Origin of the sequence: Caballeronia glebae, from assembly GCF_001545035.1 — a bacterium.
Classification (GTDB): domain Bacteria; phylum Pseudomonadota; class Gammaproteobacteria; order Burkholderiales; family Burkholderiaceae; genus Caballeronia; species Caballeronia glebae.
Window position 1 is genome coordinate 1 of record NZ_FCOJ02000014.1, and the last position, 112503, is coordinate 112503.

107 protein-coding genes, 4 tRNA genes and 1 pseudogene (1 of these 112 only partly in view) are annotated in these 112503 nt (G+C 63.6%); 63 read left to right on the plus strand and 49 right to left on the minus strand.

The genetic code is table 11. From position 1 onward, the window contains the following. Nucleotides 1-273: pseudogene (locus AWB82_RS11930) on the plus strand (hypothetical protein); the annotation flags it as partial. Between the two features lie 52 nt (nt 274-325). Here AWB82_RS11930 and AWB82_RS11935 read toward each other — a convergent pair. Beyond that, nucleotides 326-577, minus strand: coding sequence for a hypothetical protein (locus AWB82_RS11935; protein ID WP_143756706.1), 252 nt, complete (start codon nt 575-577; stop codon nt 326-328). Between the two features lie 184 nt (nt 578-761). On the opposite strand from AWB82_RS11935, the gene AWB82_RS11940 reads away from it, so the two are divergent. After that, nucleotides 762-1214, plus strand: coding sequence for a PA2169 family four-helix-bundle protein (locus AWB82_RS11940; RefSeq protein WP_086967355.1), 453 nt, complete (start codon nt 762-764; stop codon nt 1212-1214). A gap of 103 nt (nt 1215-1317) precedes the next feature. Here AWB82_RS11940 and AWB82_RS11945 read toward each other — a convergent pair whose 3' ends face one another. Together AWB82_RS11945 and AWB82_RS11950 are read right to left on the minus strand one after the other, a co-directional pair. Further along, on the minus strand, nt 1318-1539 hold the full coding sequence (locus tag AWB82_RS11945; protein ID WP_086967458.1) for a hypothetical protein: 222 nt from the start codon (nt 1537-1539) through the stop codon (nt 1318-1320). Nucleotides 1540-1859: 320 nt separating this feature from the next. Next, complete coding sequence (locus tag AWB82_RS11950; RefSeq protein WP_086967356.1) at nt 1860-2201, minus strand: BON domain-containing protein; 342 nt, start codon at nt 2199-2201, stop codon at nt 1860-1862. Nucleotides 2202-2659: 458 nt separating this feature from the next. Between AWB82_RS11950 and AWB82_RS11955 the strand changes: the two genes are divergently transcribed. After that, nucleotides 2660-4147 carry an RNA polymerase factor sigma-54 gene (locus AWB82_RS11955; RefSeq protein ID WP_086967357.1) on the plus strand — a complete coding sequence of 496 codons (1488 nt, stop codon included), beginning with the start codon at nt 2660-2662 and terminating at the stop codon, nt 4145-4147. Nucleotides 4148-4260: 113 nt separating this feature from the next. Here the strand turns inward: AWB82_RS11955 and AWB82_RS11960 are convergent, their stop codons facing one another. The 10 genes from AWB82_RS11960 to AWB82_RS12005 form a co-directional block, all read right to left on the minus strand. Next, entirely contained in the window at nt 4261-5172 is a 912-nt protein-coding gene (locus AWB82_RS11960) for a YihY/virulence factor BrkB family protein (protein WP_086967459.1), read from the minus strand. Nucleotides 5173-5291: 119 nt separating this feature from the next. After that, nucleotides 5292-5639 (minus strand): chemotaxis protein, encoded by a 348-nt coding sequence (locus tag AWB82_RS11965; RefSeq protein ID WP_086967358.1) that lies wholly within the window; start codon nt 5637-5639, stop codon nt 5292-5294. 130 nt (nt 5640-5769) lie between these two features. Next, nucleotides 5770-7224: an alpha,alpha-trehalose-phosphate synthase (UDP-forming) gene (otsA, locus tag AWB82_RS11970; RefSeq protein ID WP_086967359.1), complete on the minus strand. Its 1455-nt coding sequence runs from the start codon at nt 7222-7224 to the stop codon at nt 5770-5772. After that, nucleotides 7224-7418, minus strand: coding sequence for a hypothetical protein (locus tag AWB82_RS11975; protein WP_086967360.1), 195 nt, complete (start codon nt 7416-7418; stop codon nt 7224-7226). Before AWB82_RS11975 ends, otsA begins: the two co-directional genes overlap by 1 nt. Beyond that, nucleotides 7415-7651, minus strand: a complete 237-nt coding sequence (locus AWB82_RS11980; RefSeq protein ID WP_086967361.1) for a hypothetical protein — start codon at nt 7649-7651, stop codon at nt 7415-7417. The genes AWB82_RS11975 and AWB82_RS11980 overlap by 4 nt, the downstream gene beginning before the upstream one ends. A 222-nt stretch (nt 7652-7873) precedes the next feature. Continuing rightward, complete coding sequence (locus AWB82_RS11985) at nt 7874-8092, minus strand: hypothetical protein (protein ID WP_086967362.1); 219 nt, start codon at nt 8090-8092, stop codon at nt 7874-7876. A gap of 221 nt (nt 8093-8313) precedes the next feature. Continuing rightward, nucleotides 8314-9717 (minus strand): sigma-54-dependent transcriptional regulator, encoded by a 1404-nt coding sequence (locus AWB82_RS11990; RefSeq protein WP_086967363.1) that lies wholly within the window; start codon nt 9715-9717, stop codon nt 8314-8316. A 355-nt stretch (nt 9718-10072) separates the two neighbouring features. Continuing rightward, on the minus strand, nt 10073-10309 hold the full coding sequence (locus AWB82_RS11995) for a hypothetical protein (protein ID WP_086967364.1): 237 nt from the start codon (nt 10307-10309) through the stop codon (nt 10073-10075). Between the two features lie 87 nt (nt 10310-10396). Continuing rightward, nucleotides 10397-10714 (minus strand): DUF883 family protein, encoded by a 318-nt coding sequence (locus AWB82_RS12000; protein WP_086967365.1) that lies wholly within the window; start codon nt 10712-10714, stop codon nt 10397-10399. Nucleotides 10715-10763: 49 nt separating this feature from the next. Further along, on the minus strand, nt 10764-11120 hold the full coding sequence (locus AWB82_RS12005) for a hypothetical protein (RefSeq protein WP_086967460.1): 357 nt from the start codon (nt 11118-11120) through the stop codon (nt 10764-10766). 589 nt (nt 11121-11709) lie between these two features. Between AWB82_RS12005 and AWB82_RS12010 the strand changes: the two genes are divergently transcribed. From AWB82_RS12010 to AWB82_RS12020, 3 genes are all read left to right on the plus strand, one after another. Next, the gene (locus tag AWB82_RS12010) at nt 11710-12777 is read left to right on the plus strand and encodes a sigma-54 interaction domain-containing protein (protein ID WP_086967366.1); all 1068 of its coding nucleotides are present in this window, start codon (nt 11710-11712) and stop codon (nt 12775-12777) included. A 288-nt stretch (nt 12778-13065) separates the two neighbouring features. Next, entirely contained in the window at nt 13066-13620 is a 555-nt protein-coding gene (locus AWB82_RS12015; protein ID WP_086967367.1) for a hypothetical protein, read from the plus strand. Continuing rightward, on the plus strand, nt 13617-14141 hold the full coding sequence (locus AWB82_RS12020) for a hypothetical protein (protein ID WP_086967368.1): 525 nt from the start codon (nt 13617-13619) through the stop codon (nt 14139-14141). The genes AWB82_RS12015 and AWB82_RS12020 overlap by 4 nt, the downstream gene beginning before the upstream one ends. 78 nt (nt 14142-14219) lie before the next feature. On the opposite strand, the gene AWB82_RS12025 is transcribed toward AWB82_RS12020, so the two are convergent. Then, complete coding sequence (locus tag AWB82_RS12025) at nt 14220-15575, minus strand: ABC transporter ATP-binding protein (RefSeq protein WP_235023266.1); 1356 nt, start codon at nt 15573-15575, stop codon at nt 14220-14222. Between the two features lie 12 nt (nt 15576-15587). Continuing rightward, the gene (locus AWB82_RS12030) at nt 15588-17351 is read right to left on the minus strand and encodes an ABC transporter permease (protein ID WP_086967369.1); all 1764 of its coding nucleotides are present in this window, start codon (nt 17349-17351) and stop codon (nt 15588-15590) included. A gap of 754 nt (nt 17352-18105) precedes the next feature. Here AWB82_RS12030 and AWB82_RS12035 point away from each other — a divergent pair. Both AWB82_RS12035 and AWB82_RS12040 read left to right on the plus strand, forming a co-directional pair. After that, a complete protein-coding gene (locus AWB82_RS12035; RefSeq protein WP_086967462.1) occupies nt 18106-19791 on the plus strand; it encodes a GGDEF domain-containing protein in 1686 nt (561 codons plus the stop codon). A gap of 120 nt (nt 19792-19911) precedes the next feature. After that, nucleotides 19912-20175: a hypothetical protein gene (locus AWB82_RS12040; RefSeq protein WP_008350806.1), complete on the plus strand. Its 264-nt coding sequence runs from the start codon at nt 19912-19914 to the stop codon at nt 20173-20175. A gap of 31 nt (nt 20176-20206) precedes the next feature. Here AWB82_RS12040 and AWB82_RS12045 read toward each other — a convergent pair whose 3' ends face one another. Both AWB82_RS12045 and AWB82_RS12050 read right to left on the minus strand, forming a co-directional pair. Next, nucleotides 20207-21547 (minus strand): ATP-binding protein, encoded by a 1341-nt coding sequence (locus AWB82_RS12045; RefSeq protein ID WP_086967370.1) that lies wholly within the window; start codon nt 21545-21547, stop codon nt 20207-20209. Further along, a complete protein-coding gene (locus AWB82_RS12050) occupies nt 21531-22253 on the minus strand; it encodes a response regulator (RefSeq protein WP_086967371.1) in 723 nt (240 codons plus the stop codon). The genes AWB82_RS12045 and AWB82_RS12050 overlap by 17 nt, the downstream gene beginning before the upstream one ends. 245 nt (nt 22254-22498) lie before the next feature. Here AWB82_RS12050 and AWB82_RS12055 point away from each other — a divergent pair, with 245 nt between their 5' ends. After that, nucleotides 22499-23095: a periplasmic heavy metal sensor gene (locus AWB82_RS12055; RefSeq protein WP_086967372.1), complete on the plus strand. Its 597-nt coding sequence runs from the start codon at nt 22499-22501 to the stop codon at nt 23093-23095. Between the two features lie 69 nt (nt 23096-23164). Here AWB82_RS12055 and AWB82_RS12060 read toward each other — a convergent pair whose 3' ends face one another. Next, the gene (locus AWB82_RS12060; RefSeq protein WP_086967373.1) at nt 23165-23863 is read right to left on the minus strand and encodes a pirin family protein; all 699 of its coding nucleotides are present in this window, start codon (nt 23861-23863) and stop codon (nt 23165-23167) included. Nucleotides 23864-24356: 493 nt separating this feature from the next. On the opposite strand from AWB82_RS12060, the gene AWB82_RS12065 reads away from it, so the two are divergent. The 5 genes from AWB82_RS12065 (at nt 24357) to AWB82_RS12085 (ending at nt 29845) form a co-directional block, all read left to right on the plus strand. Next, entirely contained in the window at nt 24357-25043 is a 687-nt protein-coding gene (locus AWB82_RS12065) for an ABC transporter permease (RefSeq protein ID WP_086967374.1), read from the plus strand. A 26-nt stretch (nt 25044-25069) separates the two neighbouring features. Then, complete coding sequence (locus AWB82_RS12070; RefSeq protein ID WP_086967375.1) at nt 25070-25783, plus strand: ABC transporter permease; 714 nt, start codon at nt 25070-25072, stop codon at nt 25781-25783. A 25-nt stretch (nt 25784-25808) separates the two neighbouring features. Continuing rightward, a complete protein-coding gene (locus tag AWB82_RS12075) occupies nt 25809-26588 on the plus strand; it encodes an ABC transporter ATP-binding protein (RefSeq protein WP_086967376.1) in 780 nt (259 codons plus the stop codon). A 564-nt stretch (nt 26589-27152) separates the two neighbouring features. Beyond that, nucleotides 27153-28301 (plus strand): porin, encoded by a 1149-nt coding sequence (locus AWB82_RS12080; protein ID WP_086967377.1) that lies wholly within the window; start codon nt 27153-27155, stop codon nt 28299-28301. 395 nt (nt 28302-28696) lie between these two features. Further along, a complete protein-coding gene (locus tag AWB82_RS12085; RefSeq protein WP_086967463.1) occupies nt 28697-29845 on the plus strand; it encodes a porin in 1149 nt (382 codons plus the stop codon). Nucleotides 29846-29930: 85 nt separating this feature from the next. Here the strand turns inward: AWB82_RS12085 and AWB82_RS12090 are convergent, their stop codons facing one another. The 3 genes from AWB82_RS12090 to zwf all read right to left on the minus strand — a co-directional run bounded on the left by AWB82_RS12090 (nt 29931) and on the right by zwf (nt 34121). After that, nucleotides 29931-31841 (minus strand): bifunctional transcriptional regulator/glucokinase, encoded by a 1911-nt coding sequence (locus tag AWB82_RS12090; protein WP_086967378.1) that lies wholly within the window; start codon nt 31839-31841, stop codon nt 29931-29933. Then, entirely contained in the window at nt 31822-32532 is a 711-nt protein-coding gene (gene pgl / locus AWB82_RS12095) for a 6-phosphogluconolactonase (RefSeq protein WP_086967379.1), read from the minus strand. The genes AWB82_RS12090 and pgl overlap by 20 nt, the downstream gene beginning before the upstream one ends. A 128-nt stretch (nt 32533-32660) precedes the next feature. Further along, the gene (gene zwf / locus AWB82_RS12100; RefSeq protein WP_086967380.1) at nt 32661-34121 is read right to left on the minus strand and encodes a glucose-6-phosphate dehydrogenase; all 1461 of its coding nucleotides are present in this window, start codon (nt 34119-34121) and stop codon (nt 32661-32663) included. Nucleotides 34122-34356: 235 nt separating this feature from the next. On the opposite strand from zwf, the gene AWB82_RS37040 reads away from it, so the two are divergent. From AWB82_RS37040 to AWB82_RS12125, 6 genes are all read left to right on the plus strand, one after another. Continuing rightward, nucleotides 34357-34644 (plus strand): hypothetical protein, encoded by a 288-nt coding sequence (locus tag AWB82_RS37040; RefSeq protein ID WP_143756707.1) that lies wholly within the window; start codon nt 34357-34359, stop codon nt 34642-34644. 62 nt (nt 34645-34706) lie between these two features. Further along, on the plus strand, nt 34707-35960 hold the full coding sequence (locus AWB82_RS12105) for an ABC transporter substrate-binding protein (protein ID WP_086967381.1): 1254 nt from the start codon (nt 34707-34709) through the stop codon (nt 35958-35960). 170 nt (nt 35961-36130) lie between these two features. Beyond that, nucleotides 36131-37069, plus strand: coding sequence for a carbohydrate ABC transporter permease (locus tag AWB82_RS12110; protein WP_086967382.1), 939 nt, complete (start codon nt 36131-36133; stop codon nt 37067-37069). Then, nucleotides 37059-37916 carry a carbohydrate ABC transporter permease gene (locus AWB82_RS12115; protein ID WP_086967383.1) on the plus strand — a complete coding sequence of 286 codons (858 nt, stop codon included), beginning with the start codon at nt 37059-37061 and terminating at the stop codon, nt 37914-37916. Before AWB82_RS12110 ends, AWB82_RS12115 begins: the two co-directional genes overlap by 11 nt. A 30-nt stretch (nt 37917-37946) precedes the next feature. Further along, nucleotides 37947-39065, plus strand: a complete 1119-nt coding sequence (locus AWB82_RS12120; protein WP_086967384.1) for an ABC transporter ATP-binding protein — start codon at nt 37947-37949, stop codon at nt 39063-39065. A gap of 142 nt (nt 39066-39207) precedes the next feature. Further along, complete coding sequence (locus AWB82_RS12125; protein WP_086967464.1) at nt 39208-41319, plus strand: prolyl oligopeptidase family serine peptidase; 2112 nt, start codon at nt 39208-39210, stop codon at nt 41317-41319. A gap of 1 nt (nt 41320) precedes the next feature. Here the strand turns inward: AWB82_RS12125 and AWB82_RS12130 are convergent, their stop codons facing one another. Further along, nucleotides 41321-42532: a Bcr/CflA family multidrug efflux MFS transporter gene (locus AWB82_RS12130; RefSeq protein ID WP_086967385.1), complete on the minus strand. Its 1212-nt coding sequence runs from the start codon at nt 42530-42532 to the stop codon at nt 41321-41323. Nucleotides 42533-42709: 177 nt separating this feature from the next. Here AWB82_RS12130 and AWB82_RS12135 point away from each other — a divergent pair, with 177 nt between their 5' ends. The 8 genes from AWB82_RS12135 (at nt 42710) to AWB82_RS12170 (ending at nt 49974) form a co-directional block, all read left to right on the plus strand. Continuing rightward, nucleotides 42710-43237 (plus strand): hypothetical protein, encoded by a 528-nt coding sequence (locus tag AWB82_RS12135; RefSeq protein ID WP_235023267.1) that lies wholly within the window; start codon nt 42710-42712, stop codon nt 43235-43237. A gap of 158 nt (nt 43238-43395) precedes the next feature. Continuing rightward, nucleotides 43396-44679: a glutamate-1-semialdehyde 2,1-aminomutase gene (gene hemL, locus AWB82_RS12140; protein ID WP_086967386.1), complete on the plus strand. Its 1284-nt coding sequence runs from the start codon at nt 43396-43398 to the stop codon at nt 44677-44679. Nucleotides 44680-44696: 17 nt separating this feature from the next. Next, nucleotides 44697-45791, plus strand: a complete 1095-nt coding sequence (gene ribD, locus AWB82_RS12145) for a bifunctional diaminohydroxyphosphoribosylaminopyrimidine deaminase/5-amino-6-(5-phosphoribosylamino)uracil reductase RibD (RefSeq protein WP_086967387.1) — start codon at nt 44697-44699, stop codon at nt 45789-45791. A 45-nt stretch (nt 45792-45836) separates the two neighbouring features. Further along, nucleotides 45837-46451 carry a riboflavin synthase gene (locus AWB82_RS12150; protein ID WP_086967388.1) on the plus strand — a complete coding sequence of 205 codons (615 nt, stop codon included), beginning with the start codon at nt 45837-45839 and terminating at the stop codon, nt 46449-46451. A gap of 173 nt (nt 46452-46624) precedes the next feature. Next, on the plus strand, nt 46625-47788 hold the full coding sequence (ribBA, locus tag AWB82_RS12155) for a bifunctional 3,4-dihydroxy-2-butanone-4-phosphate synthase/GTP cyclohydrolase II (RefSeq protein WP_086967389.1): 1164 nt from the start codon (nt 46625-46627) through the stop codon (nt 47786-47788). Between the two features lie 54 nt (nt 47789-47842). Continuing rightward, nucleotides 47843-48346, plus strand: coding sequence for a 6,7-dimethyl-8-ribityllumazine synthase (gene ribH, locus AWB82_RS12160; RefSeq protein ID WP_086967390.1), 504 nt, complete (start codon nt 47843-47845; stop codon nt 48344-48346). Beyond that, a complete protein-coding gene (nusB, locus tag AWB82_RS12165; protein WP_086967391.1) occupies nt 48343-48780 on the plus strand; it encodes a transcription antitermination factor NusB in 438 nt (145 codons plus the stop codon). Before ribH ends, nusB begins: the two co-directional genes overlap by 4 nt. Continuing rightward, a complete protein-coding gene (locus AWB82_RS12170) occupies nt 48781-49974 on the plus strand; it encodes a pyridoxal phosphate-dependent aminotransferase (RefSeq protein WP_086967392.1) in 1194 nt (397 codons plus the stop codon). Between the two features lie 76 nt (nt 49975-50050). On the opposite strand, the gene AWB82_RS12175 is transcribed toward AWB82_RS12170, so the two are convergent. Continuing rightward, nucleotides 50051-51199 (minus strand): lytic transglycosylase domain-containing protein, encoded by a 1149-nt coding sequence (locus AWB82_RS12175; RefSeq protein WP_086967393.1) that lies wholly within the window; start codon nt 51197-51199, stop codon nt 50051-50053. Nucleotides 51200-51785: 586 nt separating this feature from the next. Here AWB82_RS12175 and AWB82_RS12180 point away from each other — a divergent pair. Genes AWB82_RS12180 through AWB82_RS12190 form a run of 3 tightly spaced genes read left to right on the plus strand, consistent with a single transcriptional unit; the run spans nt 51786 to nt 55049 of the window. Then, nucleotides 51786-53384 (plus strand): UbiD family decarboxylase, encoded by a 1599-nt coding sequence (locus AWB82_RS12180; RefSeq protein ID WP_086967394.1) that lies wholly within the window; start codon nt 51786-51788, stop codon nt 53382-53384. After that, nucleotides 53381-54376 (plus strand): asparaginase, encoded by a 996-nt coding sequence (locus AWB82_RS12185; RefSeq protein WP_086967395.1) that lies wholly within the window; start codon nt 53381-53383, stop codon nt 54374-54376. Before AWB82_RS12180 ends, AWB82_RS12185 begins: the two co-directional genes overlap by 4 nt. A 4-nt stretch (nt 54377-54380) precedes the next feature. After that, nucleotides 54381-55049: a LysE family translocator gene (locus tag AWB82_RS12190; protein ID WP_086967396.1), complete on the plus strand. Its 669-nt coding sequence runs from the start codon at nt 54381-54383 to the stop codon at nt 55047-55049. A 10-nt stretch (nt 55050-55059) separates the two neighbouring features. Here AWB82_RS12190 and AWB82_RS12195 read toward each other — a convergent pair whose 3' ends face one another. The 3 genes from AWB82_RS12195 to AWB82_RS37930 form a co-directional block, all read right to left on the minus strand. Continuing rightward, nucleotides 55060-56025 (minus strand): threo-3-hydroxy-L-aspartate ammonia-lyase, encoded by a 966-nt coding sequence (locus AWB82_RS12195; RefSeq protein ID WP_086967397.1) that lies wholly within the window; start codon nt 56023-56025, stop codon nt 55060-55062. A 128-nt stretch (nt 56026-56153) separates the two neighbouring features. Then, nucleotides 56154-56468, minus strand: a complete 315-nt coding sequence (locus AWB82_RS12200; protein ID WP_086967398.1) for a hypothetical protein — start codon at nt 56466-56468, stop codon at nt 56154-56156. Nucleotides 56469-56807: 339 nt separating this feature from the next. After that, nucleotides 56808-56969: a hypothetical protein gene (locus AWB82_RS37930; RefSeq protein ID WP_016344705.1), complete on the minus strand. Its 162-nt coding sequence runs from the start codon at nt 56967-56969 to the stop codon at nt 56808-56810. 828 nt (nt 56970-57797) lie between these two features. On the opposite strand from AWB82_RS37930, the gene AWB82_RS12205 reads away from it, so the two are divergent. The 3 genes from AWB82_RS12205 to trmB all read left to right on the plus strand — a co-directional run bounded on the left by AWB82_RS12205 (nt 57798) and on the right by trmB (nt 59289). Beyond that, nucleotides 57798-58358 carry a YggT family protein gene (locus AWB82_RS12205; protein WP_086967399.1) on the plus strand — a complete coding sequence of 187 codons (561 nt, stop codon included), beginning with the start codon at nt 57798-57800 and terminating at the stop codon, nt 58356-58358. A 48-nt stretch (nt 58359-58406) separates the two neighbouring features. Beyond that, nucleotides 58407-58481 (plus strand) — tRNA-Gly (locus AWB82_RS12210). Nucleotides 58482-58548: 67 nt separating this feature from the next. After that, the gene (trmB, locus tag AWB82_RS12215; protein WP_086967400.1) at nt 58549-59289 is read left to right on the plus strand and encodes a tRNA (guanosine(46)-N7)-methyltransferase TrmB; all 741 of its coding nucleotides are present in this window, start codon (nt 58549-58551) and stop codon (nt 59287-59289) included. A gap of 81 nt (nt 59290-59370) precedes the next feature. On the opposite strand, the gene AWB82_RS12220 is transcribed toward trmB, so the two are convergent. The 3 genes from AWB82_RS12220 to AWB82_RS12230 form a co-directional block, all read right to left on the minus strand. Then, nucleotides 59371-60204: an undecaprenyl-diphosphate phosphatase gene (locus tag AWB82_RS12220; protein ID WP_086967401.1), complete on the minus strand. Its 834-nt coding sequence runs from the start codon at nt 60202-60204 to the stop codon at nt 59371-59373. 62 nt (nt 60205-60266) lie between these two features. Next, nucleotides 60267-60860, minus strand: a complete 594-nt coding sequence (locus AWB82_RS12225) for a DUF1439 domain-containing protein (RefSeq protein WP_086967402.1) — start codon at nt 60858-60860, stop codon at nt 60267-60269. A 78-nt stretch (nt 60861-60938) separates the two neighbouring features. Then, the gene (locus AWB82_RS12230) at nt 60939-61226 is read right to left on the minus strand and encodes a YkgJ family cysteine cluster protein (protein ID WP_086967465.1); all 288 of its coding nucleotides are present in this window, start codon (nt 61224-61226) and stop codon (nt 60939-60941) included. Between the two features lie 144 nt (nt 61227-61370). Between AWB82_RS12230 and hemN the strand changes: the two genes are divergently transcribed. The 12 genes from hemN (at nt 61371) to AWB82_RS12295 (ending at nt 75947) form a co-directional block, all read left to right on the plus strand. Next, complete coding sequence (hemN, locus tag AWB82_RS12235) at nt 61371-62753, plus strand: oxygen-independent coproporphyrinogen III oxidase (protein WP_086967403.1); 1383 nt, start codon at nt 61371-61373, stop codon at nt 62751-62753. Between the two features lie 146 nt (nt 62754-62899). Next, nucleotides 62900-64279, plus strand: a complete 1380-nt coding sequence (locus AWB82_RS12240) for an amidase (RefSeq protein ID WP_086967404.1) — start codon at nt 62900-62902, stop codon at nt 64277-64279. Between the two features lie 131 nt (nt 64280-64410). Next, nucleotides 64411-64929 (plus strand): disulfide bond formation protein B, encoded by a 519-nt coding sequence (locus tag AWB82_RS12245; RefSeq protein ID WP_086967405.1) that lies wholly within the window; start codon nt 64411-64413, stop codon nt 64927-64929. 489 nt (nt 64930-65418) lie between these two features. After that, entirely contained in the window at nt 65419-66444 is a 1026-nt protein-coding gene (xdhC, locus tag AWB82_RS12255; RefSeq protein WP_086967407.1) for a xanthine dehydrogenase accessory protein XdhC, read from the plus strand. Between the two features lie 40 nt (nt 66445-66484). Further along, complete coding sequence (locus AWB82_RS12260) at nt 66485-67507, plus strand: adenosine deaminase (protein WP_086967408.1); 1023 nt, start codon at nt 66485-66487, stop codon at nt 67505-67507. 5 nt (nt 67508-67512) lie between these two features. Further along, a complete protein-coding gene (locus AWB82_RS12265; protein WP_086967409.1) occupies nt 67513-68883 on the plus strand; it encodes an NCS2 family permease in 1371 nt (456 codons plus the stop codon). Nucleotides 68884-68910: 27 nt separating this feature from the next. Next, complete coding sequence (gene guaD / locus AWB82_RS12270) at nt 68911-70239, plus strand: guanine deaminase (protein ID WP_086967410.1); 1329 nt, start codon at nt 68911-68913, stop codon at nt 70237-70239. A gap of 300 nt (nt 70240-70539) precedes the next feature. Continuing rightward, nucleotides 70540-71718, plus strand: coding sequence for an NAD(P)/FAD-dependent oxidoreductase (locus tag AWB82_RS12275; RefSeq protein WP_086967411.1), 1179 nt, complete (start codon nt 70540-70542; stop codon nt 71716-71718). Between the two features lie 174 nt (nt 71719-71892). Further along, nucleotides 71893-72870, plus strand: a complete 978-nt coding sequence (locus tag AWB82_RS12280; protein WP_235023268.1) for a 3-hydroxyacyl-CoA dehydrogenase NAD-binding domain-containing protein — start codon at nt 71893-71895, stop codon at nt 72868-72870. Between the two features lie 17 nt (nt 72871-72887). Continuing rightward, a complete protein-coding gene (locus AWB82_RS12285) occupies nt 72888-73775 on the plus strand; it encodes a hypothetical protein (RefSeq protein WP_086967413.1) in 888 nt (295 codons plus the stop codon). 34 nt (nt 73776-73809) lie between these two features. Then, a complete protein-coding gene (locus AWB82_RS12290; RefSeq protein ID WP_086967466.1) occupies nt 73810-75327 on the plus strand; it encodes a CoA transferase in 1518 nt (505 codons plus the stop codon). Between the two features lie 203 nt (nt 75328-75530). Next, nucleotides 75531-75947: a hypothetical protein gene (locus AWB82_RS12295; RefSeq protein ID WP_086967414.1), complete on the plus strand. Its 417-nt coding sequence runs from the start codon at nt 75531-75533 to the stop codon at nt 75945-75947. Here AWB82_RS12295 and AWB82_RS12300 read toward each other — a convergent pair whose 3' ends face one another. The 8 genes from AWB82_RS12300 to AWB82_RS12335 form a co-directional block, all read right to left on the minus strand. Continuing rightward, nucleotides 75948-77012 (minus strand): 2-aminoethylphosphonate aminotransferase, encoded by a 1065-nt coding sequence (locus tag AWB82_RS12300; RefSeq protein ID WP_086967415.1) that lies wholly within the window; start codon nt 77010-77012, stop codon nt 75948-75950. It lies immediately after the preceding gene. Next, entirely contained in the window at nt 77012-78169 is a 1158-nt protein-coding gene (gene aepY / locus AWB82_RS12305; protein WP_086967416.1) for a phosphonopyruvate decarboxylase, read from the minus strand. Before aepY ends, AWB82_RS12300 begins: the two co-directional genes overlap by 1 nt. Next, nucleotides 78162-79859, minus strand: a complete 1698-nt coding sequence (aepX, locus tag AWB82_RS12310; RefSeq protein ID WP_086967417.1) for a phosphoenolpyruvate mutase — start codon at nt 79857-79859, stop codon at nt 78162-78164. The genes aepY and aepX overlap by 8 nt, the downstream gene beginning before the upstream one ends. After that, on the minus strand, nt 79856-80644 hold the full coding sequence (locus AWB82_RS12315) for a phosphocholine cytidylyltransferase family protein (protein WP_086967418.1): 789 nt from the start codon (nt 80642-80644) through the stop codon (nt 79856-79858). The genes aepX and AWB82_RS12315 overlap by 4 nt, the downstream gene beginning before the upstream one ends. A gap of 24 nt (nt 80645-80668) precedes the next feature. Then, nucleotides 80669-81685 carry a flippase-like domain-containing protein gene (locus AWB82_RS12320; RefSeq protein ID WP_086967419.1) on the minus strand — a complete coding sequence of 339 codons (1017 nt, stop codon included), beginning with the start codon at nt 81683-81685 and terminating at the stop codon, nt 80669-80671. Further along, a complete protein-coding gene (locus AWB82_RS12325; RefSeq protein WP_086967420.1) occupies nt 81682-82494 on the minus strand; it encodes a HalD/BesD family halogenase in 813 nt (270 codons plus the stop codon). Before AWB82_RS12325 ends, AWB82_RS12320 begins: the two co-directional genes overlap by 4 nt. After that, nucleotides 82491-83201: a CDP-alcohol phosphatidyltransferase family protein gene (locus AWB82_RS12330; RefSeq protein ID WP_086967421.1), complete on the minus strand. Its 711-nt coding sequence runs from the start codon at nt 83199-83201 to the stop codon at nt 82491-82493. The genes AWB82_RS12325 and AWB82_RS12330 overlap by 4 nt, the downstream gene beginning before the upstream one ends. A 208-nt stretch (nt 83202-83409) precedes the next feature. Beyond that, nucleotides 83410-84129: a DUF4136 domain-containing protein gene (locus tag AWB82_RS12335; protein ID WP_086967422.1), complete on the minus strand. Its 720-nt coding sequence runs from the start codon at nt 84127-84129 to the stop codon at nt 83410-83412. A 221-nt stretch (nt 84130-84350) separates the two neighbouring features. On the opposite strand from AWB82_RS12335, the gene pepN reads away from it, so the two are divergent. The 5 genes from pepN (at nt 84351) to AWB82_RS12355 (ending at nt 90020) form a co-directional block, all read left to right on the plus strand. Next, nucleotides 84351-87068 carry an aminopeptidase N gene (pepN, locus tag AWB82_RS12340; protein WP_086967423.1) on the plus strand — a complete coding sequence of 906 codons (2718 nt, stop codon included), beginning with the start codon at nt 84351-84353 and terminating at the stop codon, nt 87066-87068. A 165-nt stretch (nt 87069-87233) separates the two neighbouring features. Continuing rightward, nucleotides 87234-88253: a class 1 fructose-bisphosphatase gene (locus AWB82_RS12345; RefSeq protein ID WP_086967424.1), complete on the plus strand. Its 1020-nt coding sequence runs from the start codon at nt 87234-87236 to the stop codon at nt 88251-88253. 82 nt (nt 88254-88335) lie between these two features. Beyond that, nucleotides 88336-88411 (plus strand) — tRNA-Thr (locus tag AWB82_RS12350). Between the two features lie 623 nt (nt 88412-89034). After that, a complete protein-coding gene (locus tag AWB82_RS37935; protein WP_200818088.1) occupies nt 89035-89184 on the plus strand; it encodes a hypothetical protein in 150 nt (49 codons plus the stop codon). A 233-nt stretch (nt 89185-89417) separates the two neighbouring features. Next, complete coding sequence (locus tag AWB82_RS12355) at nt 89418-90020, plus strand: chorismate mutase (protein WP_086967425.1); 603 nt, start codon at nt 89418-89420, stop codon at nt 90018-90020. Between the two features lie 7 nt (nt 90021-90027). Here AWB82_RS12355 and AWB82_RS12360 read toward each other — a convergent pair whose 3' ends face one another. Next, nucleotides 90028-91176 (minus strand): exonuclease domain-containing protein, encoded by a 1149-nt coding sequence (locus AWB82_RS12360; RefSeq protein ID WP_086967426.1) that lies wholly within the window; start codon nt 91174-91176, stop codon nt 90028-90030. Between the two features lie 1395 nt (nt 91177-92571). Here AWB82_RS12360 and AWB82_RS12365 point away from each other — a divergent pair. Beyond that, a complete protein-coding gene (locus AWB82_RS12365) occupies nt 92572-93714 on the plus strand; it encodes a porin (protein WP_086967427.1) in 1143 nt (380 codons plus the stop codon). 81 nt (nt 93715-93795) lie between these two features. Here AWB82_RS12365 and greB read toward each other — a convergent pair whose 3' ends face one another. Further along, nucleotides 93796-94347, minus strand: a complete 552-nt coding sequence (gene greB, locus AWB82_RS12370; RefSeq protein ID WP_086967428.1) for a transcription elongation factor GreB — start codon at nt 94345-94347, stop codon at nt 93796-93798. Between the two features lie 173 nt (nt 94348-94520). Between greB and AWB82_RS12375 the strand changes: the two genes are divergently transcribed. Beyond that, nucleotides 94521-94597 (plus strand) — tRNA-Arg (locus tag AWB82_RS12375). A gap of 60 nt (nt 94598-94657) precedes the next feature. Here AWB82_RS12375 and AWB82_RS12380 read toward each other — a convergent pair. The 5 genes from AWB82_RS12380 to AWB82_RS12400 form a co-directional block, all read right to left on the minus strand. Beyond that, complete coding sequence (locus AWB82_RS12380) at nt 94658-95149, minus strand: phage protein NinX family protein (RefSeq protein ID WP_086967429.1); 492 nt, start codon at nt 95147-95149, stop codon at nt 94658-94660. A 62-nt stretch (nt 95150-95211) separates the two neighbouring features. Further along, nucleotides 95212-97608 carry a RelA/SpoT family protein gene (locus AWB82_RS12385; protein ID WP_086967430.1) on the minus strand — a complete coding sequence of 799 codons (2397 nt, stop codon included), beginning with the start codon at nt 97606-97608 and terminating at the stop codon, nt 95212-95214. 72 nt (nt 97609-97680) lie between these two features. Then, entirely contained in the window at nt 97681-97884 is a 204-nt protein-coding gene (gene rpoZ / locus AWB82_RS12390; RefSeq protein ID WP_050456014.1) for a DNA-directed RNA polymerase subunit omega, read from the minus strand. Between the two features lie 69 nt (nt 97885-97953). Beyond that, nucleotides 97954-98628, minus strand: a complete 675-nt coding sequence (gene gmk / locus AWB82_RS12395) for a guanylate kinase (protein WP_086967431.1) — start codon at nt 98626-98628, stop codon at nt 97954-97956. 9 nt (nt 98629-98637) lie between these two features. After that, nucleotides 98638-99588, minus strand: a complete 951-nt coding sequence (locus AWB82_RS12400) for a YicC/YloC family endoribonuclease (protein WP_086967432.1) — start codon at nt 99586-99588, stop codon at nt 98638-98640. Between the two features lie 242 nt (nt 99589-99830). Between AWB82_RS12400 and rph the strand changes: the two genes are divergently transcribed. From rph to AWB82_RS12430, 6 genes are all read left to right on the plus strand, one after another. Continuing rightward, nucleotides 99831-100589, plus strand: coding sequence for a ribonuclease PH (rph, locus tag AWB82_RS12405; protein WP_086967433.1), 759 nt, complete (start codon nt 99831-99833; stop codon nt 100587-100589). Then, nucleotides 100582-101199 (plus strand): RdgB/HAM1 family non-canonical purine NTP pyrophosphatase, encoded by a 618-nt coding sequence (rdgB, locus tag AWB82_RS12410; protein ID WP_086967434.1) that lies wholly within the window; start codon nt 100582-100584, stop codon nt 101197-101199. Before rph ends, rdgB begins: the two co-directional genes overlap by 8 nt. Further along, nucleotides 101196-102419: a radical SAM family heme chaperone HemW gene (hemW, locus tag AWB82_RS12415; RefSeq protein WP_086967435.1), complete on the plus strand. Its 1224-nt coding sequence runs from the start codon at nt 101196-101198 to the stop codon at nt 102417-102419. The genes rdgB and hemW overlap by 4 nt, the downstream gene beginning before the upstream one ends. 11 nt (nt 102420-102430) lie before the next feature. Next, on the plus strand, nt 102431-103639 hold the full coding sequence (locus tag AWB82_RS12420) for an MFS transporter (RefSeq protein WP_200818091.1): 1209 nt from the start codon (nt 102431-102433) through the stop codon (nt 103637-103639). Nucleotides 103640-103685: 46 nt separating this feature from the next. Further along, nucleotides 103686-103775: transfer RNA gene (locus AWB82_RS12425), tRNA-Ser, on the plus strand. A gap of 514 nt (nt 103776-104289) precedes the next feature. Beyond that, complete coding sequence (locus AWB82_RS12430) at nt 104290-104607, plus strand: hypothetical protein (protein WP_086967437.1); 318 nt, start codon at nt 104290-104292, stop codon at nt 104605-104607. 264 nt (nt 104608-104871) lie between these two features. Here the strand turns inward: AWB82_RS12430 and AWB82_RS37940 are convergent, their stop codons facing one another. Beyond that, the gene (locus AWB82_RS37940; protein ID WP_200818089.1) at nt 104872-105030 is read right to left on the minus strand and encodes a hypothetical protein; all 159 of its coding nucleotides are present in this window, start codon (nt 105028-105030) and stop codon (nt 104872-104874) included. Between the two features lie 141 nt (nt 105031-105171). Between AWB82_RS37940 and AWB82_RS12435 the strand changes: the two genes are divergently transcribed. Both AWB82_RS12435 and AWB82_RS12440 read left to right on the plus strand, forming a co-directional pair. Then, nucleotides 105172-105651, plus strand: coding sequence for a TonB family protein (locus AWB82_RS12435; RefSeq protein WP_086967467.1), 480 nt, complete (start codon nt 105172-105174; stop codon nt 105649-105651). A gap of 302 nt (nt 105652-105953) precedes the next feature. Continuing rightward, nucleotides 105954-107258 (plus strand): MFS transporter, encoded by a 1305-nt coding sequence (locus AWB82_RS12440; RefSeq protein WP_086967438.1) that lies wholly within the window; start codon nt 105954-105956, stop codon nt 107256-107258. A gap of 32 nt (nt 107259-107290) precedes the next feature. On the opposite strand, the gene AWB82_RS12445 is transcribed toward AWB82_RS12440, so the two are convergent. Next, a complete protein-coding gene (locus AWB82_RS12445) occupies nt 107291-108475 on the minus strand; it encodes an OpgC domain-containing protein (RefSeq protein WP_086967439.1) in 1185 nt (394 codons plus the stop codon). Between the two features lie 258 nt (nt 108476-108733). On the opposite strand from AWB82_RS12445, the gene AWB82_RS12450 reads away from it, so the two are divergent. After that, the gene (locus AWB82_RS12450) at nt 108734-108913 is read left to right on the plus strand and encodes a hypothetical protein (protein WP_086967440.1); all 180 of its coding nucleotides are present in this window, start codon (nt 108734-108736) and stop codon (nt 108911-108913) included. Nucleotides 108914-109172: 259 nt separating this feature from the next. Continuing rightward, nucleotides 109173-110549, plus strand: a complete 1377-nt coding sequence (locus AWB82_RS12455; RefSeq protein WP_086967441.1) for a chloride channel protein — start codon at nt 109173-109175, stop codon at nt 110547-110549. Nucleotides 110550-110701: 152 nt separating this feature from the next. Here AWB82_RS12455 and minE read toward each other — a convergent pair whose 3' ends face one another. The 3 genes from minE to minC all read right to left on the minus strand — a co-directional run. Further along, the gene (minE, locus tag AWB82_RS12460) at nt 110702-110956 is read right to left on the minus strand and encodes a cell division topological specificity factor MinE (protein WP_008350955.1); all 255 of its coding nucleotides are present in this window, start codon (nt 110954-110956) and stop codon (nt 110702-110704) included. 9 nt (nt 110957-110965) lie between these two features. Then, nucleotides 110966-111781, minus strand: a complete 816-nt coding sequence (gene minD, locus AWB82_RS12465) for a septum site-determining protein MinD (protein ID WP_086967442.1) — start codon at nt 111779-111781, stop codon at nt 110966-110968. 89 nt (nt 111782-111870) lie between these two features. Next, nucleotides 111871-112503, minus strand: partial view of a septum site-determining protein MinC gene (minC, locus tag AWB82_RS12470; protein WP_086967443.1) — the 3' portion only. Its footprint extends 153 nt past the window's final position; the window shows 633 of its 786 coding nt (coding positions 154-786); its start codon lies beyond the right edge, outside the window — the gene reads right to left on this strand; the stop codon is at nt 111871-111873.

Below are 112503 nucleotides of genomic sequence, written 5' to 3' on the forward strand. Positions count from 1 at the left end.
GCTTACGTGGGCTCGCTCGTCGGCGCGATGTCGCATACGCAGAAGAAACCCGGCGTCGGCGGCCAAACCGAGGAGCCCGCGCGTCATGCGGGCGTGCTCGTGGCCGTGCATGTCGCGCCGGAAACGCAGGACCAGGCGGCGTCGGTACTGCGCGAGGCAGGCGGAATGGAAATCGAGCGCGCGTCGGGACGCTGGCAACAAGGCCGCTGGAGCGACTTCGATCCGCTGCAGCCGCCGCATCCGGTCGGCGACTTCGCGCAAACGCGCGCGTAATCGTTCCTCGTTGCGCTATCGATGAAATGCCCGCTTCACGCGGGCGTTCGTTTTAAACCCAGGGCGCGTTCGGTCGATTCAGCCGCGCGTCGGACCGAATGGCGCAGTCGGCAGGCAGCACGCGAGCCTTCGCCTCATTCGCTATGGGCGGCTCGCAAATGCGCCCATACACCGCGCGCGACGCCGGCGCGGATTGCACTTCCGTATCGATAACTTGTTGACGGATATGCAAGGTCAGCGCCGCCGCGACCATGGCCACCAGCACCAGATACTCGCGATGTGCCAGCCGGTTGAAAAATTTCACTGCGTTCTCCTGTTGCCGTTTCGTGCGCGCGTCTCGATCCGGACGCGCGCTGTAGTGCGTGCGGTGCAGCAGGTCTCGTGCCGCGCGCTCGTTCATGCGGGCACGCCGCGTGCGTAGTGAAGCGGCGAGCCGCATCCCGCAGGGAGAGTGCGCCGTGACAATGTCAAACGAAAAGGAGGTTCATATGAGCACGAATGTCGTATCGGTACTCAACGATCTTGTCGAAACCTCGAAGGACGGAGAAAAGGGCTTTCTCAAGGCCGCCGAGGATACGCGTGACCCAAGCCTCAAGCTGCTATTCCAGAATCGCGCGCAAAAGTGCGCTGAAGGCGCGCGCGAATTGCAGGACGTGGTCGCACGCCTGGGCGGCAAGCCCGAAACCGGCGGATCGGTGGCGGGCGCGCTGCATCGCGGCTGGGTCGATGTGAAGTCGGCCGTGACCGGCCACAGCGATCACGCGATTCTCGCCGAATGCGAGCGCGGCGAAGATGCCGCGAAGAAGAACTATCGTGAGGCGCTCGACAAGGATCTGCCTGCTGATATTCGGGCGGTGGTCGAGCGCCAGTATCAGGGCGTGGTGGAGAACCACGACCGCATCCGCGATCTGCGCGATCAGTACGCAGCCGCGAAGTCCTGACGCGATGAAACGCGCGGCCCCGCCAACGGGCCGCACAAAAGCAAACGGCCGCGTGAAGCGGCCGTTTGTCCATCGAGCGTAAAAGCCGTAAGAGCGATGCGCGTTACTGCGGCTGGCCCTTGTCGTTCGTGCCGAGCGCCGAAGCCGCCGCCGCTGCCGACGCACCCTTCAGCTTGTGCGCCTTGTTCTGCTGATGCAGATTGGTGCCCTTCTGCTTCTTCGCCATGGGCGCCGAAGCTGCCGCGTCGGAGGCTGCCTGGGCGAACGCCGTCGTCGAGAATGCCAGCGCGAGCGCGCCGATCAATGCCATCTTTTTCGTCTTCATGAAGAGCTCCATTTTGCCGGGGCCTCTGAACGCCGGGCTACTGCGCATTCGTGAGCCACCTGTTTGAGTATCGACCTGTACGGTCGTTCTCGTTTTTAAGTTGCGAAGTGCTGCGAGGTGATGCGCACTGCGTTTTGCGTCATGCAAGAACTTGCGACTGAAACACCGGGCGGCAGAGCCAAACCCGATGCCTCCATGCGAGAACCCGCGCTTCGTCCGACTCCTCGCTTGCGGCGATTCGTCGAACCCCACGCGGGTTCCGACCTGCTGGCACTCGACCGCGGCCCGCCGTAGCGAAGCCGGGCATACGAACTATGCCATTAGTTGGCGGCAATTTTAAGATGGTTCTTCACGGAAGCAACACCCGATACGTTCGAGACGACTTCTTCCGCGGCGGTCTTGTCTTCGGCCGACGGCACCGAACCCGTCAGCGACACGATGCCCGCGTGCGTCTTCACGTGGATGTGCGTGGACTTGACGTTCTTCGCGCCGAGCAGATCAGCCTTCACCTTGGTGGTGATCGCGCTGTCGTCGACCTTCTGGCCGACCGACGTGCCGGAACCGCTCGTCGACGATGCCGAATTGGTTTGTGCGCCGACGTTGAGCGCGAACACCACACACGCGATACCACCGGCTGCTCTGAGGATTTGAGTCGTCTTCATGTCGATACTCCCATTTTTTCGATTTTGGTCTAGCGCCGCGTTCACGCATTCATTCCTGCGCTCGACGCGGCTCTTCGATTACGTCCGCGCCGTAGCACGCGGATCGTGACCATCGATCCGCAACTTGCGTGCCGGACCCCGCGACTACGCGATCGGACGAGCGCCTAAAACCGCTCGAAACCGCCATTCGGCAAGGCGTGCGTGCGCCGCCGAACAAATCGTCGACGGACATCGGAAGGCGTGCGCTCAGCCGCCGCCACACGCCGGAAACCCGCAGCGCTTTTGTCTGAGCGCGTGTAAAAACTGCGTGAAAGAGGCCTCGGAAAGGCTGCAAAAGGAGGGAGCGGGTCGTAGAAAACGTAGTCGCGGCACGAGCTTAACCTTCGATGGCACGGTCGTTGCTTTAATGTTCCGCAAACCTGTCCATTACGTCTAGAACAATCGAGGATTAGCAAGCAATGCCGCCTACACTCGAACTTCGCGCGAAGCAAACGCTCGCACTCACGCCGCGCCTTCAGCAGTCGGTCCGTCTTCTCCAGCTCTCGTCGCTGGAGTTCCAGCAGGAATTGCGAAACGCACTAGACACGAACCCGTTTCTCGAATACGACGAGTCGCAGACCGACGACAACGCACTCGGCGCCGACAACGGCAATTCCATGAGCGATTCGACCTCGTCGCCCGCCGCCGACAACGCCGCCGAGACGCCGCTCGCGCCCGAGAACGGCATGGAAAGCGAGTCAAGCGCCGATGCCGCCTCGCGCGACGATTCCATGAGCGATTACTCGTCCGACCCGTTCGGTCGCAGCGCATCGCGCAATCACGGCGACGGCGAAGGCTCCGATCCCGCCGACTGGGTGCGCATCGAGCCGTCGTTGCACGAAACGCTCCACGACTCGCTGCGCCTTTATCAGTTGAACGAACGCGATCGCGCGGTCGCGCAACTCATCATCGAGGCGCTCGATGACGACGGCTATCTGCGCCAGGAATTGAGCGAACTCGCGAATGTCGTCCCCATCGAACCCCCGCTGCACGAGGACGAACTCAACATCGCGCTCAGGCTCGTGCAGTCGCTCGACAGACCGGGCCTCGGCGCGCGCAATCTCTCCGAATGCCTGACGCTGCAACTCCAGGCGCTCGACGAAGAAACGCCTGGCCGCGCCGTCGCGCTGGAAATCGTCGGCCATCATCTGGAGCGTCTTGCGCGCCGTGAGCAAGCCGAATTGCAGAAGAAGATCGGCTGCAGCGCGGACGATCTGCGTATCGCCTGCGCGCTCGTGCGCCGCCTCGATCCGAAGCCGGGCGAGAGCTACGGCCAGAGCGAGGACAACTACGTGGTGCCCGACGTGATCGTGCGTCCAGTGAAAAAGCAGTGGGTCGTCACGATCAATCCGGCGGTGCTGCCGCGTGCGCGCATCCACCGCATGTACGCGGAATTGTTCGCGCAGTCGGCGGGCGCGAGCCGCTCGCCGCTCGCGCAGCAACTGCAGGAAGCACGCTGGCTGATCCGCAATGCGCAGCAGCGCTTCACGACGATTCAGCGCGTGGCCGAATGCATCGTGTCGCATCAGAAAGCGTTCTTCGACTATGGCGAGATCGCGCTGAAGCCGCTCGTGCTGCGCGACGTCGCCGATGAACTCGGCCTGCACGAATCGACCATCTCGCGCGCGACGGGCAACAAGTACATGTCGACGCCGCGCGGGATCTTCGAGTTCAAGCACTTCTTCCCGCGCGAGCTTTCGACGGAAAGCGGCGGCACGTGCTCGGCCGCCGCCGTGCGCGCGCTGCTCAAGGAGATGATCTCGAAGGAAAACTCGAACGATCCGCTCTCGGATGTCAGCCTCGCGAAGATGCTCGCGGATCAGGGCGTGATCGTCGCGCGCCGGACCGTGGCGAAGTATCGTCACCTGATGAAGGTGCCGCCCGCTGAATTGCGCCGACAGGCGTAACGCATTGCACGCTCGTCAAGCGCTCGGCGACGACCCGGTCAAGCGAGGCGCCTGAGCGACAAGAGCGTAGCCGACAGGCCGTCCGTTCGCCAACGGCCTTCTTTTGTCGCCATTCAGCGCCAGCCCGATGCGCGATGCGTGCGCTTTCTCGCGGCCGTAGCCGAAAGCTCCGCGCCGAGCAGAAACACGGCCGCCGAGTAGTAAAGCCACATGAGGATGACCGCGAGAGACCCGGCCGCGCCGAACATGTTCGCCGTGCCCGCGTGCGCGAGATAGAACGCGAAGAGGCGTTTGCCCGCTTCGAAGAGCATCGCGGCGGCGGCGGCGCCGAGCGCGGCGTCGCGCCATAGCATGCGCGCGGTGGGCAGGAACTTGAGCAGCACCGTGAACGCGATCATCAGCATGCCGAGCGATATCATGCGCCGCGTGAGCCCCGACAGCACGATGAACGGGCTGCCGTCGCCCAGCACCCAATGGCCGAGAATCTCGACGAGCGTGTCGAGCACGAGCACCACCGCGACGAGCAGCCCCGAACCGACCACGAGCCCGAACGACATCAGCCGCACGCGCAGCAGCGTGACGATGCTTTCGCGCGTGCTCACGGCGGGCGTCGGCCAGATGACGTTGAGCGCGCTGTGCAGCGATGAGAATGTCGCCGATGCGCCGATCAGCACGCCCGCGGCCGACAGAATCGCCGTGCTGCGCGCGATATCCGCATGCCACGCGTTCGCGACGATCGCTTCCAGCGCGTGCGCCGCGTCCACGCCAACGACGCCGCTGATCTCGTCGAAGAGCCGGCCTTGCACGGCATCCGCGCCGAAGAAGACGCTCGCCACGGCGATTACGATGACGAGCGTTGGAGCGAGCGAGAACGCAGCGAAGAACGCGATCGCCGCCGAGAACATCAAGCAGTGGTCCTGCGACCATTGCACGACCGGATCGGCGATCCACGAGAGCCAGCCGAAGCGCGACGTGCGGCCCGATGCGACGGGCGCGGATTGCGTGGCGGAAACGTCGTGATTCATCGTGAGCGTGGCGAGAAGTATCAACCGACGATGTTAGCGCCGCGAAGCGAAGCGCGTGTAAAAAAGCGGCGCGCTCCGTCAAGAGCGCGCCGCTTTCGGCTTGCGTGCGGCAATGCGCGTCAGGATCGATCGGCGGCGGGGTCGGCGTCCTCGTCGGCAAGGCCGCGCGTTTCATCCTCGATTCCGTCGGGCAGGATGTCGGCGTCGGCCTGGAGATTGTTGTCGCCATCCGCCGACGCCGCTTCGCCCGTGCCATAGCGGTCCGTATCGCTGTTCAGCTCGGCGTCGGACTGGCCGAGCGCGTGGGCGTCGAGTTCATCCTCGATATCGCCGGGATAGCGCTTTTCGCCCTGCACGTCCGAGCCGCTGTCCGACGAATCGCTCGGGCCGAGCGCGCCGGTGCCGTGTCCCTTGCCGTATTCCGCGCCGTCGTCTTCGGGCGGGTTCAATGTGCTTCCGCTCATCATGACCTCCTTCGTTCGTGTCCACGGTGTTTGCGCAAGTCCCGTTCCGCGAACGTTTCGGCGCGAGGCATTAAAAAACCCCGCGCTTCTTGCGAAGCGCGGGGTCTTGAATGCATGACGGTTTTCAGCGCTCTCAGGCTTTCGCCGCCGGACGCTTGGCTTCGGTCGTGCCCTGCTTCACCGTCTGGACAGTCTTTTCGGTGACGGAGGTCGCCGTCGCGACGCTGCGCAGGTCCGACAGGAAGGAATCGCGCCAGACGGAAAGATTGTTCTCGCGCAGCGGCGCCATCATGTCGGCGTGACGCGCCTGACGCTCGGCGAGCGGCATCGACAATGCGCGCTCCAGCGCCTCGGACATCTGCGACAGATCGAACGGATTGACGACGAGCGCGCCCGGCAACTGATCCGCCGCGCCCGCGAACTGCGACAAGACGAGCGCGCCCGGATCGGCTGGGTCCTGCGACGCGACATATTCCTTCGCGACGAGATTCATGCCGTCGCGCAGCGGCGTCACGTAACCGACCTGCGAGAGCCGGAACAGCGCCATTAGCAGATTGCGCTCGTATTTACGGTTGAGATACTGGATCGGCGTCCAGTCGAGCTGCGCGAAACGCCCGTTGATGCGGCCCGCCTCGCCTTCCAGCGTCTGACGGATGCGCTGATAAGTCTGCACGTCCGAGCGCGTCGGCGGCGCGATCTGCACGAGCGACACGCGGCCGTGCCAGCCGGGCGCATTCAGCAACAGGCGCTCGAAAGCCTGAAAGCGCTCGACGAGCCCCTTCGAATAGTCGAGACGATCGACGCTCATGATGAGCTTGCGACCGCGCATGCTGTCACGCAGGGTCTTCACCGGCTTGCGATTCCCGAACTGCTCGGCGGCCTTTGCGATGGCGTCCGGATAGATGCCGATCGGATACGCGCCGACTTTCAGCATGCGGCCGAACGCCTGCAGCATGCCGTCGTCGTCGTTGTAATGGCCGCGGCTCGTGCGCACCACGTAGTCGAGGAACGACTGCTTGTCGTTGTCCGTCTGAAAACCGACGACGTCGTACTGGCACATCGCCGCGATCAGCTCCTCGTGCGGCGGCACGGTGCGCATGATCTCGGGCACCGGAAACGGAATATGCAGGAAGAAGCCGATCGGATTCGCGACGCCGAGCTTTCGCAACTCCTGCGCGAACGGGAGCATGTGATAGTCATGCACCCAGATGATGTCGTCGGGTTTGAGCAGCGTCTTCAGCTTCGCGGCGAGGCTCGCGTTGACGCGCATATACCCCGCATATTCCTCGCGATCGAAGCGCGAGAGGTCGTTGCGATAGTGAAAGGTCGGCCACAGCGTGGCGTTCGAGAAACCTCGGTAGTACTGGTCGTAATCGCGACGCGTCAGCCCGACGGTCGCGTAAGTCACTTTGCCGCTGTTCTCCAGAACAGGCGCGCCCGACTCGCCGACGATCTCGCCGCTCCACCCGAACCAGACGCCGCCACTCTCCTTCAGCGCGTCCAGAACGCCGATCGCGAGGCCGCCCGCGCTGGGCTTGCCCTCCTGGATCGGTGCGACGCGATTCGATACCACGATCAATCTGCTCATTACAGCATCACCTCATCGGTTGTCGTTGCATGCTCGAAGTGGCGATCAAGGGTACGCAAAAGCTGTGCCTTTTTGCTGATTTTATGAACGAACATTTGTATGAAGATGTTACGGACAAACGAAAACACGCGGCAAAGGCCCGCCGCGTAGAAATTTTTGTTCTTGTGCCGGATGCTGCGGCCGGCCGGAATCACGAGTCCTGCTCGGAACCCAGATCGCGCTGATAGTCGATCCCTTCCTTCCGCACGCCGCCCTGATTGTGTTCGCCGTCGGGCGGCACGCCGGGCGCGGGACGGTTCTGCGACGCGGGATCGTGATCGGCGGGCGGTGCGGACGCGCCCTGCCCGCCGGCTGCCTTGGCGGCTTCGGCGCGTGCTTCGCGCTTGGACGAGTGACGCGCGGAGCGTCGAAGTGCGGGATGCCTCATGATGCCTCCAGATAAGAAGGCCGTCGCGATAGTGACGTCGGCGGCGCCGGACGGATGCGCTGCGATGAGCGCGGCTTCAGAAAAAACGACCGGCGACAGAGCGTGTCGCCGGTCATCGTTGCGTTTTCCGTTGTAATCCCTACGTATGGGATGAAAGTTATTCAAACCTGGCACGAATTCTGGGCATTGTCCAACGTCGGCTTCAAACGTCCTTCTGTCGCGTTAATACACGTGCGGTGAATCGCCGGGCCCTGGCGGCGGATCGCCGATCGGCTGCGACGGCGGTTCCGGCGGCTCGCGCGTCGGGTCCGGATTGGTGTCGGGCGGCATCGGCGCGGGCGGCGGCTGATCGGGCGGCGTTACCGGCGGATCCGGCGGCTGCGGCGTCTGGGCTTCGATACCGGCGCCATCGGAAGCGCGATTCGACATGCTGAGTGACATGATGGGCTCCTTGCGGTCTTGTGATCGTACTTTCCCCATCCGCGCCACCTCGATGCAACTGCGCGGATGTCATTCGATCGGCAGCAAGGGACATGCCCCTCGGACACATCGGGTCTGCGCCCTCCTGAGACATTATCGGCGTAGAAAACGCGCCTGCCAATGAAAAACGCCTGCGGTTTTAATGGCCGCAGGCGTTGATTTCGTCTAAAGATAAGCGAAGTTCAAGGATTTTCGCTGTCGGAATCGCCCATGTCGCCGCCTTCGCCGACGGCCGCCTTGTTCGCATCTTCACCGTACTCGACGAGCCGGTTATAGAGCGTTTTCAGGCTGATGCCGAGGATTTCCGCCGCGCGCGTCTTCACGCCGCCGCACTGATCGAGCGTCGCGAGAATGAGCTGACGGTCGGCCTGCGCAAGCGACGTGCCGAACGGAATCGTCACCGCCGTGCCCGCCGACGGCTTCGACAGCGAAATTTGCAGCGGCACGGTCGCGGTGCTGTCCGAGTCCGACGCCGACATGATGTACGCGCGCTGTACGTAATTCTTCAGCTCGCGAACGTTGCCGGCCCAGTTGTAAGACGCCAGCATTTCGCGCACTGCGGGCGGGAAAATCTTTTTCGTGTTGTAACGGGAGTTCAACTCGTCGAGGAAGGCCTGCCCGAGCAGTTCGACGTCCTTGCCGCGCTCGCGCAGGGGCGGCAGGTTGATCGGAAACACGTTCAGACGGTGATAGAGATCGAGGCGCAGTTTGCCTTCGAGCACCGCCTGCTCGGGATCGCGATTGGTCGCGGCGATCAGGCGCACGTCCGTTTCGAGCTCCTTCGTCGTGCCGACGCGCATGAACATGCCCGTCTCCAGCACGCGGAGCAATTTCACTTGCAGCTCGATCGGCATTTCGGTGATTTCGTCGAGGAACAGCGTGCCGCCGTTCGCGCGTTCGAAATAACCCTTGTGCTGGCGATCCGCGCCCGTGAACGAGCCGCGCTCGTGGCCGAACATTTCCGATTCGATCAGGTTCGGCGAAATCGCGCCGCAGTTCACCGCGATGAACGAATGCTTGCGGCGCAGGGAAAGCTCATGCAGCGTCTGCGCGGCGACTTCCTTGCCGGTGCCCGACTCGCCGATGAGCAGCACTGATGCCGCCGTCGGCGCGACGCGGCCGATCTGGTCGTACACGGTCTGCATCGCGGGCGAATTGCCCAGCATCAGACCGAAGCGGCCCATGCGGCGCAATTCGCCGCGCAAGGTGCCGATTTCGGCTTTCAAATCACCAGCGCGCGGCAGGCGTGACAGGATGGCCTTCACGCGCTGCATGTTGATCGGCTTGACGAGGTAGTCGGCCGCGCCCATCTTGAGCGCGCTGACGGCGGATTCCACCGTCGCGTGACCGGTGATGACGATGAATTCGACGCCCGAGCGCGGGTCGAGGTCCTCGAACAGGTCCACGCCCGTGCCGTCGGGCAGCTTGAGATCGGTGAACACGACGTCCGGCGTTTGCCGCACGAGCTGAATGCGCGCCTCGCGCAAATCGCCGGCGGTGGCCGTGGTCAATCCGTCTTCGCCGATGATCGCGGCTAGCGCCTCGCGGGTACTGGGATCGTCATCGACAATCAATACGTGTGGCATTGCGTTTCGAATTCTTCCTAAGCGTTTCAGGGTCACACGCCGTGTGGCGGCGTGGTCTTCTCCGCGCGGCGATGGTGCCGCACGGGCCGGTGCGATTCGCAGTCACAACCGATCGGAGATAATCGGCGTCCCGCAAATGCGCAAAAATAAAATAATTTCCGATTTCTGCCCGCTTGGGCGAAACCCGGCGTAAGTTTTTCCATTTAGGTAACTTATGGCCGACGTTTCACTGATTATAAGCGTTTATCAAGACGAAAAAGCACGCTGGTCCCGGCGTGCGTTTCATTGGTCGGTTCATTAATACAACCAACCGTTCAAAGCAAATCGGCGCGCTGGGCAGCGCTCCGAAAGCGAATCAGCTTCGCGGGAAGTGCCACGCATCGGTGGTGCCGCCGACCACGCCATGACCGTTCACGGCCCGCGCGCTCGCGCCGGTCGCCGGCGTGAGCACCTTGCCGCCCTCGTCTTCCCAGCGGCTCAGGTCGCGCGCGGTGCGGCGCCCGGCGCGATCCTGAGATTGCACCCATTTCCATGCAAGCACGCTGCCTACTGCGAACAGCGCGCCCAAAATTCCGATCGAAGGCCGTGCCATTTGTGTTCTCTCCCATCACCAAAAAGAATCGCTGGCGTTATTAACGACAGCCGCCGCGATATGTCGCATCCGACTCGAGTGCGCGAATCAGCGGGAAACCAGAAGCCCGACCAAAAAACCGACGCCCGCAGCAATGCCGAGCGACTGCCAGGGATTGTCCTTCACATATTTCTCGGTGCAATCGACGCCAGCGCGATAGCGGCTTTGCGCGCTCGCCTGCGCATCTTCCAGCGCGCCGCGCGCCGAATCGACGTGGTCGCGCAGACGCGAGCGCAGCACCTCGACGCCCTCGCCCGGCAGCGTGGCCGACAATCGGAGCAATTCCTCCGAATCGTTCAGCAGCACCTTGATGTCTTCGATGATCTTTTGCTTGCCCAACGCAAGCTGGACAGTCGTTTGACTCATGGAATGTAGTCCTCGCCCAAGTGGGTTTGTATGGATCGGCCGACGCCGCTCAGCGGGTTTCGGCAACCGGCACGCCCGCCACGCGGAGGCGCGCGCCCGCCGCGATCCGCGCGCGCAGGCTGCGCACGATGCCGCTTGCCGTCAACGCCCCGCCCATCGCGCCGAACACGAGGCTCGTCACGTTCGCGGCGCGCGCGAGCGCGGGTGTGCCCGCCGCATAGCCTAGCACCGCGCACATCAGCGCGGTCACGAGCGCGACGGCGGCCCAGTGATAGATGTCGATCGGCTCGCCGGACGTGAGTTCCTGGCGATGGCCCGTCGAATTGTGCGCGCGTCGCGTCCGGCTCGGCCGCGGGGGGCTCATGCGCGGCTGCGCGGCCCCGTCGAAACTGAAAAAGTCTTCCATGATGCGTTTGCCTCTCTCGACCATCCTCGTGTGTGCGCCTCGGAGACGGTGCTCGTCGGCGAACTTTGGAATATGAGTCACGATACGGCAACTTATGCAGCTTTCATGCCAGCGCCGTCGACCGGGCGGTAAAGCACGCATAGTGGACGCTTCAGCCGCCGATCGAGTAACAATTACGTCGTCGCGTTGTAAATTCTCAGTGTGGAACGGAGAACCTTGCCGGAAGCGCCGCCAGCGTCCCGCGCCGCTCAGACAAAATGCGCCGAGGCCTGGCCCACGCATTGCCGCAATGTCGTTGCGAATGGTTAAATAGCGTTTATGAGGCAGGTTTCGTTTGCAATAACCGGCGCTGCGCAAGCGTCCGATGCAAACTTGCCTGGACCGACGCTCCACCAGGAAAAGAGGGCTCGCCTGGCACGTGAGTCCGATGGGCAGCGCGCACGGGCGCGTCATATGCCGAAGCGCGCGGTCATCCACGGTTGCGCCGCTCGCGCGCGCCGTACCGCGCCCGGCCGACTGCAACCGGAGGCGCCCGCGCGAGCCGCCGCCCGCCTACTACACACGCAGAACTCAGGAACGATCAGGACACATGGCGTCAACCGATCTGGATCAGCCACCCACTGTGGTCGGCGATACACCCGCGCAAAAAAAGCGCAACACGGGGGAAGTGCCGGGCTTGAAGTCCTATGGACTGCTCTTCGGCTCGTCGCCCGTGATGCAGGAGTTGTACACGCAAATCGAGCGCGTGGCCGCGACCGATGCGACCGCGCTCATCATCGGCGAGTCGGGCACCGGCAAGGAACTCGTCGCGCGGACGATTCACGACCTCAGCGCGCGCAAGGATGCGCCGTTCATCGCGGTGAACTGTGGCGCGATTCCCGATAACCTCATCGAGGCCGAGCTCTTCGGCCACGAAAAAGGCAGCTTCACGGGCGCGGTGCAGGGTCGCATCGGCTACTTCGAGCATGCGAACCGCGGCACGCTCTTTCTCGACGAAGTGACCGAGATGTCGCCCGTTCGGCAGGTCAAGCTCTTGCGCGCGCTGGAAACGGGCACGTTCTTTCGCGTCGGCGGCAGCGATCTCATCAGCTCGGATGTGCGCGTGATCGCGGCGACCAACCGCGATCCCATCGTGGCCGTGAAGGAAAACGGCTTGCGCGAGGACCTGATGTATCGCCTCGCCGTGTTCCCGCTGCGTGCGCCGCCCCTGCGCGAGCGCGATTCCGACCGCGAGCTGCTCGCACAACATTTCCTCTCCGAAATGAACGCGCAGGAAGGCACGAGCAAGGCCTTCAGCAAACGCGCGCTCGACGTGCTGCGCACCTATTCGTGGCCTGGCAACGTGCGCGAACTGAAGAACACGGTCTATCGCGCGTTCATTCTCGCGGAGAAGACGGTGGAGATCGCGCATCCGCATCTCGCGTCGCGCGTGAAGAAGCCGGTCACGCAGGGCGACGCGATGAACGTCTGGGTCGGCACGCCCCTCGCCGATGCGCAGAAGCAGATCATCCTCGGCACGCTCAAGCATTGCGGCGGCGACAAGCGGCGCGCCGCGAAGGCACTCGGCGTGAGCCTGAAGACCCTGTACAACCGCCTCGGCGCGTACGAAAACGAGGACACCGAGGGCAGCGACACGGCGTCGAAGAGCGAAAGCTGAATCGCTTTCCCGGCCTCATCCGCATGGCTGAGAAGCGAGCGCGCACGACCGCGCTCGCTTTTTTTTGCTCCGATCGATTCGCGGATCGAAACGTGCTCCTCTCGCTTGCAATTTCTTGCAAATTTCTCAAGGCGGTAATTAGAAGCATGCTTCAAAATGCGCGAAGCCTGCGCGTCGTGCCGTCTGCGCGTTGCCGGGCGGTGCCTTGAGCGCGAAACCTCAAGAAGATTCGAGCCCCTCGAACCCCGATGGCAAGCGTCGGGAACTGGAAGACGAAGGAAACGCAACATGCAGATCAGGGTTCATTGGCGCGGGCCGCGTGCCGCCGCGCTCGCCGCGATCATCTCGGGCGCCATGGCTTGCGTAAGCCTCAGTGGATGCAACTCGCTTTATAGCGAAGGCGCGACGACCGGCGCCGGTATCGCGGGCGCCGCAGTGGCGAACGCCGTCACGAGCAACGCCGCGGTCGCGACGGGCATCGGCCTGGGCGCGGTCGCCGCGGCGCGCGCGGGCGTGCAGTACACGCAGCGCGTCATTCATACCAACACACAAGATCAGATCGCCTCGGTTGCCGGGCCGCTCGCGATCGGCGCGGTCGCGCCCTGGAAGATCGTGCATTCCGTGGCGATCGAAGAGGACGAGAAAGGCCGCGTAACGGTGAGCCGCACGATCAGCAGCGGCGTGCTCGATTGCAAGGAAATCGTGTTCTCCGTCGATCGCGATGCGACGAAGGACCGCCCCGCCGGCAGCGCGTTTTACGTGGCGTCGGTGTGCCGTGACGGCAACAAGTGGAAATGGGCATCGGCCGAACCCGCCACGCCGCGCTGGGGCTCGCTGCAATGACGCGGTCTTTCGACGTACCCTTTGCGCTGCGTCTAGGGCTCGTCGCGCTCGGCGCCGCCGCGTGCGTGAGCATGAGCGGTTGCGCATCGATCGGCGCCGCGACGGGCGCAGTGGCGGGCGTCGCGACCGGCGCGTTCACGACGAATCCGGCCATCGGCCTCGGCATCGGTATCGCGGTGCAGGCCGCCACCGACGCGGCCGTCAAGCGCGTGACCAGATCGCTGCATCAGGATCAGCAGGTCATGATCGCGGTGACGGCGGGCACGTCGCAGGTCGGCGAAACGCGGCCTTGGAAGGTCAAGCATACGTTGCCGGTCGAGAACGGCCACGGCGAGGTGCACGTGCTGCGCGAATTCAACAGCGCGCTCGCGAGCTGCAAGGAGTTCGCCTTTTCGGTCGTCGACGGCGACGATGCGAAAGCGCCGGCCGAATGGTTCATCGCGACGGCTTGCCAGCAGTCCGAAGGTTGGAAATGGGCGTCGGCGGAGCCGGCGGTCGAGCGCTGGGGCAATCTGCAGTAATTTTTTTCGCGGCTGGAAAACGAAAGCGCGGTTCCGTCACCGGCAACCGCGCTTCGTGTTCCTGCTTTCAGACGATGCTCAAGCCTCGACATCCTCCAGACTCAGCATCTCGGTCTGGTCGTTGTACGAGAAAATTTCCCCGTACCGGCCCCAGTCGATCACCGCGTCGAGCGTTTGTTGCGCGGCCTTGTCGGAGAGAAAGTCCTCCAGTTCCTGCTCGAAGCGCACGCGCGGCGCGCGATGCCCCGGCCGCTCGTTCAGCACCTTCTTGATCCGCGCCGCCAGCGGCACATGCCGCTGCAGATGCTCCGCGAACATCATCTTGCGCTCCTGCGTGCCCAACTCGGCGAACACGCGCGCCTGCGGCGTCAGGAAAATGTCGCCCTCGCGGACATCGGCGAAACCGAGATGTTGCAGCACTTCCGCGACCGGGAAGAGATCGTCCACTTCGAGATGCAATGTGCGCGCGATTTCCGGCATATCCGCGCGGCCGTGGTAGGGCTCGGCCGCGAGCGTTTCGATGAGACCCGCCATCAGATTGGTCGACACCGACGGCAGCCAGCTTCCCAGATCCAGCCCCTTCTTCTTCGCTTCGTCCATCTGACGCGCGGTCATCTTTGCGTAAATATCGTCGACGAGACGCCGGAACGCCGGGTCCAGACGATTGCGCGGATGCTTGAACGGCACCTTGATCTCGGCCATCACGCGGCCCGGATTCGACGACAGCACGAGGATGCGGTCGCACATGAACACGGCTTCCTCGATGTTGTGCGTGACGATCAGCACCGACTTGATCGGCATGCGCCCTTGCGTCCAGAGATCGAGCAGGTCGGTGCGCAGGTTCTCCGCGGTCAGCACGTCGAGCGCGGAGAACGGCTCGTCCATCAGCAGCAGGGTAGGATCGACGACCAGCGCCCGCGCGAAACCGACGCGCTGCCGCATACCGCCCGACAACTCGCGCGGATACGCGTTCTCGAAACCGTCGAGACCGATCAGATCGATCGCGGCAAGCGCGCGCTCACGCCGCTCGCGCGCGCCGACGCCCTGCGCTTCCAGACCCGCTTCCACGTTCTGCATCACGGTTAGCCACGGGAAGAGCGCGAAGGTCTGAAACACCATCGCGACGCCTTTCGCGGGCCCGCGCAACGGCTCGTTCAGATAGGTCACGTCGCCGCCCGTCGGCTCGATCAGCCCGGCGATGATGCGCAACAGCGTCGACTTGCCCGAGCCCGAGCGCCCGAGCAAACCGACGATCTCCCCTTCGCGCAGCACGAGGTTCGCATCGTCGAGCACGAGCAGTTCGCCCTGTGTCTTGTTGAAGCCGCGGCTCACGTTCGAGACGCGCAGGATTTCCGCGCCAAGTCGCGGCGGCGTGCCTTGCGGGCGCTGAAAGCCCTGTGCAGCGGACGTCTGCGTATTTTTCAGGTTCTGCATTGGAACTCGTCCTCAATCCAGCCGGAGTCTTGCTTCGGCGTAGGCGTATAGCGGGCGCCACAGCAGTCGGTTGAACAGCGTGACGAACAGCGACATCACAGCGATGCCGAGAATGATTTTCGGGTAGTCGCCCGCGGCGGTCGTCTGGGCGATGTACGCGCCGAGGCCGTGCGCGACGACCTCGGTCTTGCCCCACGACACCGCTTCCGCGACGATGCTCGCGTTCCACGCGCCGCCCGAAGCGGTGATCGCGCCGGTGATGTAGTAAGGGAAGATGCCGGGCAACATGCACTTCTTCCACCACTGCCAGCCGCGAATCTGGAAATTGGTCGCGGCCTCGCGATAATCGTTCGGATAAGAAGACGCGCCCGCAACGACGTTGAAAAGGATATACCACTGCGTACCGAGCACGATGAGCGGCGAGAGCCAGATATCGGGGTTCAGGTTCCAGCGCACGATCGCGACGACGAATACCGGAAACAACAGGTTCGCCGGGAACGCGGCGAGGAACTGCGCGAGCGGCTGGACCTTCTCCGCGAGCGCCGGTCGCAGGCCGATCAGCACGCCGACCGGCACCCAGATCACCGAAGCGATCGCGATCAGCACCACCACGCGCAACAGCGTGATGAAGCCGAGCACGAACACGTGTCCGACTTCGTTCCAGCTCACGCCCGTCGCGACGAACGACGCGACCTTCCACACCACGAACACCGTGATCAGCAGCACGACCGTGCCCCACGCGATATCGCCCGTGCGCGTGGACGGCACCTTCGCGCGCAGCGGCAGGCCGACGTTCTCCAGCGCGCCTTGCAGCGACGGCAGCTTGATCGGCACGCGCGCCGCCTTCGCCAGAATCCAGCCCGCCGGCACGAGCAGACGGTGAATCAGGCGCGTGCGGCGGATCAGATCGAGCAGCCACGAAGACGGCTCGTCGCCCGAACTCGTGTTCTCCATGCGGAATTTGTCGGCCCACGCGACGAGCGGACGGAACATCAACTGGTCGTAGGCCAGGATGACGACGATCATCGCGAGGATCACCCAGCCGATCGCGGAGAGATTGCGCTCGCCGATAGCCGCCGCCAGATACGCGCCGATGCCCGGCAGCACGATCGTGCGGTTGCCGACCGTGATTGCCTCGGACGCGACCACGAAAAACCAGCCGCCCGACATCGACATCATCATGTTCCAGATGAGGCCGGGCATCGAGAACGGCACTTCCAGCTTCCAGAAACGCTGCCAGTTGGTGAGGTGAAAGCCGCGCGAAACTTCGTCCAGGTCGCGCGGCACCGTGCGCAGCGACTGATAGAAGCTGAACGTCATGTTCCACGCCTGGCTCGTGAAGATCGCGAAAATCGCCGCGCATTCGGCGCCGATCACACGCCCGGGGAACATGGCGAGGAAGAACGTCACGGTGAACGAGATGTAGCCCAGCACCGGCACCGACTGGAGGATGTCGAGAATCGGCACGAGCACGATGGACGCGCGCCGGCTCTTCGCCGCGAGCGTGCCGTAGACCAGTGTGAAGATGAGCGACGCGACCATCGCCAGCAGCATGCGCAAGGTGGTGCGCAACGCGTATTCGGGGAGATTCGCGGGGTCGAGCGAGATCGCCTGGGTCTGCAGGGTCGAGATCGGCGCCAGGGTCTCGTGGAATCCGACGGCTGCGAGCGCGATGATGCAGATGATCATCGGGAACGCGACGAAATCCCAGCGGTTGGGCAGGATCCGCCAGGCCGACGCATTCGCCGTGCGATTCAGATTGAAACCAAATTCCATGCAAGGCCCTCCCCGTAAGGCTCTGTTCCGACCGCGCCGCGCGCGGGATATTGCTTGAGACGGCAAAAAGCCGTCAGGCGGGCAAGAAGCCTTCGCCCGGGACCGCCTCATGCTCAACGCAGGCGGACGCCGAAACGACGACGCGACGACACGACGACACGCTCAGCGCGAACAACGGCGCCAGGCAGTCGCCGCTTCAGACTATCCCCGTGCTGAACCGGGCGACACTACACCAACCCGTGTGACAGGCACAACCTTCATGCGGTCCGGCCCGCCATTCCTGCGATGTTTCTGTTGCTCTTCGGCACGGCACGGGCAAAATGAAGGGCAGCCCGCGTCGAGTGCGCCCGGCGCTCGCGTGCTTTCGCTTCCTTTCAGTTTGGCTGCGGCTCGCCCGTTGCCGGACGGAGAATCGCCAGCGCGTTCGCCCGGCGCGCGTTCGTTGTGTTGGACACACGTCGCACGCCTTAAGAAGCCGCTTGATAGGCGGCAAAAAACATCGTCCAATCTTGGCTTATCACAAACAATAATTTGAGCGCCGATGCGATGCGAGACGCCCCATCCGAGACGGAAGACCGCCTGAGCCACGCCCGCAGCCCCGTTGCGAGCAAAAGCCGAATTGCGGCCTGCATCACGCGCATCGTGCGCAACCCGCGCGCCCGCGTAGCCCGTGACGCGCTCACCGGACCGTTGTTCGGGCGGCGCCGCGCGCGCAGCCTGCGCCGCGCGTGAACAGCCAATGCGCGCGCGACCGATGAACAAGCTCATCCTGCACCGTGTGATCGCCACGCTCGGCCTGGCGGCGCTGGCTTTCGCGTGCTGGATCGCCGCCGGCTTGTTGTCGGACCGAATGGTACAACAGGAAATGACGTCGACGGTGCGCACCGAGCGTCAGATGGCGGCGTCGATCGTCGACAACATGGCGCAGGTCATCGCGAGCGACCTGGCGATGTCGCGCGCCATTCCCGCCACGCTCGCGCAGATGGATTTCACGCAGCAAGCGCTCGCGGAGTCGCGGAATTATGCCTCGAACCCGGCCGGGACGGAACTCGAACGCCGCAACGACTGGACCGCGCGGCCCGCGCTCGCAAAGGTCAATCACTTCCTGCACGACGCGCAGGGATTCTCCGGCCTCGACTCCATCTGGCTCGTCAACGACCGCGGCTTTTGCATTGCGTCGAGCAACGCCGCCGACGACGACAGCTTCATCGGCTACGACATGAGCGCTCGCGGCTATGTCACGCGGGCGCTGCTCGGCGGCTTCATCGAGATGTACGGCGTCGGGCGGCTGTCCGGCGAGCCGGGCATCTTCATCGCGGCGCCCGCTTACGAAGACGGCATCCTGGTCGGCGCGGTGATCGCCAAAGTGAGTATCGACCGGCTGCGGCACTGGGTTTCGCGCGCCGGCACCTTCGTGACCGACGAAAACGGCGTCGTCGTGATGGCGCACGACGGCCGGCTCGAATACCAGGCGATGCCCAACGCGCCCGTCGCGCGCATGACGGAGCGCGAGCGCGTCGAGCACTATCGGCGCGAGTCGTTCCCGGAATTGCGGGTGACGCACATCGGCGAGCAGATGCGCGCCTCCGAGCACTGGCTTGCGCCCGCGCTCGCGCAGACCTTCTACGCCGCGAACGGCAGCAACGTGCCCTCGCTCTACGACGAGCGCACGGGCCTGAATTCGGGACTGTCCGCGCATATCGTGCATCCGCTCACGAGCTGGCCGGAAATCAGCCGCAACCACAGCCGCGACCGCTTCCTCGTGTTCCTGACGATGCTCGGCGTCGTGACGCTCGCCATCGTCATCGCGACGTCGTACTCGCGCGAGCGGCGTCTGCACCGCGCGACGCGCGATCTCGCGGAACAGTTGCAATCGGCCAATACGCTGCTTTCGGCCGAAGCTCGCCACGACGCGCTGACGGGCGCCCTCTCCCGCCGATATTTCCTCGACACGCTGCGTCATGAAGTGGAGCTTGCGCGTTCGGTCGGCACGCCGCTGTCGGTCGCGATCGCGGATCTCGATCACTTCAAGCAGATCAACGACCGCTTCGGACACGCGTCGGGCGATCGCGCGCTGGAGCATTTCGTCGAAGTGTGCCGCGCGCAGCTTCGTCCGAGCGATGCGATCGGGCGGCTCGGCGGCGAGGAATTCGGCATTCTGCTGCCGCAAACCTCGCTCACCGATGCCCAGGCCGTGCTTGAGCGCCTGAGAAAGCGTTTTCATCACGAACACTGCGCGCATCTGCCGGACGATGCGGCGCTGTCGGTGTCCATCGGCATCACGGAGCTCGCGCCCGACGACGCGCTCGAATGGATTCTCTCTCGCGCCGACCTCGCGCTTTACGAAGCGAAATCGCGCGGGCGCGACCGCAGCGAAGTGCGCCCCGCCGATCCCGGCCCGTCCACCCGGCATACCGAAGACACGCTGGCCGGCAAGTAAGCCGACCGGTCGACGCGGCGAGTCGGCGCACGGTCATGCGCCTGTCGCGACGCGCGGGCATCGCACAGGTATCATCGATGTTCGAAATCGAATGCCGCTGGCGTGAATCGGGAGAATTGCATGAAGGGAAATCTGGTCATCGTGTGCCGGGATCAGGACGCAGAAACGTTCGACCACCTGCTCGCCGAGTACGGCTCTTTTCAGACGCGGCTATCGTCGACGACGTGGTTCCTGAAAATCGATCTCGCGCCCGAGGTGATTCAGGAGGAGATTCTCTCGCGCCTCGGCAAGTACACGACGCACTACATCTTCGAGGCGTCGACGGTGACGTACAACACGGTGGACAGCGAAGCGGCGTCGGCGCTCGAAACACTGTTCGACTGACGCCGCGCCGCCTCTCTCATAAAGCGCGCCGTTACAGCGCGCGCTCCTCGTGCTGCGAGCCGGCGCGGCGCTCCTGCAACGTCCGCGTGGCGATATCGAACGGAAAGGTCATCACGACCTGCAATCCGCCCTCGGCACGATTGCCGATCTCGCATTCGCCGCCCGCGCGCCGCGCGAGCCGCTCCACGATAGCAAGCCCGAGCCCGCTATGGCCACTGCCTCCGCGCGCCGGATCGAGCCGCACGAATGGCCGGCTCGCCTTGATGAGATCCTCCGGCGCGATGCCCTTGCCGTGATCGGACACCATCAACACCCAGCCACTGGCTTCCCGCCGCGTCTCGATGACGACCGGCGGCGCACCGTACGCATGCGCGTTGTCCAGCAGATTCGACAGCAGCCGGTCAAGCGACGCCGCCGGCAGCGCGAAAGCGGGCCCCGCTTCGAGTTTCAGGCGGATCGGCTGCGCGCCCGGCGACACCGCGCGATACGCCCGCGCGATCCGTTCGCATTGCTCGTCGACGGGAACCGGCTCGCTGCCGTCCGGGCGGTCGTGCGCGAACACGAGGAATTGATCGACGATATGCGCCATCGAATCGACGTCGCGCACGACGCCGTCGCGCAATTTCTCGTCGTCCATCATTTCGGCACGCAGACGCAGTCGCGCGAGCGGCGTCTTCAGGTCGTGAGCGACGCCCGCGAGCATCACGGCGCGGTCGTTCTCCGTCTGCGACACTTCGCGGACCATCTGGTTGAAGCCGTGCGTGAGTTGCCGCAATTCGCGCGGACCGCGCTCCGGCACGGGAGGCGTCGGCTGGCCGCGCCCGAAGCGCCCGACCGCCTGCGCAAGCGAGCGCAGCGGATACTGCAACTGCCACGCGCCGAACAGCGCGGCAAGCACGGCGGTCGAAAAGATCAGCGCGAGCCATAAAAGCATGCGGTCGCGCGAACGCGGCGGACGCAACGGCTGCACCGGCACGACGATCCAGCCGTCGTCCTTCGCGCCGTGCACCCACACGCTCGGCGGGCCGCCGGGCTCGTTCAGGCGGACTTCGGTGCCGTCGGGGAGACGATCTTTTAGGTCCTCGACGAAACGCTGCAGCGGCGGCGGCGTGTCTTCGTCGGGCTGCTTCGGCACATCCGGACTATTGAGCGCCACGAGGCGCACGCGCGGAGGCAAGGGCTGATCGGGCGCTTTGGCGATGTGCTGGCGCACCGCCTCGACGAGGAACACGGCCTCCTCGACGGCGAAACGCGTCTGCACGTTGTCGCGCTCGAAGCGGATGATTGCGAACCACGCGACATGCGACAGCACCAGCATGCCGATGACGATGACGACCAGCCGGCCGAAGAGCGTGTCAATTGCCCGGCGCATTTTGCTCGCCGTCCGGCACGAACACGTAACCGCGCCCCCGCACCGTCTGGATGAAGCGCGGCGCCGACGGATCGGTTTCCAGGATGCGGCGCAGGCGCCACACCTGCACGTCGATGCCGCGATCGGTGCCGTCGTATTCCGGACCGTGCAGCAGTTCGAGCAGGCGCTCGCGCGTGAGCGTGCGCATCGGGTTGTTCACGAAGATCTTGAGAAGCGCGAATTCGCTGCCCGAGAGCGTGAGCGGCCGGTCGTCCTGTTGCAGCGTGCGCGACTGGAAATCCAGCCTGAAGCGGCCGAACGAGAACGGCTCGCGCTGTTCCGGCGCGGCGGACGGAATCGTGCGGCGGCGGCGCAGCACGGCCTGCACCCGCGCGAGCAGTTCGCGCGGATTGAACGGCTTGCCGAGGTAATCGTCCGCGCCCAGTTCCAGGCCGACGATGCGATCCACGTCATCCGCGCGCGCGGTCAGCATGATGACGGGAATGTCGTCGCCGGACGCGCGCAGCTGCTTGAGCGCGGTCAGGCCGTCGACGTTCGGCATCATCAGATCGAGCACGATGAGATCGGGCCGCTCGCGCTCGATGCGGCGTTCGAGACCGCCGGCGTCATGCAGCACCGAAACCTCGATGCCCTGCCGGACCAGATAGTCGCGCAGAAGGTCGCGCAGTTCGGCGTCGTCGTCGACGACAAGTATTTGCGTAGTCATGGGATGGAGTTTAGCGCGTGAGTCAGACCTCTAATGATGACAGGCCTGCCATAAGGGTTACGGGGTGTTACCACGAAAGCGGGGCGTAAACCGGCGTAACAAGCCTGAGCCTTGCCGTAACACGCGGGCCGTCGCGAACCCCTACGCTGTGTCTCACCGACAAGCGCAAGACCTCGACGCACTGTCTGACACGTCGACCAGGGCCTCGCGGCTTCGGCTTCGAAAACAATCAAGGGAGTACCAAGATGGCCAAGCAATACCGCATCCTCACCGCCGCCGCTGCCGCAATCGCGCTCACCTTCGGCACGGCCTACGCCGCTACGACCGACGCGCCGTCCGCGCCGCCTCCCGGAGCTCCGGCCATGATGGGCGGTCACGGCGGTCCCGGCGGCCACCGCATGGAAATGCGCATGCAAAAGCAACTGGACGAACTGCACGGCCAGTTGAAGCTGAACGCGGATCAGGAAAAGCTGTGGCAGACCGCGCTCACGACGATGAAGCAGAATCATCGGGCGATGCGCGAAAGCCACAAGCAGATGCGCGATCAGTTCAAATCGATGGAAAACCAGCCGATCCTCGACCTGAACGCGATGCACGCCGCGCATCAGAAGATCGAGCAGCAGAACGAGCAACTGCGCGAGCAGACCGCGACTACATGGCTGAATTTCTACAACTCGCTGAACGACCAGCAAAAGACGACCGTCAGCACGGCGCTCAAGAAGCACTTTGCGAAGATGCACGAGCACCAGCACAAGATGCATGAGCGCTGGGGCAAGCAGCACGGCGGCCCGGACGGCGCTCCGGGTGCGGCGGCGGGCGCATCGGCCACGCCGAAGCCGTAAGTCGGCCGGGCGCATGAAAAAAGGCCGCGGGGCATGCGCTCCGCGGCCTTCTTCACATCCGGACGACGATCAGGCGAGGTCGAACAGCAGGACTTCCGCGTTATCGCCGTTTTCGAGCGTGACCTTCGATACGTCTTCGAGCTTCGCGGCGTCGCCCGCTCCGAGCGCCTCGCCATTCACCGTCAGCGCGCCTCGCGCCACGTGCGCGTACACGCGGCGGCCCGCCGGCACGTCGAAGTCCGCGCGCTCTTCACCGTTGAAAAAACCCGCGAAGATGCGCGCATTCGCGCCGATCCTGACCGAGCCGTCCGTACCTTCGGGCGATGCGATCACGCGCAGACGGCCGCGCTTTTCATCGTCCGCGAAGCGCTTTTCCTCATACCCGGGCTCGCCGCCCGGCGCATCCGGAATGATCCAGATCTGCAGGAAGTGCGCGGTTTCCGTCGGCGAGCCGTTGAACTCGCTATGGCGCACGCCGGTGCCGGCGCTCATGCGTTGTACGTCGCCGGGACGGATGGTCGAGCCGTTGCCCATGCTGTCGCGGTGCGCGAGCGCGCCTTCGAGCACGTAGCTCACGATTTCCATATCGCGATGGCCGTGCGCGCCGAAACCCTGGCCGCCCGCGACGCGATCCTCGTTGATCACGCGCAGCGCGCCGAAGTGCGTGTGCTCGGGATCGTAATAGTCGGCGAAGGAGAAGGTGTGATACGAGTCGAGCCAGCCGTGGTTAGCGTGACCCCGTTCGTTGCTGCGGCGAATCTCGATCATGATGTTTGCTCCCGCCCAAGGCGTTCGTTTGCGATGGAGAGAATGTAAGGGCGACGCCGCTTTGAAACAACGCGCGCCGGGGCACTACATCGTTGCGCCGATGCAGGTAATCGGACTCATCCGGCTTCGCACTCGCGCGCTCGTCCGCTTCGGGTAAAATACCGCGCTTTTCCGGGCGGCGACGGTGCGGATCGCCCGCGACGCATCAGCGCACCGGCGAATACGGGAAGAAGTGCCGAAAACGAGCGCCCAGACCAAGCGAGCCCGCCGCGACGCAGCCATTGCACGTCGGCAGGGTTAGCGGCAACGGCAGCGCGCAATTTTGACCAACTAGAATACCGACCGCTGGCCGTCATACGGAGGCAGGCCAACAAGGACAGCCGAAACGCGCGGGGAACGCGCCATCGAGCGCGATCGGCTGAGGGGAAACATGAAGATATTCGCATCGCGCGCCGCAATCGATGCACGCTAGGCACCTTACCAAGGAATCACCATGTTGCAAGGCTACGGTCCGCTGATCCTCGCGGGCACCTGGCAGACCGTCAAGCTGGCGGTGCTGTCGCTCGTGTTCGCCTTCGTGATCGGTCTGATCGGCGCGGCGGCGAAGTTGTCGAGAAACCGCGTGGCGTCGGGGCTCGGCACTGTGTACACGACGCTCATCCGCGGCGTGCCCGATCTCGTGCTGATGCTGCTGCTCTTCTACAGCATCCAGATCTGGCTGAACCTGTTCACCGACGCGATCGGCTGGGATCAGATCGACATCGATCCGTTCCTTGCCGGCATTCTGGTGCTCGGCTTCATCTACGGCGCGTATTTCACCGAGACCTTCCGCGGCGCGTTCCTCTCCGTGCCGCGCGGCCAGCTCGAAGCGGGCGCGGCCTACGGCATGACGCCTTGGCAGACCTTCGCGCGCATCATGTTTCCGCAGATGATGCGTTTCGCGCTGCCGGGCATCGGCAACAACTGGCAAGTGATGGTCAAGGCGACGGCGCTCGTGTCGATCATCGGTCTCGCGGACGTAGTCAAGGCTTCGCAGGACGCGGGCAAGGGCACGCTGCGTTTCTTCTTCTTCACGCTTTTCGCGGGCGCGATCTACCTCGCGATCACCACGATCTCGAATCTCGTGCTGATCTGGCTGGAACGGCGCTATTCCATCGGCGTGCGCAAGGCCGACCTCTAATCGGTCCATTACAGGGCGGCAGGGACATGATCGAAATTATCCAGGAATACTGGAAGAACTACCTCTTCACCGACGGCTACCGCATCACCGGTCTCGCGATCACGATGTGGCTGCTGGTCATTTCCATCGGCCTCGGCTTTTGTCTTTCGGTGCCGCTCGCGGTCGCGCGGGTGTCGAAGAACAAGCTGCTGTCGCGTTCGGTGTGGCTCTACACGTATGTGTTTCGCGGCACGCCACTCTATGTGCAACTGCTGCTCTGCTACACGGGGCTTTACAGCTTGCAGGTCGTGCGCGATCACATGCTGCTCGCCGAGTTCTTCCGCAGCGGCATGAACTGCACGCTGCTCGCGTTCACGCTGAATACGTGCGCCTACACCACGGAAATTTTCGCCGGCGCGATCAAGGCGACGCCCTACGGCGAGATCGAAGCCGCGCGCGCATACGGCATGTCGGGCTTCACGCTGTATCGTCGCGTGATTCTTCTGTCGGCGTTGCGGCACGCACTGCCGTACTACAGCAACGAAGTGATCCTGATGCTGCACGCGACCACCGTCGCGTTCACGGCGACCGTGCCGGACATTCTCAAGATCGCGCGCGACGTGAACTCGGCGACGTATCAGTCGTTCGAGGCGTTCGGTCTTGCTGCCCTGCTCTACCTCTGCATTTCGTTCGCGCTCGTGTGGCTGTTCCGCCGCGCCGAGCATCGCTGGCTCGCTTATTTGCGGCCGCAAGGCAAATAAGACCACCGCCGCTCAAGGACCGTTCATGATTTCCCAGCAGCACAAGCTTTTCGCCGACGACATTCACAAGCAGTACGGCAGCAACGAAGTTCTCAAAGGCGTGTCGCTGAAGGCCAAGGCCGGCGACGTGATCAGCATCATCGGCTCGTCGGGCTCGGGCAAGAGTACGATGCTGCGCTGTATCAACTTCCTCGAACAGCCGAATCAGGGGCGCATCTTCGTCGACGGCGCCGAAGTCCGCACGCTGAGAGACAAGACCGGCGCGCTGAAAGTGGCGGACCCGAAGCAATTGCGGGAGGTTCGCGCGAAATTGTCGATGGTCTTCCAGCACTTCAATCTCTGGTCGCACATGAATGTGCTGGAGAACGTGATCGAGGCGCCCGTGAACGTGCTCGGCCTTTCGAAGAAGGAAGCGGAGGATCGCGCGCGTATGTATCTGGAGAAGGTCGGGCTCGCGCCGCGCCTGGAAAAGCAGTATCCGTCGCATCTTTCGGGCGGGCAGCAGCAGCGCGTGGCCATCGCGCGCGCGCTCGCGATGCATCCCGATGTCATGCTCTTCGACGAGCCGACCTCCGCGCTCGATCCCGAACTCGTCGGCGAAGTCCTGAAAGTGATGCAGACGCTGGCCGAGGAAGGCCGCACGATGATCGTCGTCACGCACGAAATGGCGTTCGCGCGCAATGTCTCGAACCACGTGGTGTTTCTGCATCAGGGACGTATCGAGGAAGAAGGCCATCCGGATGCGGTGTTCGGCAACACGAAGAGCGAGCGCCTGAAGCAGTTCCTGTCGGGCAGTCTGAAGTAAGCGCGAATAAGCGCGACCGCTGCCAGAAGCAACCTTCCACTCCAAAAAAAGCGTCCTTGAGACGCTTTTTTTGCGCCCGGGGCCGGGAGTTTCGACCTCTTTCGCGCCCTTATTCGACCTAGCGCTGCGACGGGCGCGCGTCAATAGGAGACAAACCTGACCCTGAAACCTACATGACGCCGAAGCCCTGATGGAATAAGGCTTTGCGGGATGTTTCCCATCCTGTGGGTCGCATGCCTACCACATGGGCATTGCATTTTTGACACAAACGCGCGGCGATCGTCATTTTTCTTTGGCGACCATAACGTAATTTGTTAAATTGGTAACGAAAGTACCAAAACGAAGTACGCAAAAAGTAGTTTTACTTCAAAAAGTCCAAAAGAAACTGAGGAACGACACCGATCGACGGATCGGCGTCAGGTTCGCGCCCACGACGTGCGAATCGTCACTAGCACCACAGCCCGCGCGTGTCCTTCCTCTGAAAACAATTTTCGGTTGGGTGCGCTCGCATCGAACCACACAGCAGCACTTGGGTTCTATTTCTTGACAGGGTTGGAGGAGATGATGAAGAAAGCTTTGCTCGCGTCGGCAGCACTGCTGGCGTTCAGCGCGGGGGCGTACGCTCAAAGCAGCGTCACGCTATATGGCCGCCTGGACGCGGGGCTCGAATACATGAACGGTGTGCCGACCGGTCCGGCCGGCGCGCCTGCCACCGGTAGTTCGCACCGCTTCAAGGCGGAAAGCGGCGACTGGGGCACGAGCTTGTGGGGTTTGAAGGGCGTCGAAGATCTCGGCGGCGGTTATCGCGCCGTGTTCCAGTTGGAAGGCAGCTTCAACACCATGACCGGTCAAGGCCCGGGCGGCGGCGGTCTCTTCAATCGTTGGGCAACGGTCGGTATCGCCAACAATCAGTTCGGTACCCTGTTGCTGGGTCGCGAGCTCTTCATTGCGAACGGCGTGTGGGACTTCGATCCGTTCGGCCAGTCGAACTGGTCGTCGGCATCGCTGGTCCGTGGCCGCAACTGGCCGCAGTCGAGCAACAACATTTCGTACCAGTCGCCGAAGTTCGCTGGCCTCGACTTCTACGGTCAGTACTCGCTGTCGAACGCGACGAACTGGAATGGTAACGGCACGACGCCGCAAGGCCGCGAGGCTGGCGCGTACGTCACATACACGACGCCGCTCTTCCAGATCCGCGGTATGTACGACGAAATCCGCAACCCGGCAAACGGCACGCTGGGCGGCGCGTACAACCCGATCGACGGCGGCAACGGCGGCAACGGCGCCTACGCCTATTCGCGTGAATACACGGCGATGTTCAACGTGTTCCTCGGCCAGTTCAAGATCCAGGGTGCTTACCAGGCGATTCGCAGTTCGGGCATGACGGGCCAGTTGCCCGGCCAGCCGACCACGATCGACCACGAGTGGGGCGGCGTGACGTGGCAAGCAACGCCGGCAGCGGCGCTGATCGCTGCGGTCTACCACTCGAACGGCAACAACGGCGCGGGTAACGCGACCATTTACACGGCTGGCGGTTCGTACAACCTGTCCAAGCGCACCCTGCTCGACTTGCAGGTCGCGACGGTGCAGAACAGCAAGACGGCGAACTATGGCCTGAACGCCAACAACTTCGGTACGGCTGCCTCGACGGACAACCCGTTCCAGGGTCACAGCCAGACCGGCGTGTACGCAGGTATCCAGCACTCGTTCTAATCGACGGGTCTGACCGAAGAGTTTTTTTAGAAGGTTTTCACGCTGCTGCGAGAGGCGCGTATCGGTGCGGTGCCCGAAAGGGTATCGCACCGTTTTTTATTTGAGCGCGACGATTCAAGGCACCGACGCTCGACATGACGAACACGGTTTCGGACGCGTTTCAGCTCACGCACGATATTTGTCAAATCGACAACTAAAACTACAATAACGCGCTTCTAACAAAGTAGTTCTACTCCACAATTCCTCCCGCATTCAGGAACGGCGCGGATCGCCGCATCATCGCAATGCTTCGTCATCCGCACGTTTCTTCGACAGCCGCGTTCGGTTCGATGCCTTCGCATCGAGCCCGGCAACAATCACAGATGCACTTTTTTGACAGGGTTTTGGAGGGGATGATGAAGAAGGTTTTGCTCGCGTCGGCGGCACTATTGGCGTTCGGCGCAGCGGCGCATGCACAAAGCAGCGTGACGCTGTTCGGCCGTCTGGACGCGGGACTCGAATACATGAGCGGGGTGCCGACGGGCACCGGTCCGAACGGCGCCGCGACCGGCAGCACGCATCGCTTCAGAGCCGAAAGCGGCGACTGGGGCACGAGTCTGTGGGGCCTGAAGGGTGTCGAGGATCTGGGCGGCGGCAACCGGGCCGTGTTCCACCTGGAAGGCAGCTTCAACACGATGAATGGACAGGGACCGGGCAACAACGGCCTCTTCAATCGCTGGGCGACCGTCGGTGTCGAAAACGACAAGTTCGGTACCTTTCTGCTGGGCCGTGAGCTCTTCATCTCGAACGGCGTGTGGGACTTCGATCCGTTCGGCCAGTCGAACTGGTCGTCGGCGTCCCTCGTGCGCGGCCGTAACTGGCCGCAGTCGAGCAACAACATTTCGTACCAGTCGCCGAAGGCCGCGGGCTTCGACTTCTACGGCCAGTACGCGCTTTCCAACGCGACGAGCTGGAACGGCAACGGCAGCACCGCCCAAGGCCGCGAGGCAGGCGCACAGATCACCTACACGGCGCCCTACTTCCAGGTACGCGGCATCTACGACGAGATACGCAATCCGAACGACGGCACGCTTGGCGGCGCTTACGTTCCGGTGAACAAGGCGAACGGCAACGGCGCCTACGCCTACTCGCGCGAATACACGGCGATGTTCAACGTGTTCCTCGGGCAGTTCAAGCTTCAGGGCGGCTATCAGGCCATTCGGACGGCCGGCATGGCGAACCTGCTGCCGGGCCAGCCGAGCACGCTCGATCACGAATGGGGCGGCGTGACGTGGCAGGCGACGCCGGCAGCCGCGCTGATCGGCGCGGTGTATCACGTGAACGGCAACAACGGCGCGGGCAATGCGACCATCTACTCGGTCGGTGGTTCGTACAACCTGTCCAAGCGCACCCTGCTCGACTTGCAGGTCGCCACCGTGCGCAACAGCAAGAGCGCGAACTACGGCCTGAACGCCAACGACGCCGGCACGTCGGCCGCGACCGACAATCCGCTCGTCGGGCGCAGTCAGTCCGGCGTGTACGCGGGCATCCAGCACTCGTTCTGACGCGCGCCGGGACGGTCGAAGCCACAACGCAAAGGGCCACCGATTCGCATCGGCGGCCCTTTGTTCATCGCGCGTCGATGGCGCTTCAGTCCCGCGCCATCCCCGCTGCGCCGTGGCTCAGCCAGTCGAGCACGGCGGCGGCGTCATCGTCGCCCGATTGACGCGCCTTCGCGACCGTCTCGCTGATCTTCGCGCCCGGCTTCGGCGCGGCACGGCGAATCGCGACGCCGACCGCGAGAATGTCGATGATCACGAGATGGAGAATGCGCGAGATCATCGAAAGCTGCGACTCGCGAATCTCGATGTGATCCGTCTCCAGCGCCACCGTCGCGCGCTTGGCGAGCGGCGTATTGCTCGACGTGATCGCTATGACCGTCGCGCCCTGCTGCATCGCCACTTCGAGCACGCGCAGAAGCTCGGGCGCCCTGCCCGACTTCGACACCGCCACGATCACGTCGCCCTTGCCGAGCAGCGCCGCAGAAGCAGCCTGCATGTACAGGTCGCCGTAAGCGATCGTCGGAATGCCGAAGCGGAAGAACTTGTAGTGCGCATCCTGCGCCACGATGTTCGAGTTTCCGAGCCCGTAAAACTCGATGCGGCGCGCGCCGTTGAGAATATCGATCGCGCGCTCGACGTTGTCGAAGTTCAGATGCTCGCGCAACTGAAGGATCGCGGACACGGTGTTGTCGAGCACCTTCGCGCCGAAATCGGTGGCCGTGTCGCCGAGATGAACCTGGCTGTGGCTCACCGGAATCGTGCCGGTCAAACCCGTCGCGAGCTTCAGCTTGAAGTCGGACAAGCCCTGGCAGCCGAGCGAGCGGCAAAAGCGGATCACGGTCGGCTGACTGACGTCGGCCTTGCGCGCGATGTCGATGATCGGATCGTTGATGATCGAGCGCGGGTGATTAAGCGCGAGATCGGCGACGCGACGCTCGGCGGGCGTCAGCGCGTCGCGCATCTGGCGAATGCGCTCGAACACCGCCGACGAGCCGCTGTTCGCGCGGTTCGACAACTGTTCCGCGAGAATCGCCGAAACGCCGAGAAACGCCGGATATTCCGCCGTGATGATGTACGTCGGAATGCCCGCGAGATACTGCTGGAAGCGCCCTTTCGCCTCGAAGCGCTCGCGAAACGGCGACTTGTGGAACAGTTCGCCGAGCTTCAGCACGATGCCGCCGCCGATATAGATGCCGCCCAGCGCGCCCAGCGTCACCGCGATGTTGCCGGCAAACGTACCGAGGATCGCGCAGAAGCAGTTCACCGTTTCGAGCGCGAGCGGCTCGCCTTGCAGCGCGCGGTGCGTCACGTCGGCGGCGTTGAAGGTGTCGGCGACCGTCACGTCGTCGCGCTCCGCCAACGCCCGGTAGATCAACTCCAGCCCTTGCCCCGCGCACACGCGCTCGAACGACACGTGCGGAAACTTGCGGCGCGCGTAGCGCATGACGAGGTCTTCGCGCTCGTCGAACGGCGAGAACGTCGCGTGGCCGCCTTCGCTGCCGAGCGCGATCCAGCGGTCGTCCGCCGGAATCAGGCCGGAAACGCCGAGACCCGTGCCCGGACCGAGCAGACCGATCACGCTGTTCTGCCGCCGCGAGCCGCCGCCGACCTGTTCGCGCTGCGCGTCGGTGAGGCCGGGCAGCGCCATCGCGAGCGCCGTGAAGTCGTTCACGACGAGCAGCGTGTCGAAGCCGAGCGCGCGGCGCGTCGCCTCGATCGAGAAGCTCCAGTCGTGATTGGTCATCTTCACGTGATCGCCGTCGACCGGATTCGCGATCGCGATCGCCGCATGATTGACGCGGCCGACCTTCGTGTCCTTCAGATATTGCTGCATCACCTCCGCGATGCCGGGGTAATCGGCCCCCGGATAGACGCGGATCTGCCCGATCTCGCCGGATGCGGTCTCCAGCGCGAAGCGCGCATTCGTGCCGCCGATGTCGGCCAGAAGCCGCGGTCCGTCGGCGTGCTGAGTCGCTGTCTTATGCACACCAGTAGACATCGAGCTTCACTCCTTCAGCGTGGGCCAGCGTCGAGATGGCGTTCTTTTGCGGCGCGGCGAGCGCCGCGTTCAGTACGTCGAGTTTCGTTTGCCCGGCGATGAACAGATACAGTTGCCCGATCTGCCTGAGCGCCGACATCGACAGGCTCACGCGCGCATGCGGCGCCGCGCCCGGGTGCACGGAGATGAAGCGGTCCGGCGTGGAAATGGCGAATTCCCATTCGGGCGAGTCGGCGAAGATCGAGGCCGTATGGCCGTCCTCGCCCATGCCGAGCACGGCCACGTCCGGCAGACGGCGGCGCGGGTCGGCATTCAATTCGGCGATGTGCGTTTCCAGCGGCTTGCCGGTATCGACGAGCGGCAGGAAGTACGCCGACGCCGCCGCGTTCTGCAGCAGCGTGTCGCGCGCGAACTGCGCGTTGCTCGCCGGGTCGGTCTCGGGCACCCAGCGGTCGTCGACGAGCGTCACGTCGATATGCGCCCAGTCGAGCGGCTCGCGCGAGAGCGACTGCAAGAACGGTTTCGGACTCGTGCCGCCCGACACCGCCAGCGTGGCGTGTGCGGTTTGTCCCTCGGCATCGGCCGATGCCGCGCCTCTCGCCGCGAGGGACGCTTTCAGTGCGTCGCTCACGGCGTTCGCCAGCGCGTTCGAGTGGGCGCGCGAATCGTCGAAAGTATGAAGCTCGATCACTGCTCCTCCTGCATGTTCTGGTTTATCGATCCGCTTTCTGTTCGCGCCATCGCAATGACGGGCGAAGCGGTGTCCTGCATTCCCGTGCTCGCCGCGCGCCTCTTACGGGCAGCGTCGGCGCACGTCTCTCAATTCTCTTCTTCCAGCCAGCACGTGCCCGCCTGCGCGAGCATCGCGCTCGACGCGGCCGGTCCCCACGTGCCCGCCGCATACGGCTTCGGCTTGTTCGTCGCCGACGACCAGGCGTTCAGAATCGGCTCGACCCAGCGCCATGCCGCCTCCTGCTCGTCGCGCCGCACGAAGAGCGCGAGGCGGCCGCGAATCACATCGAGCAGAAGCCGCTGATACGCTTCCATCTGTCCTTCCTTGAAGAACTGATCGAACGCGAGATCCAGATGCACGCTCGCGAGGTTCATGCCCTCGCCGGGCTGCTTCGCCAGGCAGTAGAGGCGAATCGACTCGTTGGGCTGCAACCGGATCACGAGACGGTTCGCGCCCGCGCGCAATGCGTTCGCGCCGAGCGCCGAATGCGGCACCGCGCGAAAGTTCACGACGATTTCCGCGACGCGGTCCGCGAGCCGCTTGCCCGTGCGCAGGAAAAACGGCACGCCCGCCCAGCGCCAGTTCTCGATCTCCACCTTCAGCGCGACGAAGGTTTCCGTCGTGCTGTCGGGCCGCACGCCCGGCTCGGTCGCATACGCCGGCACCGCCGTGCCGCGAATCACACCCGCATGATATTGCCCGCGCACCGCGACGCGGCTGATGTCGCGCTCGTCGATGGGCTTGAGCGCGCGCAGCACGCGCAGCTTCTCGTCGCGCACGGAGTCGGAGTCCATGGAATGCGGCGGCTCCATCGTCACGATGGAGAGCAGTTGCAGCAAGTGGTTCTGCACCATGTCGCGCAACGCGCCGGTATTGTCGTAGAAGTCGCCGCGCGCTTCCACGCCCAGTTCCTCGGCGATCGTGATCTGAATGCTCTCGACCCACTCCCGGCGCCACAGCGGCTCGAACAGCGCATTGCCGAAGCGCAGCGCGAGCAGGTTCTGCACCGGCTCCTTGCCGAGATAGTGATCGATCCGGTAGATCTGCTCTTCGTGGAAGATTTCGCCGACGGCGTCGTTGATCGCATTCGACGACTTCAGGTCGTAGCCGAGTGGCTTTTCGAGGACGATGCGCGCGTTCTGGTTCAGGCCGACATCGGCGAGCGCCCGGCAGATTGGCACGAACAGCGACGGCCCCGTCGCGAGATAGAAGACCCGCGTGCCGTCGAACTGCGCGAGCGCGTCGCGCAAAACGACGAAGTCCTCCGCGCGGCCCAGATCCAGCCCGACGTACTCGAAGCGTTCCAGAAAGCTGCGCCACGTGGCTTCATCGACACCGTTCTTCGATACGTGCGGCTTCACGTGATCCTCGACCCAGGCGCGGTACTCGCCTTGCTGCTTGGCCTCGCGCGCGACCGAGACGATCTTGCCCGCCGGATCGAGCATGCCCGCGCGATGCGCCTCGAACAGCGCGGGAAGAATCTTGCGCATGGAGAGATCGCCGGTGCCGCCGAAGAGTACGAAGGTGAAATTCGAGTCGCTTTGCATGAGTCTCTGCGTGGGTTCGAGAGCGGATGAGAGTCGAATCGGGGCACGTCGCCCGGGGACCACGAATGAGACCGTAGTCCGATAAAATTTTTTTTGACACTGAATTGTAGTTTAACTACAATCCAAATCAAGAGGAAATGTCATCTACAGAAAATTAGCAAAGTCAACCAGACGACTCTGGAGACGCGCTTTCCATAGGTGATCGTTCTGAGCGCATGTTAACGGAGCGCGCGGTTTGCCGCTTTTCACGGAAAGCGCCCCTTGCGGCTCGCATGCATTCAGGCCTCGCGCCTCGCCGTCGAACGCGCCTTTCGAGGCGCCGCTCGAACGACCGGGTAAAAATCAAAAGAGGAGACAAGCCGTTGCGATTGAACCCACTCATCTCTTGAGCGCCGTGCGGCCGTATATCGGTCTGCCGGCCCGGCTCGCCGCGTCCGTCGTGATGCGCGCCTGCCGCATCCCCGCCGACACCGCCGATTTCCGGCCATCCAGTTTTGCCGTTTTTATGACCACCGCTTCTTAGCCATGCTTCTGGCCGCATCGGGAGCCAATCGTTTCTTGTCAGGTGTCTGGAGGAGATAAACAATGAAAGTCCGTAAGCTAATGGGCGCGCTTTGCGCCGCAGGTCTTCTGTGTGGCGCGACGGCGTCGGCGGTTCAGGCTGCCGAAGCCGTTTCCGTGTTGCACTGGTGGACGTCCGGCGGCGAATCCAAGGCTGTCGGCGTGCTCAAGGACGACATGACGAAGCAGGGTTACACCTGGAAAGACTTCGCTGTCGCGGGCGGCGCGGGCGCGGCCGCGATGACCGCGCTGAAGACGCAGGTCATCTCGGGCAATGCGCCCTCGGCGGCGCAGATCAAGGGTCCGCTCATCCAGGAATGGGCCGAGCAAGGCGTGCTGGCGCCGATCGATTCCGTCGCGGGTGACTGGAAGAAGAACCTGCCGCCGGAAATCGACAAGATCATCCACGCCGACGGCCATTACGTCGCCGCGCCGTTCTCGGTGCATCGCGTGAACTGGCTGTATATCAACAAGGCCGCGCTGGACAAGGCCGGCGGCAAAGTGCCGGCCAACTGGACCGAGTTCTTCCAGGTCGCGGACAAGATGAAAGCCGCGGGCATCATGCCGATCGCGATGGGCGGCCAGCCGTGGCAGGACCTGACGCTGTGGGAAGACGTCGTGCTCTCGCAAGGCGCGGACTTCTACAAGAAGGCGATCGTCGATCTCGACCAGAAGACCTTGACCTCGGAGAAGATGGTTCAGGTGTTCGACACGGTCCGCAAGATTCAGGGCTACTTCGACAACGGCCGCACGGGCCGTGACTGGAACCTCGCGACCGCGATGGTCATCAACGGCAAGGCCGGCATGCAGTTCATGGGCGACTGGGCCAAGGGCGAATTCGCCGGCGCGGGCAAGAAGGCGGGGTCGGACTACATCTGCGCGCCGGTGCCGGGCACCGAAAAGGCGTACACGTTCAACGTCGACTCGTTCGTGTTCTTCCAGCAGAAGGGCCAGAAGACCGCGACGCCGGGCCAGCTCGCGCTCGCGAAGACCATCATGACGCCGGAGTTCCAGGAGCAGTTCAGCCTGAACAAGGGCTCGATCCCGGTCCGCCTGGGCGTGCCGATGGATAAGTTCGACGACTGCGCGAAGAAGTCCTACGCTGATGAACAGACGGCGATCAAATCGGGCGGCTACGTTCCGTCGCTCGCGCACGGCATGGCTCAGGGCGACGCCGTCGCCGGCGCGATGACCGACGTCGTGACGAAGTTCATGAATTCGTCGCAGGATTCGAAGAGCGCGGTCGCCGCGCTCGCGAACGCCGCCAAGACGAAGTAAGGCCGCATCCGCCCGGCGCGTGTGCACATGCACGCGCCGGGCGGGCAAGACAGAGCAGGACTGCATCTGTTACGTCGCATCATTCAGCGCCAGCAGGCATTCGCCACAGAAGCGCCAATCAGTGCACCTAAACGCACGAAAGCGCCGGCGCATCTTCCAGGAGTCGAGTCGTGACTGCCTCCATCGCCGCGGACAAGAAACCGCAAAATCCGCCCCGTCGCGCCTCGCCGACGGCGGCGCTCGCCGATCGCCTGATCCCGAAGCTGGTGCTCGCTCCCAGCGTCTTGATCGCGCTCATTTTCGTGTACGGCTTCATCGCCATTACCGGGTATCTGTCACTCTCCGAATCGCGGCTCATGCCGCGCTACGATTTCGCGGGCTTCGACCGCTATAAACAGCTTTTCGCCAACGACGTCTGGTGGACTTCCGCCGCCAACCTCGGCTGGTTCGGCATTCCGTTCATCGGGATTTGCGTGTTCCTCGGCCTCTTCCTTGCGATCCTTCTCGACCAGAAGATCCGCAACGAAGGCGCACTGCGCGCGATCTTCCTTTACCCGATGGCGCTCTCGTTCATCGTGACCGGCACGGCCTGGCAGTGGATTCTGAACCCCAGCCTCGGTCTGGAGAAAGTGTTTCATGACTGGGGCTGGACGAGCTTCTCGTTCAACTGGCTGGGCGATCCGGACAAGGCGATTTTCTGCGTCGTGATCGCGGCCGTATGGCAATCGACAGGCTTCGTGATGGCGCTGTTCCTGGCCGGTCTGCGTGGCGTGGACGCAGAAATCTTCAAGGCCGCGCAGATGGACGGCGCGGGCTTACCGACCATCTACCGCAAGATCGTGATTCCGAGCATGCGGCCGGTGTTCTTCTCGGTGCTGCTGATTCTCTGCCACATCACGATCAAGACCTTCGACCTCGTCGTCGCGTTGACGGCGGGCGGTCCGGGCACGTCGTCGTCGCTGCCGGCCATCTTCATGTACACGTTCTCATTCAACCGCGGGCAACTGGGCGTGGGCGCCGCATCGTCGATGATGATGCTCGCCACGGTCGTCGCGGTGCTCGTGCCGCTCATGTATCTCGAATCGAGGAGCACCCGCAATGCAGCCTAAGATGACTTTGAGCCGCGCCGTCATCTACGCGGTGCTGATTCTCTTCGCGCTCTACTTCCTGTTCCCGATCTACGTGATGCTGTCGACGTCGTTCAAGGATCTCGACCAGCTTCGCACGGGCAACCTGCTCACGCCGCCCACGCACTGGACGTTCGCGCCGTGGGTGAAAGCCTGGCAGGAAGCGTGCACGGGCGTGCGCTGCGACGGCATGGAGCCGTTCTTCATGAACTCCGTGCGCATGGTGATTCCGGCCGTGCTGATCTCGTCGTTCGTCGGCGCGTTCAACGGCTATGTGCTCACGCACTGGCGCTTTCGCGGCGCGGACGGCCTGTTCACGATGCTGCTCGTCGGCTGCTTCATCCCGTTTCAGGCGATCCTGCTGCCGATGGCGCGTTTGCAAGGCTTTCTCGGCCTTTCGAACACGACGACCGGCCTCGTGATGGTCCACGTGATCTACGGCATCGCGTTCACGACGATGTTCTTCCGCAACTTCTACGTGAGCATTCCGGCGGAGCTCGTGAAGGCGGCGCGCATCGACGGCGCGGGCTTCTTCACCATCTTCACGAAGATCCTGCTGCCGGTGTCGCTGCCGATTTTCATGGTGTGTCTGATCTGGCAATTCACGCAGATCTGGAACGACTTCCTGTTCGGTATCGTGTTTTCGGGCGTGGATTCCATGCCGATCACGGTGGCGCTGAACAACCTCGTGAATACATCGACGGGCGTGAAGGAATACAACGTCGACATGGCGGGCGCGATTATCGCCGCATTGCCGACGATCCTCGTCTACATGATCGCGGGACGTTATTTCGTGCGCGGGCTGACGGCCGGCGCGGTGAAGGGTTAATCGAGAAGTATCGAGAGATAGAGGATTCACATGGCAAGCCTTTCCATCCGTGACGTGTACAAGACCTACCCGAACGGGGTGCCGGTTCTAAAGGGCGTCAACATCGATATCGAGGACGGTCAGTTCCTGATCCTGGTCGGCGGCTCGGGCTGCGGCAAGTCGACGCTGCTGAACATGATCGCCGGGCTGGAGGACGTGACGCAGGGCGACATCATGATCGACGGCAAGACGGTGAACAACCTGTCGCCGAAGGATCGCGATATCGCGATGGTGTTCCAGTCCTACGCGCTCTACCCTTCGATGAGCGTGCGCGACAACATCTCGTTCGGCCTCAATATCCGCAAGGTGCCGAAGGACGAGCAGAAGAAAATCGTCGATCGCGTGTCGGAGACCTTGCAGATCGGTCATCTGCTGGACCGCAAGCCGGGGCAACTGTCGGGCGGTCAGCGTCAGCGCGTCGCGATGGGCCGCGCGCTGGCCCGCGATCCCGTCATGTTCCTGTTCGACGAGCCGCTTTCGAATCTCGACGCGAAGCTGCGCATCGAGATGCGCTCGGAGATCAAGCTGCTGCATCAGCGCCTCGGCACGACGATCGTCTACGTGACGCACGATCAGATCGAGGCGATGACGCTCGGCGATCGCATCGCGGTAATGAAGGACGGCATCGTGCAGCAGTTCGGCGCGCCGCAGGACATTTACGACTCGCCGTCGAATCTTTTCGTCGCGGGCTTCATTGGCGCGCCGCCGATGAACTTCATCACCGGCAAGCTCGTCGAGTCGGGCTCGGGCGTGGGGTTGCAGCTCGATACGGGCATCGCGCAGAAGGTGCTGAATCTGCCGTTCGATGCGGGAAGTCTGCGCAACAAGGTCGGTCAGGACGTGATTGTCGGTCTGCGTCCGGAGCGCATCACCGATTCGCGCAGCGCGCACGATGTATCGGATGCGAGCCTGCAGCCGGTCGATGTGCGCGTCGACGTGATCGAGCCGACCGGTCCGGACACGCTCGTGTTCGCGCAGGTGAACGGCAAGCGCATCGTGTCGCGTGTGCATCCCGCGTCGAATCCGAAACCGCTGTCGAACATGACGCTGCTCTTCGATGTTTCGAAGGCCGTGCTGTTCGATCCGCAGACGGAGGAGCGGCTCGCCTGACGCGAGCGCCAGGCTGCGGTTCGCCCGACTTCGAACGCCACGGCTCGCCGTGGCGTTTTTCATTGCGCCGCGTAACAAGGCACGATCGACGCGCAATCAAGGCACAATCGGCGTTTTGCATTCCGATTACGCTCCCGCCCGCATGACTCTTTTCTCCTCGCATCCCGAACTCGCCTGGACCACGTCCGAAGGCCCCGACCCTTTCATCGGCCTCGAAGCGCTCGACGACGCGCGCGTGCAGGCCTGGGTCGATGCCCAGAATCGCCGCACCGAAGCCGCTTTCGGCGACACGCCCGGCGCGCGCGCGCTCGCCGGGCGGCTCGAAAAGGCGTACACGTCGAAAGATCGCATCGTCACCTGCTCGCGCTATGGCGACTGGGCCTACAACACGTGGCAGGACGACGCGCATCCGCTCGGCATCGTGCGCCGCACGCCGTGGAGCGCGTGGCTCGCGGGCACGCCCGAATGGGAAACGATCCTCGACGTCGACGCGCTCGATCTGAACGCGAACGAAACCGACGACACCCGCTGGGCGCTCGCCGACTTCGACATGCTCTACCCCGGCTACGACCGCGCGCTCGTGAGCCTGTCGCCGGGCGGCTCGGACGCGTGCATCGTGCGCGAGTTCGAGATCGCGTCGCGAAGGTTCGTCGCGGATGGCTTCGCGCTGCCCGATGTCGGCAAGCACGACATTTCGTGGATCGATCGCGACACGGTGTACGTCGGCTGGGACGACAGCAGGACGAACCCGCGCCCCGCGCTGACGACATCGGGATTTCCGCGTCAGGCGCGCCGCTGGAAACGCGGCACGCCGCTCGCGGACGCGCCCGTCGTGTTCGAGGGCAATCGGCGCGACGTGTCGGCGGGCGTGGACTACGATCCCATCGAGAAGCTGCATCTCGCGTCGCGCGCGGTCACGTTCTACGACACGCTCAATTATTGGCTCGACGAAACCACCGGCGAATGGCGGCAGTACGACGTCCCTCAGCACGCGGAAATCGAGCACTGGAACGGCTGGCTCTTCGTGACGCCGCGCAAGTTCTGGAACGCAGGCGGCCGTCGCTACGCGCCCGGCACGCTGACCGTCATTCGCCGCGACGCGTTTCTCGCGGGCTCGCGCCAGTTCACGGCGCTCTTCACGCCGTCGGAGCGCCTCGTGCTCGCGGGCATCGACTTCACGAAGCATTGGCTGATCGTCTCGCAGATGGACGACGGCACGCCGCGCGTCACGCTGCTGCGCCCGGACGCCAATCTCGACGGCGAGTGGCAGGCGCGCGAATTCGCGCTGCCGGAAGCGAGCCAGTCGTGGGTCGATTCGATCGACAGCGAACGCGACGACACCGTGCTGATTCACGTCGAGCACTTTCTGATGCCGCCGTCGCTGCATCACGCGGATCTCGCGAGCGATGCGCCGTGGCGACTGCTCGCGCGCCTTCCGGCGCAATTCGATGCGACCGGACTCGCCGCCGTGCGCCGCCACGCGATCGCGCCCGACGGCGAGCGCATTCCTTATTGGCTGATCGGCAAAGACATCGAAACGACCGCCGAAACGCGCCCTTGCCTGCTCTACGGCTACGGCGGTTTCGAAGTCGCGCTCGATCCGGGTTATGACGCGACCACCGGCATCGCGTGGCTCGAACGCGGCGGGCTGTACGCGGTCGCGAATATTCGCGGCGGCGGCGAGTTCGGCCCGGCGTGGCATCAGGCGGCGTTGCGCGAGAACCGTCAAATATCGTTCGATGATTTCATCGCGGTGGCGCAGGCGCTCGTCGATGGCGGCGTCACGACGCCGAAGCAACTCGCCATTCGTGGCGGCAGCAACGGCGGCCTGCTCACCGCCGTGTGCATGGTGCAGCGGCCGGCGCTGTTCGGCGCGGTGCTCTCCGAAGTGCCGCTGCTCGACATGGCGCGCTTTCATTTGCTGCTGCAAGGCGCATCGTGGATCGACGAATACGGCGATCCCGACGACGCGGGCGATCTTCGTCATCTGATGGCGTACTCGCCGTATTGGAACGTGAAGGCGGACGTGGCTTATCCGCCGGCGCTGTTCACATCGTCGACGAGCGACGACCGCGTGCATCCCGGCCACGCGCGCAAGATGGCCGCGAAGATGCAGGCGCAAGGCCACGCCAACGTCTGGTATCAGGAAACCGGCGATGGCGGCCACGGCGCGGGCGTCGAACCGGAAGCGGTCGCGCAGGCGGAAGCGGCGGCCTTTACGTTTCTCGCGGCGACGATCGGCCCGCTCGCCTGATTCAAACCTTCACGGGCGCCGCATGGGAGCGCAGCACCAGCGTGCGCCCGGCGAAAGTGAGCACGCCGGACACGCCGATCACGATGCCCATGCCGTGCGGCGAGACATCGTGAAAAAGCCCGACCGCGAGACTCGCGAGCGCGCCGAGCGCGAGCTGCATCGCACCGAAAACGGCGGCGGCCGCGCCCGCGTTGTGCGGATAGCGATGCATGAGTTCGGTCGTGCAATTGGCCGACAGCAGCCCGACCACGCCGACCACGAAAAACAACGTCACGACGATCGACCACAGGCCGCCCCAACCCGTCAGCGAAACGAGCGCGACCGCGAGCGCCGCCGCGACGCTCACGAACGATGCGGCCGAAATCATTTTCATCGCGCCGACGCGGCCGACGAATTTCGTGTTGAGCACATTCCCCGCGATGATGCCGACGATGTTCAGTCCGAACAGAAGCCCGTAATACTGCGGCTTCACGTGGAAGTAATCGATATAGACGAACGGCGTCGCGGTGATGTACGCGAACATCGACGCGAAGGCCATGCCGCCGCACATCATGTGGCCCCAGGTGACGGGATCGGTCAGCAGATGCCCGTAAGCGGCGAACGACTTGCCGACCGCCGCGCTCGCGCGCTTTTCCTTCGGCCACGTTTCCGGCACGCGCAAATACGCCGTCACCGCGCACGTCAGACCGAAGAGCGTCAGCGCGACGAACACGATGCGCCAGCCGCCGAGCAATAACAGTTGCCCGCCGATCAGCGGCGCGAGCAACGGTCCGATCGAGGTGACGATGGAAAGCATCGACAGCACGCGGGCGGCGTCGCCCGGTTCGTGGGCGTCGCGGGCGATCGCGCGCGCGAGCACCGAAGCCGCGCCCGCGCCGAGCGCCTGCAGGAAGCGCACGAAGACGAGCGCATCGATGGAAAACGCCGCCACGCAGCCGATGCTCGCGATCGCGTACAGCGCGATGCCGCCGAGCAAGACGGGCCGGCGGCCATAGGCGTCGGACATCGGGCCGTAGAGCAGCATGCCGAATGAAAAGCCGAACATGAAGCTCGTCAGTGTGCTTTGCGCGGCGGCCGGGCTCGTGCCGAACGAGGCGGCGAGCGAGGGCAGGCTCGGCAGATACATGTCGATCGACAGCGGGCCGCACGCGGCGAGCGCGCCGAGCAACAGAATCAAACGGCCATCGGGCCGGCGCCGGGTGGTGTCGGACATGGAGTTCGAGAGACGGGGAAGAGTGGATGCGGCGCAGCCTTTCGGTGACATCTTCCGTGACATCGTGCCGCGCCAGGCGAGCGACCATTGTACGCGACGCGTCGTCGCGATCCGGCCCTGAGCGCCGCGTTACGCTAAGCTCGTCGCACTTTTTCCGTTTTCCTTTCGTCCGATCCGATGACCGCCTTTTTGCTGATCTGGAGCCCCAAAAAGTGGCCGTGGCCGGCGTTGCCCGAGCTCGCGCGGCGCGTGGCCGCGGGCGATGCCGTCGCCGATGCGTGGGGCTGCGGCACCGCGCGCGGGCTCTTGCCGGGCGACCGCGTGTTCGTGCATCGCGTGTCGCAGGAGCCGAAGGGCGTGTTCGCGTCGGGCTGGGTGACGCGCGCGCCCTACGAAGTGCCGGATGCGGCCAGCAAACGCGGCTATCGGCTGTGCATCGACTTCGTTTATGACTGGCTCGTCGATGCGCACGAGCAAGTCGTCGTCACGCGCGACGAATTGCGCGCGCATCCGTTCTCGGTGCAGACGTGGGACGCGCAGATGTCCGGCACGCTGATCAAGCCGATCGCCGAGGGCGCGCTGGAAAAACTATGGGCCGCGCGCACCGGACGGCGCCCGCGCCACGCTGCCCCGCTCGCGGGCGAACCCACGCCGGGCCAGGCGAGCGCCCCGCGCAAGCGCGCAAAGCGATCGACGTCGGCCTAGACCGACACGGCTCCCTCGCAACGACTCCGGTACAATTTCAGCATCGTTTTTCGCGTCGGACGGCGCGTTTCGCGCGCCGCGCCGACATTGCAGCAGCGGCCGCCGGGCGCGTGTTCCTCGCGACTCCCGCATCCACTTTTCAGCGCAGGCCTCCATCCATGTCCAAGAATCAAGCTCTCTTCGAACGCGCGCAGCGAACCATTCCCGGCGGCGTCAACTCGCCGGTGCGGGCGTTTCGCTCGGTCGGCGGCACGCCGCGTTTCATCGAGCGCGCGCAAGGCGCGTATTTCTGGGATGCGGAAGGCAAGCGCTATATCGACTACATCGGTTCGTGGGGCCCGATGATTCTCGGCCACGTCCATCCGGAAGTGCTCGACGCCGTGCAGCGCGTGCTCGCGAACGGCTTCTCGTTCGGCGCGCCGACGGAAGCCGAAATCGAAATCGCCGAGGAAATCTGCAAGCTCGTGCCGTCGATCGAGCAGGTGCGCATGGTGTCCTCCGGCACCGAAGCGACGATGAGCGCGCTGCGCCTCGCGCGCGGCTTCACGGACCGCAGCCGCATCATCAAGTTCGAGGGCTGCTATCACGGGCACGCGGACAGTCTGCTCGTCAAAGCCGGTTCCGGCCTGCTCACGTTCGGCAATCCGACTTCGGCCGGCGTGCCCGCCGACATCGCGAAGCACACGACCGTGCTGGAGTACAACAACGTCGAACAACTGAACGAGGCGTTCAAGGCGTTCGGCCCGGAAATCGCGTCGGTGATCGTCGAGCCGGTCGCGGGCAACATGAACCTCGTGCGCGCGACGCCCGAGTTCCTCGACGCGCTGCGCGAGCGCTGCAGCGAATACGGCTCCGTGCTGATTTTCGACGAAGTGATGTGCGGCTTTCGCGTCGCGCTCGGCGGCGCGCAGCAAGTCTATGGCATCAAGCCTGATCTCACGTGCCTCGGCAAGGTCATCGGCGGCGGCATGCCGGCGGCGGCGTTCGGCGGACGCCGCGACATCATGGCGCATCTCGCGCCGCTCGGCGGCGTCTATCAGGCGGGCACGCTGTCGGGCAACCCGATCGCGGTGGCCGCGGGCCTGAAAACATTGAAGCTGATCCAGCGCCCGGGTTTCTACGACGATCTCGCGAAGCAGACGCGCAAGCTCGTCGATGGCCTCACCCGCGCCGCCCGCGATGCAAAGGTGCCCTTCTCCGCCGATTCGATCGGCGGCATGTTCGGCCTGTACTTCATGGATCAGGTGCCGGGCAGCTTCGCGCAGATCCAGCAAGGCGACACGAAGCGCTTCAACGCGTTCTTCCATGCGATGCTCGACGCGGGCGTGTACTTCGCGCCGTCGGCGTTCGAAGCGGGCTTCGTGTCGAGCGCGCACGACGACGCCATCGTAGACGCGACAATCGACGCGGCGCGCGGCGCATTCGCGTCGCTCGCCGCCTGACGCTACCGGGCGCGCCGATGTTCTCGCAAACCGACTTCACGCACATGGAGCGCGCGCTCGCGCTCGCATCCAAGGGCATGTACACGACGACGCCGAATCCGCGCGTCGGCTGCGTGCTCGTCAAGAACGGCGAAGTGATCGGCATGGGCTACACGCAGCCGGCCGGCCAGGATCACGCCGAAGTGCAGGCGCTGAAAGACGCCCGCTCGCGCGGCAAGGACCCGCGCGGCGCTACCGCGTATGTGTCGCTGGAACCGTGCAGCCATTTCGGGCGCACGCCGCCGTGCGCGCATGCGCTCATCGACGCGCACGTCGAAAAAGTAATCGCCGCGATGGAAGATCCGAACCCGTCGGTGTCCGGTCGCGGTCTCACGATGCTGCGCGACGCGGGCATCGACGTGCGTTGCGGGCTGCTCGCGAACGAGGCGCACGAACTGAACATCGGCTTCGTGTCGCGCATGACGCGCCGCCGTCCGTGGGTGCGCATGAAGGTCGCGGCGACGCTGGACGGCCGCACGGGCCTGCCCACGGGCGAGAGCCAGTGGATCACGGGCGAAGAGGCGCGCGCCGACGGCCACGCGTGGCGCGCCCGCGCCTGCGCGATTCTCACCGGCATCGGCACGGTGCGCGAGGACGATCCGCAACTGACCGTGCGCGCGGTCGACACGCCGCGCCAGCCGCAACGCATATTGATCGACAGCCGTCTCGACGTGCCGATGCACGCGCGCATCCTCGACGGCGCGCCGCCGTGGATTTTCCATTGCGCCGACGCCGATCCCGAGCGCATCGACGCGCTGCGCGAAAAAGGCGCGGATCTGATCGAATTGTCGAACGAGCACGGCAAGGTCGATCTGCCCGCGATGCTCACGGCGCTCGCCGATCGCGGCATCAACGAATTGCACGTGGAAGCGGGCCACAAGCTGAACGGCTCGCTGCTGCGCGAAGGTTGCGTCGACGAACTGCTGATCTACCTCGCGCCGAGCCTGCTCGGCAGCGCGCCCGGCATGTTCGACTTCGCGCCGCCCGACACGCTGGATGCGCGGCCGCATCTGAAATTTCATCGCATCGACCGGCTCGGCGACGATCTGCGCATTCTCGCGCGCAACGTCTGAGCGAACCACGATCCGATCACGCACCGACTCAAGGAAACGAAGCCGATGTTTACAGGAATTGTCGCGGCCGTGGGCCGTATCGAAAAAGTCACGCCGCTCGGCACGGCGCCGGAAGCGGGCGTTCGTCTGACGGTCGCCGCGGGCGCTCTCGATCTCGCCGATGTCGAACTCGGCGACAGCATCGCGATTCAGGGCGCGTGCATGACGGTGATCGAAAAATCGGCTGACACGTTCGATGTCGACGTGTCGCGCGAAAGCCTCAACAAGACCGTCGGCCTCGGCGACGCTGGCGTCGGCGTGAATCTGGAAAAGGCGTTGCGCGCCCACGACCGCTTGGGCGGCCATCTCGTTTCCGGTCACGTCGATGGGCTGGGCGTCGTGTCGAAGTTCGAACCTGTCGGCGAATCGCACGAGCTGCGCATCGTCGCGCCGAAGGACATCGGCAAATATCTGGCCTACAAGGGCTCGGTGACGGTGAACGGCGTGAGCCTCACGGTGAACTCGGTCAGCGACAGCGCCGACGGCTGCGAATTCTCCATCAACCTGATTCCGCATACCGTCGAAGTGACGACGCTCAACGCGCTTGCCAAAGGCGCGAAGGTCAATCTGGAAATCGATCTGATCGCGCGGTATGTCGAGCGGATGATGAACGCATCGTGATCTGAGCGTTTTCTCGCGCGGGCCGCACACGCGGCGCCTCCCGCGCTTATCGACCCGTCCGAAAGGCGTAGTCCGACTTCCCGCCCGCCTGAGCGCCGATTTCACCGACGAGCCATCGGCCGTGGCGTAAAATACGCGCTTTCCCCAAACCGGACCCCGCACGGGACGCCATCATGTCGCTCGCCTCCACTCCTGAGATCATTGCTGAACTGAAAGCCGGCCGGATGGTGATCCTCGTCGACGAAGAAGACCGCGAAAATGAAGGCGATCTCATCGTCGCCGCCGAATTCGTCACGCCCGAAGCCATCAACTTCATGGCGAAGCACGGCCGCGGCCTCATTTGCCTCACGCTCACGCAAGAGCGCTGCAAGCTGTTGAACCTGCCGCTCATGACGCATCGAAACGGCACGCAGTACGGCACGGCGTTCACGGTGAGCATCGAAGCCGCCGAGGGCGTGACGACCGGCATTTCCGCCACCGACCGCGCGAAAACCGTCGCCGCGGCCGTCGCGCACGACGCGCGCGCCGAGCACATCGTCCAGCCGGGCCACGTGTTCCCGATCATGGCGCAACCAGGCGGCGTGCTCGTGCGCGCGGGCCATACGGAAGCCGGCTGCGACCTGACCGCGCTCGCAGGCCTCACGCCCGCTGCCGTGATCTGCGAGGTCATCAGGGACGACGGCGAAATGGCGCGTCTGCCCGACCTCATCGAATTCGGCGAGCAGCACGGCATCATGATCGGCACCATCGCCGATCTGATCCACTATCGCAGCCGCACCGAGTCGATCATCGAGAAAGTCTGCGAGCGCACGATGCAGACCGCGCACGGCCCGTTCCGCGCAGTGCTGTATCGCGACGAGCCTACGGGTTCGCCGCACATCGCGCTCGTGCGCGGCACGCCGAGCCCGGACCGCGCAACGCCGGTGCGCGTGCACGAACCGCTCTCCGTGCTCGATCTGCTCGAAATCGATTCGTCGACCCACTCCTGGACCATCGACGCCGCGATGAAGGAAATCGCCGCGCGCGATCTCGGCGCAATCGTCATGCTCAATTGCGGCGACACGAAAGAACATCTCGTCGACGTGTTCCGCGCCTTCGACCAGAAGGACAAGGCGGCCGAACTGAAGCGCCGCCCGATCGACTTCAAGACCTACGGCATCGGCGCGCAGATTCTGCGCGATATCGGCGTCGGCAAGATGGAAGTGCTCGCGAATCCGCGCAAGCTCGGCAGCATGTCGGGCTACGGGCTCGAAGTGACGGGCTTCGTGCCGATGCCAGGCTGCCCCGCCACCGCCGCGCCCGCCGAATCCGCCATTACTCAGTTGCGCTCGGCCTGAGACCGCCGGCCGCTCAACCCTATTCCACACAATTCCACGGGAAGGACTCAATTCATGGAAATCGGACAATACCAGCCGAACCTCGACGGTGACGGCTTGCGCATCGGCATCGTGCAGTCGCGCTTCAACGAACCGGTGTGCAACGGCCTCGCCGACGCCTGCATCGAGGAGCTTGAGCGCCTCGGCGTGATCGGCCCGGACGTGCTGCTCGTCACCGTGCCCGGCGCGCTCGAGATTCCGCTCGCGCTGCAAAAGCTCGCGGAATCCGGCCAGTTCGACGCGCTGATCGCACTCGGCGCCGTCGTGCGCGGCGAGACGTATCACTTCGAACTCGTGTCGAACGAAAGCGGCTCGGGCATCTCGCGCATCGCGCTCGACTTCGGCGTTCCGGTCGCGAACGCCGTACTGACGACCGAGAACGACGAGCAAGCCGTCGCCCGCATGACCGAGAAGGGCCGCGACGCCGCGCGCGTGGCGGTCGAAATGGCAAATCTGTCCGTCGCGCTCGAACAGCTCGACGGCGATGACGAAGACGAAGAAGACGAGGACCGCGCATGAAGAGCGCACGACGCCGTTCGCGCGAACTCGCGACGCAAGGGCTTTATCAGTGGCTGCTGTCGGGCGCGCCCGCCAGCGAAATCGACGCGCAACTGCGCAATTCGCAGGGCTTCGACAAGGCCGACCAGGACCATCTCGACGCGATCCTGCGCGGGGTGATCAAGGAATCCGACGCGCTTTCCGCGCAGTTGCAGCCGTGCCTCGATCGTCCGATCGAGCAGTTGTCGCCGGTCGAGCGCGCGGTGCTGCTAGTTGCCGCGTTCGAGTTCAAGCATCACCTCGACGTGCCGTATCGCGTCGTCATCAACGAAGCGGTCGAGCTGACGAAAACCTTCGGCGGTTCGGATGGCTACAAGTACGTCAATGGCGTGCTCGACAAGCTCGCCGTTGCCATGCGGCCCAACGAGGCGCAGGCGCGCGGCCGCGGAGCGTAAATGACCGCCGTTTCGGAACCGCTCGTCAGGCTCGCTGCGCGCGTCGGCGCGATCGAGCCGTTCTACGTAATGGAACTGATGAAAGAGGCTCAGGCGCTCGAACGCGCGGGCCGCGACATCATCCACATGAGTATCGGCGAGCCGGATTTCACCGCGCCCGAGCCGGTCACGAACGCCGCCGCCGACGCCCTGAAGCGCGGCGTGACGCAATACACCAACGCGCTCGGCATCCACGCGCTGCGCGAGGCGATCGCGCGGCATTATCGCGATACCTTTGGCCTGACGGTCGATCCGGAGCGGATCGTCGTGACGGCGGGCGCGTCGGCGGCGCTGCTGCTCGCGTGCATGGCGCTCGTCGATAACGGCGACGAAGTCCTCATGCCCGACCCGTGCTATCCGTGCAACCGGCATTTCGTGTCGGCCGCCGATGGCAAGCCGGTGCTCATCGCGAGCGGTCCGGCCGAGCGCTTTCAATTGACGGCCGCGCACGTCGAGGAAAACTGGACCGACAAGACGCGCGGCGTGCTGCTCGCGTCGCCGTCGAATCCGACGGGCACGTCGATCGAGCCGGACGAACTGCGGCGCATCGTCGAGACGGTGCGCGCGCGCGGCGGCTTCACGATCGTCGACGAGATCTATCAGGGTTTGAGCTACGACGCGAAGCCCGTGTCGGCGCTTTCCTTCGGCGATGACGTCGTCACCGTGAACAGCTTCTCGAAGTACTTCAACATGACTGGCTGGCGGCTCGGCTGGCTCGTCGTGCCGCACGCGATGGTCAGCGCGGTCGAAAAGCTCTCGCAGAATCTGTTCATCTGCGCGTCGGCGCTCGCGCAGCACGCGGCGCTCGCGTGCTTCGAGCCGGAGACGATTGCGATCTACGAAGCGCGGCGGCTGGAATTCAAGCGGCGGCGCGACTACATCGTGCCGGCGCTGCGTTCGCTCGGTTTTGGCGTACCGGTCGTGCCGGACGGCGCGTTCTACGTCTACGCCGATACGACGACGGTTCATCACCCCGCCGCCGGCGACAGCGACGCGCTCACGCACTCGATGCTGCACGACGCGGGCGTCGTGCTCGTGCCGGGCGCGGATTTCGGGTTCCATGCGCCGCAGCGCTACATCCGGCTGTCGTACGCGACATCGCACGCGAAGCTGGAGGAAGCGGTTCAGCGGCTGGGCGCGTTGTTCCGTCGATAACCGGTTTTTGCGCAGCACGCGGACGAAAAAAAGGGCACCCACGGGTGCCCTTTCCCATTTGCATCTGCCTAAAGCCTTACGCGCCGAACTCCGCCCCGACGTGCTTCGTCTCGCCGTCGCCATCGTCCTGCGAGGCCGATTTCTTCGACGAATCGATCGTCACGTGAACGCGTTTGTCTGCCGCTGTCGATGCGAGAACCTGCTTCGGCGCGGCCTGAACCGGCGCTTGCGGCGCGTTGACCGGCACGTTGCGGCCACGCGCGACATCGCGCAGACGCGTACGCTCGGCCAGCACTTTCGCGCCGTAACCGCCGTCGTCCTGCGTCGTCGAGCCGACGTAGTAGCGAAGCCCGCCCGCCACCGAACCGCCGCGCGCGATGCAATCCTTCAGCACGAGCGCGCCGACCTTGATGTTCGCGAGCGGATCGAGCGCCGCGTGCGAGCCGCCGAAGTACTCGAACTTGTCGGAATGAACCTTCGACATGACCTGCATCAGGCCCTGCGCGCCGACGCCGCTTTCAGCATACGGATTGAAGCCCGATTCGATCGCCATCACGGAAAGCAGCAGCAGCGGATCGAGGCCGACTGCGCGACCCGTGTCGAACGCGGCGCGCACGAGTTCCGTGACCGGCTCTTCCGCCACACGATAGCGCCGCGCGATGAAGTTTGCGACGAGCTTCTGCTCGCGCGCCGAGACGAGCACGCGATCATCGCGCGCATCGGCGACGACGCGTTGCGTGGGAATCAGGTTCGCGAGCATGCCGACGGACGGCATGGTGCGCGGATCGAGGCCATTGGGCGACACGGCGAGGCTGATGCCGCCGGTGAGCTGACGGGTGCTGGCGTCGTCGCTCGCGGCCGCGCCGAGCGACGGGCTCGTTGCGCCGGGCGCCTTGTCATTGACCAACGGCGGCGTGTTCGCGGCGACGTTCACGGCCTGCGCGGTATCGCCAGGCGCGCGATGCACGGCCGAGAACGGCGGCAGCGGCTCACCCGCGAGCAGACGCGCCGGACCGGCCTGCACGGCGGCCGACACGAACGGCATGATCTTTGCGGCGAAAGTCGTGCGCCAGGAAGGCAGCAGCCAGAGTGCGAGCGCGCTGACCACGGCCGCGCAACCGACCACGGCGAAGAGATGGTGACTCAAACGGCGTCCACGACGTAGCACAACGCGCACTATCTGCGCGGCGCGGGTGTCGGAACCCCACAAAACCGAAGCGTTCATCGAGACTCCCAATGTTGCATGATTTGCGCAGATGAATACGAATGAAGCACGTATTCAAAACACAAATCAGACACCGCTCACTCTCGGTAAGCGTAAGCGGCATCGGGGATACGGCATGCGCCGTCTGGAAAGCCGATCCGGCAAAAACCGCCGGGTTGCGCGACACGAACTTCGTGTCCTGAATGCGCACGTGGCTTTCCACGCGAAAAACCGGCGCGAGAAACGCCGGCCGTGACAACCAACAGCCATGAATCGCCGGGCAGGAGCGGCGCAGGCGACGCATGTGCGTCTGAAAGACCTGAGGCTAAGGTAAAAAGTTTCAAAACCTGCAACGAATGACAAGCGATTCTAACAGGGTTTAATGATCCGTCAATGCTATAGGCTTTTGTTTCAATAACTTACAGTTATATTGAACAGTGTTCAGCGCCCGAAATGCACGTCTCGCGGGCGATTTCGAGCGGATTTCGCTGAATGTCGCCCAACGCACTGACGCCGACGCAGGTAAAATCGACAATCGCTTAGCGCGCAGCCGTCCCGCCCGTCGAGTTTCGGCTCCGGGCGCCTTCGAGCCCAACTCCGACCATCGATGAAATACAAAGATCTGCGCGACTTCACCGCCCGCCTCGAAGCGCTCGGTGAACTCCGCCGCATTCGGCAGCCCGTCTCTCCCGTTCTCGAAATCACCGAAGTCTCCGATCGCGTATTGCGCGCGGGCGGGCCGGCCTTGCTATTCGAAGCGCCCACAGGCCACACGATGCCCGTGCTCGCAAACCTGTTCGGCACGACCCGGCGCGTCGCGCTCGGCATGGGTATCGAGACGGAAGCGCAGACCGGTTCCGATGTGAGCCTCGGCAGCGACGTCGCCGCGCTGAGCTCATTGCGCGATGTCGGCAGGCTGCTTTCCGCGCTAAAAGAGCCCGAGCCGCCGAAGGGCCTGAAGGATGCGGGCAAGCTGCTCTCGCTCGCGAAAGCCGTGTGGGACATGGCGCCGAAGTCGGTCAGCGCGCCGCCTTGCCAGGAAATCGTGTGGGAAGGCAAGGATGTCGATCTCAACCGGCTGCCGATCCAGACATGCTGGCCCGGCGACGCCGGACCGCTGCTCACCTGGGGCCTCACCGTCACGCGCGGGCCGAACAAGCCGCGCCAGAATCTCGGCATCTATCGGCAGCAGTTGATCGGGCACAACAAGCTCATCATGCGCTGGCTCGCGCATCGCGGCGGCGCGCTCGATTTCCGCGAGTTCGCGCTTGCAAATCCCGGCAAGCCGTATCCCGTGGCGGTCGTGCTCGGCGCCGATCCCGCGACGATCCTGGGCGCCGTGACGCCCGTGCCGGATTCATTGTCCGAATATCAGTTCGCCGGGCTCTTGCGCGGCTCGCGCACCGAGCTCGCGAAGTGCCTCACGCCGGGCGTCGACACGCTGCAGGTGCCGGCGCGCGCGGAGATCGTGCTCGAAGGCTTCATCCATCCGCAAGACGGTGCGCCGCCGCCTGCGCCGAAAGGCGCGCCGCCGCGTCCATCGGCGGGGGCGTCGGCGCAATACGAGCACGCGCTCGAAGGCCCGTATGGCGATCACACCGGCTACTACAACGAGCAGGAATGGTTTCCGGTCTTCACCGTCGAAAAAATCACCATGCGCCGCGACGCCCTGTTCCATTCCACGTACACGGGCAAACCGCCCGACGAACCCGCCGTGCTCGGCGTCGCGCTGAATGAAGTCTTCGTGCCGCTGTTGCAGAAGCAGTTCAGCGAGATCACCGATTTCTATCTGCCGCCCGAGGGCTGCAGCTATCGCATGGCGATCGTACAGATGAAGAAGAGCTATGCGGGCCACGCCAAGCGCGTGATGTTCGGCGTATGGAGCTTCTTGCGGCAGTTCATGTATACGAAGTTCATCGTCGTGGTGGACGAAGACGTGAACGTGCGCGACTGGAAGGAGGTGATCTGGGCGATCACGACGCGAGTCGATCCGACGCGCGACACCGTACTGGTCGACAACACGCCGATCGATTACCTCGACTTCGCATCGCCCGTCGCGGGTCTCGGCTCGAAGATGGGGCTCGACGCGACCAACAAGTGGCCCGGAGAAACGAACCGCGAATGGGGACGCCCGATCGTCATGGACGAAGCCGTGAAACGACGCGTCGATGCGCTCTGGACTGAAATCGGACTGGATAAACCATGATCGCGGCCACGCTCTATCGAGGCGATGTCATCGAGAACACGCACGCGGCGCACGTCGCGGTCGTCGATGCCGATGGACGCCTCATCCATTCCTTCGGCGATCCTCAGCGCGTGACACTGCCGCGCTCGGCCGCGAAGCCCGCGCAGGCGCTCGCCATCATCGAGACTGGCGCGCTGGAACGCTTCGGCTTCAGCGACGAAGACCTCGCGTTGATGTGCGGATCGCACAGCAGCGAGCCGCGCCATATCGAGCGCGCGCTCGCGATGCTCGCCAAGTCGAATGCGAGCGAGAGCGATCTGCGCTGCGGCGGCCATCCACCGATCTCGGACGCCGTGTTCAAAGACTGGATCAGGCGCGATTTCACGCCGACCGCCGTCTGCAGCAACTGCTCCGGCAAGCACGCCGGCATGCTCGCGGGCGCGCGCGCGATCAACGCGCCGCTCGCCGATTACAACTTGTCCGGTCATCCGTTGCAGGTGCACGTGAAGCGCACGGTGGCACGCGCCGTCGATCTCGCCGACGACCAAGTGCAATGGGCCATCGACGGCTGCAACCTGCCGACGCCCGCCTTCCCGCTCGACCGTCTCGCGCGGCTTTTCATGAAGATTGCCGCCGCGCCGGAAAGCTCGCCGCTCGCGCGCATTCATCGCGCGATGACGTCGCACCCCGAACTCGTCGCGGGCGAAGGACGCTTCTGCACGCTGCTGATGCAGGCGTTCGGCGGCGCGCTCGTCGGCAAGACGGGCGCCGATGCCAGCTATGCGATCGGCGTGCGGCGCGAGCAAGGTCCGATCGGCATCGCGGTGAAAGTCGAGGACGGCAACACGTCCGTGGTCAATGCGGTCGTCGTCCACGTGCTCGACGCGCTCGGCATCGGCACGCAACAGCAGCGCGACGCGCTCGCCGCCTTCCGCAATCCGCCGACGCGAAACACGATGAACGTGCCGACCGGCCGTCTCGACGTCAGCTTCACGCTTCACAACCATCAATAAAAATATGCATTCGTGGTCGTTGCTGTCGGACGGTTTCTTTCTGTCGCTGTCGCTGTGTCTGGATATCGGGATTGCCAACGTCGCGATCATTTCGCTCGCGCTGTCGCACGGTTTCAAGCCGGGAATGGTGCTCGGGCTCGGCACGTGTTTCGGCGATCTCTTCTATGCGGCGCTCGCGCTCGCGGGCATGTCGGCGTTGTTGCAGTTCTCGGCCGTGCGCTGGGTCGTATGGATCGGCGGCGCAATTGTGCTGCTCTTTCTGACGTGGAAAATGGCGCGTGAAGCGCTCAATCCGGCGTCCGCGCCGCCCGTCGAAGGCGAAGCGGATCTCACCGTGCCGCGCCCGAAACACTGGAAAAGCTTCGCGCGCGGATGCCTGCTCGCGGTGTCCTCGCCGAGCGCGATTCTTTGGTTCGCGGCGGTCGGCGGCGCGCTCATCGCCAAGGCCGGCGCGACGAGTCCCGTCAGCGCCTCCGTGTTTCTCATCGGCTTCTTCTGCGGCGGACTGGGCTGGACGATCTTCATCTGCACGCTCGCGAGCCACGGCAGAAAGCGCGCCGGCACCCGGCTGCTGCGCGCGTGCCACGTGATGTCCGCCGTGCTCTTCGCGTACTTCGCGTACAGCGTGATCGTCAACGGCTACCGCGATCTGATCGTGAACGCGGCGTCGTGACGATCCGCGTTCAGGCGACGAACTGAGCGAGCTTCGCCAGATCGACGTTGCCGCCCGAGACGATCACGCCGACACGCTTGCCTTCGACCGGCACGACCTTTTGCAGCACGGCGGCCGCCGCGAGGCAACCGGTCGGCTCGACGACCATCTTCATGCGCTGCGCGAAAAAGCGCAGCGTTTCGATCAATTGCGCGTCGCTCACGGTGACGATCCGGTCCACGTGACGCTGGATGATCAGGAAGTTGTATTCGCCGATATGCGTCGCGGCCGCGCCATCGGCGATGGTCCGCGGCGTTTCGATATGCACGATCTCGCCGCGCGCGAGCGACTGCTGCGCGTCGTTGCCCGCTTCCGGCTCGACGCCGATCACCTTGCAATCCGGCGACAGCGCCGCCGCCGCGAGCGCGCATCCGGCGATGAGTCCGCCGCCGCCGAGACACACGAACAGATAATCGAGCGGGCCGGTTTCATCGATGAGTTCCTTCGCCGCCGTGCCCTGCCCCGCGATCACATGCGGATGGTCGTAAGGCGGAATCAACGTCATGCCGCGCTCCTCCGCGAGCTTGCGGCCGATTTCCTCGCGATTTTGCGTGTAGCGGTCGTAGGTGATCACTTCGCCGCCGTAGCCGCGCGTCGCTTCCATCTTCGCGGCGGGCGCGTCCTCGGGCATGACGATCGTCGCGCGGATGCCGGCGAGTTTCGCGGACAGCGCGATCGCTTGCGCATGATTGCCCGACGAATACGTGATGACGCCCGCGGCGCGCTGACGGTCGTCGAAACGGGAGAGCGCGTTGTATGCGCCGCGGAACTTGAACGCGCCCATGCGCTGAAAGTTTTCGCACTTGAAAAAGAGCGACGCGCCCGCGATAGCATCGGCGGTGCGGGAAGTCAGGACAGGCGTGCGATGGGCGAAGCCTTCGATGCGTCGGGCGGCGTCGGCGACGTCATCGAAAGTCGGAGCGGGAAGAGAGGACATCGGCGTGAGAGCGGGAGGTGAGGAGGATCACCATTGTCCCAGTTCCATCGCGAAATTCAAAAGCACCGCGCTAAACGCAGAAGGCGATGCAAACATGCATCGCCTTCTTTATAGACCGCTCACGCCGATCAGTGACGCCAGTAGCCCGGGCCGTGGCGATAGTAACCATGATGCCGATAATACGGCCGGCCATAGTAGCCGTAACCGCCGTAACCACCATAGCCGCCGACGACCACCGCAGGCGGCGGCGCGTACACGACGGGCGGAGGCGGCGCAATGTACACGGGCTGCGGCGGCGCCATATACACCGGCGCGGGCGGCGCGGCATAGACCGGATAAGCCGGCACTCCGATACCCACGCCAATCGAGACGTGCGCCTGCGCCGCGCTGACGAATCCCGCGCCGAGCGCGCCAGCAACCAACAAACCACCGAGCTTTTTCACTTTCGTTCTCCTCGCCGCTTCGCATGATGGCCGGTCCAGGTGCCTCACGAGCGACGGTATGCGTTGAATTTAGCGAAAAAGGCGATCGATCGGCGGCACCAATTGTTGCAAATTGCAAGTTCCTTAACGTCGCCGAACGATTGAAAGCCAGGCGAAGGTCGCAATCGTGCTCCGATCGACCGTTCGGCGGACCTGAGCGGCCGAAGCGGCACGCAAAAGCCGTACAAAGGCGAAAAGCGCGTAACGTCTATTTACAAAAGAACGGAAAAGCCCCGCCGGACAATGCGCCCAGCGGGGCTTTTCATGTAATACGAGAGACTCTTGAAGTAAGTGCGCTTTTCAGCCTACTTTCACATAAGCGAATTCACGCGTGACATTGGGCGGCACATACGCACCACCGATCACGACCCGAGGCGTCAGGCGCTTTTTTTGGTCCCACCAGCGCCGCCGCTGGGCTTGGCTCAAGAATCGCAAATGCTTTCGATAAGAGAAAATGCTCACGGCAACCTCCGAACGTAGCGAATGAAACCTGATGGGAGTGCCGGCGGCGTCGCGCCACGCGTTTTCTCCCGCTGAACTCGTCTTCTCTTTAGTATTGAGCGCTCTGTTCGTTCCTCGATGTACGCAAAGAAACCAAGTCTTCACGTCGATGCACGATTGATGTGTGTTTGGCCACATTCAGCGGAAAGCGCACATTCCGATCGGAAAAATCGCCCTTTTCCGAAATCCCGCAGGCTCTCCTGGAAGAAACAATTTGCCTCGGCCAAGTGACCTGTTCTTTTCGCTTTCCGTATTTATATCCTGCCAGTTTTGCATGAAATGCGCTTTTCGCGGTCGTCTCAAAATGGCAACACCTAGGGTTTTCCGATGCTGACGTTTGATGTCCCCGAGTCTCTCGTCAGTCGCTTTCACTTGCCTTTCGAGCAATTGCCCGATCAATCGCTCGCGCCGCGTGCGACAACGTCCCCAAGCGGCCGCAAAGCCATGTTAAGGTGACGTCCGGCACCCCATCAGGCAGGCCTGATGGGCGGGGAATTCGAATCGCCGCAATCAAAAATCGCGAAGCTTCGTCGAACGGCGTGCGTGCAATGAGCGCGCGAACGCGCATGATGCGCCGCGCGCCGCAATGGCTTCGACAAGCTACTCAAGCCCAGAGAACGAACAATGATCAAAGTCAGCAATCACGATTCGCGCCGCGCGGACGGCCGCTTCCCCGACACCACTTGCGGGCGGCTCTGCGCCCGCTAGCCCTTTCGATTTTCTTCAACTTTTCGCTCACACGACCCGGCGCACGTCGCGGCGCTGCTTACGCATCCTAGAGGACCCGAGATGTTCGGCGATATCGCCCGTTTTCTGCTCAACACCGTTTTCACCCTGTTCGGCGCGGCGCTGCTGCTGCGTGCATGGATTCAGGTCGTGCGCATGCCGCCCTACAACCCCGTGTCGAACGCCGTGATGCAGGCGACCAACTGGCTCGTGCTGCCGCTGCGCAAGATTCTTCCTGGCGGGAAGATCGACTGGGCGAGCATCGTCGCGGCGTTCATCGCGTCGGCTGTCTATGTGACGTTGATGGTCGTGCTCGCGGGCGTCGATCCGACGCTCATGGCCCCGATCCTTCTGCTCGTCGCGTTGCTGACGGTCATCAAGTGGGCGCTGAACCTGATCATCTGGGTGACGATCCTGATGGCGCTGCTGTCGTGGCTTAATCCGCAGTCGCCGGCGATGCCGCTGCTCTTTCAGATCACCGCGCCGTTTCTCGACCCGCTGCGGCGCATTTTGCCGCGTCTGGGCGGCATCGATATTTCGCCGATCCTGCTCTTCGTGATCGTGCAGGTGCTGTTGATGGTCGTGACGCGCGTCGCGGTGTCGATGACGCTGTTCGGCATCTGAGGCGCAATTGCGCCACGGGACGCGTTGCGCTTACAATAGCCGGCTCGTGCGGGCGTCGTATAATGGCTATTACCGTAGCTTCCCAAGCTACTGACGTGGGTTCGATTCCCATCGCCCGCTCCAGAATCCCAGCGAAAGCCGCCTTCGAGGCGGCTTTTTAGTTTCGCGCATCTGTTTCCTTCATCGCCTCATGAGCCACGATTCCCAAGACGAAGCCGACGACAACGGCACCCACCAGCCCGACGTCAACGAAGCCTCCACGCTGCGGCATCGGCGCATCCGCAGCTTCGTCACGCGCGCGGGGCGAGTCTCGGTGGGGCAGCAGCGCGCGATCGACGATCTCGGTCCGCGCTATGTCGTGCCCTATGCGCCGCAGCTCGCCGACTGGGACGCGCGTTTCGGCCGGAAAGCGCCGCGCGTGCTCGAAATCGGCTTCGGCATGGGCGCGACGACAGCGGAAATCGCGGCCGCGCGTCCGGGCGACGACTTCATCGGCGTGGAAGTGCATGAGCCGGGCGTCGGCGCGCTGCTTAAGCTGATCGGCGAAGAAGGGCTCGGCAACATCCGCATTCTTCAGCATGACGCCGTGGAAGTGCTCGAACACATGATCGCGCCCGACAGTCTCGACGGCGTCCACATCTATTTCCCCGATCCGTGGCACAAGGCGCGCCATCACAAGCGCCGCCTGATTCAGCCGAAGTTCGTCGCGCTCCTCGTATCGCGCATGAAGCCCGGCGGCTATATGCATCTCGCGACCGACTGGCAGAACTATGCCGAGCAGATGCTCGAAGTGCTGTCGGCGGAACCCGCGCTCGAAAATACCGCCGACGGCTACGCGCCGCGTCCGGATTTCCGTCCGGTCACGAAGTTCGAGCGACGCGGCATGCGGCTCGGCCACGGCGTTTGGGATTTGATGTTCCGCCGCCGCTGAACAGAACACTTCCTGCAAAAATGCAAAACGCCACGGCTCGCTGAACCGTGGCGTTTTGCATTGGGCGCGACGAAAACCGGATCAGTCGGCCCAGCTCAATCCGCCGCTATATCCGACGATCAGGATCAGCAAGCCGAAGCCGATGCGATACCACGCGAACGCCGTGAAATCGTGCGTTGCGACGTAGCGCAGCAGCCAGCGCACGCAAGCGAAGGCGCTGACGAAGGCCGCGACCATTCCGATCGCGAACAGCCCGAAATCGTCCACGGTCAGCGTGCGCCAATACTTGGCCATTTCGTAGAGCGTCGCGCCGAAGATGATCGGAATGGCGAGGAAGAAAGAAAACTCCGTCGCCACGCGCCGTTCGAGCCCGAACAGCATGCCGCCGATGATCGTCGCACCGGAACGCGAAGTGCCCGGGATCAGCGCGAAGCATTGCGCGAGGCCGACCTTGAAGGCATCCGCGTAGGAAAGATCGTCGACGGAATGCACGCGCGTGATGACGCCGCGTTCGCGCTGACGCGACTCGGCCCACAGAATGACGATGCCGCCGACGATCAGCGCCACCGACACCGGCACCGGCGAGAACAGCACCGCCTTGATGTGCTTTTCGAGCAGCAGGCCGAGCACGACGGCCGGAATGGTCGCGATGATCACGTTCAGCGTGAAGCGCCGCGCGTCGGCGCGTACCGGCAGGCCCGTGATCACGGTGCCGATCTTCGCGCGGTATTCCCAGCAGATTGCGAGAATCGCGCCGAACTGGATGACGACGTCGAAGGTTTTCGATTGCGCGTCGGTGAAATTCAGCAAGCTGCCCGCAACGATCAAATGCCCCGTGCTCGATACCGGCAGAAACTCGGTCAAGCCTTCCACGACGCCCAGAATGAGCGCCTTCACCATCAATATCCAGTCCATCCGTCAGCCCTTGTTCGCCGTTTAGCTATGGGTTTTAGAGCACATTGCGCAGAGATTTCGACTCACTTTTCGACGATCTGCACACGTATGCCGTTTGTAAGGACAGTGATTGTACCGGGTTCGTAAGACACCCCGGCGAACTGAAGTTCCTCGGGCTTGAACGTGTGGATCGGATAGCGGTCGAGCAATTGCGCGGCGAGTTGCGCGCCCACCGACGCGATCTGCTGGTTGTACTGCGCGGCGTCGCCGGTGAACTGCGCATCGTCGACGGACGGCGAGGCGAGAATCACCGAACGGCTCGGCGCATCGTAGGCGAGCTGCGTCGAGAGCGTGAACGCGCCGACCACGGGATTCGGCATGAAGGGTGTGGACAAACGCGCATCGACATGCACGGTCACGCGATTGCGATCCGGCGCCATGCCAACGACGGGATTGCTCAGGACGACATCGAATATCTGCGAAGCCGTGCGTTGCAGCGGGAACTTGCGCGCGACGGCGGCTTGCACTTGCTGTGTCGCGAATGTGTAGTGGTCCGGAATGAACGGGAATATCGAGTTCGAGGCAGCGTAAGCCTTCGATGTGAGCGTGAGTGCGGACAGCGACATCAGCCCTGCCAGCACGAACCGGCGCCGCAGCGGCGCGACGGGTTCAGTCATGCGTGATCCTCCAATACTTATTACTTATTCTTGAAATTCGCGCCGGCTGGCGCGCCCCGCGTTTTGGACCGCCGATCGTCAGGACAGTTGCGCCGGCTGCGTCGCCATCTCAAGCCGCTCGATCCACGTCAACGCATATTCGCGCGTCTGCCCGCACATCTCGGTCGAAGGCTGCAAGCCGCCACAACACGCCGGCCTGCGCGGATCGCCGAAAATCCCGCAGCGCAGATCGTCGCCCAACTGGACGCAACGTTCGCCCGCGCGCTTGCCGTCCGGCATTCCCGGAATCGGACTCGAAATGGACGGCGCGATGCAGCAGGCGCCGCAGCCCTCGCGGCAGGCATGAGACGAAGAATCGATGGTCATGGCGATACAGAACAGCGCAAAGACGACATTCTCCCACGCCTCTTCGTCGCGCTTGGTCAAATCGCTGCTATTGGGCTGCGACCTTATCACGCAACGGCCGCGCTTATCGTCCGGCTACACTCGGACGATCCCCAGAGGTCCGCCATGACTCCCGCCGCCCCGCTCTTTCGCCCCGACCTGCTCGCGCGCTACGACGCGCACGGCCCGCGCTACACGTCCTACCCAACCGCCGTCCAGTTCACCGACTCGTTCGACGCCGCGCATTACCGCGAAGCCGCGGGCAAATCGAACGCGAACGCCGATCTCTCGCTCTACTTCCACATTCCGTTCTGCGACACCGTCTGCTTCTACTGCGGCTGCAACAAGGTCGCGACGAAGAATCGCGCGCACGCTCGCCCGTACCTCGATCGCATGAAGCGCGAACTGGCGCTGCAAGCGGCGCTCTTCGACCGCTCGCGCCCGGTCACGCAGCTTCACTGGGGCGGCGGCACGCCCACCTTCCTCTCGCACGACGAGATGACCGAACTGATGTCCGCGACGCGCGAGCACTTCAATCTCGTTCCGGACGAGCGCGCCGAATATTCGATCGAAGTCGATCCGCGCGAGGCGTCGGCGGAAACGATCGCGTTGCTGCGCGCACTCGGCTTCAACCGGATCAGCCTCGGCGTGCAGGACTTCGACGAACGCGTGCAGCGCGCCGTCAATCGCATCCAGCCGCGCGAGATGACCGAAACGGTGCTCGACGCCGCCCGCGACAACGGCTTCAAGTCGGTGAGCGTCGATCTGATCTACGGCTTGCCGCATCAAAGCGTCGAGAGCTTTTCGCGCACGCTCGACGCGATCGTCGAACTGAAACCGGATCGCGTGTCTGTGTTCGGCTATGCGCACATGCCGTCGCTCTTCAAGATGCAGCGTCAGATCGACGACAGCGCGCTGCCCTCGCCCGCCGTGCGCCTCGCGATTCTGGAGCGCGTTATCAGCCGCATGAGCGAGGCGGGCTATGTGTACATCGGCATGGATCATTTCGCGCTGCCCGGCGACGAGCTCGCGCGCGCGTTCGAAGCCGGCACGCTCCAGCGCAACTTCCAGGGCTACAGCACGCATGCGGATTGCGATCTGATCGGTATCGGCGCGTCGTCGATCGGGAAGGTCGGCGATGTCTACGCCCAAAACGCCCGCGAACTCGCCGACTACACCGCCGCGATCGACGCGGGCAATCTCGCCATCGCGCGCGGCGTGCGTCTGTCCGCCGACGACACACTCCGCCGGGAAGTCATCATGCGCCTCATGTGCGGCGGCGCGCTGCGTTTCGACGACATCGCGAGCGCGCACGGCATCGACTTCCCCGCCGCTTTCGCCAACGAACTCGCGCGCCTCGCGCCGATGGCCGACGACGGCCTCATCGAACTCTCGCGCGACGCGATCCGCGTGCTGCCGGCGGGCCGCATGCTGGTGCGCAACGTCGCGTCGGTATTCGACCGCTATCTGGGTCAGTCGAGCTTGCGGCGCTTTTCGCGCACGATCTGAGCGATGTTCGATCGGCGTCGGTGGCTTAGAATGACAGCCACCTTGGGCGTCCCGGCTCTCAGTCACGGCGTCCATCCACTCACTGCCGATGCGAAGCGCCGGACGTTGCCGGCTTCTCGCAGACGGCAACGCCACTGCCCGACGCCATGCCGACCACTTCGCCGCAGTTCGCCCCTCTCGCCCAACTTGCCGCCGATCTGAAAAGCGGCCGCACGACGAGCCGCGCGCTCGTCGAGACGGCGCTCGAACGTATCGCCGATCCGGCGGGCCAGGGCGCAACCGTTTTTCTGCATGTCGATGCCGCTCACGCCCGCGCCGCCGCCGACGCCCACGACGCGCTGCGCCGCGCCGGCACCGTGCTCTCGCCGCTCGCGGGCATTCCCGTGTCGATCAAGGATCTCTTCGATATCGAAGGCGAGGTGACGCGCGCCGGCTCGAAGGCGCTCGCCCACGCCGCGCCCGCCACGGCCGATGCCGTGACGGTTGCGCGCCTGCGCCGCGCGGGCGCGGTGATCGTCGGACGCACCAACATGAGCGAGTTCGCGTTCTCGGGCCTCGGGCTCAATCCGCACTACGGCACGCCGCGTTCGCCGTGGCGCGCGGACGTGCCCGGCGACGCGCGCATCGCGGGTGGCTCGTCGTCGGGCGCGGCGGCATCGGTCGCGGATGGCATGGCCGCCGTCGCGCTCGGCACCGACACCGGTGGCTCCATTCGCATTCCGGCCGCGCTGTGCGGGCTCACCGGCTTCAAGCCGACCGCGAGCCGCATCCCGAAGCAAGGCGGCGTGCCGCTCTCGAAGACGCTCGATTCGTTCGGGCCGATCGGCGTGTCGGTCGCGTGCTGCGCGCTCGTCGATCGCATTCTCGCGGGGCGCGATCCCGGCGTGCCCGCAACGCGCCCGCTCGACGGCGTGCGCCTCGGCGTGCTGACGAACTACGTCATCGATGGCGTCGAAGCGCCCGTCGCCAGCGCGGTCGCCGCGGCTGTCAATCATCTCGCCGCGGCCGGCGCGCTCGTGGAAGACGTGCGTTTCGCGCCGCTCGACCGCCTGCCGGAAATCAACCGCTATCCGCTCGTCGCGATCGAAGCGTACGCGTGGCACCGCAAGCTGATGGCCGAGCGCGGCGGCGAATACGATCCGCGTGTGCTCGCGCGCCTGCAACGTGCCGAAGCGGCGAGCGCGGCGGACTACATCGACTTGTGCGAGGCGCGCGCCGCGATGATCGAAGCCGCGCGCACGACCCTCTGGCAACGCTTCGACGCGATCGTCTGCCCGACGGTGCCGGTCTTGCCACCGCGCATCGCCGACCTCGAAGCCGACGACGACGCCTTCACGCGCGCCAACGCGCTGATCCTGCGCAATCCGACCGCCTTCAACTTTCTCGACGCCTGCGCGCTGTCGCTGCCCTGCCATCCGCGCGGCGAGGCGCCGGTCGGCCTGATGCTGGCGGGCGCGCCGAACTCCGACGACACGCTGCTGTCGATTGGACGGGCGGTCGAAGCGGTGCTCGGAACGACGCGCTGAGCGCCCGGGAAACACGGCCGATTTTGCGCATCGGGCGTTCGCGCTAGAATTCACCGCGATACTCGCGCAACTCAGGTGCTTCCTTCTCAAATCGTTGCGGAACAATGAACAACTCTTTAAATCACTTTACGATGCATCAGGATGACCGGTTGATGCGTCGCGAGCGCCGTCTGCTCGTGCTGCTCGGTTTGGTCAGTCTCGGACTCGTCGGCGGGGCGCTTTATCTGCAGTTCTTCCATAACGAAGACCCCTGCCCGCTTTGCATCATCCAGCGCTATTTTTTCGTGCTGATCGCGATCTTCGCGTTTCTCGGCGCGGCGTTTAGCAATTGGCGCGGCATTGCGCTACTGGAAACGCTCGTCGCGATTTCGGCGCTCGGCGGTCTCGCCACCGCGATCCGCCACGTGTACGTGCAGTCGCATCCCGGCTTCAGCTGCGGTTTCGATGCGCTTCAGCCCATAGTCGACGGTCTGCCGCCCGCAAAGTGGCTGCCGCACGTCTTCAAGGTCGCCGGTCTGTGCGAAACGCCGTATCCGCCGATACTCGGGCTTTCGCTGCCGCAATGGTCGCTGATCGCGTTCGCGCTGATCTTCGTGTTCGTCGCGGCCAGCCTGCGATTCAAACGCAAAGTGCGTTCGACGATCCGGTAAATTGTTCCGGGCGGCCGTTCGGTGCCGCCCGTACTTCCCCGCTTCATCCCCGCTGCATCCTCACCCCCGCGCTTTCTCTTCCCCGCATCAGCGCATCCGCATAATCTTGATACGTGTGGCGCAATATTTTTGGGATATTGCGGTGTTAAGGTCGTGTCTGGATGGCGATCTACGTGCGCGCAGTCCGTTTCGCTCGGAGGCACCGGTTTTTTTCACGGCAACCCTGAAGCGAACGGAAACCGCGTAACGCGCGCCCGGTCCGCAATGTCTTCTTGAATATGACAACGCAAACCATCCGCTTCCTTCGGCACTTCGCCCGATTTCTCAGCGCCCGCACGTGCGGGCGTGCGCGCGCCTTTCCCGCTTTTCTCTCGCTGGCCGATGCGCCGCAGCGCTTTTGCGTCCGAAGCAATGTCCGTCGCCCGGTAAACTAGCGCCTGCGACGACGCAAAACCACGCACAAACACGATCACTTTCGGAGCTCACTCGATGCAAGTTTGGCTGAACGACCTGCAACACCTGCTCGCGCACGGCGACGCTGTCGTGCTCGTGACGGTCGCGCGTGTCGAAGGCTCCGCGCCGCGCGAGCCGGGCACGAAGATGATCGTCACCCGCGAGGACGCGCGCTACACGATCGGCGGCGGCCATCTGGAATGGAAGGCCATCGAAACCGCACGGCAAGTGCTGAAGGACGGCATGCGCAGCCCGCGCATGCGGAGGCTGGAGCGTTTCGCGCTCGGCCCGAGTCTCGGCCAATGTTGCGGCGGCGCGGTCGTGCTCGCGTTCGAGCGGCTCGACGTTTCGGATCTGAACTGGGTGACGACGCTCGCGAAGCGCACCGCGCAAGGTCTCTCGACCGTGCGCAGCGTCTCGTTCGCGCCGCTTCCTGAGCTTCGCGATGCCGTCATGCTCTCCGATCCCGAACCGGGCGCGACCAACGCCGACTGCCTCTTGTGGGACGGCGCCGGTTTCGACGAGAGCGGCGCGCTGCTCACCGAGACCATCGCACCGCGCGAGTTTCAGGTCGTGCTGTTCGGCGCGGGACACGTCGGAGCCGCGCTCGTGCGCGTGCTCGCAACGCTGCCCTGTCACGTCACCTGGATCGACGAGCGCGACGCGGCGTTTCCCGCGCCGCAGTTCGTGCCGGACAACGTGACGATCGAGCCGAACGACGCGCCGGATGAAGCCGTCGACCGTGCGCCGCCCGGCGCGTACTACATCGTGATGACGCACAACCACACGGTCGATCTCGCGCTGGCCGAATGCATTCTCCGACGCGGCGACTTTGCCTTCTTCGGCATGATCGGCTCGTTCACGAAGAAGAAGCAGTTCGAGCATCGGCTCGCGGCGCGTGGCATCGATCCGGCTCGCATCGCGCGGATGGTGTGTCCGATCGGCATCGACGGCATCGTCGACAAAGCGCCCGAAGTGATCGCCGTTGCAGCGGCAGCCCAACTGCTGCAGGCGGTCGAAGCCAACGCTTCGAGCCACGCGTCGTCGCAACAGACCGCCTGACCCACAGGCGAATCCGCAGCCCCAAAACTCAAAAGCCCAAATGAACCCCACACTCGCCGACAAGATTGCGCACGCGCCGAAAGCCGAGCTGCATATTCACATCGAAGGGTCGCTAGAACCTGAACTGATTTTCGCGCTCGCGAAGCGTAATAACGTCAAGCTTCCGTACGACTCCATCGAAGCGCTGCGCGCGGCTTACGCGTTCAGCGACCTGCAGTCGTTCCTCGACATCTATTACGCGGGCGCGAGCGTGCTGCTCACCGAGCAGGATTTCTACGACATGACGATGGCCTACGTCGAGCGCGCGCTCGCGGACCACGTCGTGCATACGGAAATCTTCTTCGATCCGCAGACGCACACGGAACGCGGCGTGCCGATCGAAACGGTCGTCGCGGGCATCGATGCCGCGCTCGCCGAAGGTGAGAAGCGCGGTCTGTCGAGCAAGCTGATTCTCTGTTTCCTGCGCCATCTGTCCGAAGAAGACGCGCTTGCGACGTATGAAAGCGCGTTGCCGCTGTTCGACAAGTACGCGCATCGGCTGATCGGCGTCGGGCTGGATTCGTCGGAGCGCGGACATCCGCCGTCCAAATTCGAGCGCGTGTTCGCGAAGGCGCGTGAACGCGGCCTGAAGCTCGCCGCGCATGCGGGCGAAGAAGGTCCGCCGTCGTATGTGTACGAAGCGCTCGATCTGCTGAAAGTGGATCGCGTCGATCACGGCGTGCGCAGCATCGAAGACGCGGCGCTCGTCGCGCGTCTCGCGGATGCGCGCATCGCGCTGACCGTGTGCCCGCTCTCGAACATCAAGCTCTGCGTGTTCGACGACATGGCCAGGCACACGCTGAAGGATCTGCTCGATCAGGGCGTCGCGGTGATGATCAATTCCGACGATCCCGCGTACTTCGGCGGCTACGTCAATGCGAACTACTTCGCGATCGTCGATGCGTTGAAGCTCACCGATCACGAGGTCTACACGCTGCTCAAAAATAGCCTCGAAGCCTCGTTCGTCACCGAAGAAGAACGCGACGCGATGGTCGCGCGCCTGGATCGGCACTGGAAGCAGTAAGCACGATGGAAACCACAGCCACTCCACAACGGGACACGACCACGCTCGAACGCTTCTTCGGCATTCGTGCGGCCGGTTCGCGCACCAAGACTGAAATCGTCGCGGGCATCACGACGTTCCTCACGGCGATGTACATCATCGTCGTCAATCCGGGCATTTTGTCGGCGGCGGGCGTGCCGTTTTCGGCGGCGCTCACGGCCACCGTCATCGTCAGCTTTCTCGGCAGTTGCGCGATGGGTCTGTACGCGCGCAATCCGGTGCTCGTCGCGCCCGGCATGGGCATGAACGCGCTGTTCGCGTTCGTGATGGTCCACGGCGGCAAGATGCCGTGGCAGACCGCGCTCGGCTGCGTGTTCTGGTCCGGCGTGATCTTCGCGATCCTCGCGGCGTTCAACGCGCGCAAGCTCGTCGTCGATGCGATCCCCGCGAATCTGCGGCACGCGGTGTCGTGCGGCATCGGACTGTTCATCAGCCTGATCGGGCTCGTGAACGCGAAGTTCGTGGTCGGCGATCCGGTGACGATCGTGCATTCGGCGTCGCTCAATCCGGTGGTCATCACGTTCCTCGTCGGCCTCGCCGTCACGACGATTCTCGTCGCGCGCAAGGTCACGGGCGCGCTGATGCTCGGCATCGTGTTCACGACGATCATCGCGATTCCGATCGGCCGCTTCTACGGCGACGGCACCGCGTACTGGCCCGCCGCCATTGCCACGAAGACGCTCGTCAACTGGAACGGCCTGTTCGCCGCGCCGGACTTTTCGGCGGTCGGGCAGCTCGATCTGATGGGCTCGCTGAAGGTCATCTACTGGCCGTTCATCTTCGTGATGCTGTTCACGTCGTTCTTCGACGCGCTTTCCACCTTCATGGCGATTTCCGAAGCCGGCAAGCTCTACGACCGCGACGGCAATCCGCGCAACATCCGCCAGTCGATGATGGTCGATTCGTTCTCCGCGCTCGTTTCCGCGCCGCTCGGCACGAGCCCGGCGAACGCGTACATCGAATCGGCGGCGGGCATTTCGGCGGGCGGGCGCACGGGTCTCGTCGCGGTCGTCGCCGGATTGTGCTTCCTGCCGTTCCTGTTCCTGTCGCCGGTCTTGTCGCTCGTGCCGGCCATCGCGACCGCGCCCGCGCTCGTGCTCGTCGGCGTGTTCATGATGGAAGCGATCACGAAGATCGAATGGCATCGCTTCGACGAAGCCATTCCCGCGTTCCTCGCGATGATCCTGATCCCGCTGACCTACTCGATCACGGATGGCGTCGCATACGGCTTTCTCGCGTTCGTCGTGCTGAAGTCGGCGACGGGCCGCGCGAAGGAAGTCAAGCCGGCGATGTGGATCATCGCGGCTTTCTCGTTAGTACTGCTTTCGCAGTTGTAAAAACCCTAGAAACGGAGACGTTGCATCATGACTCAAACCGCCTACCGCGCCCAGTTGCTGACCTTCCGGGAAGATCCCGCGCATGCCGCTGACGGCGCGGTCTACGAGGCCGACGGCCTCCTGATCGTCGAGGACGGCAAAGTGGTCGCGGCAGGCGCGTATGCGTCGCTGCGCGAACGGCTCGCCGCCGACGCGACCGTCCACACCATGCGCGAGAAGCTGATCGTGCCGGGTTTCATCGACTCGCACATCCACTATCCGCAAACGGACATGATCGCGTCGCCCGCGTCGGGCTTGTTGCCGTGGCTCAACACGTACACGTTCCCGACCGAGCGCGGCTTCGAGAATCCCGCGGTCGCGCGCGAAACGGCGAGCTTTTTCATCGACGAATTGCTCGCCTGCGGCACGACGACCGCCCTCGTCTACTGCACGGTGCACAAGCAATCGGCCGATGCGTTTTTCACCGAAAGCGAGGCGCGCAATCTGCGCATGATCGCGGGCAAGGTGCTGATGGATCGCAACTGCCCCGAGTTCCTGCGCGACACGGCGCAATCCGGCTACGACGACAGCGCGGAACTCATCGCGCGCTGGCACGGGCGCGGCCGTCAGCAGTACGCGTTGACGCCGCGTTTCGCGCCGACATCGACAGAAGCGCAGCTCGAAGCGTGCGGCGTGCTCGCGCAGAAGCACAACGACGTGTTCATTCAGACCCACGTCGCGGAAAACACCGACGAGATCAAATGGGTCGAGAGCCTCTTTCCGGGGCATCGCAGCTATCTCGACATTTACGATCACTATGGTTTGCTGCGCCGTCGCGCGGTGTACGGCCACTGCATCTATCTCGACGATCGTGACCGCGCGCGCATGGCCGAAACGGGCGCGGTGGCGTCGCATTGTCCGACTTCGAATCTCTTCCTTGGTAGCGGCCTGTTCGATTTCGAGAAAGCCGGCGAGTCGAACATGCCGGTCGCGCTCGCGACAGACGTCGGCGGCGGCACGTCGTTCTCCATGCTGCAGACGATGAACGAAGCGCATAAGGTCGCGCGTCTCACGGGCCATCATCTGAGCGCGACGCGCATGTTCTGGCTCGCCACCACGGGCGCCGCGCAAGTGCTCGAACTCGACGACCGGATCGGCACGCTGGCGGCCGGCAGCGAAGCGGATTTCGTCGTGCTCGATCCGAACGCGACGCCGCTTCTCGCGCGTCGCACGTCGCGCACGGAATCGCTCGAAGAACTGCTGTTCGCGTTCGCGCTGCTCGGCGACGATCGCGCGGTATTCGAGACCTACGCCGCCGGCAAGCGCGTGCATTCGCGCGACAAGCGCAACACGGCGAAGCTGGAACTGGCGGCCTGACGCGTACAAGGTCTTTCACGAAAGAGGCGACAAAGCGTAGCGAACCAAGCCCTGCATGAGAGCACGAGACACATAGTCTCGTGCTTTTTTTTCGCCTACGCTCGCGCTGTTCGCGCACGCCTGTCGATGACGTTCCTCGAATCTTCGCGACGCCCGACACTTCCTTCAGCAACTTTGACGCATTTTGTTCGAATGTGCGCCAGTCAGTAGTCCTGCCGCTATGCTTTTGCCTGGCCTGGCTGCGCCATCGTCCGGCCTCGATACTTCAATCGTCGACGTTAAACAGGACTACAGATTAAAATGAAGGAAATCGTTATTCTGGGAGCGGGCTACGCCGGACTTCGCGCGGCCCGAGAGCTTCGAGGGCTTCCTGGCGCTCGCATTACGCTCGTCAATCGCCATGCTTTCCACTACGAATCGACGGAACTGCATACGGTAGCAGCCGGAACGCGCGAGCCGGAAGTCATCAGCTTCGACATACGACAGTCAATGGGACCCACCGTCGAGTTCAAGCAAGATTCGGTGACACGCATCGACCCTGAACAAAAAAAGGTGTTCCTTCAAGCGGGACCGGTGCCGCTTTCCTACGACTATCTGGTCGTCGCGCTCGGCTTCGAATCCGAAGACTTCGGCATCGACGGCGCGCGCGAGCACGCCATGCCGCTCGTCGATATCGACAGCGCACTGGCTGTGCGTCAGCACTTCGAAGCGCGCCTCGCGGGCTTCAAAACCACGCGCGACGAAAACGACCTGCGCCTCATCGTGTGCGGCGCGGGCTTCACCAGTATCGAACTGCTGGGCGAGTTCGCTTACCGCATGCCGAGTCTCATCGAATTGCACGATCTGCCGAAGGACAAGGTGCAGCTCATCGCGCTCGAATCGGCGCCGAAGCTACTGCCGATGTTCGACGCGCACCTTGTCGATTACGCAGTCGGCTATCTCGCGGCACGCGGCGTGCAGATCCATACCTCGACGACCATCAAGAAAGTCGTCCCGGGCGGCGTCATGAGCGAAGACCGGACGTTCGACGCAAACACCATCATCTGGACGACAGGCGTGCGCGGCAGCCATGTCATCGCGGATTCGGGCTTCGTGGCGAAGCGCAATCGCGTGAACGTCGAACCCACGCTCGCGCTCAAGGATCATCCCGAAGTCTTCTTCATCGGCGATGACAGCGCCGTCCTCGATCCGGCGGGCGGCCGTCCCTGGCCGACCACCGCGCAGCTCGCCATTGCGGAGGCCACACACGCCGCCGCGAACATCAAGGCGCACATCGCCGGAAAGCCCATCGCCGACTTCAAGTTCGTGTCGAAAGGAACGGTCTGCTCGCTCGGTCCCTCGTCCGGCATCGCGCAGCTTTCCGGCCGCGGCAGCATGAAATTCGAAGGTCATGGCGTCGCTTTCCTGAAGAAGCTCGTCGAGAACGGTTCGCTGCTCGAAGAAGCCGGCTTCGCCAAGATGCTCGATAACTTCTCGTAACGGCGAAGGAAACCTTACTGCAGCTGTTGGTTGTGTCGATCATCGAAACAGCTTGTCACTCGTCATGGCGAGCGTCTCTGTCCGCGCTTGAGACGCTCGCACGCCCTCTCTCGGACGCCTGCCATATCGACCCTTGCGGTCCGGTGCGAACGCGTCCGCTCATCGATCCTTCAAATGGAAACTCCAAACATGGTTATGGAAAACGCCAATCAGACGCTCAGCCAGAAGAAAGTGGTGGTAATCGGCGGCGGCGTGATCGGCGCATCATGGACCGCGCTCTTTCTCGCCAATGGCATGCGCGTCGTCGTGAACGATCCGCAAGCGGGCATCGACAAGACCGTGCGCAACTACGTCGTGCAGGCGACGCCCGCGCTGACCGCGCTCGGCCATGACATGACGTCGGTGCTGGGCAATCTCTCGTTCGAAGCCGATCTCGCCAAGGCCGTCGCGGACGCCGACTTCGTTCAGGAAAACGGGCCGGAGCGTGCGGACTTCAAAGCCGCGCTGTGGGTGACGGCAGAACGTTTCGCGCCCGCGCATTGCCTGTTCTTCTCGTCGAGTTCGGGCATTCAGGCCTCCGTCCAGTCCGTCCAGATGAAAGAGCCGGGCCGCCTCATCATCGGTCATCCGTTCAATCCGCCGCACTTGCTGCCGTTGGTCGAAGTGGTTCCGAGCCCGCAAACGCCGCGCGAATTGATCGATGCGTCGCTCGCGTTCTATCGTGCGCTCGGCAAGCACCCGCTCGAACTGCGCAAGGAGATCGATGGCTTCGTTGCGAACCGCCTGCAATCGGCCATCTTTCGCGAGTGCGTGTATCTCGTGTCCCAGGGTGTGATCACCGTGGCGGATCTCGACAGTGTCGTGACGAACTCGCTCGGCATTCGCTGGGCGACCAACGGGCCATTTCTGTCGTTCCATCTCGGCGGCGGCGCGGGCGGTTTCCCGCATTTCGTCGATCACCTTGCTCCGGGCATGGAAACGCGCTGGAGCGAACAACTGAAATCGACCGTGCACTTCGACGAAGCCACCAAGAAGCTGCTCGTCGAGCAGATCGAGAGCGGCTACGGCAAGCAATCGATCGCCGAACTGGCCGAGGCGCGCGACCAGAAGGAAATCGCCATTATCAAAGGCACGAAGAATCTTTCCCGATAAGTAGCATACCGAATCACATGACAACACTATCAACCATCCACCAGACGCTGCTGGCATTGCGCATCGATGAACCTTCGATGCTTTCCATCGACTGCGCAAGCGGCAATGTGCGCCTGCTGATCGACGAACTCGGCGGCGCGCCCGACGGCGTTCAGGTCGACCTCGAACGCGGACTGGTCTACTGGACCAACATGGGCGCGGACTACCACGCGGACGACGGCACCGTGGAAGTCGCCAATCTCGACGGCAGCGGCCGGCGCGTGCTCGTCGGTCGCGGTGCTATCAGGACACCGAAGCAGCTTTGTCTGGACCGCGCGGCCGGGCAACTCTACTGGTGCGACCGCGAAGGCGCCGCCATCTGGCGCAGCGACGTCGACGGCGCAAATCTCATGAAGCTCGTCGATCGCGCAGTCGAGCCGGGCGGCAGAGACGAGGTATTGAACCAGTGCGTCGGCATCGCCGTGGATCACAAACGCGGCATGTTCGTGTGGACGCAGAAAGGTCCGGCCAAGGGCGGCAAGGGACGCATCTTTCGCGCGGAGTTGGCCATGCGGCCAGGCGATTCCGCCGAGAATCGCAGCGACATCGAGATTCTGCTAAGCGATCTTCCCGAGCCCATCGACGTGGAAATCGACGCGCAAAACGATCTGCTCTACTGGACGGATCGCGGCGCGGCGCCCGACGGCAATTCGTTGAACAGCGCGAAGATCACGGCGAGCGGACTCATCGGCCGCCGCGTGATCTGCACGGGCTTCAAGGAAGCGATCGGCCTTGCGTTGGACATTCCGAACCATTGCGCCTACGTGGCCGATCTCGACGGCGATGTCGTCAAGGTCGATTTCGCGAGCGGCGCCAAGGAAACGCTGATCAAAGAAGGCCGGATCACCGGCATCGCGCTGATTTGAGATGGTTTCGGCCACAAAAACACGGATGAACGACATGCAAGCCGATCAATATCGAGTCGAGGCCGACATACGGCGCGCGCTCGCGAATCGCACCAAAAGCGACGATTTCGACATTCACAACCAGGTCGAAGCCGTACTGAACGGCATTGGCGCCTCGCTGAATGAATTCGGCGGCGAACTCAGTTTCTACGGCAAGGACCCGATTATCCCGAGCGTGCTGCGCTTCGGCGCGTTTTCCGCGATCGGACTCGCTGCCAAAGCCGCGCAGATGGCCTCCATCTGGCGCATGAAAACCGGGCAGACGCAGAACATCCACGTCGACGTGCGCAAGGCGTTGCGCCGCTTCGCCACCTTCCACGAAGGCACCCTCGAACTCATGAACGGTCTGCCCGGCAACATGGGCTCCGAGGGAGATACCGGCGTCAGCGCCAATTTCCATCTATGCAAGGACGGGCGCTGGGTGTTCTTCACCTGCAACTACCCGAAGCTGCGCAACACAGCGCTGAACCTGCTTCAGTGCCCGCCCGGCACGGAATCCGTGGCGAAGGCGGTCGCGTTGTGGAACGCCGCGGAACTCGAAGCGGCAGGCGGCAAGGTCGGCATTCCGTTGTACATGCTGCGCTCGCCGGAGGAGTTTCTCGAACTGGATGTGTTTCAGAAGGTCCTGAAGAACGAGCCGCTGATCTCCGTCGAGAAGATCGCTGACAGCGATCCGATCCCGTTCCAGCCGGGCGGCGACGTGCTGAGCGGCATTCGCGCGCTAGGACTCGGCCACGTGATCGCCGGCGCCGGCATGGGCCGCGCGCTCGCGCTGCACGGCGCGGACGTGCTCAACATCTGGCGTCATACGGATTACGAGCACAGCCTGTTTCACTACACTTCGAACGTCGGCCTGCGGTCGTCCCGGCTCGATCTCGGCGATGAAAACGCGCGACGCACCTTCGCCGAACTGCTCGACGGCGCGGACGTGTTCTTCTCGAACCGGCGCTCGGGTTTCCTCGACCGATACGGCCTCGCGCCAGACGAAGTCTGCCGGAAGCATCCGGGGCTGATCAGCGCGACCGTGTATTTCAGCGGCCCGAGCGGCCCTTGGTCCGAGCGCGCCGGTTTCGACGTATCGACGGGCGCGTATGCCGGACCTTACTGGCTGGAGAGCCTGGGCGGCACCGACAGGCCGACGACCAAGCCGCACACGACGCCGCAGATTTCCATCATCAGCGACTATGTCGTGGCATGGCTCTGCACCGTCGGCGTGATGCAGGCGTTGAAGCGCCGCGCGACGGAAGGCGGCAGCTACAAGGTCTCGGTGTCGCTGTCGCGCGCCGTGGCGTGGCTTATGTCGATGGGCGTATTCGATCAGAAATACGCGTATGAAACTGCAGGTTCCAGCGCCGAACACGCGTATGTGGCTCCCGATCCGCTGTTGGCGCAGACGCCCATGGGTTACTACAAGGGCGTCGCCGAGCAGGTTTATATGTCGCGCACGCCGGGTCGCTATCGCTTCCCGTTGAATCCGCTCGGTTCGTGTGCGCCGGAGTGGTTGCCGCGCTAAGCGCTTCTTTGGACGCCGCGCCCGTCATCTCGCGCCAGTTCGAGGGCGAGATGACGGGCGCGGCGTGACCCGGAACCACGCATCCTTGCTGCCCGCCAGCGAATTTTTCGCATTCCCGCTAGAGTGCGGAAGTCTCTATCCACTTTATGTCACGCAAGATCGTCATGAGGAATGCTTCACGCTTCGGTCGGATTGTTTTCGCGATGGCGTCCGCCGCGTCCGCCGCGTCCGCCGCGTCCGCCGCGCTCGCCCACGCCCGGCCACTCGATGCGCAACTCGACTGCAAGTCGACGCCGCACGCGTTCATCGCGCCGCTTCAGGATGACAATCTGCTGGAAAGGAAAGCGATGCGCGTCGAGCCGAACTCGATCAACGCGTTCCGGCCGGTGAAGGGCGCGACGCTGACGGCTTTTGGTTTCAAGGTCTACGCGCTGGTGGCGTACCAGAAGGACGACCCGCTCTTCAAGCAGGGCAAGGGCGAGCCGATCGGAGATGCCGCTTACGGAGCCGTCGTCTGGGGCGGCGACGACGAAGTCGAGCAGAAGGTGCGCGACGCGGGCAGCGACGCGGTGGTACACCACGTCGCGCCCTTCGTCACGGCGATTTTTTGCAAGCCGTAGTCAACGCAGCAACGCCACGAACGACGATATCAGCCGATCCATGTCGTTCGCGTCGAGCGCGCCCATCGTCGAAATGCGGAACAATTCCGTCGACAAACCGCCCTGCCCCGCATAGATCACGAAGCCTTTGGCCTTGAGCGCGTCGTGCAGCGTTTCATACGTGACGCCCTTCGGCAGCCGGTACGCCCGCAACACCACCGACGACTCTGCCGGCGACAACGCGCTTTCGATGCCGAGCGCAGCCAGCCCCGCGCGCACCTGCTCCGCAAGCTTCGCATAACGCTGATGCCGCGCGCGCCAGCCGCCTTCTTCCTCGAACTCGCGCAGCGCTTCGACGAGCGCGTAATACGCGTGCACGGAAGGCGTGAACGGCGTGCTGCGCGCATCCTGCAACTTCGCGAGACGCGCGATGCCGAGGTAATACGTGCGGCTCGCGGCCTGCGCCAGCGCATCGCGGCGTGCGATGACGAACGCCGCGCCCGGCACGCCATGCAGACACTTATTCGCGGTCGCGGCGATCGCGACGATGCCGCCGCCGTCGAAATCGATCGCTTCCGCGCCGAAGCTGCTCACCGCGTCGAGCAACAGGCCGATGCCCCGTTCCTTGCACGCACGCGACAGTTGATCGATCGCGTTTAGACGGCCCGTCGTCGTTTCGTGATGGATGATCGCGACATTCGTGAACTTCTTCGCGTCGAGCAGGCCGATGATCGCTTCGATGTCCGGCGCCTGCATCCACTCGTATTTCACGACTTCGTGGTCGATCCCGTACTGCTTCGCGATCTGCGCGATGCGGTCGCCATACACGCCGTTTTCCACGACGAGCAGCCGCCCGCCCTCCGGCACGAGTCCGGCGATCATGCTTTCGACGGCGGCGGTGCCGGAGCCGGTCATCAGCACGGCGCTCCACACGGCGGGGTCGAGCGCGTAAGCGGCGACGAGGCGCTTACGCGCTTCGTCCTGCAGATCGAAAAACTCCGGCTCGCGATGGCACAGGTCGGTTTGCAGCAGGCTCCGGCGCACGCGTTCGCTCAGCGTGACAGGGCCCGGATTGAGCAGCAGCATCAACGGCCTCCTATGTGTTGTTGCAAACGGGCGCGCACGTCCTCGGGCGTGATCTTCGGACGTGGCAAGTCGGCGGGCGTGCCGGTTTTGATCGATAAACGCGCGAAGCGCACGCCGTCGACATCCCGCGCTTCGAAAAGACGATCGATCACGGCGATGTCGTCGCCGTCGAGCGCGAGCGCGTACCCGCACGCCGCTGCGATCGACGCGAAATCGACTTCGCGCGACACGGTGGCCTGGCCGCCGGTCGATTCGTGCGCGCCGTTGTCGAGCAGCACGTGAACGAGATTCGACGGGCCGTATGCGCCGAGCGTCGCGAACGCGCCCATGCGCATGAGCGCGGCGCCGTCACCATCGAGCGCGACGACGGTGAGATCCGGGCGCGAGAGCGCGAGGCCCAGCGCCATCGAAGTGACGCAGCCCATCGAGCCGACGAGGTAAAGCTGGTTCTCGCGATCGTCGATTGCGTACAACTCGCGGCCGCAGAAACCCGTCGATGCGAGCACGACCGTCGAATCCTTCGGCGTATTGGCGACGACCTTTTGCAGCGCATCGTGCCGCGTGACGCGCTCGCCTTCGAAGCGCCGCACACTCGCGGGATGCGCATTGGCGCGCACGCCCGACAAGCCGGTCTTCTTCAGCTCATAAGGCGCGACGCTGCCCTTTTGCATGACAAGCGCATACGGGCGGCCGGTGGTGTCCATGTATTCGGTCGCGCGATCGAACGCCGGGCCGATCTGGTCGGCTTCCGTGGGGAACAATTCCCACGGAATTTCCATCGTTTCGAGCATTTGCGGCGTGATCGGGCCCATCAGCGCGTGCTGCGGCTCGTCATGAACGCCAGGCTGACCGCGCCATGTGACGATCAGCAATTGCGGCAAACGAAACGTCCACGTGAGCGAAGTCAGCGGGCTCACTGCATTGCCGAGACCGGAGTTCTGCATCATCGCAATGCCGCGGCGTTTCTTGTCTCCGCCCAGCGCGACGCCCGCGATCAGCGCGACCGCGTCGCCCTCGTTCGCCGCCGACACGTAATGCAGCGACTCGTCCTGCAGCACGTAGTTGATGAAAGGCGTGAGATACGAGCACGGCACGCCCGCGTACCAGTCGAAACCACGCTCGCGCGCGGCCTCGACGAACTGGGCGGCCTCAATCACGCGCGTTCTCCGCGCCTTCCGAGCCGATCGGCGTCTGACCGTGCGCGAAATCCCCCGCGCGACGGAAATCGTCGAGATCGTTCACGCCGCGCCAGTGGCCGTGCACGTATTGCACTTCGATCTTCTGACCATCCGCGATCAGCGCGTTGAGCAGCGCGGCCGTGTCGAGCTTGTCGAAATCGGCGCGCTGTTGCAGCGTTTCGAGCGTCGCAAGCAGGCGTCCACGCGCACCGGCGCGCACCTTCACGAGACCCATCCAGCGGCCTTGCGGCGCGCGTCCGCCCGCGAGCGACTGCCCCGCGCCGACCACACTTTCGAGCCACACTTTCTGGCCGAAGAGCGCGCGGTCGTCGGCAGTCGAGCAGTACGCGAAGTCGGTCGCGGCAGCGCCCGCTTGCGGCGTCTGCGACGAATCGACGACAACGCAGAAGTCGCTATCCGACTCGGTCAGATCGCGCAGGATGTAGCTGCGGAACAGCAGATCGCCGTAGGAAATCACGGTGTCGCCGTTCATGTGCTTGACCGCGCACGCGAGCGACGCAAGTTCGCCCGTGGTTTCGTGCTTCTCGTTGACGACGAGGCGAACGCCGCCCTTATCGATCGCATCCGCGCGATAACCGCCCACGACGGTGATGTCGTTGATGCCTTCCTTCTTGAACGCCTCGACGAGATGGCGCAGAAGCGGCTTGCCGGCGACCGGCAGCATCACCTTCGGACGATCTTCGGTCAGCGCTTCGAGGCCCGCGCCACGGCTCGCGGCCAGCACGATCGCGCTGCGCTTTTCGTTGGCCGCGCTCAGATAGATGTTCTCCGCTGCGGAGTATTCGTCCGCGTCCTGCAGACGGAAGATTTCGTTCACCGACGCAATACGGTCTTCCACGTTGACGAGCGTCTCGCTGTCGTGAATTTCCTTTGCGATCGCCTGCATCGCCGAGACGGAGCCGCGAATCAGATGGTTCGCCCAGATCACGCAGCTGATGCCGGCCTGACGGAACGCATCGGTCGGCGTGCTGTAATACTTCGTCGGCACGATGACGAGCGGACCGCGACCGGCCCATTCGCGCGCGAACGTCAGAATTTCGTCGGGCTTCGACAGCTTGCTGTGGATCAGGATCGCGTCCGCGCCCGCCTGGCGATAAGCCTCGGCGCGCTTGAGCGCCTCTTCCATGCCCCAGCCGGCGATCAGCGCTTCGACGCGCGCGACGATCGAGAAATTCGGATCGCTCTGCGAATCCTTGCCCGCCTTGATCTTGCCGCAGAACTCGTCGATATCCGCGAGCGGCTGCGCTTCGCCGTTGATGAAGCTGTTGGTCTTCGGAAACTGCTTGTCCTCGATGCACACGCCCGCGATGCCGCGCTGCTCCAGCTTCCTCACCAGACGCCGCACGTTGTTGAAGTTGCCGTAGCCCGTGTCGCCGTCGAGCAGAATCGGCAGATCGCTCGCGTCGGCCATGAATTCGAGGTTGTCGACGACCTGCGTCCAGCTCGCTTCGTTGTTGTCGCGCACGCCGAACTGCGCGGAGATCGACAGGCCCGAGCCCCAGATCGCCTTGAAGCCCGCTTCCCGCGCGATGCGCGCCGAGATGCCGTTGTGCGCTTCCATCAGGAATTCGAGGCGATTGCTTTGCAGCATCTCGCGCAGGCGCAGAGTGCGCGAGTAACCAACCGGGATTTGTGTGAGTGCGTTCATTGTTGCGAGGCTCCTGCAAACTGACGCAGCGCGTGCAATTGCGGCAACACTTCGTCGGCCGCGCGCTTCACGTCGTTCGTAAAATCGATTTCGATCCACGGTGCGCCGGTGACATCGGCGATATCGAACACGTGGGACTTTTCAAGCAACAGGTCGCGCACTGCTTCTTCGTGCGGCATCTTCGCGCGGCCGGTCGCGACGTAGTCGGCGCAGATTTCGGCGAGGCGCGTGGCCGTTTGCTGATCGAAGCGGAAAAAGCCGACCGATTCGCCGATGGTGTCGTACTTCAAACCCGCCGCGACCTGCTTGCGCAACTCGACCGGCACGCCATTATCGACGCACAGCTTCACCGGCTCGTCGCCCGCTTCGAAATCGCGGTCGATCAACAGGCGGTTCACCGAGCCGCCCGCGACGAGCGGCTCGAAGATCCGTTCGTCGTAGAGCACGTCGGCGTCCATCAGCAGGACGTCGCCGCCGCGCGTCATCGCGTCGCGCGCGGTGTGCACGGACAGCACGCTGCCGAGCGTGAACGCCTCGTTGACGACTATTTCGGTCTTCGGCTTCCATTCGATCGCCGCGAGTTCCGCTTCGATCCGCTCGCTTTTGAAGCCGGTCACGACGACGACTTCATCGACGCCGGCGGCCTTCAGGAAATGCAGATGACGTTCGAGCAGCGAGACGTCCCCGGACGTGTCACCGAACCGCAGCAGACATTTCGGCTTTTGCTGGCCTTCGGGCTGAACAAGGCGCAAGCCCATCCCGGCCGCAAGAATAATTGCGCGCATGGTTGTGTTCCCTTCGTGGGTGGGTCAGTCGATATCCGGCACGCGCGCGAGACGGCGGCGCTGCCAGCCTTTTTCAACGAAATGCAGATAGACAATGCCCGGCACGCCGAGCAGCAACTCGCGCGCGCGCTTGGCGAGCGACAGCGCGAGCGCCGCCTCGGGCGGCAAGCCGACGATACGCGCGAGCAGCAGATAACCCCCTTCCTGCACGCCGAGCGAGCCGGGAATAGCGAAGGCCGCCCCGCGGATCGCCTGGCCGAGGCTTTCGAGCAGCAACGCTTCCGCCCAGCCGACCGGATGGCCGAGCAGTTGCAGCAAGAACCACACTTCGCCCGTGCCGACGATCCAGCCGATGAAACTCAACCCGAAGCTCGACGCCACCTTGCCGCGCTCGCGATACATCTCGTGGACGGCGGCATCGACGGCTTCGGCGCGCGTGACGAGCGACGACCAGTCGCGCTTCGCCGAAAATTTCGCGGCGATGCCCGACGCGAAACGCATCGCGCGGCCGAACAGGCCGCGCCGCTGCGCAAGATAGAAACCGAAGATCATGAGACCGATCACGCCGATCACCACGAGCACGGCGATCGTCACGGTCGATGACGAGCCGCCCGCCGCATAGCCGGTCAGGAGCACAACGCCGATCAGCGCGAAAATTAGTTGCGCGACGGTCTGCATCGTCGTGCTGACGGTGATGACCGCGGCCGCGTCGCGCGCGCGCATGCCGCGCTGCGCGAGATAGCGGACCATCAGCATCGGCCCGCCGATCTGGCCCGCGGGCATCAGACTATTCACCGATTCGCCGGCCCAGCGCGCGAGCAACGCGTCGCGCAGGGAAACGTCGCGCTCTTTGCGGGAGAACAGCACGCTGATCGCGCCGGCATCGATGAAAAGCGGCGCGAAGTGAAAGGCCGCGACCGCGACCAGGCCCCAGCCGGCCGCGGCCAGCGTCGATGCGACCGAGCCAAAGCCTTGCCAGCCGAGCAGCGCGATGAACAGCACCACGCCGACCGACAGCAGAAATGTGCCTGCGCGGCTCATGCCTGCCCGTTCTTGCCGCCTTTGCGGCGAAAAACCTGCTTGAACCCGAAATAGGCGATCGAGTCCTTCATGTTCGAAATGAAGCGCTGGAACGGACGCATGTTGGGGTTCGTCACGTACTCGAACGTGAGCGACACGCGCATCTCGTTTTCGCCGAGCGGCGTGACGCGATGGCGCAGCTTGTCGCCGTCGAACAGCACGAACGCGCCGGGCGGATATTGCACCGAGCCCGCTTGCTCGGGAATCCCGGGCGACTTCGTGTGCAGTTCGTAGTCGAGCTTGCAGGACGAATCGTCGATCACGCCGAGCAAGAGCGTATAGCGGCGGCCATCGTAATACGACGTGTCGTAATGCCAGCCAATGTGATCGCCGGGCTTCGTGTAGAAGTAAAACGCGTAGGCGTGCGGATCGTCTTGCGGCGAAAGTTGCAGCTTGTCGCCGGTGATCGTCTCCAGCCACTTGATGAGCGCTTCCGAGCGATACAGCTCCGCGATGAACGGCGCGAGCTTGTCGAGCGTGTGACGACTGACGCTTCCGCCCGCCTTGTGACCCGGCAGATAGTTGCGGTTCACGGAGGGCATCACGTCGCGCACGGCGGCGATCAGGCGCTCGGTGTAATCGCGCGGCAGGAAGTCGTCGATGTACAGAAACGAGCCTTGCTGACCGTACTCGTCGCGCAGCTTCGGTGTTTGCAGCGCGGCGAGGCGCGCGGACATCGTCGAATCGATATCGCGCTTCGAGGGGCGCGCGGCTGTCGAAGCCTGCGCCGGTTGAGTCAGTGTGTTGTCTGGAGTTGCCGTATCGCTCATCTCACCGCCTGGAAGTCTTTGTCGTCTTTTGCATGGGTGGCCTGCGCGCGGCGTTTCAACTGGGCGGTGACGCGCTGATAGTCCACCGCCACGTAAATGGCGAAGAGCGGCGCGCCGATCGCCGCGGCAATCAGAAACGGCGTCATGCCATTCAGGACAGTGACCACCGGCAACAGATACAGCACGTCTTCCGTTTCGAATCCGGCCATCGACGCCTGCTTCGTGCCGGTCTTGCCGATCATCGACTCGACGCGCATGCGCAGGAAAAAAATCAGTGCGACCGCCACGCCCGCAATGCCGCCGAGCCATTGCGCGGGCACGATCATCGACGGGTGATGCACGGCCACGTAAAACCCGATGCCGAGGAAAAGGAGCACCGTGACGAGCGCGTCGGCCGCGAGGTCGTAGAAATGGCCGATCTTGCTCGACTGCCCGCTGATGCGCGCGAGTTCGCCGTCAGTGTGATCGACGAGATTCGACAGCGCGATCAGCAACGCGCCGAGCGTGCACATCCAGAACTGACCGAGCGACAAATAATAGGCCCCGGCCAGGCCGATGGCGAGGCGCAACGTGGTCAGGTGATTGGGCGTTACCGGAGTGCCGACGAGCGGCGTGACGAGACGGCGTGCGAGCCGCGCATCCCAGGTAGTGGGTTGGGGAACGGCTTTAGGAACGGCTTTAGGATCGGGCGGACACGATTTTGTCATGCCGGAAATATATCGCTAATTCGCTAAACCTGCATATATTGCGGCCCGGTGTCGCGACGACGATTCCCTTGTTTGGTCAAGGCTCGCGTGCATATTCGAAATTTTCCCCGACACCGTGAACAGAATCGCTCACGGTGTGTAGCGGAAAAAATTTCCGAAGTCATTTTGACGACGATGCGACGGCTTGTCGCAGCCGCATCGCTTTCGATCAATCGACGGCTTTGGCCGCAGGCACAGGCGCCACGGTGCGCTCATTCGATCCGGCCGACGCCGCCGTTTCGTTCGACATGCCGCCGTTCTTGTCCACCGGCAGCGTCACCGTGCGCACCGTTCCGTTGCCGAGCGGAAAGTCCGCGAGCGCGCTGCGCACGAGATAAGGCATCGCCTGATAAAGCGACGGATCGCCCGTCGAGTTGACCGCCGTCACCTTGTATGTCTCGCGACCGGTCTTGCGATCGTTCATGCGAATCTGCAGCGCGTGGATGTAGACCGGATAGGTCTGGTCGACATATCCCGTCGCGCCCCACGGACCGTACGGTCCCCAGCCGCCCCACGGTCCGCCCCAGTACGGACCGGCTCCCCAAGGCCCGTACATCGGCCACGGATCGTAGTAGACCGGCTGACGCACGGTCACGGTATCGCCGCGAATCGAATAGGCGATCGCGATCTGATAATTCGCGCTCGCCTCGGGCACCTGGCGAAAGTTGTACTTCGAAAGTTCGATGGCGATGAGCGTCTCATAAGTCGTCTGCTCGATGCTGTTCTGCTGCTCGCTCTTGCGCGTGAACGCGTAGGTGCGGGTCGCGTCGCTGCCGCTCCAGTCGGAGAACGCGGTGACTTGCGTCTGCACGTAGGTCGTGCAGCCGGCGAGCCATAACGCCGCCAGCATCAGCGCCCATCCGGCGAGCGCTTTGATCGGGAAATTCATGGTCGTCCTCACTTCGTTCCGCACCCTTCTCCGTTATAGACAGCGCCGCCGTGCGTTGCATGGCGGCGTCCTTATTGTGGGTTCCACGACGCGTGGCGCCGCCCGATTCACGATCCCCGGACGGCTTGTACAATGATTCGACCAGGCGCGCACGCGTTGGTGCGCTCGAAGCGCACGCGTGAGACGCCGGCGCCGTTCAATCCAAACATGAAGATCTTGCCATGTCTACCACGACCGCATCCGCTGTGATTCGCCGCCAGGACTACACGCCGCCTGCCTTCCTGATCGATTCCGTGGCGCTCGAATTCGACCTCGCGCCTTCGCGCACGGTCGTGAAGAACACGATGAAGCTGCGCCGCAACCCCGACGCCCAGGGCGACGCGTCGCGCGTCGATTTGATGGGCGAACAGCTCGAATTCGTGAGCGCGGCGATCGACGGCGCCCAGCACGCGGATGTCCGCGTACATGAAAACGGACTGTCCATCGGCAATCTTCCCGCGGATGCCTTCGAGCTTAGCATCGAGAGCATCTGCAATCCGGCTGAGAACACGACGCTCTCCGGACTTTATGTCTCCAGCGGCAACTTCTTCACGCAGTGCGAAGCCGAGGGCTTTCGGCGCATCACCTACTTTCTCGATCGCCCCGACGTGATGGCCACCTTCGTCGTCACGCTGCGCGCCGACAAAGCCGCCTGTCCGGTGCTGCTGTCGAACGGCAATCTGATCGAGGAAGGCGATCTCCCCGATGGCCGACACTTCGCGAAATGGGAAGACCCGTTCAAGAAGCCGAGTTATCTGTTCGCGCTCGTCGCGGGCAAGCTCGTGTGCATCGAGGAGCGCATCGCGTCCGGTTCGGGCAAGGAGAAGCTGCTGCAGGTCTGGGTCGAGCCGCACGATCTCGACAAGACCCGCCACGCGATGGATTCGCTCATCAACTCGATCCGCTGGGACGAAAAGCGCTTCGGGCTGGAACTGGATCTGGACCGCTTCATGATCGTCGCCGTGAGCGACTTCAACATGGGCGCGATGGAAAACAAAGGCCTCAACATCTTCAACACGAAGTACGTGCTCGCGAATCCGGAAACCGCGACGGACACGGACTTCTCCAACATCGAGGCCGTGGTCGGCCACGAGTACTTCCATAACTGGACCGGCAACCGCGTAACCTGCCGCGACTGGTTCCAGTTGAGCCTGAAGGAAGGTCTGACGGTGTTCCGCGATCAGGAATTTTCCGCCGACATGGCCGCGGGCGACGTCGATGGCGCGGCGAGCGCCGCCGCGCGTGCGACCAAGCGCATCGAGGACGTGCGCGTGCTGCGTCAAATGCAGTTCGCCGAGGACGCCGGCCCGATGGCGCATCCGGTGCGCCCGGAGAGCTACGTCGAGATCAACAACTTCTACACGATGACCGTCTATGAGAAAGGCTCGGAAGTCGTGCGGATGTATCAGACGCTCTTCGGCCGCGACGGCTTCCGGCGCGGCATGGATCTCTATTTCAAGCGTTTCGACGGCCAGGCCGTGACTTGCGACGATTTCCGCCACGCGCTCGCCGACGCGAATCATCGCGATCTCGCGCAGTTCGAGCGATGGTACAGCCAGGCGGGCACGCCGCGCGTGTCGGTGCGCGCGAGTTACGACGCCGCCAACAAGCGCTACACGCTGACGCTCGCGCAGAGTTACGGCGACGCGTCCGAAGCGGCGCGCGAGACGCAGAAGGGACCGCTCCTGATTCCGTTCTCGGTCGGTTTGATCGGCCAGAACGGCGCGGATTTGCCGCTGCGTCTGGAAGGCGAGAAGGAGCCGAACGGCACGACGCGCGTGCTCGAATTCACGGAGCGCGAGCAGTCGTTCACTTTCGTCGACGTGAACGAAGCGCCGCTGCCGTCGCTGCTGCGCAATTTCTCCGCGCCGGTGATCGTCGAATACGACTATTCGAACGATGAACTCGCGTTCCTGCTCGCGCACGACAGCGATCCGTTCAACCGCTGGGAAGCCGGCCAGCGCCTCGCCACGCGCGAGTTGCTGGCGCTTGCCGGGCGCGCGGCCAAGGGCGAAGCGCTCGCCATCGACGATCAGGTGATCGCCGCGTTCGCCCGCGTGCTCGACGACACCACGCTCACGCCCGCCTTCCGCGAACTCGCGCTGATGCTGCCGTCGGAGAGCTATCTCGCCGAGCAGATGACCGTGTCCGACCCGGCCGCCGTGCACGCGGCGCGCGTCTTCATGAGCCGCCGTCTCGCGTCGCAATTGCGCGACAAATGGCTCGCGACCTATGAAGCGAACCGCACGCCGGGCGAGTATCGTCCGACGCCGGAAGATGCGGGCAAGCGCGGACTGAAGAATTTGTCCCTCGCCTATCTGAGCCAGCTCGACGATCCGCGCGACGCCGTCAAGCTCGCGCAGGCGCAATACGACGCCGCCGACAACATGACCGACCGCTCGGCGGCGCTCGCATCGCTCTTGCTCGCGAGCGCGACCAAGGGCGCGGATGCGACCGCGGCAGACGCGGCGCTGGCGGATTTCTATCGCCGCTTCGAGAACGAGGCGCTCGTCATCGACAAGTGGTTCGCACTTCAGGCGACCCAGCGCGGCGGGCCGGACCGCAAGGTGATCGAGATCGTGCGCAAGCTGACGCAGCATCAGGCGTTCAACATCAAGAATCCAAACCGCGCGCGCTCGCTGATCTTCAGTTTCTGCAGCGGCAACCCGGCGCAATTCCACGCCGCCGACGGCTCCGGTTATGCGTTCTGGGCCGAACAGGTGATCGCGCTCGACGCGCTCAACCCGCAGGTCGCGGCACGGCTCGCGCGCGGGCTCGAACTGTGGCGCCGCTTCACGCCGCAGTTGCGCGAGAAGATGCACGCGGCGTTGAGCGACGTTGCGTCGAAGGCGAAATCGCGCGACGTTCGCGAAGTGGTCGAGAAGGCGCTCGCGGCTTAACCGCTGTTTCGTCGGAGGTTTTTCCTCTTGAGCGGCCGATGCGCGGCGTTATCGCGCGTCGGCCGTTCTCGCTTATGGCGGATGCCGGCGGTCGCTGTCACATGGAGCGACCGGGTCGAGCGGTTAGAATCGTGAATATTCGTCTAACGCTCACGGAGCTTAAGCATGTCCTCCATTTCCAGCCGTACCACGCTCTCGAAATACCTGATCGAGCAGCAGCGTGAACATCAGAACCTTCCTGCCGACCTGCGCCTTTTGATCGAAGTCGTCGCGCGTGCATGCAAGCAGATCAGCTATCACGTGAGCAAGGGCGCGCTGGGCGAGGCGCTCGGCTCGGCGGGCAGCGAGAACGTCCAGGGCGAAGTGCAGAAGAAGCTCGACGTTCTCTCCAACGAAATCCTGCTCGAAGCCAACGAATGGGGCGGCAACCTGGCCGCGATGGCATCGGAGGAAATGGAAAAAATCTTCCCGATTCCCAATCGCTACCCGAAGGGCAATTACCTGCTGACGTTCGATCCGCTCGACGGCTCGTCGAACATCGACGTGAACGTGTCGATCGGCACGATCTTTTCGGTGCTGCGTTGCCCGGACGGCGTCGAGCCGAGCGAACAGGCGTTCATGCAGCCGGGATCGCAGCAGGTCGCCGCGGGTTATGCGGTGTACGGCCCGCAAACCGTGCTTGTGCTGACGACCGGTCACGGCGTGAATTGCTTCACGCTCGATCGCGAACTCGGCTCGTGGGTGCTCACTCAGCGCGACATGACGATCCCCGACGAAACGCGCGAATACGCGATCAACGCGTCCAACATCCGTCACTGGTATGAGCCGGTTCAGCGCTATATCGGCGAGTTGAACGCTGGCAAGGACGGCGCGCGGAAAGAAGACTTCAACATGCGCTGGATCGCATCGATGGTCGCGGACGTGCATCGCATCCTGAATCGCGGCGGCATCTTCATGTATCCGGCCGACAAGCGCGATCCGTCGAAGCCCGGCAAGCTGCGCCTGATGTACGAGGCGAACCCGATGTCGTTCATCGTCGAGCAGGCCGGCGGCGCCGCGACCAACGGCGAAGAGCGCATCCTCGATATCGTTCCGACGAGCCTGCATCAGCGCGTGGCCGTGTTCCTCGGCTCGAAGAGCGAGGTCGATCGCGTGACCCGCTACCACCTTGAAAAGAAAAATTGATCTTAGGTATTGCCAAGATCAGAAAGGCTCTGCATAATCTCACTTCTTCGTTGCTGACGAACTAAATGGACGCAACAATGGAGCCGGAATAGCTCAGACGGTAGAGCAGCGCATTCGTAATGCGAAGGTCGGGGGTTCGATTCCTCTTTCCGGCACCAACAAGATTCAAGCAGTATTAAGAAACCCGCGATCACGCAAGTGTCGCGGGTTTTTTGCTATCTGCGCCCTGCTTTCCGAGAACGACGCAACGTTTCGCGCTTTCGCAACGATCGCCGCCGGCGTGCGCAGGATTGCGACTTCAATCGAAAATCTTCCCAAACGATCTCGCGAATCGCACCGCCACGCACCTGATTCGTCTTATATGTGCGCTTTCGTACAACAACAAGCCATTTTCCGCTCTGCACCATCAAGCGTCAACGCTGGTTTCCCGGTATCGTTATATCCATAGAGGAAAGGCTACAGTTTAAGCACGTGATGTTCGTCTCTCCCCGAAGCCATGCTGGGCGTGGCTCGCTGGAACCCTGTCGAACTTCAGGATTGCGTATTTTTTGCAGCATCGAATTCGCGGACCGGCAATCGATTACCGAATCGATTGCCGGTCCAAACACGAACGATCATGCGTTACGCAGAGAAACGCACTATTCGGGCTCAAGCAGACCCGGTCGCGATCCGATAACGCATCTATAGAAGGAACGGTATTGGCATTTCAGCCGCATGCGGCGGTGCAATAGCCGCATCGGCTGTGCTGGCGCAATTGTTGTAGTCATTCAGGAGAGAAATCATGGACGCAAAGCCGACGAAAATCCCGACGCCCGACAAGGTGTTCTGTCCGGATCCGGAGCCGGTTGGCGTCGAGTTTCTCGCGACCGAGCTGCCCGAGCATGTGCGCGCGTTCTTCGACGAACAGCGCAACTTGGCGCAGTCGAAGTAGGCGGACGCTGGATCACGCCGTCGTCGTGAGATCGACGCCCGCCGTGCGCGGCGCACTCGGACCGTCCGGTCCGCATAGGGCTCACGCCAGGACGCGTCGCGCCCCTCGTTCATGACTGCCCCGCGGCGGGTCGTGCGACACGGCTCGCCTCGTCGAATCCTCTTTCGTCAGTTGGCTGTCGTCGTTCCCGTTTGAGAGCGGTGCGCTATTCTGGCGCTTTTGCCCGGATACCGATGCGCCGCCGATCTACGTCTTCCCTCCTCGCCTCCGCCGCTTTCGCCTGTGCGCTCGCGCTCGCCGCGCCCGCATCCGTGCACGCCGACGGCGACGACACGCCTTTCACCAACATTATCGCCCTCGTTTCGCAACGGCTCGCGCTCGCGGAGCCGGTCGCGCGCTGGAAGTGGGCGCATCACGAGCCGATCACCGACGCGCCGCGCGAAGAGGCGTTGCTCAAACAGGTAGTGAAAAAGGCGGACGCCGCTCAAGTCGATCCCGAATTCGCGCGCCAGTTTTTCCGCGATCAGATCGAAGCCAGCAAGGATGTGCAAAACACACTTTTCGCCAACTGGCGCGCGCTGAAGGCCGCGCCCGAAGAAGCGCCGCCCGATCTCGCCCACGAAACGCGTCCGAAGCTCGATCGGCTGACGCAGTCGCTCATATCTGCGCTCGCGCATGTCGAGCCGATTCGACACGCCGATGACTGTCCGGTGCGGCTCGCCGAGAGCGTCGCGCGATGGAAGCATTTGACACGCTACAACTCGTCGATGAACGCGCCGCTCATGCGCGCGCTTTCGCACGTCTGCGCATCGGGAGGCGTGGGCGCGGTCGGGTGACGGCCGGTCAGATCGCCGATACCAGCGTTGCGGTGACGAGCGGCGTCACGACGAGCCCACGCGCGAGACGCTCGTTCAGAATGCGGTAGGTCGACAACTCGAACGCGGGCGCATCGGCGCTCGCGCACAGCGCGCCGGCTTGCGCGAGCGCGCTGGCCGTGCCGAGATAGCACCAGTTGTCGATGACATGCCATGCGCGTTGCCCCGACGCCTCGTCGCGCTCCTCGATCGCGATTGCGCCCGAATAAGGCCACGGCGCACCGCGAACATCGCCGGAAGAACGCGACTTCGGCGCGCGATTGTGCGCCGGACGCGCGCTCGCAATCCATTGCGCTTCGGCCAGCAACGCACCGATTTCGCCGCCCGTCGCCTTCCATTCGAGACGGCGCACGAGCGCGGCAAGGCGCAGGTCCTTCGCCGAGCGCCGCGGCCCGACGAGATGCGAGCGCACGCGCTGACGCAAACGCACGCTTCGGCCGGTATAGAGCGGTGCGTCGTCTTCGCCGTAAAACATATAGACGCCGCAGCCCGAAACGATCTGTTCGATCGTGTCTTCGTCGATGTGCGCGGCGAGCTGGAATCGGCGCGTCACGCGTTCGAGATGGGCGCGCAGGACATCCGGTGCATGCGCGCGATGCAGGTGTTGCCAGAACTGCCAGAGCAAATCGGCGTCGGCCAGCGCGCGATGCCGCGCCGACGGCACGAGCGCGTGGCGCGCGACGAGTGCGTCGAGACCGTGACGGCTTTCGGCGGGATAAACCGCGCGCGAAAGTTGCACCGTGCAGAGCACGTCGGGTGCGAAGCGAAGACCCGTGCGCCTGAATTCGTCCTTGAGAAAACCGTGGTCGAAGCGCGCGTTGTGCGCGATGAACAGCCGGCCATTCATGCGTTCGAGCAGGCCGGACGCGAGTTGTTCGAATGTCGGGGCGTCGCGCACCATCGCATCGGTGATGCCGGTCAACTGCTGGACGAAGGATGGAATCGGCCGTTGCGGGTTGACGAGCGATGTCCACGTCGACACGCCCGACGGCCCGACTTCCACGACGCCGATCTCGGTGATTCGGTCGACGCCGAATGTGCCGCCGGTTGTTTCGAGGTCGACGAACGCGATGGGTTCGGAGGGGAAGGGAAAGCTTGCGGACGGATCGGGATGCATCGTGGACGGCGCGAGGTGCGCGTGGATGGAGCGAATGCTGGGTTGCCCATTCTAACGCAGCATGGGACGACGGGTTTTCAGCAACGTGGTCAGTGTGTCGAGGGGGTTTCGGGATTTTTGCCGCGTTCGATTGGCTGACGTCAGTGCCGTTAATGCTGATATTCGGCAAGAGTTCCGACAATATCGCATTAAGTCGCTGCTGAGTTCAATATGTCGCAATAGCGGATAACCCGTAATAACATTCCCTGATTATCAGAAATCCAATTTCGCGCTTTCGATGGACGGTCTCGTCCCGACGCCGGTCTCGCAATGCGCCAGTACGCCTCGACGGGCCGACAATGGCCCACTGCCGCGCGGCGTGGCGCTGGCCGTCCTCCGCGCCGACGAAGTGATCAAGGCACTTCGCGGTCTTTTGATTATCCGCTCTTGACCCATAAATCGCGTTTTAATAAACCTACTTTAAAAATCGTCACCGCATCGCCGGATAATTTCAAAAGGAAATTAATGAAGACATTCGCGATGCAGACGCGACGCCAGCAAAATCATCCACAATAAATTTTACGGCTGTTTTTTTAATGCAATGCGGAATTTTTCGCTCCGGCCACAATTGCTCAAATCGTAATTTTTCGCTCACCTTGCCCAATCCTCCGGTCTAAAGCAACATCGAAACCAGGTCGCAACTTGAATGTAATGCGCGGGCACCAACGACGATCCAACTCAATCGATTCGCGCAATTGTGCAAGTGAGTCGCAGCGCGGGTCGATCACGCCCACGACAGGCAATGTTTCAATGCTCGACGTCGCCCCCCCGCAACATGGCAATCGCCGACGGACGCCACGCCCTACGCGGCAGAGGGCCGGACGACGATGCTCAAAACCCATTAACGCACTGCGCAAAAAAAAAGCGCGACCGGGAAGTCGCGCTGACAAAGTTTGGAGATCTTTTTCCGTCAACGAAAAAGTCTGCTTCGGAAAGCAGAAGTCACAGTATAGCGATACGGCCCGCATTAATTACCTGCAAAAGACGCAAACTTCTGTTTCAAATATCTCAACAATCGATTTCTAGGACGACTCCCATTGTTTTTATGCGCAAATGATGTCGCACATGCGCAACGCAATTTGGTTGACACTTTTGCATTACGTCTTTATTCGCCGATAAATCCTTGTATATAAACAAAAATATGCGACGCACAGATCATTGCCACATCAACAATGGTTTATTGCGGAAATTGGAAGCTCCCTCTCTGTAACACCGTCTTTACACTTCGTCTGGTCCGGAAACAAATGTGTCGCACCCCGACGCGTTGCTCCTCCGCCCGCGCCTCTCGCAGCGCGCCGGAGCGAGGTTTCCTCAAAGCCTGGGTCCCCGGCCCTATCTGCTCTCGGAGTTACAAAGATGAAAAAGACTCTCGTCGTCGCCGCCCTGTCGGGCGTTTTTGCCACCGCCGCCCATGCGCAAAGCAGCGTCACGCTGTATGGCCTGATCGATGCGGGCATCACCTACACGAACAACCAGCAAGGCCACAGCAACTGGAAGGCGACGAGCGGTTCCGTCAACGGCAGCCGTTGGGGCCTGCGTGGTTCGGAAGACCTCGGTGGCGGCCTGAAGGCGATCTTCACGTTGGAGAACGGCTTCAACATCATGAACGGCACGAACGGCCAGGGTGGTCGCGAGTTTGGCCGTCAGGCGTATGTTGGTCTGTCGAGCAATCAGTTCGGCGCCGTGACCCTCGGCCGTCAATATGACTCCGTGGTCGACTTCCTCGGGCCTCTGGCTCTGACGGGCACGCAATACGGCGGCACGCAGTTCGCCCACCCGTTCGACAACGACAACCTCGACAACACGTTCCGCGTCAACAACTCGGTCAAGTACACGAGCGCGAACTACGCTGGCTTCAAGATGGGCGCGATGTACGGCTTCTCGAACGAAGCCGGCGGTTTCGCCGACAACCGTGCTTACAGCGTCGGCGCGTCGTACAACTACGGCCCGTTGAACGTCGCTGCTGCGTACATGCAACTGAACAACGTCGGCTCGGCCGCGAACAACGTGAACGGCGCGGTCACGACCGACAACACGCCGTTCGTCGCCAGCCGTCAGCGCATCTTCGGCGGCGGCATCAACTACGCGTTCGGCCCGGCAACGGTCGGCTTCGTGTTCACGCAGACGATGCTGGACAACGCGACGCAGCTGACGAACGTCGGTTCGCAAGGCGCCGGCAACATCGCGCTGAACGGCGACAGCATGCGCTTCACGAACTACGAAGTGAATGGCCGCTACAACCTGACGCCGGCTCTGTCGGTCGCGGGTGCTTACACGTACACGGACAGCCGCATCGAAGGCGAAAAGCCGAAGTTCCACCAGTTCAGCCTGCAAACGGCGTACGCGCTGTCGAAGCGTACCGACGTGTACCTGCAAGGCGAATACCAGCACATGACCGACCAGGACGGCCTGCCGGTCGGCGCCGTGATCAACGGCGTGGGTATGTCGTCGAACGGCAACCAGGTTTCGGCAACGGTTGGCATGCGTCACCGCTTCTAAGCTTTACGGGCAGTCTTGCCGTAGAAAGGCCGCTCTCCGGAGCGGCTTTTTTGCGTTCGTGCGGCGCTTGACGCCGAACGTTCAATGCGGATATCGCACGTCCACGATGTCGATCTGCTGCACGCCCGCTGGCGTGTGCAGCGCGACCGTATCACCGATCTTCGCCTTCAGGAGCGCGCGCGCGACCGGCGAGATCCAGCTCACGTAGCCGCGATCCAGATCGACCTCGTCGACACCGACGATCGTCACTGTCTTCACATCGCCGTCGTCGCCCGCGTAGTCCACGGTCGCGCCGAAGAACACCTGATCGACGTTCTCCTGCTTGCTGCTGTCCACCACTTCCGCGAGATCCAGGCGCTTGCCAAGAAAACGTATGCGCCGGTCGATCTCGCGCAGCCGCCGCTTGCCGTAGATATAGTCGCCGTTCTCGGAGCGGTCGCCGTTCGAAGCGGCCCACGAGACGAGCCTGACCACTTCCGGGCGATCCGTATCCAGAAGCTGGAGCAGTTCGTCACGCAGCCGCTGGTGGCCCTGAGGCGTGATGTAGTTCTTCGTGCCCGCCGGGACGTCCGGCTGGCCGAGTTCGAGGTCGTCGTCGGTGTCGTCCGACTCTTTGACAAATGCCTTGTTCATGATGCTGATCGATGCCGATTGATGTCGAATTTCTGGAAAGTACTTGCTTTCGAAACATCAACTTACCACGCCGAGGCCTTCTTTCGCCGGAGGCCGGTCGATAGAAAATTCGACAAGTCGGCCAGAACCCCTTCCTTTTCGGAATAGGCTTGGCTATAATTCCGCTTCTGCGTGCGGCTGTAGCTCAGTTGGATAGAGTACTTGGCTACGAACCAAGGGGTCGTGGGTTCGAATCCTGCCAGCCGCACCATCTTTCGAAGGGCCTTCCATACGGAAGGCCCTTTTTGTTTGTCGCGAATCCCGGCGCGGTCTATTGACGTGGCGCCGAGCCGATATCGCCGATACCCAGGTTTGGCCTCGGCACGTCCTCCACCGACACCACGGCACTCGACTCCCCGATCGCCTCCGCTCGCGCTCCCAGCAAAGTCTGAGAGCGGCGCGGGAATTCGTCGTCGACGGTATCGCCGAACGCGTGCCGCACGAACGCGCGCAACAAGGCGATGCGCAGCGACGCGCCGCGCCCTTCGACGGGCTTGCCGGCCTTGTCGAAAGTCACCGTGCAGACCACCTCGCCGCGCCCGTGATCCTGCATTTCGAGCCTGCAGGCCCGCTCCAGAACGACGGCTGCCGCCTCCCACGACGTCGACGGCAAGAAACGCCCGTCCCAGGGCTTGCCGCGATCGTTTCCGCGAATGGCAAGCGTCTCTCCGCTATCGGTGAAGTGAATTTCTCGGATGAATTCGTGCAGCCCGCGCGCGACCCAATAGTCGAGCGTGGCGCTTTCGAGATCGGAAGTGTTCATTGCGGCGCTCTCTCCTGTTCGTCGAACGACGACAGGCATGCACGTCACGTACCCGCACCGCGTCAGTAGTCGGCGCGCTCGCGGTCGATGCGCATGCCGCCGTCCTGATTGCGGTGATGCGGTTCGTCGCTCGGACGTTCGCGCGCGATGCGCATCACATCCGGATTGGTGCGCACGCGGCGCATGACGTTCGCCAGATGCACGCGGTCGCTCACCTGGATGACGAAGCGCAGCATCTTCGCTTCCTGCGACACGTCTTCGTCCATCGCGATATGCACAATGTTCGCGTCCGCCGACGTGATATCCGCCGCGACGCGCGCGAACACGCCCTTCGTGTTCTTCACGAGCACCTTCACGGCGACATCGAAGAGACGTCCCGGCTGCGGCGCCCACGCGACGTCGATCCAGCGGCCGGGATCGCGCCGATGGATGCGCTGCGCCACGCGGCATTCGGTCGTGTGGATCGCCATGCCGAGCCCGATGCCGATGTAGCCCATGATGTCGTCGCCGGGAATCGGGCGGCAGCACGGCGACAACTGCACCGACATGCCTTCCGTGCCCGTGATGACGACCGGCGGCGCGGTATTCGTGTTGTGATGCTCGCGATGCGGATGATCCTCGTCGTCGGCAAGGCCGTTCATCAGCACTTCGATGCGCTTGGCCATGACCGCCGCCACGCGCCGGCCGAGACCGATATCGGCGAAGATTTCCTGCCGCGTTTTGTTGCCGGTCCAGAGCACGAGCTTTTCCCACGCTTCCGGCGTGACATCCGACAGCGCGAGACCGTAACCCTTGAGACACTGATCGACGAGTCGCTCGCCCAACTGGACGGACTCGTTCAGGCGCATCGTCTTCAGATAGTGACGGATGGCCGAGCGCGCCTTGCCGGTGCGCACGAAGCCGAGCCACGCGGGATTCGGCTTCGAATACGGCGCGGTGATCACCTCGACGATATCGCCGCTCTTCAGCTCCGTGCGCAGCGGCAGAAGCTCGTTGTTGATCTTCACCGCGACGCACTGGTTGCCCAGGTCGCTGTGGATCGAATACGCGAAGTCGAGCGCAGTCGCGCCGCGCGGCAGCGGCATGATCTTCGACTTCGGCGTGAATACGTAGACGGCGTCCGGGAACAGGTCGATCTTGACGTGTTCGAGGAATTCGCTCGAATCGCCCGCTTCGCTTTGAATATCCAGCAACGACTTGAGCCATTGATGCGCGCGCTTTTGCACGTCGTTCAGGTCCGCGCCGCCGTTCTTGTACAGCCAGTGCGCCGCGACGCCGGCTTCGGCGATCTCGTGCATCTTGCGCGTGCGGATCTGGAACTCGATCGGCGCGCCGAACGGGCCGACCAGCGTGGTGTGCAAGGACTGATAGCCGTTCACTTTCGGAATGGCGATGTAATCCTTGAACTTGCCCGGCACGGGCTTGTAGAGCGCATGCAGCGCGCCGATGCACGTATAGCACTCCAGCGCGCTCTCGACGACGACGCGAAAACCGTACACGTCGAGCACTTGCGAGAACGACAACTGCTTGTCGCGCATCTTCTTGTAGATGCTGAAGATCGTTTTCTCGCGGCCGGTGACTTCGGCGTTGATCTTCGCATCCGCGATGGTGCGCTGCACCGCTTCGAGAATCTTCCCGACCACCTCACGCCGATTGCCGCGCGCCGCCTTGACCGCTTTTTCGAGCGTCGCGTAACGGGTCGGATTGAAGTTCGCGAAGGAAAGATCCTGCAGTTCGCGATAGGTATTGTTCAGGCCGAGCCGATGCGCGATCGGCGCGTAGATGTCCAGCGTCTCGCGCGCGACGCGCCGGCGTTTTTCCGGCGGCACCGCGCCGAGCGTGCGCATGTTGTGCAGCCGGTCGGCGAGCTTGACGAGAATCACGCGCACGTCGCGCGCCATCGCGAGCAACATCTTGCGGAAGTTTTCCGCCTGCGCTTCCTCGCGATTGCGGAATTCCATCTTGTCCAGCTTGGACAAGCCGTCGACCAGTTCCGCGACCTTCGCGCCGAAACGCTCCGCGATCTCGGTTTTGGTCACGCCTTGGTCTTCGATCACGTCATGCAGCAGCGCCGCCATGATCGATTGCGCGTCGAGCTTCCAGCTCGCGCAGATTTCCGCCACCGCGACCGGATGCGTGATGTACGGCTCGCCGCTCTGGCGATACTGCCCGAGATGCGCTTCGTCGCTGAAGTGGAAAGCCGCCTTGACTTCCTTGATCTCTTCCGGAGTGATGTAACTCGCGAGCTCGTTGGTCAGTTTCGCGATGGAAACGACGTCGTGCTTGCGCGGTTGCTCCGGCGTGGCGGTCGGACCGAACAGATGGCGGAAAGACTGTTCGAGAACCGCATCGATGTACTTGCGCGCCGCGTGCGGCTTTTCGGCATCGAGCACCGAATCGGCGTCGATTTCGATGTCGGGGTCCACGGTGGTGGAGATGGGCAACGGTGTCTGACTCATCTTCCCCTCCGTGGTGACGTGACGCGCTTGGTGGTCGGTCGCAAAAAATGAAACCGTGTAGAACTGCGGCCCTTAGACGGGCACCTTCTTCAGCATTTCGATGCCAACCTGGCCCGAGGCGATCTCGCGCAGCGCGACGACGGTCGGCTTGTCGCGGCTCTCGATTTTCGGCGTGTGGCCCTGCGCGAGCTGGCGCGCGCGATACGTTGCCGCAAGCGCGAGCTCGAAGCGATTCGGGATTTGTTTCAGGCAGTCTTCGACGGTGATGCGGGCCATGTTTGTTTCCTTCGGAATATGGGTTTTATTCTACCTTATGTGACCGATCGACCCGGCCACCGCGGTGTGTCACGCTTGCGGCGTGGAGTGGATGCCGAGGTCCACGAAAAGCTGCGTGTTGCGCGCGTATTGCGACGTGAAGCGCAGGCGCGTCGCGGCGACGAGACAGCGCAGTTCGTTGAGCGCGCGATCGAAGTTCTCGTTGATGAGGACGTACTCCGCTTCCGATGCATGCGCCATCTCGCTACCGGCCGCGAGCAAACGCCGCACGATCACTTTTTCGGAATCCTGGCCGCGTTTCTTGAGGCGATCTTCGAGCGCGTCGAGCGACGGCGGCAGAATGAAAATTTCCACCGCGTTGCGGAACTGCTTCTTCACCTGCTGCGCGCCCTGCCAGTCGATTTCCAGCAGCACGTCATGGCCCTGCTTCATTTGCTCGGCGATCCACAGCTTCGACGTGGCGTAGTAGTTGCCGTGCACTTCGGCGCTTTCGAGGAATTCGCCTTTCTCGCGTCGCTCCATGAATTCATCGACGGACACGAAGTGATACTGCAAGCCGTTGGTTTCCTTCGAACGCGCTTCACGCGTCGTGTACGAAACCGACAGGAGAATGTCCCGATCCTCGGCGAGCAGCGCGTTCACGAGCGTGGACTTGCCCGCGCCCGAGGGCGCGACGACCATGAACAGGTTGCCGGGATAGATGCCCGTGTAGTGGCTGTGCGAGCGGTGCGTGGTATTCGGCATGATGTCGCGTTACTCCAGATTCTGTACTTGCTCGCGCATTTGCTCGATGAGCAGCTTGAGCGTCATCGAGGCATCGGCGAGTTCCTTCGCGGCGGCCTTCGAGCCGAGCGTGTTCGCTTCGCGATTCAGCTCCTGCATCATGAAGTCGAGGCGCTTGCCGACCTTGCCGCCTTTTTGCAGCACGTGGCGCGTTTCGTTCAGATGCGCGGTGAGACGCTGCAATTCTTCCGCGATGTCGATGCGGATGCCGTACATCGTCACTTCCTGGCGAATGCGCTCGGCGATTTCCTCGCGCGGCACGCTCGTCGTCACTGTCGCGCCGCCCTCGTTGGTCGCGATGCCGAGCGCGTCTTGCAGACGCTCGACGATCTTCTGCTGATGCTTCGCGATGAGTTCGGGCACGAGCGGCGTGATGCGCGCGACGATCGTTTCCATCTCCGTTACGTTGTCGATCAGCACTTTGCCGAGCGCCGCGCCTTCGCGCGCGCGCACTTCGATGAGATCGGCGATGGCCTGCTTGCCGCACGCGAGCACGGCTTCACGCAGCGTTTCCTGCGACACCGAGCCTTCCGCGAGCACGCCGGGCCAGCGCAGGATTTCGCCGGTGCGCATGCGCTCGGCGTCGGGGAAGATGTCGAGCACGGCGCGCTCTAGCGTAGCGAGTTGCTTGAGCGCTTCGCGATTGAGCGCGCCCGCGTTCGCCGTCTGCTCGACGCGATTCAGATTGATACGGATATCGACTTTGCCGCGCGAGAGCCTCGCCATCAGCATTTCGCGCAATTGCGGCTCGGTCGCGCGCACGTCTTCGGGCATGCGGAAATTCAGGTCGAGAAAGCGCGAATTCACCGTGCGCAATTCCACCGATACACCGACGCCCGAACCGCCGGCGCCATTGGGTCCCGCGCCATCCGCGACGACTTCGCGCGTCGCGCTGGCATAGCCTGTCATGCTGTAGATCATGGTACGTCTCGCGATTGAGAGCCTTCGTTGCGAAGACCCGTTCGATACGAAACGCCCGGCGCTGTCGAAAGTGCCTTTGAGTGGCCTGCGTTGGGCCGCCGGGCGAGGAATCCGCATTATCCCATTTTTGCCGCGAAGCCCGCCCGGACGTTGGGCCGGCGAGCGTGACGCGGGCAACGCCTGCAGGTGAATGACGATAAAATCGCTGAGTTTGCTGGTTCCACTCTCTTCTTTCGACACCCATGACCGACTCTCTTCTGCTCAAGCCTTCTCCTCCGCGCCCGAGCGGCCGTCGCGCGAATCAGTTGCGCGACGTGCGCATCACGCGGCATTACACGAAGCACGCGGAAGGCTCGGTGCTCGTCGAATTCGGCGATACCAAGGTGATCTGCACGGCGAGCATCGCCGAGCGCGTACCCGAATTTCTGCGCGGACGCGAGCAAGGCTGGCTGACCGCCGAATACGGCATGCTGCCGCGCGCGACGCACACGCGCAACGACCGCGAAGCCGCGCGCGGCAAGCAGACGGGCCGCACACAGGAGATTCAGCGGCTGATCGGCCGCGCGCTGCGCTCGGTGTTCGACCTCAACGCGCTCGGCGCGCGCACGCTGCACGTAGATTGCGACGTCATTCAGGCCGATGGCGGCACGCGCACGGCGAGCATCACGGGCGCGTTCGTCGCCGCGCACGATGCGGTGAGCAAGCTGCTGGCGTCAGGCAAGATCGCGAAGTCGCCGGTGAAGGACTTCGTCGCGGCGATTTCGGTCGGCGTCTTCGAAGGCGCGCCCGTGCTCGATCTCGACTACGACGAAGACTCGCAATGCGATACCGACATGAACGTCGTGATGACCGGCGCGGGCGGTTTCGTCGAAGTGCAGGGCACGGCCGAAGGCGCGCCGTTCACGCGCGACGAGATGAACCAGTTGATCGGGCTGGCCGACAGTGGCATCAGGGCGCTCATTCTGAAGCAGAAGGAAGCATTGGGGATTCACGGTGTCTGATGTCAATGGTCTTAGCCGCGTCGTGCTCGCATCGAACAATGCGGGCAAGCTGCGCGAATTCGCGGCGCTGCTGGACGCGGCGGGCATCGAGTTGATCGCCCAGGGCGAGCTCGGCGTGCCCGAAGCGCCCGAGCCCCATGCGACCTTCGTCGAAAACGCGCTGGCGAAGGCGCGGCATGCCGCAACGCTCACCGGCCTGCCCGCCCTCGCCGACGATTCGGGTCTCTGCGTGCGCGCGCTGAACGGCGCGCCGGGCGTGTATTCGGCGCGTTATGCGTCGATGAACGGTGGCGCAAAGAGCGACGCCGCGAACAACGCGCGCCTCGTCGCCGATCTCGCCGGTCAGGCCGATCGCCGCGCGTACTACTTCTGCGTGCTCGTGCTCGTGCGTCACGCCGACGATCCCGAGCCGCTCATCGCGGAAGGCCGCTGGCACGGCGAAGTGATCGATGCGCCGCGCGGCGCGCACGGCTTCGGCTACGATCCGCACTTCTTTCTGCCGACGCTCGGCGCGACCGCCGCCGAACTCGATCCCGCGCGCAAGAACGCGCTGAGCCATCGCGCGCTCGCGCTGCGTGAGCTGTTGCAACGACTGAAGGAACTTGCGTGAGCGCCGGGCCGAAAACCATCAACGTCGTGCAGGCTTTCACGTCGCCGGGGAGCATTCGGCTGACGTCGCTGCCGCCGCTCTCGCTGTACGTGCATTTCCCTTGGTGCGTGCGCAAGTGTCCGTACTGCGACTTCAACTCGCACGAATCGAAGGACGACACGTTCCCCGAGGAACGTTATCTCGACGCATTGCGCGCCGATCTCGAACGCGCGTTGCCGCTCGTGTGGGGACGGCAGGTGCATACGATCTTCATTGGCGGCGGCACGCCATCGCTCCTGTCGGCGAAAGGGCTGGACCGCCTTCTTTCCGATGCGCGCGCGCTGCTTCCCATCGACGCCGACGCCGAAATCACGCTCGAAGCCAATCCCGGCACGTTCGAGGCGGCCAAGTTCGCGTCGTTCCGGGCGAGCGGCGTGAATCGCTTGTCGGTCGGCATTCAAAGTTTCAACGAGGCGCATCTGAAGGCGCTCGGCCGCATTCACGATGCGACGCAGGCGAGAAAAGCCGTCGAAGCCGCCGCGAAGCACTTCGATAACTTCAACCTCGACCTGATGTTCGCGCTGCCGCAGCAATCGCTCGACGAGTGCCGGCACGATATCGAGACTGCCCTATCCTTCGCGCCGCCGCATCTGTCGCTGTATCACCTGACGATGGAGCCGAACACGCTCTTCGCCAAATACCCGCCCGCGCTCCCCGACGACGACGCATCCGCCGACATGCAGGACTGGATTCACGAGCGCACGCGCGACGCCGGTTACGCGCACTATGAAGTTTCGGCGTATGCGAAGCCGCATCGCCAGAGCCGGCACAACCTGAACTACTGGCGCTTCGGCGATTACCTCGGCATCGGCGCGGGCGCGCATACGAAGCTGTCGTTTCCGTCGAAGATTCTGCGCCAGGCGCGCTTCAAGCATCCCGCGACTTACATGGATCAGGCGCTCTCGCCCACGGAAACCGCGATTCAGGAGGAACGCGAAGTCGGGCCGCGCGACCTGCCCTTCGAGTTCATGCTGAACACGCTGCGTCTCGCCGAAGGCTTTCCGGTGCATTCGTTCGTCGAGCGCACGGGGTTGGCGCTGTCCGCGATCGAGCCCGCGCTCGTCGAGGCGGAGAAGCGCGGGCTCATCACGCGCGACATCGAACGCATTGCGCCCACTGAGCTCGGCCAGCGCTTTCTCAACGATCTGCAGGAGCTGTTCTTGAAGGATCCGCAAAATTGAGCGCGCCGACGATGGCGCCGGACTCGGTGATGCGGCATCGCCCGTTTGCGCTCTTCTGGAGCGCGCGCGTGATGTCGTCGGTGGCGTTCCAGATGATGTCGGTCGCGATCGGATGGCAGGTCTATTCGATCACGCATAGCGCCTACGCGCTCGGTCTCGTCGGGCTCGCGCAATTTCTGCCGATGTTCGTGCTGACGCTCGTCGTCGGGCACGTCGCGGATCGTTACGACAGGCGCGTGATCGCGTATGTGTGCCAGTCGATCGAGGGCGTCGCCGCCCTCGTGCTTTGTCTGGGCGCTTGGCACGGATGGCACGACGTCGCGCCGATCTACGCGATCGCCGCCATCACCGGCGCGGCGCGCGCGTTCGAATCGCCGTCGATGGCCGCGCTCCTGCCCAATCTCGTCGCACGCAATCAGTTGCAGCACGCCAGCGCGTGGTCGACCTCCGCGAATCAGACCGCGCAGATCCTCGGACCCGCGATGGGCGGCGTGCTGTACGGGCTCGGCACGTTGACCGTGTACGGCGCGGTGAGCGTCGCGTTCCTCGTGGCGGCCTGCGCGGTGGCCGCGATCAGGATCGACGAAGCCGTGCGCATGCGCGCGCCGTTGTCGTTCGAGGCGCTTTTTTCGGGCATCGGATTCATCCGCAGCAAGCCTGTGATCCTCGGCGCGCTGTCGCTCGATCTCTTCGCGGTGCTGCTCGGCGGCGCGACCGCGCTCTTGCCTGTTTATGCACACGACATCCTGCACACGGGGCCGTGGGGACTCGGGATTCTGCGGGCCGCGCCCGCAGCCGGCGCGCTCGCCGGATCGATCTGGCTCGCGCATTTTCCGTTGCGGCAGCGCGCGGGCACTGCGCTTTTCGGCGGCGTGGTCGCGTTCGGTATTGCGACGATCGTGTTCGGGCTGTCGCACAATATCTATGTGTCGCTGGTCGCGCTCGCGGCGCTCGGGGCGTCGGACGTGATCAGCGTGGTCGTGCGTATGTCGCTCGTGCAATTGCAGACGCCCGATGAGATGCGCGGACGCGTCGGCGCGATCAATTCGCTGTTCATCGGCACGTCGAATCAGCTCGGCGAGTTTGAGTCAGGGATGACGGCGGGGCTCTTCGGCGCGGTGCCGGCGGTGCTGATCGGCGGGGTCGGCACGATCATCGTCGCGCTTTTTTGGATGCGCCTTTTCCCCGCGCTCAGGGCGACGAAGTCGCTCGAAGGCTGAGCGTTCCTGCGCCGCGATGACTTTGCGCTACAATACGCGCCTTGCTGGAGGTGTGGCCGAGCGGTTTAAGGCACCGGTCTTGAAAACCGGCGAAGGAGCGATCCTTCCGTGAGTTCGAATCTCACCGCCTCCGCCAGAATGAATAAAGCCTCGTAGCATTTCAAATGCTCACGGGGCTTTTTCATTCGTTCTTCGATTTTTCGACGACTTTGACCCTTCACCGTGACACGTTAAGCACACGTTCAAACGCCGTGTCGTCGAACAGCGAAGCACTGAGCGCAACGGCGATCGTGTCAAATCGCCAAACCATCATGTGCCGACTGCCTCGGCAGCAATGGCGGCGCACTATTCAACCTTCTAGCTCGTCAATTCGAAATCCTTATCAAAACCGAAAGCACCCGCACTTTCAGACAAAACACGTAGGCATCGCGTCGCGAGCCAAGTATCTTCTCCTTGCCTCCTTCCGAGTTTCCCCCATGCTCGATTCGAAGGAGGCCTTCAATGGGAAGACTGGACTTGGGCCTCGCAACTCGCGAGGCCGTTTTTTCGCCCTTTCCCTGCACGATCACGCCCCTGCGAAAAATCGATGTGAACACGACGGCCGTAACGCCCTCTAACCGCCTCATCGATAACAACGCGGAGAATCACCCATGAAGCCAGGCCGCATCATGCCCATCCTCTTCGGCTGCGTCGCCGCCGTGAGCCTGTCGGCGCATGCCCAGCCGCAGCCCAACGCGCAATGGCGTGCAACAGAGGCAACACTCTTCGACCTGATCCAAAACGGATATGGAATCGTCGCGGTGACGAGCGTAGCCGCGCGCAGCTCCGGCCTGCCCGAAGACACCTTCGTGCTTCAGAAAAACAATAGCCTTTTCCGCTGCGTGGAGACGCGCGCGGCCGAATCCGGCGCAGTCCGCTCAACCGCGCCGATTCGCTGCGCGGAACTCGTCAAGCCCTACACCGAGTAATCGACACGATAACCTCAATTATCGTCGGATCTGACGGGCGGCCGAACGTGCGGAACAGGCTCCGCTTTGGCCGCGTCGGGTTTGGGCGCGGCGCGCTTCGATTCGCCCTTGGAATCCGCCGCGGAAGCCGGCTGCCGTTCCCGTGCGGGCGCGCCCGACGGTGCAGGATGGTTCTTGCGTGACATGGCATTCTCCCGAAAAACCGGGGACATCCCCTTTCCACAGTAACACCGGCTCGTCGATGCCGCACACGCCGCGCGCGGCTCAGCCTACCGGCGCCTCGCCCTCGCCCGATTGCTTGCCCGGGCGGTCGTTCGGGCCTTGCTTGCGGTTTTCGTCATCGCGCTCCGGCAGCTTGCTTTTCTCGTTGTCGCTGTGGTCGGCAGTCTTTCCGTCTTCGGGACGATTCGTCTCAGTGTTCATGGCGCCCTCCTTGAGTGCTTTTGAATGAAAGCATCGGCAGCAAGTCTCGCGCCCGCGCGTGTGCAAGCGCACGAATCCGTTGCGCTCGCCCACTTTGCAGCGACTACCATTGAAGTAACGCCAATTTCGCTTTTGCCTGCGATGTCCGCGCCACGTTCCTGCTGTGCCGCCTTTGCGCTCTTCCTCGCGTTGACGATGTGCGCCTGCACGATCACGCCACCGCCGAGCGTGGTGGCCGCGCGCGCGCCCGCGCCGGCCGTCTCCGGCCAAACTCTCGACGATTACAAGGCGCGCATCGCGCAGCGCATCTTCGAGCGCAATCCGTCGCTCGTGCTGAAGGGCACGCCGCAAGCGATGCTGCGCTCGTTCGTGCTCGTGTCGTTCACGGTGGACCGCGGCGGGCGGCTGGTCGAATCGTCGGTGTATCGCACCAATGGCGATGACGAAGCCGAAGCCACCGCGCTCGCCTCTCTGCGCCGCGCATCGCCGCTGCCCGCGCCGCCTGCGCGTCTTTTGAACGGCAAGGGTCAACTGGAGCTTTTCGAAGGCTGGATGTTCAACGACAACGGCCAGTTCCAGCTACAAACCTCGCACTCGCCGCAGGCCACGGCCATCGATTGATTGGCGCTCCGTCCGCACGCTCGTTATAATTTTTGGCACCCCGGCCGGACCCGCTTCCGGTGTGGCCTTCGCCTCGCGCTCACCCCGCGCGTCGGACGAAGCGCCCGGGCGCAGCCCGACTGCGCCGCGACACCGCGCGCCACTCGCGCGCCGTCAAACCCTGGCTTTCCTGCCATTGCATCGCAATCCCTACAAAAAGCTGACGCGCGTCGACGGCGACACCGTTCGTCATTTCGATCGCTCTTGCCCGGCGATGCGCGCGACAATGCCTTGCACCAAAGCAACACGACAACGGAGACAACATGGCCTCACCCTCGCTTTCCGCCGCAAAGCCCGGCGACGGAGCCCAAAGCGCTTCTCGCGTGATTTTCGCGAGCTTCATCGGCACCGCGATCGAGTTCTACGACTTCTACGTCTACGCGACCGCCGCCGCGCTCGTCATCGGACCGGTATTCTTCCCGCACGACTCGCCCGCCGCGCAGGCGCTCTCGGCGTTCGTCACCTTCGGCATCGCGTTCGTCGCGCGTCCCATCGGCTCGTTCCTGTTCGGTCATTTCGGCGATCGCATCGGCCGCAAGTCGACGCTCGTCGCCTCGCTGCTCGTGATGGGCGTTTCGACGACGCTCATCGGCTTCGTGCCCGGCTACGATTCGATCGGCAGCGCGGCGCCCATCCTCCTGTGCATTCTGCGTTTCGGCCAGGGCATCGGACTCGGCGGCGAATGGGGCGGCGCGGCGCTGCTCGCGACCGAATACGCGCCGAAGGGCAAGCGCGGCCTTTTCGGCATGTTTCCGCAGCTTGGACCGTCGATCGGCTTTCTCGCGTCGAACGGCCTCTTCTTCGGTCTCGCGCTCTCGCTCTCCGACGAGCAATTCCGCAGCTGGGGCTGGCGCGTGCCGTTCATCGTGAGCGCGGTGCTGGTCGCGCTCGGCCTTTACGTGCGCCTGAAGATCGCCGAGACGCCCGCGTTTCGCACGGCTATCGAGCGCGAGGAGCGCGTGAAAGTGCCGATCGCGACCCTGCTCGGCAGCCATCTCGTGCCGACGCTGCTCGGCGCGTTCGCGATGGTCGTCTGCTACACGCTCTTCTATATCTCCACGGTGTTTTCGCTGTCCTACGGCGTCGCCAAGCTGCATTTCGCACGCGAGACGTTCCTCGGCCTGCTGTGCTTCGCCGTGCTGTTCATGGCGATCGCCACGCCGATTTCCGCGATCGCGAGCGACCGCTTCGGGCGCAGGCCGGTGCTGATCGTCGGTTGCCTGCTGGCGATTCTCTCCGGCTTCGCGATGGCCCCGCTTCTCGGCAGCGGCGACACAGTCCAGGTCGCGCTGTTTCTGACGATCGAGCTGTTCCTGATGGGCGTCACCTTCGCACCGATGGGCGCGCTCCTGCCCGAACTCTTCCCGACCAACGTGCGCTACACCGGCGCGGGCGTCGCGTACAACCTGGGCGGGATTCTGGGCGCGTCGGTGGCGCCATACATCGCGCAATTGCTCGCCAATCGCGGCGGACTGACGTGGGTCGGCGGCTATGTGTCGGCGGCGGCGGCTGTGAGCCTGATCGCCGTGTTGTGCATGCGCGAGACGCGCAACATCACGTTGGAGTGAGCCCGAGGAGAACCCACGGAAAACCGGCGCGTTCAGCGATCGCGCCGGTTGGCGGTGGGAACGGGCACGGGCCTGCCCTCGATGACCGGAATGCGCGGCGTCGGCCGCTCGGCGCCCTTCGCCCGCGCCGCCTTCGCCGCCTTGCGATCGGCCCAGAAGCGCGCGAGCGCGAGCAGGCTGACGATAGCGATGCCATCGGCGATAAGCCCGAGAATCCAGTGCGACGGATAGCGCCCAAGCCCGAGCACGCCCATCGCGCGCAGCGCCGAATCCAGCACGAGCGACACGCACGTGCCCGCGATGAAGCACACGAGCCCCTGCTGCCCGATCGTGACGACGCCCGGCAACTTGCGCGCGAGCTTGCCGATCCATCCCGCATACACGCCGCGCGCGACGATCCACGCGATGGCCGCAAAGCTCACGATGCGCAGCGTCGCGAGATTCTGCTTCATGTATCCCGGCGGCGCCTGCGTTTCGAGGAAAAGCTTGAAGAACGCGAAGGTCAGCGCGACGGCGATCGCTCCGGCGGTCAGCCAGCGCGCGATCTTGCCGGCGTGAAATTCGTCGCTGATCGGCTGCACGCGCGCGAGCACGCCGGTCATGAACATCAATTGCCAGGCAAACGGATTGAACGCCCACGCTTCGCCGTACGTGCCCGGCAGGAAACGCAGGAGCGGCATGGCCGCGAGCCACACGAACAGGCTGCCGAACATCGCGATGACCGGTTTTTTCTGCGCGAGCGGCACGATGACCGGCACGGCGAGCGCGAACACCGAGTACATCGGCAATACCGCGGAAAGATACGGCTGCTGACGCAGCAACGCGATATCGACGGTGAGGCCGAACGGCCGCGTGAGAAAGGTCGGCCACTCGGTGTACTGGACCATCGGCGTGTCGACTTGCAGCGCCATCAGAATTGCGCCGCCGATCAGCATCAGAAACGCCGTGAACAGATACGCGCGATAGATTTCCCAACTGCGTTTGAAAAAGCGTCGGCGGGCGGCTGAATCGCTACGGCGAGTCGCAAGCGCCGTATAAGCCGCCGCCGACGCATAACCTCCAAGAAACACGAATACTTCAGCGGAATCGCAGAATGCATATTGGTGCAGCGTAAAGCGCGACAACACGCTTCCCGTTATATGGTCCACCGCGATAATGAGCAGCACGATTCCTCGAAAGAAATCGACTTCGAGAGAACGTGTCGTCGGGGAAGTCATCTGGCGAATGCTCCGCGAACCTGCGGTTTCGGCGCGCGGCCGGAGTGGCCGGCGCACATACGGGGTTTGTACCTAGTCTAAAAAGAAAATTCCCTTAATCGACGAGTATTTAAGCTAACACCCGATGCCAGTCGGCAAGGTGGCGGGAAAATGACTTTTTTGTCCGCTATCCAGTAAATCTGCCGCTGCCTATACTCGAAACAAGTTCGACAAAAACAACTCGCGGAAACTTCTGCCGCGAACCAAAAAGGGGCTGGGATGCGTATTCATCTGGAAAGCGCTCATCTCGTCGCGATGATCGCCATCGCGCTTCTCACGGCATTGCTCCTCGCAATCAAATTTCGGCCGGCGACGTGGCGGGGCGTGATTTTCGAAGCCGTCATCGCGAATGTCGGCGCGATTCTGGCGGTGCTCGCCTTCGAAGTGCTCACCGCGTGACGCGGCCAGCGCCCGCTTCACGCGGCGGACCTGCAAAAAAAATTCCGCATCGGTTGAACTTTCCCCCGCTCGCGCGCTCAGAGCAGGTAATACCGTTCGCGCGGGTCGCTCGTCGAACCAAACGCACGGCTCTCTTCTCCTCTCCGCTCCTGCTTATGGCGGGAGCGTTTCTTGGGCGCCCGGCGAAAGCCTCGCGCCTGTTCTTTTTTCTGGAACCGGCAAGACGCTGCGCGTTCGCCGTTTTTGAAACGGCCATCGCATGATCCGCGCGCTCCGCTCCCTCTCGATCATCACCGCACGACGCACGCGCAGCCTGTGGCGCCGCTACGGCGTCTTCTGGCTCGGCGCGATCCTGGTCGGGCTCGTCGCCGTCTACTACGCCCGGCTGATCGACTGGGGCTTCAGCCTCTTCTCCGATGCGCGCAGCGCGCATCCGTGGCTACCGCTCGTCGTCACGCCGGCCGCCACGGCGCTCTGCGTCTTCGTCACGCGACGTTTCTTCCGCGGCTCGGAAGGCAGCGGCATTCCTCAGGTCATCGCCGTGCTCGATAGCCCGACATCGGCGGCCGGCGGGCGGCTGCTCACCTTGCGGATTCTCGTCGCGAAGATCGCCGTGTCGTTCGTCGCGATACTCGGCGGACTCACGATCGGCCGGGAAGGTCCGACCGTGCAGATCGGCGCGGCGCTGATGTTCAACATGCGACGCCTGTATCCGCGCTCCAATTCGCTGATCGAGAGGCAACTCGTGCTCGCGGGCGCGGCGGCGGGATTGTCGGCGGCGTTCAACACGCCGCTCGCGGGCATCGTGTTCGCCATCGAGGAACTCACACGCAGCTTCGAAGTGCGCACGAGCGGCGTGCTCATCACGGGCATTCTCATCGCGGGCGTCGTCGCGCTCGGGCTGAACGGCAATTACACGTACTTCGGCACGATCCAGGCCGGCGCGACGTTTCCGAAGTTCTTCGCGGTGGCGGTCGTCGTGACGGGCGTCGTCACCGGCATCGGCGGCGGCGTGTTCTGCTGGTTGTTGCTCAATACGAGCAAATGGATTCCCGCGCCGCTGCGCCGCCTCCACGCATCACGGCCGGTCGCGTTCGCCGCGCTTTGCGGCTTCATCATCGCCGGCGTCGGATTGCTCGCCGGCGGCACGACTTTCGGCAGCGGCTACGCCGAAGCGCGCGGCCTGCTCGAAGGGCGCGAACATCTGTCGATGTTCTATCCGCTTCTCAAGATGATCTCGATGATCGGCTCGTACCTGCCCGGCATTCCGGGCGGCATCTTCGCGCCTTCGCTGTCGATCGGCGCGGGCTTCGGCAACGTGCTGCACGCGCTCTTTCCGCACATGTCCCTCGCCGTGCTGATCGCGCTCGCGATGGTCGGCTACCTCGCCGCCGTCACGCAGTCGCCGATCACGGCGTTCGTCATCGTCATGGAGATGATCAACGGCCACGCGCTCGTGATTTCGCTGATGGCGACGGCGCTGATTTCGAGCCGTGCGTCGCGTTTCTTTGCGCCACCGCTTTACGAAGCGCTGTCGGAGCGCTATATGACGCCGCCCGCGCCGCCCGCGCCCTCGCCGGAAGTACCGGACGACGACGCGACGAAGGCCGGCGACGAACCCGCTCCACAACGCTGAATCATCGGTCGATGAACGCGGAGTTCAGCGAACCGAAAGCGGAAAACATCGAAAACTCCACGCGCAAACGATAGCGCCCAAGCAAAAGAGCCAGAATCGCGCGATTCTGGCTCTTTCGAAATACGCGGCGCACAAGCACGCGCCGCGCGGCATCATGCCTGCGGAATCTCGATCTTCACTTCCAGCACTTCCAGATCGTCCTGACGTTCGAGACTGACTCGAATATCGTCATCGGAAATCTTCACGTACTTCGAAATCACTGCAACCAGTTCCCGTTGCAACGCCGGCAGATAATCGGCGGCGGCTTTGCCACCCGCGCGCTCGTGCGCAATGATCAACTGCAAGCGTTCCTTCGCGACCGTAGCGGACTTCTTCTTCTCGCCCAGCAAAAACGAAAGAATCGACATTGCGTCCCCTTACTTGGTGCCGAAAATGCGTTGCAGCAAACCGGGCTTCTGATAATCGGTGAAGCGCAGCGCCTTTTCCTCGCCGAGGAAACGCGACACCACGTCCTTGTACGATTCCGCGACATCCGTGCCATCCAGATGCACGGCCGGCAAACCCTGGTTCGATGCATGCAGCACCGCTTCCGATTCCGGAATCACGCCGATCAGATCGATGCGCAGGATTTCCTGGATGTCGGAGAGCGACAGCATTTCGCCCTCGCTCACGCGCTTCGGGTTGTAGCGCGTGATGAGCAGATGTTCCTTGACCGGTTCCTTGCCTTCGATCGCGCGCTTGGTCTTCGACGACAGAATGCCGAGAATGCGGTCCGAATCGCGCACGGAAGACACTTCCGGATTGGTCACGACGAGCGCTTCGTCGGCGAAGTGCATCGCCATCAGCGCGCCGGATTCGATACCCGCCGGCGAATCGCACACGATGTATTCGAAGTCCATCTTGATCAATTCGTCGATGACCTTCTCGACGCCTTCGAGCGTGAGCGCTTCCTTATCGCGCGTCTGCGACGCCGGCATGATGAAGAGGTTCTCGCACTTCTTGTCCTTGATGAGCGCCTGATGCAGGTTCGCCTCGCCCTGAATGACGTTGATCAGGTCGTACACCACGCGGCGTTCGCAACCCATGATGAGGTCGAGATTGCGCAGACCGACATCGAAGTCGATCACGGCCGTCTTGTGGCCGCGCAATGCGAGCGCCGATGCAAAGCTCGCGCTGGTGGTCGTCTTGCCGACGCCGCCCTTCCCCGAAGTCACCACAATGATTTTTGCCATACAAGTACCTTGTGTTCGTCAAATAGGTCCGCTCGCCTTGCCATCGAGCGCGCGCCAGGGGCATCGGGCGCGCGAGTCGATCCGACCCGTCAGGTCAGCCGCAGCGGTTCGATCATGAGTTTTTCTTCGTTCAGCCAGATCTGCACCGGCTTGCTGAGCACGTCGGCCGGCAGCGGGTTCTCGGTCGTCCGATAGATACCCGCGATGGAGATGAGTTCCGGTTCGAGACAGGTGCAGAAGATGCGCGCGTCGAGATTGCCATGCACGCCCGCGAGCGCGCGGCCTCGCAACGGCGCATAGATATGGATATTGCCTTCGGCGATCACCTCGGCCCCGTACGACACGAGCCCGAGCACGACGAGATCGCCCTTCGCGTAGACCTGCTGCCCCGAGCGCAGCGGACGATCGATGATGGTCACGGGCGCCGGCAGCGCGGGCGGTGGCGGCGTGTTCGCGACCGCGGCTTCGATCACGGCGGCGGCCTCGGTGTTGGGCTTGGCTTCGTCGGCGGAAGGCTTGGGCGCGCCGCGCCGGTCGCGCGCTTCGAGAATCGGCAGGCCGCCCGCGTTCGCCCATTGAATCGCCCACGTCTGCGCAGGCAGCGCGACGATGCCGATCGGCCGCATGCGCACGCTCTTCAGCAAGGTCTCCAGTTCCGCGAGCGATATGCGCTCGCCCTCGCCTTCCTTCGCGGAATCAGCGAGACGGCGCACGTCGATGGC

What these genes read in the sequence shown, in the direction of transcription:
- AWB82_RS12125 (WP_086967464.1), top strand. Translation starts at nt 39,208, where the DNA reads ATGACTCTTTTCTCCTCGCATCCCGAACTCGCCTGGACCACGTCCGAA.
- AWB82_RS12185 (WP_086967395.1), top strand. Translation starts at nt 53,381, where the DNA reads ATGATCGCGGCCACGCTCTATCGAGGCGATGTCATCGAGAACACGCAC.
- AWB82_RS12180 (WP_086967394.1), top strand. Translation starts at nt 51,786, where the DNA reads ATGAAATACAAAGATCTGCGCGACTTCACCGCCCGCCTCGAAGCGCTC.
- AWB82_RS12035 (WP_086967462.1), top strand. Translation starts at nt 18,106, where the DNA reads ATGAACAAGCTCATCCTGCACCGTGTGATCGCCACGCTCGGCCTGGCG.
- AWB82_RS12345 (WP_086967424.1), top strand. Translation starts at nt 87,234, where the DNA reads ATGTCCTCCATTTCCAGCCGTACCACGCTCTCGAAATACCTGATCGAG.
- ribBA (WP_086967389.1), top strand. Translation starts at nt 46,625, where the DNA reads ATGTCGCTCGCCTCCACTCCTGAGATCATTGCTGAACTGAAAGCCGGC.
- AWB82_RS12385 (WP_086967430.1), bottom strand. Translation starts at nt 97,608, where the DNA reads ATGAGTCAGACACCGTTGCCCATCTCCACCACCGTGGACCCCGACATC.
- AWB82_RS12330 (WP_086967421.1), bottom strand. Translation starts at nt 83,201, where the DNA reads ATGACAAAATCGTGTCCGCCCGATCCTAAAGCCGTTCCTAAAGCCGTT.
- AWB82_RS12105 (WP_086967381.1), top strand. Translation starts at nt 34,707, where the DNA reads ATGAAAGTCCGTAAGCTAATGGGCGCGCTTTGCGCCGCAGGTCTTCTG.
- rph (WP_086967433.1), top strand. Translation starts at nt 99,831, where the DNA reads ATGACCGACTCTCTTCTGCTCAAGCCTTCTCCTCCGCGCCCGAGCGGC.
- AWB82_RS37935 (WP_200818088.1), top strand. Translation starts at nt 89,035, where the DNA reads ATGGACGCAAAGCCGACGAAAATCCCGACGCCCGACAAGGTGTTCTGT.
- AWB82_RS12230 (WP_086967465.1), bottom strand. Translation starts at nt 61,226, where the DNA reads ATGACCATCGATTCTTCGTCTCATGCCTGCCGCGAGGGCTGCGGCGCC.
- AWB82_RS12445 (WP_086967439.1), bottom strand. Translation starts at nt 108,475, where the DNA reads ATGACTTCCCCGACGACACGTTCTCTCGAAGTCGATTTCTTTCGAGGA.
- trmB (WP_086967400.1), top strand. Translation starts at nt 58,549, where the DNA reads ATGAGCCACGATTCCCAAGACGAAGCCGACGACAACGGCACCCACCAG.
- AWB82_RS12005 (WP_086967460.1), bottom strand. Translation starts at nt 11,120, where the DNA reads ATGGAAGACTTTTTCAGTTTCGACGGGGCCGCGCAGCCGCGCATGAGC.
- AWB82_RS12090 (WP_086967378.1), bottom strand. Translation starts at nt 31,841, where the DNA reads ATGTCTACTGGTGTGCATAAGACAGCGACTCAGCACGCCGACGGACCG.
- AWB82_RS12430 (WP_086967437.1), top strand. Translation starts at nt 104,290, where the DNA reads ATGAAGCCAGGCCGCATCATGCCCATCCTCTTCGGCTGCGTCGCCGCC.
- rpoZ (WP_050456014.1), bottom strand. Translation starts at nt 97,884, where the DNA reads ATGGCCCGCATCACCGTCGAAGACTGCCTGAAACAAATCCCGAATCGC.
- minD (WP_086967442.1), bottom strand. Translation starts at nt 111,781, where the DNA reads ATGGCAAAAATCATTGTGGTGACTTCGGGGAAGGGCGGCGTCGGCAAG.
- AWB82_RS12400 (WP_086967432.1), bottom strand. Translation starts at nt 99,588, where the DNA reads ATGATCTACAGCATGACAGGCTATGCCAGCGCGACGCGCGAAGTCGTC.
- AWB82_RS37940 (WP_200818089.1), bottom strand. Translation starts at nt 105,030, where the DNA reads ATGAACACTGAGACGAATCGTCCCGAAGACGGAAAGACTGCCGACCAC.
- AWB82_RS12055 (WP_086967372.1), top strand. Translation starts at nt 22,499, where the DNA reads ATGGCCAAGCAATACCGCATCCTCACCGCCGCCGCTGCCGCAATCGCG.
- AWB82_RS12220 (WP_086967401.1), bottom strand. Translation starts at nt 60,204, where the DNA reads ATGGACTGGATATTGATGGTGAAGGCGCTCATTCTGGGCGTCGTGGAA.
- AWB82_RS11995 (WP_086967364.1), bottom strand. Translation starts at nt 10,309, where the DNA reads ATGGCACGGCCTTCGATCGGAATTTTGGGCGCGCTGTTCGCAGTAGGC.
- AWB82_RS12380 (WP_086967429.1), bottom strand. Translation starts at nt 95,149, where the DNA reads ATGAACACTTCCGATCTCGAAAGCGCCACGCTCGACTATTGGGTCGCG.
- AWB82_RS12245 (WP_086967405.1), top strand. Translation starts at nt 64,411, where the DNA reads ATGCATCAGGATGACCGGTTGATGCGTCGCGAGCGCCGTCTGCTCGTG.
- AWB82_RS12435 (WP_086967467.1), top strand. Translation starts at nt 105,172, where the DNA reads ATGTCCGCGCCACGTTCCTGCTGTGCCGCCTTTGCGCTCTTCCTCGCG.
- AWB82_RS12355 (WP_086967425.1), top strand. Translation starts at nt 89,418, where the DNA reads ATGCGCCGCCGATCTACGTCTTCCCTCCTCGCCTCCGCCGCTTTCGCC.
- AWB82_RS12070 (WP_086967375.1), top strand. Translation starts at nt 25,070, where the DNA reads ATGATCGAAATTATCCAGGAATACTGGAAGAACTACCTCTTCACCGAC.
- AWB82_RS12335 (WP_086967422.1), bottom strand. Translation starts at nt 84,129, where the DNA reads ATGAATTTCCCGATCAAAGCGCTCGCCGGATGGGCGCTGATGCTGGCG.
- AWB82_RS12290 (WP_086967466.1), top strand. Translation starts at nt 73,810, where the DNA reads ATGCAAGCCGATCAATATCGAGTCGAGGCCGACATACGGCGCGCGCTC.
- AWB82_RS12325 (WP_086967420.1), bottom strand. Translation starts at nt 82,494, where the DNA reads ATGAGCGATACGGCAACTCCAGACAACACACTGACTCAACCGGCGCAG.
- AWB82_RS12420 (WP_200818091.1), top strand. Translation starts at nt 102,431, where the DNA reads ATGGCGCCGGACTCGGTGATGCGGCATCGCCCGTTTGCGCTCTTCTGG.
- AWB82_RS12260 (WP_086967408.1), top strand. Translation starts at nt 66,485, where the DNA reads ATGAACCCCACACTCGCCGACAAGATTGCGCACGCGCCGAAAGCCGAG.
- AWB82_RS12455 (WP_086967441.1), top strand. Translation starts at nt 109,173, where the DNA reads ATGATCCGCGCGCTCCGCTCCCTCTCGATCATCACCGCACGACGCACG.
- greB (WP_086967428.1), bottom strand. Translation starts at nt 94,347, where the DNA reads ATGAACAAGGCATTTGTCAAAGAGTCGGACGACACCGACGACGACCTC.
- AWB82_RS11955 (WP_086967357.1), top strand. Translation starts at nt 2,660, where the DNA reads ATGCCGCCTACACTCGAACTTCGCGCGAAGCAAACGCTCGCACTCACG.
- AWB82_RS12300 (WP_086967415.1), bottom strand. Translation starts at nt 77,012, where the DNA reads ATGCTGCTGCTCAATCCGGGCCCTGTCACGCTGAGCGAACGCGTGCGC.
- AWB82_RS12205 (WP_086967399.1), top strand. Translation starts at nt 57,798, where the DNA reads ATGTTCGGCGATATCGCCCGTTTTCTGCTCAACACCGTTTTCACCCTG.
- nusB (WP_086967391.1), top strand. Translation starts at nt 48,343, where the DNA reads ATGAAGAGCGCACGACGCCGTTCGCGCGAACTCGCGACGCAAGGGCTT.
- AWB82_RS12130 (WP_086967385.1), bottom strand. Translation starts at nt 42,532, where the DNA reads ATGTCCGACACCACCCGGCGCCGGCCCGATGGCCGTTTGATTCTGTTG.
- AWB82_RS12195 (WP_086967397.1), bottom strand. Translation starts at nt 56,025, where the DNA reads ATGTCCTCTCTTCCCGCTCCGACTTTCGATGACGTCGCCGACGCCGCC.
- AWB82_RS12365 (WP_086967427.1), top strand. Translation starts at nt 92,572, where the DNA reads ATGAAAAAGACTCTCGTCGTCGCCGCCCTGTCGGGCGTTTTTGCCACC.
- AWB82_RS12115 (WP_086967383.1), top strand. Translation starts at nt 37,059, where the DNA reads ATGCAGCCTAAGATGACTTTGAGCCGCGCCGTCATCTACGCGGTGCTG.
- AWB82_RS12085 (WP_086967463.1), top strand. Translation starts at nt 28,697, where the DNA reads ATGAAGAAGGTTTTGCTCGCGTCGGCGGCACTATTGGCGTTCGGCGCA.
- AWB82_RS12060 (WP_086967373.1), bottom strand. Translation starts at nt 23,863, where the DNA reads ATGATCGAGATTCGCCGCAGCAACGAACGGGGTCACGCTAACCACGGC.
- guaD (WP_086967410.1), top strand. Translation starts at nt 68,911, where the DNA reads ATGACTCAAACCGCCTACCGCGCCCAGTTGCTGACCTTCCGGGAAGAT.
- hemN (WP_086967403.1), top strand. Translation starts at nt 61,371, where the DNA reads ATGACTCCCGCCGCCCCGCTCTTTCGCCCCGACCTGCTCGCGCGCTAC.
- AWB82_RS12015 (WP_086967367.1), top strand. Translation starts at nt 13,066, where the DNA reads ATGCAGATCAGGGTTCATTGGCGCGGGCCGCGTGCCGCCGCGCTCGCC.
- AWB82_RS12320 (WP_086967419.1), bottom strand. Translation starts at nt 81,685, where the DNA reads ATGAGCCGCGCAGGCACATTTCTGCTGTCGGTCGGCGTGGTGCTGTTC.
- AWB82_RS12440 (WP_086967438.1), top strand. Translation starts at nt 105,954, where the DNA reads ATGGCCTCACCCTCGCTTTCCGCCGCAAAGCCCGGCGACGGAGCCCAA.
- pepN (WP_086967423.1), top strand. Translation starts at nt 84,351, where the DNA reads ATGTCTACCACGACCGCATCCGCTGTGATTCGCCGCCAGGACTACACG.
- AWB82_RS12030 (WP_086967369.1), bottom strand. Translation starts at nt 17,351, where the DNA reads ATGGAATTTGGTTTCAATCTGAATCGCACGGCGAATGCGTCGGCCTGG.
- AWB82_RS12285 (WP_086967413.1), top strand. Translation starts at nt 72,888, where the DNA reads ATGACAACACTATCAACCATCCACCAGACGCTGCTGGCATTGCGCATC.
- AWB82_RS12045 (WP_086967370.1), bottom strand. Translation starts at nt 21,547, where the DNA reads ATGCGCCGGGCAATTGACACGCTCTTCGGCCGGCTGGTCGTCATCGTC.
- AWB82_RS12450 (WP_086967440.1), top strand. Translation starts at nt 108,734, where the DNA reads ATGCGTATTCATCTGGAAAGCGCTCATCTCGTCGCGATGATCGCCATC.
- AWB82_RS12170 (WP_086967392.1), top strand. Translation starts at nt 48,781, where the DNA reads ATGACCGCCGTTTCGGAACCGCTCGTCAGGCTCGCTGCGCGCGTCGGC.
- AWB82_RS12175 (WP_086967393.1), bottom strand. Translation starts at nt 51,199, where the DNA reads ATGAACGCTTCGGTTTTGTGGGGTTCCGACACCCGCGCCGCGCAGATA.
- AWB82_RS11960 (WP_086967459.1), bottom strand. Translation starts at nt 5,172, where the DNA reads ATGAATCACGACGTTTCCGCCACGCAATCCGCGCCCGTCGCATCGGGC.
- otsA (WP_086967359.1), bottom strand. Translation starts at nt 7,224, where the DNA reads ATGAGCAGATTGATCGTGGTATCGAATCGCGTCGCACCGATCCAGGAG.
- AWB82_RS12315 (WP_086967418.1), bottom strand. Translation starts at nt 80,644, where the DNA reads ATGCGCGCAATTATTCTTGCGGCCGGGATGGGCTTGCGCCTTGTTCAG.
- hemL (WP_086967386.1), top strand. Translation starts at nt 43,396, where the DNA reads ATGTCCAAGAATCAAGCTCTCTTCGAACGCGCGCAGCGAACCATTCCC.
- AWB82_RS12360 (WP_086967426.1), bottom strand. Translation starts at nt 91,176, where the DNA reads ATGCATCCCGATCCGTCCGCAAGCTTTCCCTTCCCCTCCGAACCCATC.
- ribD (WP_086967387.1), top strand. Translation starts at nt 44,697, where the DNA reads ATGTTCTCGCAAACCGACTTCACGCACATGGAGCGCGCGCTCGCGCTC.
- AWB82_RS11965 (WP_086967358.1), bottom strand. Translation starts at nt 5,639, where the DNA reads ATGATGAGCGGAAGCACATTGAACCCGCCCGAAGACGACGGCGCGGAA.
- AWB82_RS12000 (WP_086967365.1), bottom strand. Translation starts at nt 10,714, where the DNA reads ATGAGTCAAACGACTGTCCAGCTTGCGTTGGGCAAGCAAAAGATCATC.
- AWB82_RS12190 (WP_086967396.1), top strand. Translation starts at nt 54,381, where the DNA reads ATGCATTCGTGGTCGTTGCTGTCGGACGGTTTCTTTCTGTCGCTGTCG.
- AWB82_RS12150 (WP_086967388.1), top strand. Translation starts at nt 45,837, where the DNA reads ATGTTTACAGGAATTGTCGCGGCCGTGGGCCGTATCGAAAAAGTCACG.
- AWB82_RS12020 (WP_086967368.1), top strand. Translation starts at nt 13,617, where the DNA reads ATGACGCGGTCTTTCGACGTACCCTTTGCGCTGCGTCTAGGGCTCGTC.
- AWB82_RS12280 (WP_235023268.1), top strand. Translation starts at nt 71,893, where the DNA reads ATGGAAACTCCAAACATGGTTATGGAAAACGCCAATCAGACGCTCAGC.
- AWB82_RS12050 (WP_086967371.1), bottom strand. Translation starts at nt 22,253, where the DNA reads ATGACTACGCAAATACTTGTCGTCGACGACGACGCCGAACTGCGCGAC.
- AWB82_RS12010 (WP_086967366.1), top strand. Translation starts at nt 11,710, where the DNA reads ATGGCGTCAACCGATCTGGATCAGCCACCCACTGTGGTCGGCGATACA.
- AWB82_RS12040 (WP_008350806.1), top strand. Translation starts at nt 19,912, where the DNA reads ATGAAGGGAAATCTGGTCATCGTGTGCCGGGATCAGGACGCAGAAACG.
- zwf (WP_086967380.1), bottom strand. Translation starts at nt 34,121, where the DNA reads ATGCAAAGCGACTCGAATTTCACCTTCGTACTCTTCGGCGGCACCGGC.
- ribH (WP_086967390.1), top strand. Translation starts at nt 47,843, where the DNA reads ATGGAAATCGGACAATACCAGCCGAACCTCGACGGTGACGGCTTGCGC.
- AWB82_RS12025 (WP_235023266.1), bottom strand. Translation starts at nt 15,575, where the DNA reads ATGCAGAACCTGAAAAATACGCAGACGTCCGCTGCACAGGGCTTTCAG.
- gmk (WP_086967431.1), bottom strand. Translation starts at nt 98,628, where the DNA reads ATGCCGAATACCACGCACCGCTCGCACAGCCACTACACGGGCATCTAT.
- AWB82_RS12065 (WP_086967374.1), top strand. Translation starts at nt 24,357, where the DNA reads ATGTTGCAAGGCTACGGTCCGCTGATCCTCGCGGGCACCTGGCAGACC.
- AWB82_RS11940 (WP_086967355.1), top strand. Translation starts at nt 762, where the DNA reads ATGAGCACGAATGTCGTATCGGTACTCAACGATCTTGTCGAAACCTCG.
- AWB82_RS12075 (WP_086967376.1), top strand. Translation starts at nt 25,809, where the DNA reads ATGATTTCCCAGCAGCACAAGCTTTTCGCCGACGACATTCACAAGCAG.
- xdhC (WP_086967407.1), top strand. Translation starts at nt 65,419, where the DNA reads ATGCAAGTTTGGCTGAACGACCTGCAACACCTGCTCGCGCACGGCGAC.
- AWB82_RS12295 (WP_086967414.1), top strand. Translation starts at nt 75,531, where the DNA reads ATGGCGTCCGCCGCGTCCGCCGCGTCCGCCGCGTCCGCCGCGCTCGCC.
- AWB82_RS11980 (WP_086967361.1), bottom strand. Translation starts at nt 7,651, where the DNA reads ATGAGGCATCCCGCACTTCGACGCTCCGCGCGTCACTCGTCCAAGCGC.
- AWB82_RS12240 (WP_086967404.1), top strand. Translation starts at nt 62,900, where the DNA reads ATGCCGACCACTTCGCCGCAGTTCGCCCCTCTCGCCCAACTTGCCGCC.
- AWB82_RS11945 (WP_086967458.1), bottom strand. Translation starts at nt 1,539, where the DNA reads ATGAAGACGAAAAAGATGGCATTGATCGGCGCGCTCGCGCTGGCATTC.
- AWB82_RS12135 (WP_235023267.1), top strand. Translation starts at nt 42,710, where the DNA reads ATGACCGCCTTTTTGCTGATCTGGAGCCCCAAAAAGTGGCCGTGGCCG.
- AWB82_RS11990 (WP_086967363.1), bottom strand. Translation starts at nt 9,717, where the DNA reads ATGCCACACGTATTGATTGTCGATGACGATCCCAGTACCCGCGAGGCG.
- minE (WP_008350955.1), bottom strand. Translation starts at nt 110,956, where the DNA reads ATGTCGATTCTTTCGTTTTTGCTGGGCGAGAAGAAGAAGTCCGCTACG.
- AWB82_RS12225 (WP_086967402.1), bottom strand. Translation starts at nt 60,860, where the DNA reads ATGACTGAACCCGTCGCGCCGCTGCGGCGCCGGTTCGTGCTGGCAGGG.
- AWB82_RS12275 (WP_086967411.1), top strand. Translation starts at nt 70,540, where the DNA reads ATGAAGGAAATCGTTATTCTGGGAGCGGGCTACGCCGGACTTCGCGCG.
- aepX (WP_086967417.1), bottom strand. Translation starts at nt 79,859, where the DNA reads ATGAACGCACTCACACAAATCCCGGTTGGTTACTCGCGCACTCTGCGC.
- AWB82_RS12265 (WP_086967409.1), top strand. Translation starts at nt 67,513, where the DNA reads ATGGAAACCACAGCCACTCCACAACGGGACACGACCACGCTCGAACGC.
- AWB82_RS12120 (WP_086967384.1), top strand. Translation starts at nt 37,947, where the DNA reads ATGGCAAGCCTTTCCATCCGTGACGTGTACAAGACCTACCCGAACGGG.
- AWB82_RS11950 (WP_086967356.1), bottom strand. Translation starts at nt 2,201, where the DNA reads ATGAAGACGACTCAAATCCTCAGAGCAGCCGGTGGTATCGCGTGTGTG.
- AWB82_RS11985 (WP_086967362.1), bottom strand. Translation starts at nt 8,092, where the DNA reads ATGTCACTCAGCATGTCGAATCGCGCTTCCGATGGCGCCGGTATCGAA.
- AWB82_RS12080 (WP_086967377.1), top strand. Translation starts at nt 27,153, where the DNA reads ATGAAGAAAGCTTTGCTCGCGTCGGCAGCACTGCTGGCGTTCAGCGCG.